The organism is Mesorhizobium sp. ESP6-5, from assembly GCF_020164695.1.
Taxonomy (GTDB): Bacteria; Pseudomonadota; Alphaproteobacteria; order Rhizobiales; family Rhizobiaceae; genus Mesorhizobium; species Mesorhizobium australicum.
Genome location: NZ_JAIUGR010000017.1, coordinates 1 through 111,864 on the forward strand (window position 1 = coordinate 1; position 111,864 = coordinate 111,864).

The window sequence follows — 111,864 nt, forward strand, 5'->3', positions numbered from 1 at the left end:
GGTTCTGCGACCAACAGGAGATGTCGTCGCATACGGCGACCGGACGTTCCTTGCCGTAGGAAATCGTCTTGAGACGGCTCGCCGAAACGCCCTTGGAAACCAGGAAGTCGCGCGTGGCGGCGGCACGGCGGGCACCGAGCGCCAGATTGTATTCGCGCGTGCCGCGTTCGTCGGCATGGCCTTCGACGACGATGGCATACTGCTTGTACTGGTTCAGCCACTGTGCCTGGCGCGACAGCGTCGTCTGTGCGTCGGCACGGATCGAGGTCGAGTCCGTATCGAAGAAGATACGGTCGCCGATGTTGACGGTGAAGTCCTGTGCCGAGCCGGGTGTTGCGGCACCCGCGCCATTGAGGCCAAGGTCAGCGGCGCTGTTCGGCGTCTTCTTCGAAGCGCAACCGGTGATGGCGAGCATCGCCACCAGCGCGATCATGGCCGGGTTTCTGGTCAGTGCTGCGATACGGCCCATGCCGCCTCTCCTTCGTATTCGAGTGATCATGTTTCGAGTGATTTCGTTGATCACCCAGTAACCACGTTTGGGTTAACCGGCATTCAAGAAACACGGTTAAAATTTGGTTTAGGCTGCCCGTCCGCAGCTGTTTTGTCGTAGGCCACAGTTGGCGCGGACCCTAGGCGGAAATGCGGCCAAAACGCGACGAAGGCATGGAAAAGGGGAATGTAAGAGGGGAATTGAAGAGTTGGAGAACTGAAGAATTGAAGAAGGATGTTTACCCTAGCTTCACTCTGAGGTTCACCAGCATTCCGTACACCTGGCCATACGATTGTAGCCACTCGTCCCGTTGCGCCTGCGAGATGTATTCGAGATCGAACGCGTATGAAATCCACGTCTCCACTTCACTGCACGATCCTATGGCCATCGAAATGAACCGGGCAAATTCGGCTTTGGAGTGGCTCTGTTTGGCAAATCCCTCGGCCAGATTGGCGCAAATCCCTTTGCTGGAACGCCGCAGCTGATCGGCCAGCGCGTATTGCTCTATCTTGGGAAAAGCGAGGGTGGCCTTGTGAACCGCCAGAGAGACCACGTAAGCGCGCTTGTAGACCTCTAGATCCTTTGCTCGCTTAACGTAGCCCTCTACTTTCTCCATCTCTTCAATTCTTCAATTCGCCAATTCCCGTTCTATTCCAGCAGCGGTGACCAAGCCGGATCCGAAGCAAAATTCGTCGTCGGGATCGGCTGCTCGTTGCGGCCGGTGAGATCGACGGAAACCAGTTTCGGGCCGCCATTGGCGTCGCGGAAGAACATCAGCACGCGGCCATTCGGCGCCCAGGTCGGACCTTCCTGCTGGAAGCCGGACGACAGGATGCGCTCGCCCGAGCCGTCGGTCTTCATGACGCCGATCTGGAATTCGCCGCCGCTCTGCTTGGTGAAGGCGATGAGGTCGCCGCGCGGCGACCAAACCGGCGTCGAATAGACGCCATCGCCGAAGGAGATGCGGGTCTGGCCCGATCCGTCGGCGCCCATGACGTAGATCTGCGCGCGACCGCCACGGTCGGAGGTGAACACCACCTTGCTGCCGTCGGGCGAGTAGGAAGGCGAGGTGTCGATGGCGGTCGAGTTGGTCAGCCGCGTCGTCGAACGGCTGCGCAGGTCCATGGCGAAGATGTTGGAATTGCCGTCGTCGCGCAGCAGGCTCATGATCACCTTCTGGCCGTCGGGCGAGAAGCGCGGTGCAAAGGTCATGCCTGGAAAATTGCCGACCAGTTCACGCTGCCCGGTCTCGATCTGCAGGAGATAGACCCTGGGCTGGCCGCTCTCATAGGACATGTAGGTGATTTCCTGCCGGTTCGGCGAGAAGCGCGGCGTCAGCACGATCGACCTGCCGTCCGAAAGGTAGCGGACGTTGGCGCCGTCCTGGTCCATGATGGCGAGGCGCTTCTTGCGCGCGTTCTTGGCGCCGGACTCGTCGATGAACACGACACGCGTGTCGAAATAGCCCTTCTCGCCGGTCAGCCGTTCATAGATGGCGTCGGCGATGATGTGGGCGACGCGGCGCTGATTGGCGTCGTTGGCGAAGAACTGCTCGCCGGCCATCTGCTGCCCCGCGAATGTGTCCCACAGCCGGTACTGGGCGCGGATGCGGCCGTCTGCTTCCTTGCTGACGCTGCCGGTGACCAGAGCCTGCGCATTGATCACCTTCCAGTCGTCGAAGCGGGGGGTTGCGTCCGGATTGGCGATCTTCTCGATGAAGGCGCTCTTGTCGATCGGCGCGAACAGGCCGGAGCGCTTCAAGTCGGCGGTGACGATCTGGGAAATCTGCGCGCCAAGTGCGTCGCCGCCCTGGAAATCGGTGATGGCGATCGGCAACGGCTCGACATTGCCCTTGTTGACGTTGAGTTCGACCAGCGCCCAGGCAGGCATCGGAACGATGGCCGTCATGCCCAGCGCCATGGCTGCAATCGTCAGGAGCGGCTTGAGGATTGATTTCATGTCTTCTCGCTTCTCATACTGATCTTCGGATATCAGGGCCTAGAGGCCGAGCATCTCCCTTGGGTCGAATGTGACCCGGATGTCGTTCCAGATGTCCTGCTTGCCGGCGGGAACTTGCAGGCCGGCCATGTCGCATTTCTGAACCGCGCGCACCGCGCTCTCGTCGAACTGCCTGTTGCCGCTCGACGTTTCAACGGAAGGACGGCCGTCGAGCTTGCCGGAGTTGTTCAGGTTGAAACGGACGACGACGACGAAATTCTCCGAACCTTCAAGCCCGGCCGGCAAGGTCCAGCAACCGCCGAGCTGGCTTTCCAGGGCGCCCTGCTCCGACTTCGACAGCTTCTGGCCCTGATCCTTGTCGCCGCCGAGCGACGCTTGCTGCGTCGAGCGCTTGGCGCCGCCGCCGGACGGCTTCTGCTTGTCGAGCAGCGCCGAAATCTCGTTGGCGTTGAACTGCTTGTCGTCCGACTTTGGCTTGGACGAGGCTTCCTTGACCGGCTTGTCGGCATCCTTGCGTTCAGGCGCCTTGGCGCTTTCGGCCTGTGCCGGCTGCGGCTTCGGCCGGGCCTCCGGCGCGGGCGCCGAATTCGGCAACTGCGTCTCCTCGGTGGGCGGGTCCTTGGCTATGGCCTCGGCGACGGCGTCGGGCTTGACCTCGGGCGTCGGATCGATGGCGGCGGTCTTGTCCTGCGGCGGCGGTGTCGGCGCGGGCTTTGCCGGAGTGGGCTTCGGCTCGGTCTGCTTGACCGGCTCAGGCTTGACCTCTTCCTTGGGCGTCGGCGCTGGCGCCACTTCCGTCGCCGGAATGGGCTTGGGCTTTTCCTGCGACTTCGGCACGTCCTCGGTCTTCGGGATTTCCTTCGGGGTCGGCGCGGGCGCCGGAGCCGAGGTCGTGTCGACGGGTTTCGGCTTGGCTTCAGGCGTTATCGGCTTGTCGGTGTCGACGCTGTTTTCGCCGACCTTCTGTGCATTCGGCACGATATCGGGACGCTGCGTCGGCAACGGCGCCGGCTTTTCATGCATCACGGCCTTCTTGTCGCCCTGCAGGGTCTGCGCAATGGCTTCCATCGGCACGATATCGACCGCGACGGACTCGACATCGGCGGACGGAAGCGCGGCCGGCGCCGACAGCGTGAACAGGCCGAAGGCCAGCACCGCCGTATGCAAGATCACCGATGTGGTGAGGCCGGTCCTCATCGTGTGTCTATTGATCCTGTTCCTGCAGTGAAACCAAGCCGATGTTCTTGTAGCCAGCGGCCGAAATGCGGGCCATCACCTTCATCGCCGTGCCGTAGTCGGTCGACTTGTCGCCTCGGATGAAGATGCGCTCTTCATAGCCGGTCTTCGAGATCGCCTGCAGCTTGGCCACCAGCTCCTCGATCGGAATCTCGGTTTCCTGCAGGAAGATCTTGCCGGTCGCATCGATCGACACGGTGATCGGCTGGGTGTCGGCATTCATCGCCTTGGCCTGCGTGTCGGGCAGGTCGATCGGCACGCCGACCGTCAGCATCGGTGCGGCGACCATGAAGATGATCAGCAGCACCAGCATCACGTCGACCATCGGCGTGACGTTGATCTCCGACATCAATGCATGGTGACGGCCGCGCCGTCGATGACCCCTGCCGCCACGTCCACCACCTGCGCCTACAGACATTCCCATGATCGTCCCTCAGGCCTTCGGCGCGACTTTTTCATCGATTTGGCGCGAGAGTATGGCGGAGAACTCGTCGGAGAACCCCTCCATCCGCACGGCGATCTTGCTCGCATCTGATGACAGCTTGTTATAGGCGATGACCGCCGGAATGGCGGCGAGCAGGCCGATGGCCGTCGCCAGCAGCGCCTCGGCGATGCCGGGCGCGACCACCGCGAGACTGGTGTTCTTTGAGCCGGCGATGGCCTGGAACGAGGTCATGATGCCGATGACGGTGCCGAACAGGCCGATGAAAGGTGCCGCCGAGCCGGTGGTGGCGAGAAAGCCGAGGCGGCCCTCCAGCTTTTCCATCTCACGGGTCAGCGCCAGGTCCATGGCCTTGTCGATGCGGGTCTGCAGGCCGAGCGGCGACTTGGCGCCTTTCTCGAAACTCTTCTTCCATTCGCGCATGGCGGCGACGAAGATGGCGCCCATGCCTGTCGTCTTGCGGTCGGCAAGGGTGCGATAGAGCTCCTCCAGCGACTGCCCGGACCAGAAAACCTGCTCGAAGCGGTTCAGCGCCAGGCGCATGCGGCCATAGGCAACCAGCTTGTCGACGATGATCGCCCAGGTCCACACCGAGGCGCAGAGCAGCCCGATCATGACCAGCTTGACCACCCAGCTGGCCTGCATGAACAAGGCCCAAATCGACAATTGCGCGCCCGGTTCGGCGAGTGCGATATTTTCCATCGTTACGTCCTTAAGATTTTCCGGGCGAAGCTGGCGGCTGGCCCATGGCATCCCTTGTGGTCGGTTCGCACGAAGCTACCGGACACCCCAAACCGTGCCGTTAGCGGCCTTTTCGGGGCAAATATTGGTGAAAGGAAGGCGCTGGATAACGCCAATCTTCACCAATCTCTTCATGAACCGTTATGGTTAAGGATGGGTTAGTCCATAAGGCGCGGCGCATTGCCGCGCCCCGGCACCGCCGCCGGCGAAGTCAGCACGCGATCCGTCCAATCAGTCCTGGGGAACGACCTTGGGCATGAACGCCGCCACCCATTCCCTGGGAAAACGCCTCGGCCGGCCGTTTTCGCCGATGATCGCCGCCTCGACCTTGGCCTCGACCAGCACCTCGTCGCCGCGCTTGAGCTGCTGCGCCATGAAGATACGCGCGCCGGAAATGGTCTCGGTGCGGGTATCGACGGTCAGGATGTCATCGATACGGGCGGGGATGCGGAAGTCGATCTCCATGCGGCGCACCACCCACACGATCTTCTCGCCGTGCTTGCCGTCGGCGAGTTCGGTGTGATGCACGCCGGTGAGCCTGAGATAGTCGGAGCGGCCGCGCTCGAGGAATTCCAGATAGCGCGCGTGATAGACGACACCCGAGAAATCGGTATCGGCATAATAGACCCGCGCCATCAGCCGGTGGCCGAACGCGGTCAGCGCACCGGAAAGCCCTGCCAGCAATGCCGCGGATTCACCATGATCGCCCATTGCGCTTCCCTTTTGGATGCCGACGCGGCAGGTATTTTTGGCGCATGAACCCGATGGCACTGTTAACGACGATGATCAAGACCTTGATGGCGGTCGTGCTGGCGCTGGCCGCTTCTACACTGTCGGGTGAGGCGGCGACCTTCACGATGAAGCGCGGTCTCAATCTCGACCAGTGGGTCACCTGGCCCGGCGAGGACCAGTGGGGTGATGCCAAGGCCATCCTGCCCTACCCGGAATGGCGCAAATTCCTCAACGAGGACGACCTCAAGGCGCTGAAGGATGCCGGCTTCGATTTCCTGCGCATGCCGGTCGATCCGTCGCCTTTTCTCTCGGACAAGACAACGGACCTTCGTGACCAACTCTATGCCAGCGTGCTGGACTCGGCGCGCATGATCAATCGCGCCGGACTGAAGGTCATCGTCGACATGCACCTGATCCCGGCCGGCGGCGGCCGCAAGATCGGCATGGGCGAAGTGATGGACGACCCCGCGACCTTCGACCGCTATGTCGAGGTGGTTCGCGGCATGGCGCGCACGCTGGCCGCCGAAGATCCCGAGAAGGTCGCTTTCGAACCCATGAACGAGCCGATCGTCGATTGCGACAGCGACGGCACCAGCCTGTGGCCCGACCGCCAGCGCAAGCTGTTCGCGGCGGCGCGCGCCTCGGCGACGAAACTGACGCTGGTCCTGACCGGAGCTTGCTATTCCGCTGCTTCGTCTCTGGAAAAGATCGACCCGAAGACGATCCCCGACGACAACGTCATCTGGACCTTCCACTCCTATGACCCGTTCCTGCTCACCCATCAGGGCGCGACCTGGGCCGGCGACTTCATTCCCTATGTGACCGGCCTGCCCTATCCTTTGACCGCGGTGCCGAAGGCGCAGCTTGATGTGACGCTGGACACCATCCGCGCCCGGATCAAAGCCGAGGCGCCGTGGACACGGCAGCATGGCCTGCTTGCCTACCTCGACGAGCAGGTCGCCAGCATGGACAGCGCCGACAAGCTGCTTGGCTTGATGGATGCGCCGTTCAAGGCTGTCGAGGCTTGGGCGAGGGCCAACGGCATCAAGCCGGAAGACATCACGCTGGGCGAGTTCGGCATGATCCGCCAGGAGTATGGCAATGCCTACGTGATGCCGGCCGAATATCGGGCCGCCTATGTCAGGGACATGATCGCTCGGGCCGAAGCGCATGGCTTCTCATGGTCGGTGTGGAGCTATGGCGGGGCTTTCGGCATCGTCGACGCATTCAATGGCGACAAGGCCGAGCCTGACGTGCTGGACGCAATCCGAAGCCTGCCATGACCCGAAGCCTGCCATGACGCGCCGGTCAGCCGAGGTCTATCTGCAGGATTTCCGGGCGCATTCCGAAACGGATCGGCAAATTGCTGAAGCCAAGCCCGCCCGAGACGATGAGGTTGCGGTCGTTCTCGACGACATGGCCATAGGCGTAGCGATTGCCGAACTGGGATGGCACGATCGGCGAATAGCCGAACAGCCGCACCTGCCCGCCATGGGTGTGTCCCGATAGCGTCAGCGACACACGCCACGGCACTTTTGGAAAAATGTCCGGTTCGTGCGCCAGCAGGATGACGGGCGCGGCGTCGCTGATTTTGGCCAGCGTGCCGTCGAGATCGTCCAATCCCCTGGGAGGCTCGTGCTTCTTTTTCGGCAACAGCGCCAACTGATCGGCGAGGCCCGCGATCCAGACGCCATGTCCGTCCTTTTCCAGACGCACGGCGTCGTTCTCCAGCACCGGGATGCCGGCTTTCTCCAGAGCCTTGCGCGCGATCGTCGGGCCGACTTCGGCACGCTGCGCAAAGCCGTCGGCCCACCAGTCGTGATTGCCGAGGATCGACACCACGCCGAGCGGCGCCTTGAGGCCCGACAGGGCGCCAGCCCATTCCGGCGGCGTCACCCTTTGCGACACCAGGCGCATGCCGGCTATGTAGTCGCCGAGCAGCACGATCAGGTCCGGCTGCAAGGCATTCGCCTCTTCGGCAAGCGACGCGATCCGCTCCGGCGTCATCCACGGCCGGCAAGCATGGATGTCGGCGAGCGCGACGACGCGCAGCTTCAATCCGGCCGGCCAATGCGGTGGCGTCAGCGCATAGCGCTTCACATGCGTCAGCAGCATCGGCTCGATACCGACGGCGTAGGCGCTGAAGGAGGCGACCGACAGGAACGACCCGCCGATAAAGCGCAGGAACCCGCGTCTGGTTATCATCAAGTGGCTCCGGCACCTCATTTCGGCATGCGCTGCTACATGTCGCCCAAAAGCGATCTCGGTCGGGAGGAGGACATGCATGGATGCAGCGAACCCGATACAATCCAGCAATACGCCGGTAAGCCGGCGAAGATGAGGAGAATTTGCGCAGGCCCGTTCACTGATGCTTGATCGCTGGTCCGCGAAACCCGCGCCTGATCGCTTGCGTGGCTATTCTTCCTGGAACAGATTGATCTGCTGCTGCGCCAAATCCTTCGGCGCATCGAGGCCGAGATGGCGCCAGGCATTGGCGGTCAGCATGCGTCCGCGTGGTGTGCGCTGGATGAACCCCTGCTGGATCAGATAGGGCTCGATGATGTCCTCGATGGCATCGCGCGGCTCGGACAGGCCGGCGGCGATGGTCTCGATGCCGACCGGACCGCCGCCGAAATTACGGGCGATCATGCTGAGATAGCGGCGGTCGAGGGCGTCGAGGCCAAGCGCGTCGACTTCGAGCCGGGTCAAGGCCTCGTCGGCGATCAGGCGGTCGACATGGCCGTCGCCGGCCACCGAGGCGAAATCGCGCACGCGCCGCAGCAGCCGTCCGGCAATGCGTGGCGTGCCGCGCGCGCGCCGCGCGATTTCCAGCGCACCGTCGTCGCCGAGTGGCATCTGCAGGATGCGCGCGCCGCGCCGCACGATCTGCTCCAACTCCTCGACGGTGTAGAAGTTGAGCCGCACCGGGATGCCGAAGCGGTCGCGCAGCGGATTGGTGAGCAGGCCGAGCCGCGTGGTGGCGGCGACCAGCGTGAAGTGCGCTAGGTCGATCTTCACCGAACGCGCTGCCGGACCCTCGCCGATGATCAGGTCGAGCTGGAAATCCTCCATCGCCGGATAAAGGATTTCCTCCACCGCCGGGTTGAGCCTGTGGATCTCGTCGATGAACAGCACGTCGCCTTCTTCGAGATTGGTAAGCAATGCCGCGAGATCGCCGGCCTTGGCGATGACCGGCCCGGAGGTCGAGCGGAAATTGACACCGAGTTCGCGCGCCATGATCTGCGCCAGCGTCGTCTTGCCCAGCCCCGGCGGTCCGACGAACAGCACATGGTCGAGCGCTTCCTTGCGGCCCTTGGCGGCCTCTATGAAGACCTTGAGATTGGCCCGCACCGCCGCTTGGCCGACGAAATCGTCAAGCGTTTGCGGCCGCAGGGTCTGCTCGGCATCCTCGCCGCGCTTTTCCGGTGCAATGAGGCGGGGGGAAAGGCTCATGGGACCTTCCTTGCACAGGGCAGCGCCCCGGACAAGCGATGGCTCACCGTGCCAGTTCCTTCAACCCAAAACGGATCAGTTTGGACGCATCGGCGCCCTCGCCCGCCGTCTTCAGCGCTGCTGACACCGCATTGGCGGCGGTGTCGCGGGAATAGCCGAGATTGACCAGCGCCGAGACGGCGTCGGTGATCGGCGCCGGCGCTACGCCTTCGCCGAGTTCCTGCTTGAGCCCAATGGTGCCGGTGGCGGTGCCCGCATAGGCCGGCGCCTTGGCCTTCAATTCGGTGACGATGCGCTCGGCCACCTTCTTGCCGACGCCGGGCGCGCGGGAAACCATGGCGATGTCGCGCAGTGCAATGGCATTGGCAAGGTCAGCCGGCGCCAGCGTCGACAGGATGGCCAGCGCCACCTTGGCGCCGACACCCGGCACATTGTTCATCAGCAGCCGAAACCATTCGCGCTCGAGCTGCGACTGGAAACCATAGAGCCGGATCATGTCCTCTCGCACATAGGTCTCGATGAACAGCACCACCGCTTCGCCAGGCGAAGGCAGCGCGGCAAGCGTGCGGGTCGAGCAGTACGCGACGTAGCCGACGCCGTGGATATCGACGAGACAATGGTCTTCGTCGACCTCGTCGAGCGTACCCTTGAGCTTGCCGATCATGCCAGATCTTTCATGGGAGATAAGCCCCTCATGGGTGCGTTTCCGGAGAGATGATATCGAGATCGGGGAAATAACTGCGATAGCGCGCGGCGTCGCGGGTCAAAAGACGATGTCCGGCAACAGCCGCATGAGCACCAATAAAGAAATCAGGCAAGATGCGTTCCCGAACGCCGCCGGCCCGGCGATAGCGGGAATGCGTGACGCCCGCAAGGAATGCCGCGTCCCAAGGTACAAGTTCGCGATCCATTTCGAGCATGTCGACGGCTCTTCGAAGCGCCGTCTCCGTCGGGATCAGCGGCGCGAGCTCAGACCAGACGATTGTATTGACGACCAATGCGCCGTCGCTACGGCATGAAACGATTGCAGACGCTGACCATTCCGTCAGCGGCCCGGTTGGCCCCCAAACGTCGATGAGGACATTGGTGTCAATCAACGTCGAGATCTTCACGCGGGCCTCTCAACCACTCCATGTAAGCGTCGGCGGTCATGCCTCCCAGATCCAGTGTGCCCGCCATGCCGTGGAGAATATTCCTGAACCTGCGCGCGACTTCTTCATCGGACAGGTTTTCATTGACGGCAACGAGCCGAGCCCCTTCCTCGGTGGCCACGAACTCAACCTCGGAGCCCGGTCCGATGCCCAGATGGTCCCTTATCGGCTTGGGGATTGTGACTTGGCCCTTGGTGGTCACGCGCATGGTAATACCTCTAGGGTATTACTACGCGCGCAGCGTGAACAAGTCAAGAACATTGCTATTCGGCAAGCGCCATTCGGTAAGCGGCACTTTGCCGGTGATGCACGTGACAAATCGCGATGGCCAGCGCGTCGGCGGCATGTTCGGTGTCGAAGATCGCTTTCGGCAACAGCACCTTCACCATCATGTGGATCTGCTTCTTGTCGCCGTGACCGACGCCGATCACCGCTTTCTTCACCGCGTTCGGCGCATATTCGGCGACGACGAGGCCGGCGCGCGCCGGCACCAGCATGGCGATGCCGCGCGCCTGGCCGAGCTTCAGCGTCGCAACGGCATCCTTGTTGACGAAGGTCTGTTCGACCGCGGCTTCATGCGGCATCGCCTGGTGCAGGATGTCGGCGAGCCCGTCATGCAGCTGGCAGAGCCGCGTCGCCAGCGCCGCCTTGTCCTCCGAGCGGACGGTGCCCGCAGCAACAAAGCGCAAGGAATTGCCGAGGCTCTCGACGATGCCCCAGCCGGTGCGCCTGAGCCCCGGATCGATCCCGATGATGCGAATCGCGTCCCCCATGCCGTGAGTGTACCTCCGGCGGACAGCGATGCCAGCGAAAAGTGAACAAACCGGAAACGTTCAGCCAACCGGGAGGCCTCGACGTTTCTCAGTTGCGGGCGAAAGCCGTGTTGAGCAGGCTGATCTGGTCCGACACCGGATTGGGCCGGCGGGCCACGGGCTGCATGTCGACCACGGCGCCTGCGCCATAGATCTCTTCGTCCATGCGGCGCACCAATGCCTGCAGGCGCAACGACCGGTTGACGAGATCGAGGAAATCGGTCGGCAGTTCGGCCCAGCCGGCCGCCTCGTCATGGGCGGAAGCGGTGTCGAGACGCACCTTGGATTTTTCCGAAGCGACCTGATCGCGCGTCATCTCGCCGGAATTCGCCGCACGCTGCAAAAGCAGCCACGAGGCAACCTGCATCAGCCTGGTGGTCAGCCGCATCGATTCGGCCGCGTAGAGCGTGGCCGCCAGCCGCGACAGTTTCTTGGCCTCTGCCCGGCCCTTGCCGTCGAGATATTCCGCCGCCTGTTCGACTAGGCCCATGCCTTCCTGGTAAAGCGGTTTGAAGGAGTGCGAAAACACCCGTCGTTCCGCCAGCTTGACGGTTTTCGCAATGCCCTTCGAAGGCTCGTTCATTGATACGCCCCTGCACTTGCGACCGGCCGATTCGGCTCTCTGCCGATACACCCGTGACCCTATAGAACTGAAGCTTGAAAATGCGCTTCGTCCGGGGTGAAGGCAAGCACATGTTTAACAGAAGGTTAACGGCGTTCGGCCGTGCGGAATGCCGCCTGGGTGCGGACAAAAAAAGAGCCGCGGATAAGGCGGCTCTCAGGAGTTTAACAGGGAGGCGTCAAACAAAGTGGCTCCAACCACTCGGTAAGAATCCAGATCACTGGATGGACATAGTAAACGCCTGTAAAGCTTAATGAACCCTTAACGGCTCTGATGTTTTTTTACCCAACACCGTGCTCCTGTGCCGTAACAACACAGCCGCACCGGCTGGGTTTCAGCCTTCACTCAGGCTTTTTTTCCACACCACCGGCAAGGCGATGAAGGCAAACAGCAGCATGCCTGCGTAGAAGCCGATCGAAGATATCCCCAGCAACGGCTCGATCCCCGGATTTCCGGCAAGCAGTATATAAAGGCCGATCATCAGCCCGATGCCGCTGATTGCCGTCAGCCAGAAATGGACAAGGGCCAGCGTCTTTTGCCCGGCAGCCGGAAACAGGTGGTAAAAGAACGCGAAAACCGCCGACATCAGCCAACCGGCCACCATCGTGTGGGCGTGGGTCGGCATCTGGCCGTGGTCTTCGCTGATCGCCATGTGAATGCCGAGCGCCATGCCGCACAACGCGTAGATGATCGCCAGCGTGAAGAAATTCCGTGCTACCCCTTGCATATTAGTCCCCCGAATTGCCTTTTCCCAAGCTGGGAATGGGTGATCGTCAGGCGAGCGCTGTCGCCGCCGGACTTCCGGCGTCGGCACTAGCATCGGCAGTGTTTCCGGACGATGTCGCTCCCCGACGCTGCCGACGATAGCAGAAAACCGGGCGGTGGGTTCATCATATTAGTTTCTCCTTTCGTTAGCCGGCAGCCTGAAACACAGCCGGTTTTTCCACGACATCGTCCTGAAACAGCCGCGGCGCTAAACGCTGCGGCATCGAAGCGGCGGGCGGGCAATGGCGCGGCCTCGCCAGCAACCATTGGACATCGGGGAGAAAGCCATGGATTGGTATTCCATCATCAAATTGCTGCACATCCTTTCGGCGATGCTTTGGGTCGGCGGCGGCTTCACGCTGATGGTGCTGGCGACGCTGGCGGATCGCGCCGGCAACATCCAGGGAACGCTGCAGGCGATGCGCGCCACTGGCGAACTGGGCAACCGCTTCTTCGCTCCGATGTCGATGCTGACATTGGTCTTCGGATTGATCATGTGCTCGTTCTGGGTCGGCTTCTCCGATCTCTGGGTCCTGATCGGGCTTGCCGGATACGCCACGACCTTCTGCATCGGCATGTTCGTCTTCAAGCCGACCGCCGACCGCATGGGCGCGATGATCGCCAGGGATGGCGTAACGCCTGCGGCACTTGGCTATGGACAGCGCATCCTGCGGGCGGCGCGCTTCGACTATGCGGTCATGCTCATCATCATCACCGACATGGTTCTGAAGCCTACCCTGCACGACGTCGGGATTCTCGCCGGCATGGTGGTGGTCCTTGCCGCCGGTGCCACAATGGCGCTCAGCCGGCCAAGACGCATGGTGCCCAGCGCCGCCTGACGCGGCTGGAGCGCTACATGATGCCGGCGATCCCGTCCCACAGAAGCTTCACTGCCACGACCGCCACGGTCGCATAGGTGAAGGGATAAAAAATTTCTGGCCGCATCCGCCGCACCAGCCAGGCACCGGCGATGGTCGACAGTGGCGCCAGCGGCATCAGCACGGCGGACGCCGTCAGATTGGCGGTGTCGAACTGGCCGAGCGCGAAATACGGGATGAGTTTCAGCGCGTTGGTAGCGGCGAAGAAGATCGCTGCCGTGCCCGACAACACCCTGGGGTCGAGCCGGATCGGCAAGGCATAGACCTGGAAGGGCGGGCCGCCGACATGGGCGACGAAGCTGGTGAAGCCTGCGACCGTGCCCCATATGGCCGCGGCCACGCGGTTAGGTGCGGCCGCATGGTCGGAACCATGACGAAATTGCAGGTAAAGCCAGCGCAGCACGAAGATGATGGCAACGGCGCCGACGATGAGCCGCACCGCTTCCTCGGTGACCAGTGCCGCCGTCAGCCAGCCAAGCCCTATGCCGAGAACAGCGCCCGGCATCATGTCGACCAGCATCTTGCGGTCGTACACGCCCCACCATGTCCACACCGAGACGATGTCCATCAAGCACAGGATCGGCAGCAGGATGGCGGCCGCTTGAACCGGCGGCATGGTCAGCGCCATCAGCGGCACGCCGACGAAACCGACCGCGCCGCCGAAGCCGCCCTTGGACAGGCCGACCAGGATGACCGCCGGAATGGCGGCCGCGTAGAACCACGGATCGAGAAGCAGGCCTGACATGAGGAGGAACTGATCTGGAGGGAAAGCGCGTCGACGCCTGAATAGCCCACAATCTTGAGTCGAGCGACAGCAAAAGCAACCCGCGCGCCTCGCCATGCCCTATTCTATCGCCACGCCGAAACCAGCAGGAACATCGGTCGCTCGAGTTCTTCCGCCAGGTCCGGTCTGGCCGCGATCTGCGCGTCCGTCGGACTGAATTCCTCGACATGCTCGATCGTGAAACCCGCGCGGATCAGGGCGTTGAGCGTGGTGCCGATGGTGCGGTGATGTTTCACCACCCCCTTGGCCAGCCAGTTGGTCTTGCGCGGCCCTTCCACCAGATACTGGTCGACAGGCCAGGTCCTTTTCCCCTCCCCATCGATCGACCAGCCCGGATTGGTCGGCGCCATGTAGATCGGATGCTCGGTCGAGAAGACGAAATGCCCGCCGGGCGACAGGGCTTCGTGCACGGCCCCGAACAGGCGCTCAATGTCTTCGACGTAATGCAAGGCGAGCGAACTGTAGGCGAGGTCGAAGCCGCCTTGCGGCAGGCTGAGCTGGTCGAGGTCGGCTCTCTCGTAGGTGATGCCGGTGTCCGGGCCGGCCGCTCTCGCACGGGCCAGCATCTTCTCCGACAGGTCCAGCCCAAGGACTTCCCTCGCTCCATTTTCATGTGCCCAGCGGCAGAACCAGCCAAAGCCGCAGCCGAGGTCGACGACCCTCAGGCCACCGACATCGGGCAGCATCGCGCGCAACGCCGGCCACTCGGCGGCACCATCCAGGCCTTCGACGGAGCGGCCAAGCTGGCTGTAGCCCGCGAAGAAATCGGGTTGATCATAAATGTTCTGCGCCATCTTTTTTTGGCTCCTCGGACGGTCATCCGGCGGAAGACTGACAGATGGTGGACTGGCCGCGCCTTTCCACCACTGCCATGCCGTGTCAAGCCTACGAGGCCGCCGGCAACCCCAGTGGCGGCGGTCGCCGCCGGATCGGCTGTGCCTTGATAATGGCGGTGCTGGTCTCGGCCTTGTCGGCGATGCGATCGAGAATGCCGTCGAGGTCGCCGATCGAGCGCACGAACAGCCGGGCGACGAAGCAGTCGTCGCCGGTCACCTTGTCGCATTCGCCAAACGCCTCAATCTCCTCGATCAATTTCTGAACGATGTGCAGCTTGCCCGGCAGAGGCTTGATCCGCACGATCGCCTGCAGCGTATAGCCGAGCGCCAGCGGATCGATCTCGACGGTGAACGCCCGGATGACGCCGCGCTCCTCGAGGCGCCGCAGCCGCTCCGAAACGCTCGGCGACGATAGCCCGACCTGGGCCGCCAGATCCTTCAGCGAGGTTCGCGCATCCCTGACCAGGATTTCCAGCAGATTTCGGTCTAAATCATCCAGCATTTTCTATTTCTCGTTGATTTCGAGCGGATGCCTAATTTAATTAGGCACTATCATTATATTGCCTTTCCTAGGAGATGGATAGCCCAGACCTCACATGAGATTATGCCGCCTCAACGGGTTCAGAGGCTTATTATGAACGATACGGTACGAGGCACGGTCGAAATGTCGGCCGCAATGGCGATCCTGGGAACGATCGGCTGGTTCGTCATCATGTCCGGTCAGCCGATCATGGATGTCGTGTTCTGGCGCTGCGCGTTCGGCGCGCTGACGCTGCTCTTCATCTGCGCTTCGCTTGGATTACTGCGCAACAGGCTGTCGTTGCGCGTCATCGGCCTTGCCGCGCTTGGGGGTGCGGCGATCGTCATCAACTGGCTGCTCTTGTTCAGCGCCTTCTCGCGCGCGTCGATCTCGATCGCCACCGCCGTCTACAACACGCAGCCTTTCATGCTGGTCGGCTTCGGCGCGCTCTTGTTCGCCGAGCGGCTGACATTGACCAAGCTGACATGGCTGGCAATCGCCTTCGCCGGCATGCTGCTGATCGTCGCCGCTGCTCCCGATGCCGCTGATGTCGGCACGAACTATTTCGCCGGCATCCTGATGGCTCTGGCCGCCGCCTTTTTCTGGGCCGTCGCGGCAATCGTCACCAAGAAGCTCAAGGGCACGCCACCGCATCTGATCGCGCTGATTCAGGTCTGCGTCGGCGTCGTCATGCTCGCGCCCTTCGCCAATTTCGCGCATCTCCCCGGCGATCCATGGAGCTGGGCCATGCTGGCAACGCTCGGCATCGTCCACACCGGCCTGATGTACATCCTTATGTACGGCGCCATCCAGAAGCTGCCGACGCATCTGCAGGGGTCGCTGTCCTTCATTTATCCGGTCGTTGCCATCCTGGTCGATGTCACCGCCTTCGGCCACCGGCTGCACCTCAGTCAGGTCGCCGGCGCCGCCGCCATCCTGATCGCGGCCGCCGGCATGAACCTCGGCTGGACATTGTGGAAACCGAGACCGGCCGCCGCGAGCCCCGAGCCGATCAGGTAAGGCGACGCGCCGGCTGCCCGGCGGATCAAAAATCGCGATCCGGCTGCCCGCCTGTTCAAAGCGGGCAGTTTGCTCTATGCCGCAATCCAACCATCTTCGCCCGGCATAGGCGAAACCCGGGATCGAAGAACCATGAATGACGCAACGCCCCCCAACCGCTGCCGCATCGTGCTGATCGCGCCGTCCGGCGTGTCGGCGGATCGGATCACGGCCGCATTCGACGGCGGCGATGTCGCCTCGCTGATCCTGCCCGAGAACGGCATGGACGAGGCCTCCTTCCAGGCCTTCGCCGAGCGTATCGTGCCGGTCGCGCAGGCCGCCGGAGTGGCCGTCATTATCGCTGGCGACACCCGCATCGCGGGCCGCGTCCAGGCCGACGGCATCCATGTCGAGGTCTCCAAGGCCGAACTCGCCGAGACGATCGAACATTTCCAGGCGAAAATGACGGTCGGCGCCGGCGGCGCCAAGACGCGTGACGACGCGCTCGAACTCGGCGAAGCCCGGCCCGACTACATTTTCTTCGGCCGGTTCGGCTACGACAACAAGCCCGAGCCGCATCCGCGCAACCTGTCATTGGGGCAATGGTGGGCGCAGATGATCCAGATCCCCTGCATCGTCGAGGCCGGTTCCGATCTTGCCTCTGTCGAAACCGTGGCCGCCACCGGCGCCGAATTCGTCGCGCTGTCGAGCGCCGTGTTCGCCGACGGCATCGATCCGAAGGCGGCGATCGCCCGGGCCAATGCGCTGCTCGACGAAACAGCGCCGCGCCTCGAGGACTGACGTGTTCCTGGCAAGGCTTTCCCTTCAGGCCCTGCTCGCGGCGGTGATGATCCAGGCCGCCGCCGCCGAAACCATACCCTTGCCGCAGCCCAAGCCTGAAACCGGCGTGCACACCGACAAGCCGATCGAAAAGCAGCTGCCGCAGCCCGCCACCACATCCGAACCCGCGCCGTTGCCATCGGCCGACAGCGTCAATCCCGACCGCTTTGGCGCCAAGCCGGCGGACGCTGCCTATGGTGCCTTCCAGCGTGGTCTTTACAAGACCGCCTATAATCTGGCGCTGGTCCGTGCGCAGAATGGCGATCCGGCGGCGCAGACGCTGGTGGCCGAGATCCTGTCGCGTGGGTTGGGCGTGCCGTTGAACGCGGCCGAGGCCGCGAAATGGTACGCGCTTGCCGCCGAGCAGGGTGTGCCGGAATCGCAGTTCCAATATGCGTTGATGCTGCTCGACGGCCGCTACGTCAAGAAGGACGCGAAGGAAGCCTATGCCCTGATGCAGGCTGCCGCCGAGGCCGGCAACCAGCTGGCGCAGTTCAATTTCGCGCAGATGCTGGTCCAGCAGGATCCCGGCAACGCCGGCCTGGCCAAGGCGGTTTCCTACTATGAGCGTGCCGCCGCGACCGGTCTCGCCGACGCGCAGTACGCCATGTCGCAGATCTATGCCAACGGCGTCGGGGGCAAGCCGCGCGACGATGCACAGGCACGGCGGCTACTGGCGCAGGCCGCCCGTCAGAACTACGACACCGCGCAGATCGATCTCGCCGCCTGGATGATCGAGGGCCGCGGCGGCGCGCGCGACCTGAAATCGGCCTTCGGCTGGACGAAGCAGGCCGCCGAAGGCGGCAATGTCGCGGCCCAGAACCGGCTGGCAAAACTCTATATGCAAGGCATCGGCACCGATCCCGACCTCGTGCTCGCCGGCGCCTGGTACATCGTCGCCTGCCGCGCCGGCCTCATCGATCAGCAGATGGACGATTTCCTGCAAGGGCTGAGCGACGACCAGACCAAGCAGGCCCTGCAGAAGGCCAACCGCCTGCCCTGATGGCGGTAGGCGGAACCGGCCGGTGCCCGCCCCCGTTGCTCAGCCGCAACCCGCCCTCCCTTGCCTCTCCGGGCGATTTGTGGTCTTGGAGCCTTAAATCGCCTGTCACGGCGAACATCCCATACCAATGGCCCGGCCGTTGGCAGCATCCCGGATCCCATCACCATGGCCAAGATCAATGGCAACGAAATCCGCCCCGGCTACGTCATCGAACACGATGGCGGCCTCTGGGTGGCGGTCAGGACCAACACCGTCAAGCCCGGCAAGGGCGGCGCCTACAACCAGGTTGAGCTGAAGAACCTCATCAACGGCACCAAGCTCAACGAGCGCTTCCGTTCGGCCGAAACGGTCGAGCAGATCCGGCTAGACCTGAAGGACTTTTCCTTCCTCTACGAGCAGGACGACGCGCTGGTGTTCATGGACACCCAAAGCTATGAGCAGCTCGAACTGAACAAGGATTTCGTCGGCGACCGTGCCGCGTTCCTGCAGGACGGCATGATGGTGACGGTTCAGCTCTACGAGGAGCGGCCGATCGGCATTTCGCTGCCCGATTACGTGACGCTGACCATCACCGAGGCGGATCCCGTGGTGAGGGGCCAGACGGCGGCATCCTCCTACAAGCCGGCGGTGCTGGAAAATGGCATTCGCGTGCTGGTGCCACCCTTCATCGGTGCCGGCGAACGCATCATCGTCGACACCAACGAAATCACTTACGTGCGCCGCGCCGACTGATGCATGCATGTCGCCCGGAAGCGGCCCCGGTTTGGGTCGCCGGCACGCATCGAGACAGAATTTAAAGCGCCGCACCAGGAAGAAGCACTATGGCACGCTCAGCCCTCCTCAACGTCATGGTCCAGGCCGCAATGAAGGCCGGCCGCTCGCTGTCGCGCGACTTCGGCGAGGTCCAGAACCTGCAAGTCTCGATGAAGGGCCCCGGCGACTATGTCAGCCAGGCCGACCGCAAGGCCGAGGACATCGTTTTCGCCGAACTGTCGAAGGCACGTCCTGGCTACGGCTTCCTGATGGAAGAGCGCGGCGCCGTCGCCGGCGATGACAGCCAGCACCGCTGGATCGTCGACCCGCTCGACGGCACCACCAATTTCCTGCACGGCATCCCGCTTTTCGCCGTCTCGATCGCACTGGAGCGCCAGGGCCAGATCGTGGCGGGCGTCGTCTACAATCCCGCCATGGACGAGCTCTACACCACCGAGCGCGGCGGCGGCGCCTTCATGAATGATCGCCGCCTGCGCGTTGCCGGCCGCACCAAGCTTGTCGACACGGTGATCGGCTGCGGCGTGCCGCATCTCGGCCGCGGCCATCATGGCAATTTCCTGGTCGAACTGCGCAACGTCATGGCCGAGGTCTCCGGCGTCCGCCGCATGGGCTCCGCCTCGCTCGATCTTGCTTATGTCGCCGCCGGCCGCATGGACGGCTTCTGGGAAGTGGGCCTGTCGGCCTGGGACATGGCCGCCGGCCTGCTCTTGATCCGGGAAGCGGGCGGCTTCGCCTCCGACATGGATGGCGGACAGGACATGCTGGACACCGGCACGGTTGTCGCCGGCAACGAGATCATCCAGCGCGCATTGCTGAAGACGGTGAAAAAGCCGCTCCCGCCGCGCTGAAGCAATTCCGGAAAAAATGTTCGCGGTTTTGCATCCAGAATTGCGGTCAAGGCAAAGCGCGCAGTCGTAAAACCGCAAACAAAGCTTGAAATACTGTCCGTCGGTTGCCCAGATATGGGGTGATGCAGGACGATAGATGACCGACACCCCGCCACAGATCGAGATTCCGTTCATCGGACGCTGGCACTATTCGCGCGCCGAGATGATCGCCGACGGGATCGTCCATGCTGTCGGGATCGTACTGGCGATCGCGGCCGGTTCGGCGCTGCTGGCGCTCGCCGCCTTCCGGGTCGGGCCCGGCGAATATATCGCCGCCGCCTTCTATGTCGTGTCGCTGCTCACCGTGCTCTCGGTGTCGCTGACCTACAATCTGTGGCCGGTGACCTCGCCCGCGAAATGGATCCTGCGGCGCTTCGATCATGCCGCTATCTATCTCTTGATCGCCGCCACCTACACACCCTTTCTCGCCCAGTTGGGAAACTCTGCGCTGGCGCGCTGGATGATCGTCCTGGTCTGGGCCGCGGCCGCAACGGGCATTGCCATCAAGGTGTTTTTCCCCGGCCGTTTCGACAGGCTGGCGATCGTCTTCTATCTCGCCATCGGCTGGAGCGGCATCGTTCTCTTCAAGCCGCTCGTCGAGACGCTGCCGAGCACGTCGATCGTGCTCATCGTCGCCGGTGGCGTCGTCTATTCCTGCGGCGTGATTTTCTTCGCCTGGAAGGCGCTGCGCTTCCACAACGCACTGTGGCACGGCTTCGTCGTCACCGGCGCTGGCCTGCATTTGGCGGCCATGGTCGACTGCCTCGTCATCAACCGCCTCTGATGCGTCGGCTCCAAAGGCCGCCTGTGGCAATATTGCCAAGCACCATTCAATTTGGTCATAATTCCGTTTAGAGTTGCCAACTACGTGATCGGCGGCAGCGGCATCGGAAACGGGGCACGGATGGCTTTTCTCAGATCCTTCGGCATGGGCAGGCGCTCCGACGTGCTGATCTACGACCCGCATAAACTGTCCAGTCCGCAGGTCTTCCTGCTGACCATGGTCATCTTCCTGGCCATCGTCGCTTTCATCGCCGCCATCCTGACCCGCCAGGTCACCACCGCTTTCGTCACCAACCCCGGCCTCAACGGCCTGATCGTCGGCGTGCTCGTCGTCGGTATCCTGCTGGCCTTCACGCAGGTCGGGCGGCTGTTTCGCGAGGTCCGCTGGGTCAACTCTTTCCGAGCCGGCTCCGAAACCACCGAACCGGTGCTGCTGGCGCCGATGAAGGCGATGATCGGCCGTTCCTCGTCCATGGCCTTTTCGACCTCATCGATGCGCACAATGCTCGATTCCATCGCCACCCGCCTCGACGAAAGCCGCGACACCTCGCGCTACCTTGTGGGCCTTTTGGTGTTCCTCGGCCTGCTTGGCACTTTCTGGGGCCTGCTGAATACGATCGGCTCGATCCGCGAGACCATCGAATCGCTCGATCCCGGCACGGGTGACGCCGCCGCGGTGCTCGATTCGCTGAAACAGGGCTTGTCGGCGCCGCTGGCCGGCATGGGCACGGCCTTCTCGTCCTCGCTGTTCGGCCTCTCCGGCTCGCTCGTGCTCGGCTTCCTCGACTTGCAGGCCGGCCGCGCCCAGACACGTTTCTACACCGAGCTCGAGAACTGGCTGTCCTCGGTCACGGATCTGTCGTCCGACATCGTCGTTTCCGACCCGGCCAAGGCCGACTCTTCCGACGAGATCCGCGTCCTCTCGGAGCGGCTGCGCAGCATGCAGGAAAATGGCGGCGGCTCCAACCCGCGCGTCGCCACCGCCATGGCCAATCTCGCCGATGGCATTTCCGGCTTGGTCAAGAACATGCGCTCCGAACAGCAGATCATGCGCGACTGGGTCGAAGCCCAGTCGGACGAACAAAAGGCGATGCGCAACACGCTGGAAAAGATCGCCGACGCGCTGAAGAAGCCCGGGGTGCACTAGCATGGCGCTTGCCAGGGGCCGGCGTACCGATCGCCGCATCGACTATTGGCCGGGCTTCGTCGACGCGCTTTCGACGCTGTTGCTCGCCATCATGTTCCTGCTCACCGTCTTCGTGTTGGCGCAGTTCCTGCTCGGGCGCGAAATCTCCGGCAAGGATACGGCGCTGTCGCGCCTCAATTCGCAGATCAACGAACTGACCCAGCTTCTGGCGCTGGAGCGCTCGACGGCACAGGACAAGGACGATTCGCTGGCCAACCTGCAGGCGTCGCTGTCGGCGGCGGAGGCGGAGAAGAGCAGGCTCGAACAGTTGCTGGCGCAAGGTGCGGGTGCCGGCGACGCCGCCAACCAGCGAGCCGCGGCGCTGGGCGGCGAACTGGACAGCCAGCGCCAGATCAGCCAGCAGGCGCTGAGCCAGGTCGAGATCCTCAACCAGCAGATCGCGGCATTGCGCAAGCAGATCGGCGCGCTCGAGGATGCCCTCAACGTCTCCGAAACGCGCGACCGCGATTCCAACACCAAGATCGCCGATCTCGGCCGTCGCCTGAACGTGGCGCTCGCGCAGCGTGTGCAGGAACTGAACCGCTACCGCTCCGATTTCTTCGGACGTCTGCGCGAAATCCTGGCCGATCGCGAGAACATCCGCATCGTCGGCGACCGCTTCGTGTTCCAGTCGGAGGTTCTGTTCCCGACAGGATCCGAAGTGATCAACGATGCCGGCAAGGTCGAGATGAAGAAGCTCGCCGACGCCATCATCGAACTGCAGAAAGAGATCCCGCCGGAGATCAACTGGGTGCTGCGCGTGGACGGCCACACCGACAACAAGCCGCTGTCCGGCACAGGCCGTTATCGTGACAATTGGGAACTGTCGACGGCGCGCTCGACCTCAGTGGTCAAGTTCCTGATCGAAAATGGCGTGCCGGCCAACCGGCTCGTCGCCGCCGGCTTCGGGGAATTCCAGCCGCTCGATCCCGCCGACACCGAAGAGGCGCGCAACAAGAACCGCCGCATTGAACTGAAGCTCACCGAACGTTGATCCATGATCACGCGAACTCACGCGAAATTGTCCGCCGGCTCAACTCTAGGGCGCAGGCATCGGCCGGCAAGGCCTGAAAAGATTATCTTTTTTTAATTACACTTGGCGCCGAAGCGCTCCTAGCTTGCTGCGCAGGGCCGAGAACCGCCGGCGATGCCTCCCATCGCGACGCGACGGGACTGGACGACCCAAAATGGTCCGAAGGCGAGGCGGCGCGGCCGCTCTCCCTTCCAAGCAGGAGGAAGCGCACCATGCGCTCATCAGCATCTCTCAAGACTGCAACGCTTGCCGCAATTCTCATTGCCGTCCCGCTCGCCGGCGCCTATGCCGCGGGCCACCACAAGGGTGCTCTCGATGCGACCACCCCCACCGACATGGCAGGTCCTCGTGTCGAGGCGCTCGTAGAGCAGGTTCAGGGTGTTCATCAGGGCATCGTCGACGCCAGGCAAGCCAACCACATCACCCCGGCCGTCGCGGAGCGCCTGGAAATGCGCACCGCCCGCATCAGTCAGGTCGCCGAGAGGATAGCCGCGTCGGATCACGGCAGGATCCCGGCCGCGCAATACCATGACCTGCTGCGCCGGCTCGACAATGTGGATCAACGTCTGATGGTCGACACCGGCAGCGGTTTCCTGATGGGTGATGGTGCCGACGGCGGGAACTATCCGAACGGCTGAGGGCTATTCCGGCCTGCAAACGTCCTGGAGGAAGGGACCCATTGACGCCTTCGGGACCCCAATCCCGCTGGCGTCCTTTTTCTTTCCTTACCAGCCCATCTTGCCTACCAACCGAGCCAGACCGCGACCAGGGCGACCACCGCCGGCACGGTCTGGATGTACAGGATCTTGCGGCCGACCGTCGCCGCGCCATAGAGACCGGCAATGGCCACGCACAACAGGAAGAAGACCTTGACCTGGAAACCGGCGGCGCCGAGGTAAAGCCCCCAGATCAGGCCGGCGGCGAGAAAGCCGTTATAGAGACCCTGATTGGCGGCGAGCACTTTGGAGGCGCCGGCGAATTCCGGCGTCAGGCGGAATGTCTTGTGCCCGCGCGGCGTGTCCCAAAGCACCATCTCGAGATAGACGATGTAGACATGGATCAAGGCCACCAGCCCGACCAGGATGTTGCCGATCATTCTGCTCCCCCTTCATCCGTCGCCGGCAGCATTTCATGCCCAACCTCGCTTGCGCAAGCTGCATCTGCCGGATGGCATCCGAGGGTTGCCAATGCTTTTGCGTTGGTGTCTTTTCGCCCCGTCCTCAACCACGGAAGCCGCCATGTCCTTTCACAAACTCGACGATCTCGGCCACAAGCTCGAAGCGCTTGAGCATGCGCTGGCCATCCTCGGCGCCGATGAGGCGACCCACATGGCCGTCGGTGGTGGCGAGAAGCGCGCCGAGGCGATGGCGGCCCTTGCCGGCATGTATCACACCAGGGCGACCGCGCCGGAAATATCGGACTGGATCGCCGCGGCCGAAGGCGAGGCATTGGACGATGAGCAGCGGGCGGCTCTCGCCGAGCTGCGGCGGCAATACACCAACCTGACCTGCCTGCCGGTCGAATTCGTCGAGCGCCAGACGACGGCGCGCATGCGCTGCGAGCAATTGTGGCGCGCCCTGCGCGCCAAGAACGATTGGGCGGGTTTTCAGCCGGCGCTTGAAGGCGTGGTGGCGCTGGTGCGCGACGAGGCCGCCCTGCGCTCCGACGTGCTCGGCCTTGCCCCCTATGACGCGCTGATGGAACAATACGATCCCGGCAATCGCACGGCCGACATCACGCCCGTCTTCGTCGACCTCAAGGCCTTCCTCAAGGGCTTCGTGCCGGAGGCGCTGGCGATCCAGGAAGCGCGGCTGCGCAAGCATCCGCTGAAGCCGCTTTCGGGTACCTATGCCATCGACCGGCAGCGCGAACTCGGCCTTGCCATGATGGCGGCGGTCGGCTTCGACCTGACGCACGGCTCACTGTCGGTATCGCACCATCCGTTCTGCGGCGGCGTGCCCAGCGACGTGCGCATCACCACGCGCTACAAGACCTCGGATTTCCTGTCGGCGCTGATGGGCGTGCTGCACGAGACCGGTCATGCGCTCTACGAACAGAACTTGCCCAAGGCGTGGGCGCACTGGCCGCTCGGCAAGGCCCGCGGCATGGCCGTGCATGAGAGCCAGAGCCTGTTCGTCGAAAAGCAGATCGGCCGCAATCCTGCCTTCTGGCGCTGGGCGCTGCCGGTGGTGGAGAAGCATCTCGGCGAAGCCTGGTCGCTCGACGATATCCTGCCGCATGTGCATCGTGTCGAACGTGGCCTGATCCGCGTCGACGCCGACGAGGTGACCTATCCCTTGCACGTCATCCTTCGCTACGAACTGGAGCAGGAGCTTGTTTCGGGCAGCCTCGAAGTGGCTGATTTGCCCGAAGCCTGGGATGCCAGGATGCGCGACTATCTTGGTCTCTCGACCATCGACAACCCCGCCGACGGGCCGATGCAGGACGTCCATTGGCCGGGTGCCGCCTTCGGTTATTTCCCGTCCTATACGCTGGGCGCGATGATGGCGGCGCAGCAATGGGCCGCGCTGACGCGCGAGCATCCTTCAGCCGACGAAGATCTTGCAAAGGGGAATTTCGAGGCGATCAACGATTGGCGCCGCGAGAAAATCTGGTCGCAGGGGTCGCGCTGGTCGACGCCGGACCTGCTTGAGCGCGCCACCGGCGAGAAGCTCAACGCCACGTACTTCGTCAACCATTTGAGGCAGCGCTACGGCGGCTGAGATGCCGCCTGAGACGACAATTTTCGTTGCGCCGAGGCGAACTGAACCTGCTACTCCGCCGCGCCCCTGAAGGCGCTGGCGCCGGTCTCGAACTGCAGCTTGGCGAGCCGTGCATAGATGCCACCCTTGGCGACCAGGCTCTGATGCGTGCCTTCCTCGACGATGCGGCCGCCATCCATGACCAGGATCCTGTTGGCCTTCAGCACCGTCGCCAGCCGGTGGGCGATGACGATGGTGGTGCGCCCCCGCATCAGCCGCTCGAGCGCGGTCTGCACCAGTGTCTCGCTTTCGGCGTCGAGGGCCGAGGTCGCCTCGTCGAGCAGCAGGATCGGCGCGTCGCGCAGGATGGCACGTGCGATCGCCACACGCTGGCGCTGGCCGCCGGACAGCGTCACGCCACGCTCGCCGACCTGGCTGTCATAGCCGTTCTCGAGCCTGAGGATAAACTCGTCGGCCAGTGCGTCCCTGGCCGCGGCCTCGATCTCGGCCTCGCTGGCGCCTGGCCGGCCGAAGCCGATATTGTCGCGCGCGCTCGCCGCGAAGATGGTGACGTCCTGCGGGACGATGGCGATGCGCTGCCTGACCACGACGGGATCGGCCTCGCGCACATCGACGCCATCGATCAGGATCTTGCCGGTTTCCGGATCGTAGAAGCGCAGGATCAGCGAGAACACCGTGCTCTTGCCGGCACCCGAGGGGCCGACGATGGCGACCGTCTCGCCGGGCATGACTTGAAAACTCAGGCCGTGGACGGCGGCGCGATCGGGCCTCGCCGGATAGGAGAAGGACACATTCTCGAAGACGATCGCGCCCTTGGCAACCGCCGGCAGCGGCTTCGGATCGGCCGGCGCCTGGATCGCCGGCGTCTCGGCCAGAATCTCGGTCAGCCGTTCGGCGGCACCTGCGGCTTGCGCGAGTTCGCCCCAGACTTCCGACAGCGCGCCGAGCGCGCCAGCGGCGAACACCGAATAGAGGAGGAATTGGCCAAGCGTGCCAGGCGATATCGTGCCGTCGAGCACGTCGCGCGAGCCGAACCACAGCACCGCCACGACCGAGGAGAAAATGGTGAAGATGGCAAAGAAGGTGAGGAAGGAGCGCGCGAAGATCGAAGCGCGCGCTGCCTCGAAGGCCGCTTCCACCGCGCCCGAGAATCGTCCGGTGACCAGTCTCTCATTGGTGAAGGCCTGCAGCGTGCGCACCGCGCCGATCTGCTCGCTGGCATAGGCCGTCGCGTCGGCAAGCGTGTCCTGGGCCTGCCTTGACTTGCGCCGCACCGAGCGGCCGAAGGCGACCAGCGGCAGCACGATCACGGGGATCGCCCCGATGACCAGGCCGGAGAGTTTCGGGCTGGTGACGACCATCATGCCCACCGCGCCGAGGCCGAGGATGACATTGCGCAGCGCCACCGAAGCGGTGGCGCCTACCGCCGACTTGACCTGCGTGGTGTCGGCGGCGAGCCGTGACACGATTTCCCCCGACTGGGCGGTGTCGAAGAAGGCAGGCGACAGCGTCGTCACATGGGCAAAGACATCGCGCCTGATGTCGGCGACGACGCGCTCGCCGAGCGTGATGACGAAATAGTAACGGCCGGCCGACGCCGCGGCCAGCACGGCGGCCATCGCCACGAGGGCGCCGAAATATTCAGCGATGAAGGTGGTGCTGGCCGACGAGAAACCGTGGTCGATCATGCGCCGGACGGCCAGCGGCAGTGCCAATGTCGTTGCCGCGGCGATGGCCAGTGAAATAAGGGCGCCGATGACCAGCGTGCGATATCCGGCGATATACGGAAACAGGCGCCTGAGCGGCTTGAGCGAGCGTCGGCGCTCGTCTGCGCTGCTTGATTGCGCCATCTCGGTGTTCCTCTAGCCACTTCAGCCTATGCGCCTCAATATGCGCTTGCCGCGGCCTTGTGATTCAATTCCGGCTGATGTATAGGCACGCCGACCGTTTTAGAAGCCGTGGCTCCTCAATAGCTGCGGCTTCGAGTTTTAAAAAGAGGCGCATCGACGCAGGCTTATGCCCGTCCGCCGCGCCGGCAAGCCAGGAACAGAGCCATGAAGAGCGCAATCCATCCCGACTACCACACCATCAAGGTCGTCATGACCGACGGCACCGAATACACGACCCGTTCGACCTGGGGCAAGGAAGGCGATACGATGAACCTCGATATCGACCCGACCACCCACCCGGCCTGGACCGGCGGCCAGCAGACCCTGCTCGACCGCGGCGGCCGCCTGTCGAAGTTCAAGAAGCGTTTCGAAGGTTTCGGCCTCTAAGGCGAAGAGCTTTTTCGCGGATCAAGAGCCCGCCCTTGTGGCGGGTTTTTTGTTGCTTGGCCGAAGGCTGGGTCTTCGGCCCTATTCGGCCAGCAATTCCCTGAGTGCCATGCGCTTGTAGGCCGCGACCAGCCTGTCGCCCTCCTGCCTGTCGACCGAGATCGCCAGCCGCATGGCCGCCTCGCCCATCTGCCACACCAAGAATGCCGTCGTGTCGAGCGCCACCGGATCGGCATCGGGCCGAAGGCGTTTGAGGACCGCGATCAGAAATTCCGCGTTCGCGCGGCTGTCGGCGAGTTCGAGCTGGCGCAGCGCCTTGTCGGCCTGCGTGCCCGACCAAATGTCGCGCATCACCGGCTCGGCCAGGAACAGCTCGTAGTAAATATCGACCAGCTCCGAGAAAGCCTGCCGCAGGCCTTTGGCGTCGCTGACATCCCTGAGTGCCGCCGAGATACAAGCCTGGCTTTCCGCTGTGTAGCGTTCGGCCAGCGCCCAGACGATCGCCCTCTTGTCCGGAAAGAACTGGTAGAGCGAGCCGATCGACACCCCAGCCCGCTCCGCCACCTCGCCCATGCGCATGGCGTCGCTGCCTTGTTCGGCAATCAGCGCCGAGGCGGCGGCCAGCATGCGCTCGACCCGCTCGCGGCTGCGCTGCTGGCTTGGCGCTCGGCGCGGCGAACCGATCCGCTCATTGGTTTGCGTGCCTTCCATGACCGTCTCCAACAAACGCGCCCGGCAAAATCGCCGGGAACGACTTGACTTACAAAATACGAGGATTTATCACGTTTTGCAAATGTGAGGAATGCTCATATTTTTAGAGAGCAAACCGCCGCAACCGGCGTCTGGAGCAACTGAGATGATCAAGCTTCTTCCAACCCTCACCTTCATTGCCGCGATCGGCGCGGGCGTCGTCGGTGGCGTATTCTTCGCCTTTTCCAACTTCGTCATGGCGGCCCTTGCCCGGCTGCCCGTCCCGGCGGGCATCGCCGCGATGAATTCGATCAACGTCACGGTGATCACCCCGGCCTTCATGACAGCGCTGTTCGGCACCGGCCTCATCTGCCTCGTCCTCATTGCCGCCGCTCTCTTGGGCTGGAGCCAGTCGGGCACCTATTGGTTGCTTGCCGGCGCGGTGATCTATCTGGTCGGCAACCCTATCGTGACCATGGTCTTCAACGTGCCGCTCAACGATGCGCTCGCCGCCGTCGATCCGGCCAGCAGCAACGGCGCCGCCGTGTGGGCAAACCACCTGAGCCAATGGGTGGTGTGGAACCACGTCCGTACCATTACCGCCATCGTGGCGATGGCGTGCTTTATCTTCGCATTGCTCTGAAGAGGTCTAACGAGACGCAGAAAAACTCCGCTCAGGCGGGGTTTTTCTGCGTGTCACCCTTGTGGCCTTTGCGGTCGGCGTGACCGAGATCCCGATCCGGATCGATCACGTCGCGGACCAGTTGCTTGAGTTTGGCCGCGTCCGGAAAGCCGCCGTCGCGCTTGCGATCCCAGACCAGCACTTCATTGCAGGAGATGGTGAAGATGCCGCCGGTGCCCGGCACCAGCGTCACCTCGCCGAGATCGGTGCCGAAGGTGGAGAGCAGCTCCTGCGCCATCCAGCCGGCACGCAGCAGCCACTGGCACTGCGTGCAATAGGTGATGCGGACGGCCGGCAACTCAGCTTTGCTCATGTCGGACGACCTTCGCTCACGCCGCGCTGAGCTTGGCCATCGTCTCGTCGTCGACTTCGAAGTTGGCGTACACGCTTTGCACGTCGTCATCGTCCTCGAGCGTGGCAACCAGCTTCATCAGCGACTGCGCCCGCTCTTCGTCGACCGGGACATTGTTCTGCGGCTTCCAGATCGCCTTGACCGATTCGGCCTCGCCGAGCGAGGTTTCAAGCGCCTTGGACACCTCGCCGAGAGTCTCGAAGGAGCAATAGATCGTGTGGCCTTCCTCGTCCGATTCGACATCGTCGGCGCCGGCTTCGATCGCCGCATCCATGATCTTGTCGGCGCTGCCGGCCGAGGCCGGATAGTAGATTTCGCCGGCGCGGTCCCACATGAACGACACCGATCCGGTTTCGCCGAGCGCGCCGCCGGCCTTGGTGAAGGCGGCGCGCACATTGGACGCCGAACGGTTGCGGTTGTCGGTCAGCGCCTCGACGATCACGGCGACGCCACCAGGCCCATACCCTTCGTAGCGCACCGCTTCGTAGTTTTCGGCGTCGCCCATCGAGGCCTTGTTGATGGCGCGCTGGATGTTGTCCTTGGGCATCGACACCGCCTTGGCGTTCTGGATCGCCAGGCGCAGGCGCGGGTTCATCGATGGGTCCGGCGTTCCGCTCTTGGCGGCGACGGTGATTTCGCGCGCCAGCTTGGAAAACATTTTCGACCGCACCGCGTCCTGACGGCCCTTGCGGTGCATGATGTTCTTGAACTGTGAATGGCCAGCCATGGCACCCCTGTCGTGTTCGGCTAGAGCGTCTTGCCGCGAGATGCGTCATCTCGCCTTTGCAAAAGGCTCGAATTCAATTTCAGAGCGTCCCGATGCGTCCGGGTGAACGTACGGCGCCCTGTGTCGGAATGGCCGGCTTATAGATAAATCGGCTCAATTCGTCCAGCCGCGCCGCGTTGCCGGGGCACTCGGCATGCGGCGGCCCGGCAAGCAGGCTGTCCTACCCTTCCAGATCGGACTTCAGCCGGTCAATGATGCTGAGCGCATGGCCGGCATACTGGCTGATCCAGCGGTCGTGAATCTGCTTGATTGGCAACGCATTGAGATGGTTCCAGCGCTCGCGTCCGTCGCGGCGCGCGACGATCAGGTCCGCCTCCTCCAGCACCTTGAGATGCAGCATGACCGTGCAGCGGTCGATGTCGGGAAAGGCTTCGCACAGCATGCCGGTGGTCTTTGGCTCGTCTTTCAACCGATCCAGCATTTCGCGCCGGCGCGGATGCGCCAGCGCCTTGAAAACATTGTCGTCCTGCGATCGGCTTGACATGTTATGTTTCTATAACATATCGTCGCCTCATTCAAGCAAGGAGCTGTGGATATGTCTCTTGGATTCAGCGTTGCAGGGCGCATCGGCAAACCGGTCGCCGAAGTCTTCGACGCGGTCGTCAACCCGAAGAAGCTGAGCGGCTATTTCACCACCATCGGCGGTGCGAGCGCGCCATTGGTGGCCGGTTCGGCTGTCTTCTGGTGGGGCAAGGTGCCGGTCGAGGTCGACGAAGTGGTCAAGGACAGCCGCATCGTGCTGCGCTGGGATGCCACCGACTCCGTCGGCAGGCCCGCCTACAAAACCCGCATCGAGATGAATTTCGAGCCGCTCGACGATGGCGGCACCTTCGTCACCATCGCCGAGAGCGGCTGGCAGGAAGGCGCGGTCGGCCTGAAGAAGTCCTACCTGAATTGCGAGGGCTGGTCGCAGATGCTGGCCTGCATGAAGGCCTATGTCGAATACGACATCAATCTGCGCGACGGCTATTACCGCAGCGAGATGAAGGGCGAACCCGCCAGCGAAAACAACATTTGAAAAACGGAGCCCAGTCATGACCGCGAAGATCACCGGCGGCATCAACATCGCCATGAAGGTGCCATCGCACCAGTACGAAGCGACGATCGCCTTCTACCGCGATGTCGTCGGCCTCAAGCCGTTCACAGCCAAGGCGCCAGCCATCGGTTTCGAGTTCGGTCCCAACAGGCTTTGGATCGACGAGGCGCCGACGATGAGCCAGGCCGAGATCTGGCTGGAGCTTTTCACGCGGGATTTTCCGGACGCCGCGGATCATCTGGCCAAGGCGGGAATTGTGCGTTGCGATGCCGTCGAGCCCTTGGACGCGGGTTTCCGAGGTGGTTGGATCACCAATCCGGCCAACATCATCCATATGGTGCGCGAACCCGACGCCTGGTGAGGGCGTGTTCGAAAGGAGATCGCCATGGAAATCCGTGAGACACCGACGGCCGAAGCCGCCATGCTGATCCGGCGGCCGGTCGCTGAGGTTTTCGAAGCCGTCGTCGATCCGGCGATCACGACCAAATTCTGGTTCACCCATGGCAGCGGCCGGCTTGATGGCGGCAAACCGGTTCAGTGGGAGTGGCGCATGTATGGGGTCTCGACGACCGTCGAGGTCAGCGAGATCGTCAGGCACAAGAAGATCGTCATGACGTGGAGCGATCCGCCGACCACGGTGGTCTGGGCCTTCACCGAAATGCCTGGCGAAGCGACATTCCTCGAGGTCCACAATTTCGGCTTTGCCGGCAATGGCGACGAGCAGGTGAAACAAGCGGTCGGCTCAACCGACGGCTTTGCGCTTGTGCTCGCCGGCGCCAAGGCCTGGCTGGAACAGGGCCTGACGCTCGGCTTGATGGGTGACCGCCATCCGAAGGGTGTTCCGGGGCACTAGGCTCGCCCCAGCCGACTAGTATCAGTGGCCGTCGCCGGTTTTCGCTTTCTTGCGCCGCCGCGCCAGCATGTTGAGCCCCTCGACCAGCGCCGAAAAACCCATCGCCGCATAGATGTAGCCCTTGGGCACATGATAGCCCATGCCGTCGGCGATCAGCGTCATGCCGATCATCAGCAGGAAGCCCAGCGCCAGCATGACGATGCTGGGGTTCTTGGCGATGAAGTCCGCCAGCGGTCCGGCCGCCAGCATCATCACGGTCACGGCCGCGATGACCGCGATATACATGATGGCGATCTCGTCGGTCATGCCGACGGCGGTGATGATGGAATCGATGGAGAAGACGAGGTCGAGCAGCAGGATCTGGAAGATCGCGCCGGCAAGCGAGATCTTGAGCGTTTCGCCCAGCATCGTGTCCTGATGGTCGTCGGGATCGACCGTGTGGTGGATCTCCTTGGTCGCCTTCCACACCAGGAACAGACCACCGGCGATCAGGATCAGGTCGCGCCAGGAGAAGCCGTGGCCGAACGCCGTGAAGACCGGCGTCGTCAGTTGGACGATGACGGAAATGGTGGCGAGCAGCACTAGGCGCATGACCAGCGCCGCCGAGATGCCAAGACGCCGCGCGCGAGCTCTCTGCTCCACGGGCAGCTTGTTGGTGAGGATCGAGATGAAGATCAGGTTGTCGATGCCGAGCACGATCTCGAGCACCACCAGCGTCAGCAGCGCGACCCAGGCGGTCGGGTCGGAAACGAATTGAAAATGCGGCGCCAGGAATTCGATAAGCTGCATGGAGGTCGTCCCCTACGATCTAGAGCAGTGTCGCCGGCAATTAGGTACTGCGACCCCCTATATCAATGTCACGCCCAGAAGGACGGAGCCGTTTCTTCCAGCCTTGGCCCGCGACGAAACGGCGCGATCTTCTCGGTCAGCCCCGTGCGGTCGGAAATATCGACGCCGACGCCGCACAACGTCGCCGGTCCCGTCGCTGCCTCGAAACGCCCTTTCGGCACTTTCGACAGGAACCGGTTGAGCGGTTCTTCCTTGTCCATGCCGAGCGAGGAATCATAGTCACCGCACATGCCGGCATCCGACAGGTACCCGGTGCCGCCATTGAGGATCTGGTGGTCGGCGGTGGGCTGGTGCGTGTGGGTGCCGACGACGAGACTGGCGCGGCCATCGACAAAATGCGCGAAGCACATTTTTTCCGAGGTTGCCTCGGCATGGAAGTCGATCACCACCGCATCCGCCTGCTCGCCGAGCGGACAGGCGGCAAGCTCGCGTTCGCCGGCCTGGAAGGGATCATCGAGTTCCGGGTGCATGAACACCCGGCCCATAATGTTGGCGACCAGCACGCGCGCGCCGTTTTTGGCGATGTAGACACCGGAGCCGCGCCCGGGCGTGCCTTTGGGGAAATTGGAAGGCCGCAGGAACCGCTGCTCGCGCGGCGCGAAGGCCAGAGCGTCGCGCTGGTCCCAAACATGGTTGCCGGTGGTCACGACATCGCAGCCCGCCGCGATCGTCTCACGCAAGATCTCTTCGGTGATGCCGAAGCCGCCGGCCGCGTTCTCGCCGTTGACGATGACGAAATCGAGCTTGAAGTCGGAGATCAGGCCAGGCAGTTGTTCCCATACCGCGGTGCGGCCCGTCTTGCCGACCATGTCCCCGAGGAAAAGAAGTCGCATCTATGCCTGATCCCGAAAAGTTGCATGACTTTTCGGCAAAGATCATGCGTTTCAAAGAACTATCTACAATTTTGGCGCAAAGCGGCGCAACCCGCTCTCGGTGAGTATTTCCGGGATGACCACGTCATGGGGTTCGTCTGGAACTTGCGAAACTTCTTGGCAGTCGAAGGCGATGCCGATCAGCCGGGGCGCGAGCCCCTTGTCGACGAGCTTCGCGATCGCCCGGTCGTAATAGCCAGCGCCATATCCGATGCGGTGACCGCGCGCGTCGAAGGCGGCGAGCGGCACCAGCACGACCGAAGGATCGAGAACTTCGGCCTCAGCACGCGGCCCGACCGTGCCAAAGCCCATGTCGACCATCGGCGCGCCGCGAACCAGTTCGCGAAAGACGATGGTGGTCTTGTCGAGAATGGCAGGCAGGCAGAGCCGTGCGCCCTTCTCTCGCAAGGCGAACATCAGCGGCCTGACATCGACCTCCGAGCGCATCGGCCAGAAACCGGAGACGATCTGACCGGGCCCGATCTCCAGATGGTCGCGCGCCGTCTCCGCCATTTCGAGCGCAGCCTCCACCCGCCAGAATGCATCGAGACCGTCGCGGCGGGCGAGTGCCTCGAGACGCAGCTTTTTCTTCAAGTCTTTGGGAGAGGTCATGCGGCCAAGGTAGAAAAGGTCAGAGCTGTGCGGGGTCTCAAGTGCGACGTTTTCCACCGCATCATCCACCAAGATGCGTGGATACGTTGCGACAAGTGACGATCCACACAACCGGTGGAGAGAGCGATCCCGGGAACCTACAAAGTAGGTGGGCGCCGTGTGAGAAAACCCACGGGTCTTCCCAGGGACAGCTCCCTAAGGATCGTTAAGGCCCCGGGGAAAATGTTCTCCTGCCGGGAAGCACAGACCGTCCTGCCCAATATAGGCCGCTGGTGGCTCAAGCGCCAGTGACGCAGGCAGTCACGGCGGCTTTATTCGCCATCCGGCGCAACCCTTGCACAGCCGCGGCGGCGTCCTTACGGTCGCGACGACCAACCAAGGAGCAAAAATGCGTTTCGAAGGCACGGCGGCCTATGTCGCCGACAAGGATCTGATGGTGGCGGTCAACGCGGCGATCGCGCTGGAGCGGCCCTTGCTGGTCAAGGGCGAGCCCGGCACCGGCAAGACGGAACTCGCCCGCCAGGTGGCGGCGGCACTCGGCCTCGACCTGATCGAGTGGCACGTCAAATCGACGACGCGGGCGCAGCAAGGCCTCTACGAATACGATGCGGTGTCACGGCTGCGCGACAGCCAGCTCGGCGATGTCAGGTTCAACGACATCAAGAACTACATCAAGCGAGGCAAGCTTTGGGAGGCATTCGCGGCCGACAAGAAGGTCGTGCTTCTGATCGACGAGATCGACAAGGCCGACATCGAATTCCCCAACGACCTGCTGCAGGAACTCGATCGGATGGAGTTCTTCGTCTACGAGACCGGCGAGACCATCCGTGCCGCCGTTCGCCCGATCGTCATCATCACCTCCAACAACGAGAAGGAGTTGCCGGACGCTTTCCTGCGCCGCTGCTTCTTCCACTACATCCGCTTCCCCGACGTCGACACGCTGCACAGAATCGTCGACGTGCACTATCCCGGCATCAAGCAGAACCTGGTGCGCGCGGCCCTCACCCAGTTCTATGAAATTCGCGACGTGCCAGGCTTGAAGAAGAAGCCATCGACCTCCGAGGCGCTCGACTGGATCCGCCTGCTGGTTGCCGACGACATCGCGCCGGGGGATTTGCGCGCTGACCCCAAGAACGCATTGCCCAAACTGCATGGCGCCCTGTTGAAGAACGAGCAGGACGTGCATCTGTTCGAGCGGCTGGCATTCATGGCGAGAAGACAGCAATAGGGCAGCGCTTTCCCGGCTGTGGACCGTTGCCGCGGGCCAAAGAGAAGGTCAGCTTCGGCCAGAACCCTTCGGAGGAGATAAAAATGTCTGAGATCGTTGTCCGCCCGCTCGCGCAATCCGACCACGCCGACTGGCACCGCCTGTGGACCGATTATCTGACCTTCTACGAAACCAAGCTGCCGGAAGAGGTCTATGCCATCACCTGGAAGCGGTTATTCACCGAAGGCGAGTTCGAGCCGAAGGGTTTTATCGCCACATCGGACGGCAAGGCCGTGGGCCTCACCCATTATCTCTACCACCGCTCCGGCTGGTCGGAGAAAAACAACTGTTACCTGCAGGATCTGTTCGCCGACCCGGATGTGCGCGGAAAGGGCATCGGCGCGGCCCTCATCGAGGCGGTGAAGCAGGAGGCCGGCAAAATCGGCGTGAAGAACGTCTACTGGATGACGCACGAAACCAATGCCACCGCCCGCAAGCTCTACGACCATGTCGCGCGCAGGACGGGCTTTATCGAGTATGATTTACTGTAACCGGCCATGTTCATCCCCTTCTTCCTTGAGCTGAAGGCAGCGCGCGTTCCCGTCTCGCTCAGGGAATACCTCTCTCTGCTGGAGGGGCTGGACGCCGGGCTGGTCGATTACGACGTCGAGGGTTTTTATTATCTCGCCCGTGCCGCTTTGGTGAAGGACGAACGCCATATCGACCGCTTCGACCAGGTCTTCGCGCATGTCTTCAAGGGCGTCGAGGCACTGGGCGGGCCGGATGCGGTCGACGTCGCCAATATTCCCGAGGAATGGCTGCGCCGGCTCGCCGAAAAGCACCTGACCGAGGAAGAGAAAAAGCTGGTCGAGGCGCTGGGCGGTTTCGACAGGCTGATGGAGACGCTGAAGCAGCGGCTCGAGGAACAGAAGGGCCGCCACCAGGGCGGTTCGAAATGGATCGGCACCGGCGGCACCTCTCCCTTCGGCGCCTATGGCTACAACCCCGAAGGCGTGCGCATCGGCCAGAACGAAAGCCGCAACCGTCGCGCGGTGAAAGTCTGGGACAAGCGCGAGTTCCGGAATTTCGACGATGCCGTCGAACTCGGCACCCGCAACATCAAGATCGCGCTGAAGCGCCTGCGCCGCTGGGTGCGCGACGGCGCAGAGGAAGAATTCGATCTGCCCGGCACCATCCACGCCACCGCCGAGCACGGCTATCTCGACGTCCAGACACGGCCCGAGCGTCGCAACGCGGTGAAGCTCCTGATGTTCTTCGATGTCGGCGGCTCGATGGACGATCATATCAAAAGCGTCGAGGAGCTATTTTCGGCCGCCCGCGCCGAATTCCGACAGCTCGAATATTTCTATTTCCACAACTGCCTCTACGAAGGCGTGTGGAAGGACAATCGCCGCCGCCATGCCGAGACGATTTCGACCTTCGACCTCATTCATAAATATGGCGCCGACTATAAGGTCATCGTCGTCGGCGACGCCTCGATGAGCCCATACGAGATCGCTCACCCAGGCGGCTCGGTGGAACACTGGAACCCCGAGGCAGGAGCCGTCTGGCTCGGCCGGCTGCTGCGGCAATGGCCAAACGCGGTTTGGCTTAACCCCGAGAGCGAAAAGAACTGGGGCTTTACTCATTCGATCGCGATAATCCGTGACATCTTCGGCGGCCGCATGTTCCCGTTGACACTGGCCGGACTGGAGGGCGCCACGAGGCAATTGTCGCGCAAACATTGAGATGTCCGGAGCGCTCGGGACTGGGCAGGTCTGTAACAAACCCCTATCTTGTTGCGAATATCCGGTTGCAACCAAGAACGAGCCGCCAAGGCTGAGGAGATCAAATGGACACCCACACTTACCCCGTCACCCGCACCGACGCCGAATGGCGCGCCCGGCTGACGCCGGAGCAATACGCCGTCATGCGCAACCATGGCACCGAGCGGCCGGGAAGCTGTGCCCTGCTGTACGAGAAGCGCGCCGGTACTTTTTCCTGCGTCGGCTGCGACCAGCCGCTGTTCCAATCCACGCTGAAATTCGAGAGCGGCACCGGCTGGCCGAGCTTCAACGATCCCGTGCCGGGCTCGGTCGAGAACACCGTCGACCGCAGCTACGGCATGGTCCGCACCGAATGCCATTGTGCCCGTTGCGGCAGCCATCTCGGCCATGTCTTCGAGGACGGCCCGCCGCCGACCGGCCTGCGCTACTGCATCAATGGCGTGGCGCTGAAATTCGAGCCGGCCGCCTGAACAACGCGTCATGAATGCTTGCCAAGGGCGGCTCCGGCCGCCCTTTTTCGTGCGGGCAGCTTCGTCAGACGACGATGGTGGCGATCAGCCAGAGCGCTGATCCCAGCATGAAGAGGGAAGCCCTGGCACCACCGGCCTTCTCAGCCGTGCGCCAGACCGCCAAAGCCAGGAAGATGCTGTAGGGCACCGGTGCGAAATGCACCGCCAGGACGAGGCCGAGCGGCATCTTCAGCCCAAGCAGGATCAGCGCCGCGGCGGACGACACTATATTGATCGCGGTTCCGACAAGCATCATGTCGCGCCAGAACAGCCGGTCGATCGGTACCTCGCCAAGCCACCGCGAGCGTAAGAAATCCGCGATCACTTACCCCTGCCTCAGCACTTCGGTCGCGGCGCACTCGACCCGCGAGCATTCCGTCACCAGCCAGTCGGTCATGGCAGGCCAGTTGTCCTCGGCAAAGCAGTTGACGCGCCACATCGAATTGATGCCAAGGCCTTCGCAGCTTTGTTCCGGCCTGAGCTTCAGCCTGTCTTCGATCGCTGGTCGGAACGGCTTCAGCCGCGACCAGCTTTGCGTGGCGCCGAACTTCTCGTTGCGGCCGAAGAAGACACCGACATGGTTCTGCGCCGGCGCGACATACATGGAAAGTACCAGAGCGAAATCGGGCAGTCCGCGCTGCCAGAACCAGGGTCCGCGTCGCGCCAGCCGGGCTCTTTCTTCCGGATGCCGTTCGGCAAACAGCGACCAGAAGCCGCGATGGCGGAATTCCGAGGCGCGGCGGCCGCCGAAGTCGAATTCGCTCATGGTTCGAACCGTATCACCGGCAACCGCGTCGGGCACCGGCCGGTTAGTCTTACACCATGCCGAGGGCGGCCATGTACAGATCGAGGATGGCGTCCTCCTCCTGGCGCTCGGCCTGGTCCTTCTTGCGCAGACGGATGATGGTGCGGATTGCCTTGGTGTCGAAGCCGGTGCCCTTGGCTTCGGCGAAGACTTCCTTGATGTCGTCGGAGATCGTCTTCTTTTCTTCCTCGAGCCGCTCGATGCGCTCGATCAAGGCACGCAGCTGGCCGGCGGCAACAGTCTGGCTGGTCTCGGTGATATCGTCGGCCATGTTTTCTCCAAATCGGTTCCGCGCCGCGACTCGGGGAACGTGCCGCGACGAATTTCAGCGGTTCGATGCCCGACCGGAGCCGGCGGGTCAAGCCGTTATCGAACAGCTCGCCAAGGCCTGCCGTCATGAGCCGACAGCCTGCCCGTTCCTTGCGAGCTCTCAGTTAAAGGCGATCAGGAGATCCTTCGCATCGATCTGGTCGCCGGCCTTCACCAGCACCTCGGCGACCGTCCCGTCGCGCTCGGCGTGCAGCGCCGTCTCCATCTTCATCGCTTCGATGGAGAGCAGCACGTCGCCGGCCTTGACCGCCTGGCCGGCGGCGACCGAAAGTGCGGAGACCACACCCGGCATCGGCGCCCCGACATGCGCCTCGTTGCCGGGCTCCGCCTTGCGACGCGCCTTGGCCGCCGACGCGCCATGCGCGCGATCGGGCACCTTCACGCGCCGCGGCTGGCCGTTGAGCTCGAAGAACACCGTGACCATGCCCTTGTCGTCGACATCGCCGAACGCCTGGCAGCGCACGACCAAGGTCTTGCCCCTTTCGATATCGACGAAAATCTCGTCTTCCGATTTCATGCCGTAGAAATAGGTCGGCGTCGGCAGAACGCTGACCGGGCCGTAGGTCTCCTGCGCGGCGACGAAGTCGGAAAACACCTTCGGATACATCAGCCACGAGGCGAACTCGTATTCCGACAGCTTGCGCTCGAGCTTGTCCTCGATCTCCTTGCGGCTCTTCTCGAGGTCGGCCGGCTTGAGCAATGAGCCGGGCCGCGCCGTGATCGGCTTGTCGCCCTTGAGTGCCTTCTTCTGCAACGCCTGCGGCCAGCCGCCAGGGGATTGGCCAAGATCGCCGCGCAGCATCGAAACCACCGAGTCCGGGAAGGCGATGTCGCGGGCCGGGTTCTCGACATCGGCAACGGTCAGGTCCTGGCTCACCATCATCAGCGCCATGTCGCCCACGACCTTAGAGGACGGCGTCACCTTGACGATGTCGCCGAACATCAGGTTGACGTCGTGATAGGTCTGCGCCACCTCGTGCCAGCGTGTCTCCAGCCCCAGCGAACGCGCCTGTTCCTTCAAATTGGTGAACTGCCCCCCCGGCATTTCGTGCAGATAGACCTCGGAAGCCGGGCCTTTCAGGTCGCTCTCAAAAGCAGCGTACTGATTGCGAACGGCTTCCCAGTAGAACGAGATCTTTCGGATCCATTGCGGGTCGAGGCCTGGATCGCGCTCGGTGCCTTTCAGCGCTTCGACGATTGAACCCAGGCACGGCTGCGAGGTGTTGCCGGAGAAGGCGTCCATCGCCGCGTCGATGGCGTCGACACCGCTTTCCACGGCCGCCAGCACGGTTGCCGCCGACAGACCCGATGTGTCGTGGGTGTGAAAATGGATCGGCAGGTCGGTCGCCTCGCGCAGCGCCTTGAACAGCACGCGGGCAGCACTCGGCTTCAACAGGCCGGCCATGTCCTTGACGGCGATGATATGGGCGCCGGCGGCCTGCAATTCCCTGGCGAGCCCGACATAGTATTTCAGGTCGTACTTGGCCCTCGCCGGATCGAGGATGTCGCCGGTATAGCACATCGCCGCTTCGATCAGCTTGCCCTCGGCGCCGACCGCGTCCATGGCGACGCGCATGTTCTCGACCCAGTTCAGGCAGTCGAAGACGCGGAACAGGTCGACGCCGCCCGACGCCGCCTGCTTGACGAAATGCTGCACGACATTGTCGGGATAATTGGTATAGCCGACGCCGTTGGCGCCGCGCAGCAGCATCTGCAGCAACAGGTTGGGGGCGGCTTCCCGCACCAGCGACAGCCGCTCCCATGGATCCTCGGTGAGGAAGCGCATGGCGACGTCGAAAGTGGCCCCACCCCAGCATTCGAGCGACAGCAACTGCGGCAAGGCGCGCGCATAGGTGCCGGCGATGCCGGCAATGTCATGCGTGCGCACACGGGTGGCGAGCAGCGACTGGTGGCCGTCGCGCATCGTCGTGTCGGTGACCAGCACTTCCTTCTGCTCGCGCATCCAGGCGGCGAACTTTTCCGGCCCGAGCACGTCGAGCTTCTGCTTGCTGCCGCTCGGCACATTGCCGTTGAGATAGGGCACCACGGGCGGCGCCGCGTCGGCCTTTGGCGTCGGTCGGCCGCGCGTTTCGGGATGGCCGTTGACGCTGACGTCGGCCAGATAATTGAGCAGCTTGGTGGCACGGTCTTGGCGCTTGACCTGCTGGAACAGCTCCGGCGTCGTGTCGATGAACCTGGTCGTATAGGAATTGTCGGCGAAGCTCGGGTGATTGATGATCGCTTCGAGGAAGGTGAGGTTGGTGGCGACGCCGCGGATGCGGAACTCGCGCAGAGCGCGGTTCATGCGGGCGATCGTCTCGGCCGGCGTCGGCGCCCAGGCCGTGACCTTCTCCAGCAACGGATCATAGAAGCGGGTGATGACCGCGCCGGAATAGGCCGTGCCGCCATCGAGGCGGATGCCGAAGCCGGTGGCGCCGCGATAGGCGGTGATGCGGCCGTAGTCCGGAATGAAATTGTGTTCGGGATCTTCCGTGGTGATGCGGCACTGCAAGGCATGGCCGTTCAGCCGGATATCCCTCTGCGCCGGCACACCCGATTCCGGCGTGCCGATGGCGAAACCGTCGAGGATGTGGATCTGCGCCTTCACGATGTCGATGCCGGTCACCATTTCGGTGACGGTGTGCTCGACCTGGATGCGCGGATTGACCTCGATGAAGTAGAACTTGCCGGTATCCGCGTCCTGCAGGAATTCGACGGTGCCAGCGCCGATATAGCTGGTCTCGCGCGCGATCTTCAGCGCGTAGCCGCAAAGTTCCTGGCGCAGGTCCTCGCTAAGATAGGGCGCCGGCGCGCGCTCGACGACCTTCTGGTTGCGGCGCTGGATCGAGCAGTCGCGCTCGAACAGATGGACGGCATTGCCGTGCGAGTCGCCAAGCACCTGCACCTCGACATGGCGGGCGCGCTCGATCAGCTTTTCGAGATAGACCTCGTCCTTGCCGAAGGCGGCCTTCGCCTCGCGCTTGCCTTCCATGACCTCGCGGGCGAGGTCGGCCTCGGAGCGGATGGCGCGCATGCCGCGGCCACCGCCACCCCACGAGGCTTTCAGCATGACCGGATAACCGACCGTCTTGGCGAGTTCCTTGACCGCCTCCATGTCGTCCGGCAACGGATCGGTCGCCGGCACCACGGGCACGCCGACCTCGATGGCCAGATTGCGCGCGGCGACCTTGTTGCCCAGCCGGCGCATCGTGTCGGGCTTGGGACCGATGAACGTGATGCCTGCTTGCGCGCAGGCCTCGGCGAATTCGGGGCTTTCCGACAGCAGCCCGTAGCCGGGGTGGATGGCATCGGCGCCTGAAAGCCTGGCGACGCGGATCACCTCCTCGATCGACAGATAGCTCTCGATCGGACCCATGTCCTTGCCGAGATGCGGGCCGCGCCCGACCTGGTAGCTCTCATCGGCCTTGAAGCGGTGCAGCGAGTATTTGTCTTCCTCGGCCCAGATCGCCACGGTTTTGAGGCCCAGCTCGTTGGCCGCGCGAAAGACGCGGATGGCGATTTCTGACCGGTTGGCGACGAGGATCTTCGTGATGGCCAAGGACTGGGCTCCAGCAGCGGAAGGAACGGGAAATCGGGGCAATGATTAGCGCGAAAATGCTGCAGTGCAAACAAAATCGATGCTGATTTAAACCGATTTAGATCGATTGTCCGGCCAACACTCGCATGCATCGGTTCGAACGGACGGAACAATGGCGACAATTTCGATCCTGGATGCGATCTTCCTGGCTAAGGGGGCTCACCGTGACGTAACCCGGCTGCCGCCGCGCATCAAAAGAAAATGCCCGGCGCGAGGCGCCGGGCATCGTTGGTTTCGGATCCGAATGAATTACGACTTCGGGAACCAGGAATACTTCCCGTCGTCCTTCTTCTTCCATTCGTACATGATGTAGCCTGGCAGCTTCGGATCGCCCTTGGCGTCATAGGCGAGATCGCCCAGAACGGTCGGGAACGGGCCGCTTTCATGCATCGCCTTGGCGACGGCCTGCGGATCGTTCGTCTTGGCGGCAGCGGCCGCCTCGGCGACCACCTGCACGGCGGCATAGGCGTAGAGCGTGTAGGCTTCCGGCTCGAAACCCTGCGCGCGGAACTTCTCGACGAGTTCCTTATTGGCTGGGATCAGGCGCGGGTCGGGGCCGAACGTGTTGAGGGTGCCGGCGACAGCGTCGCCCGCGATGGCGGCGAGTTCGTCCGTCACGATGCCGTCACCCGACATCATCGGGGCCTTGAGGCCCTGGTCCGCCGATTGACGGATGATCAGACCGGCTTCGGTATGCAGGCCACCCCAGTAGATCAGGGTGACGCCGGCTTCCTTCATCTTGGCGATCAGCGCCGAGAAGTCCTTGTCGCCGACATTGACGCCTTCATACATCACTTCCTTGATGCCGGCGGCGTTCATCGCCTTCTTGGTTTCGTCCGCGAGGCCCTGGCCATAAGGGGTCTTGTCATGGATCACGGCGACTTTGGCATCCTTGAAGTTCGCGGCGATATAGGCGCCAGCGATGCTGCCCTGCTGGTCGTCGCGTCCGCAGGTACGGAACACATTCCACAAGCCGCGCTCGGTAAACTTCGGGTTGGTTGCGGCCGGCGTGATTTCGACGATGTTGTTTTCGGCGTACACTTCGGAGGCCGGGATCGACACGCCCGAGTTGAAGTGGCCGATCACGAACTTGACGCCGTCGCCGACGAACTTGTTGGCGACCGAGATGCCCTGCTTCGGATCGGAGACATCGTCGCCGACTTCGAGCTTGATCTGCTCGCCATTGATGCCGCCCTTGGCATTGATCTCGGCGACCGCCGCTTCGGCGCCCTTCTGCAGCTGTGCGCCGAAGGCCGCGTTCGGACCGGTGATCGGCCCGGCGACGGCGAACATTACATCAGCCCACGCGTTGCCGCCGAACGCGACGAGCGCGGTCAGGGCCACGGCGGACAAAAGTGACTTTTTCATTTAAACGCTCCCATTAACGGAGTGGGCGTGGATGAAGCTTTCATGCGATGCCCACCCTTATCGCAGAAAGCATAGTTTGCCGATTTTCAGGCACTTGTCACGCCGATTCATCCCTGACGCGGCGTTAATGATGAACGTCAACCTTTCGGTTTCCAGCTCAAGATTGAAGCTCTTTCGTAGAGCCAGTTATACTGTGTGACCATCTGGTTGGTTCGTGTGTATTGATAGCCGACGAAGCCCAGTATCATCAGCACGATGGTGTCAACGATATAGTAATGCAGCGAGAACATCGTGCCGTCGAACAGCGCGTGATGGATGAAGCGGATTCCAATGCCGAGCCCGAGCAGATAGGCAAACAGCTGGATGAAGCTGCGCCATGTCTGGGCACTGGCCTTGCCGGTCATCCATGCCGCCCATCCGCCGAGCAGGCAGGTGACGAAGAAGAACTGCCAGATCGACGGTTCCTCGTAGAGAATGCCTTGCATGGGAAGTCTCCTGAACTCAGTGATGTCCGCCTTCGAGATAGGCGGCGCGCACTTCCGGATTGGCGAGCAGCTCCTTGCCGGTGCCGCTCATCGTCACATTGCCGTTGACCATGACATAGCCGCGCGTGGCAAGCTTGAGCGCGCCGAACGCGTTCTGCTCGACCAGGAACACGGTCAGCCCTTGGGTGCGGTTCAACTCGCGGATGGCATCGAAGATCTGCTTGACGATCAGCGGCGCCAGGCCCAGCGACGGCTCGTCGAGCAGAAGCAGTTTCGGCCGCGCCATCAGTGCGCGTCCGATCGACAGCATCTGCTGTTCGCCGCCCGACAGCGTACCGCCACGCTGGGCGATGCGCTCCTTCAGCCTGGGGAACAGCGTGAACACCTTCTCGACGTCCTCGCCATAATATTTGAGGTTGTCGAGGCTGGCGCCCATCTGCAGGTTTTCCATCACCGTCATGCGCGGAAAGATGCGCCGGCCCTCCGGTGACTGAGCAATGCGCATGCGCGCGATTTCGTGTGTCGGCAACTGGGTGATATCGGTCCCGTTGAAGGTGATGGTGCCCGTGCGGGCGCGTGGAGCCCCGAAGATGGTCATCATCAGCGTCGACTTGCCGGCGCCGTTGGCGCCGATCAGCGCCACGATCTCACCTTGCTTGACACTGACATTGACGCCGTTCAGCGCACGGATATTGCCGTAATAGGTCTCCACGCCCTTGATATCGAGCAGCGTTGTCGTGGCCATCACTTGCCCCCTCCACGCTTGCCCTGAACGGGCTTGGCTGTGCTCGCCTTGGCTTTGCCGGACACATGACTGGTCGCCACCTTGCCTGCATCGACGCGGCGCGAGAATTCCGTATCCTTGCCTTGGCCGAGCAGCTTGGCCTGCTTGACCCACTCCTCGCGCGCGATGCGTCCGTCAAAGGCGAGATAGGCCTCGACCGCCTCGACATCTGCCTTCTTCCAGGCGCCGATCTGGTCGAAGTGGAAGATGCCGTGTTCGTTGAGCTTCTTCTCGTTGACCGTGCCGATGCCCTTGATGCGGGTCAGATTGTCGGCCTTGCCGCCACGGGGGGCAGCGAGGCGGTTCGAAACGCCTTCGGCCTTCGCGGCAGGCGCCTTGGCGGCCGTTTTCCGTGGTGCCGCTTTCTTCGCGGCGGGCTTGGCCGGCGCCGGTGTCGGGGCAACAGGCCTGCTTGCCACGCTGGCGACGCGGGCATCGACCTGCGCTGCCTTCGAGGCGCCTTTCGACACGGTTACGCGTTCGCCTTGGCTATGGCCGACGGTGTCGCTCACCGGCCCGGCCAGATACGACGACGATGTCCCCGGGCCATGCGCGGAATCGGGGCCGATGTCGAGCTGTTCGATGACGTCCTCGTCACCGACTTCGGTAAGTACGGTCTCGACCTCCTCGTCGTCGACGCCAAGATAGGCAGCGATAACGCGCGGGTCGGTGCGCACCGACTGCGGATTGCCGTCGGAGATCTTGCGGCCATATTCCAGCACCACGACATGGTCGGAGATCTGCATGACCACCGACATGTCGTGCTCGATCAGGAGGATCGAGGTGCCTGTCGTGTGCTTGATCCCCATCAGCAGTTCGTTGAGAGCCGCCGATTCCTTCGGGTTGAGGCCGGCCGCCGGTTCGTCGAGGCACAGAAGCTCGGGACCGGTGCACATGGCGCGCGCGATCTCGAGCCGCCGCTGTGCGCCGTAGGGCAAGTCGCCGGCCGGATCGTCGGCGCGATCGACGAGATCGGCCTTTTCCAGCCAGTGCTTGGCAAGCTCCACCGATTCGGCCGAGGCCTTGCGGTAGCCGCTGAAGCCGAACAGGCCCAGGATCGTATACCCGGACGCCTTCATCAGCTTGTTGTGCTGGGCGACGAGCAGGTTCTCCAGCAGCGTCATGCCCGAGAACAGGCGGATGTTCTGGAAGGTGCGCGCCACCTTGGCGCGCGCCGGGATCTCATGGTTGGGCAGCCGTTCCAGCAGGTAGCTGGAGCCATCGGCCCGGTTGAGCGTGATCATGCCTTCCGACGGCTTGTAGAAGCCGGTGATGCAATTGAACACGGTGGTCTTGCCGGCGCCGTTGGGGCCGATCAGCGCGGTGATTTCGCCGCGCCTGGCAGTGAAGGACAGGTCGCCGATGGCGACCAGGCCGCCGAACTTCATCGACAGATGATCGACCTGCAGGATGGCGTCGTTCATTTGTGCGTTCGCATTCATCAGCCGTGACCCTCCTTGGTGAAGGAGCTTGAGACAGCCCTTCGCTCCTTGAGGAAGGCTGTCGGTTCACGACTGCCGACAAAGCCCCGCGGCTTCCACAGCATGACGATGACCATGGCCATGCCGAACAGAAGCATGCGGTAGAGTTCGGGGGTGAAATCTTGCCCGAAGACCTGTTTGAGGAAGTCGAGCTCGCGCAGCGCCTCGGTGCCGCCGATCATCACCATCGCGGCGACGGCGATGCCGACCAGCGACCCCATGCCGCCAAGGACGACGATGGCCAGGATGATGGCCGATTCCAGGAAGACGAAGGATTCCGGGCTGACGAAACCTTGCCGCGCGGCGAAGAATGCCCCGGCAAAACCGCCGAACATGGCACCGGTGGCAAACGCCGTCAGCTTGGTCGTGGTGGTGTTGATGCCGAGCGAGCGGCAGGCGATCTCGTCCTCGCGCAGCGCCTCCCAGGCACGCCCGACGGGCATGCGCCTCAGCCTGATGGTGACGAAGGCGGTGAGCATGCAAAGCGCCAGGATCAGGTAATAGAGGAAGATCTTGTAGTAGGCGCTCGAGGTTGCGAGGTGCAGGACCTTGGCGATGTAGTTGGGGTCCGAGACGTTGAAGGTCATCAGGCCGAAAAAGGTGACTTTCGGAATGCCGGAGATACCGGCCGAACCGTTGGTCACATCGCGCCAGTTGATCAGCACCAGGCGGATGATCTCCCCGAAGGCAAGGGTGACGATCGCCAGGTAATCGCCGCGCAGGCGCAGCACCGGAAAGCCGAGCAGCACGCCCCAGAACGCGGCCATGGCGCCGGCCGCCGGAAGCAGGATCCAGAACGACAGGCCGTAGGTTGTGCCAAGCAGCGCATAGGCGTAGGCCCCGACGGCGTAGAAGGCGACGTAGCCCAGATCGAGCAGGCCGGCGAGGCCGACGACGATGTTCAGCCCCCAGGCCAGCATCACGTAGATCAGGATCTGGATGCCGAAATTGTCGACCCATTTCAGCGAGCCCTGCAATCCGGTGGCGACCGACCACGACATCAGCGACAGCACGACGATGACAAGGATCGGATAGAGCACCAGCGCGGCAATGCCGAGCTTGGTGAAGTTGGCGTGGATGAAGCCGCGGTAATAGTAGATCACGCAGGCCAGCGCATAGATGATTGCGAGCGCGCGCAGGAACTGCAGATAGCCGGCCGCCTCTGCTCCTATCCATCCGGGAAGCGAGCCGTTGATCACGAACAGCAGCACCACCGCGATGATCGCCACGACAAACGCCGGCAACAGGAAGAAGCGCGACGCCGCACTGGCCGGCAACAGGCCGGTGGCGACATCGGCGATCTTCTGGTTGGCCATGAAGGGTTGACCATAGGCGACATAAAGGAAACGGCCGATAGCCGTGGCGATCACCACGGCGGCCAAGAGGCCCCAGCGCTTCACCAGGACCAGTTCATTGGAGATGTTCTGGTCTGTCTTGAGGCCGATGAACAGCACGAACAGGCCAAGCGAGATGGCGCCGGCATAGAAGCCCTCGCGCAGCGCGCGCTGCATGGGGCTGGCGACGGTGTCGCTCTCTGGAGATACGGTCACGGCCATGGTCTCAGACCTTTTCGACTTCTGGCCGGCCCAATATGCCGGAAGGCAGGAAGATCAGCACGATTGCCAGGATCGAGAACGCGGCGACGTCCTTGTAGTCGATCGAGAAATAGGCCGACCACATGCTCTCGATAAAGCCGATCAGGAGGCCGCCCAGCACCGCACCTGGCAATGAACCGATGCCGCCAAGAACCGCCGCCGTGAATGCTTTGACCCCGGGGGTAAAGCCGTCCGAGAAGGCGATGACGCCGTAGTACATCAGGAACAGCGTGCCGGCGACGGCGGCAAGAGCGGCGCCCATGATGAAGGTGATCGAGATGGTGCGGTCGACGTCGATGCCCAGCAGTGCGGCCATCTTGCGGTCCTGCTCGCAGGCGCGTTGCGCCCGGCCAAGCGAGGTCTTGTTGACCAGGTACCAGAACAACGCCAACAGCAAAGCCGTGACGATGACGATGATGATCTGCTTCAGCGAAACGCTGACGCCGTTGATGTTGTAGACTTGGCTGACCATCGGCGGGATCGGCTTGTTGCGCGGGCCTTGCGTCACCTGGACGAAGTTCGACAGCGCGATCGACATGCCGATGGCGGTGATCAGCGGCGCCAGCCGGAACGAACCGCGCAGCGGCCGGTAGGCCACTTTCTCGATCGTCCAATTGTAGAGGCTGGTGAGCAGCATCGCCACGATCATCATGACCAGCAGCGCGATGACCACGGGCACCGAATAAAACAGCGCGCCGAGGATGAGGAAGACGATCAGCGCCGTGAAAGCGCCCACCATGAAGATGTCGCCATGGGCGAAATTGATCATGCCGATGATGCCGTAGACCATCGTGTAGCCGATCGCGATCAGCCCATAGATCGATCCCAGCGTCAGCCCATTGATAAGCTGCTGGACAAAGTACTGCATGTGTACATGGCTCCCCTGGAATGTCGCCCATGCAGACGCATTCCTTTTCGTATTTCCCCTAGTCGTAAAGTTTCGAGCCCGGATTGCAACGTGATTTTTTTGACCGCTCCGCGTGTTTGCAAGTCACGTCTTCCCGATCGCCCGCTTTTCGCACCCAGCCCCTGGACTATCGCGGACCCTATCATTGGCATAACGCAATGTCTTTGACGATTGAGCCGCATCATGCGCTCCGTTTCGAAGAAATCACCGTCAAAATTAGGTGATGAGAGGAATCGTTGCATTCCTGACACGGTTCGTTTTTTCGTCACACTCCTTTCCGCAGGGTCAGGATTCTCCTACTTGACCACGAAACCATGTGCGAACGGATCGCGGTCGTCGATGAAGATCGTGTTCAGTCCAGTCATGCGGGCCCAGCCGCCGATCGAAGGGATGATGGCCGGCTTGCCGGCGACGGTGACGTCCTTTTCAACCTTGCCCTTGAACAGCGAGCCGATGATCGATTCATGGACGAACGCATCCCCCGCCTTGAGCTTGCCCTTGGCATGGAGTTGCGCCATGCGCGCCGAGGTGCCGGTGCCGCATGGAGAGCGGTCGATCGCCTTGTCGCCGTAGAAGACGGCATTGCGGGCATCGGCTCCCTCGACCGTCGGCTTGCCGGTCCACAGCATGTGCGACAACCCGGTGATCCCGGGATTCTCCGGATGCACGAAGGAATACTTCTCGTTGAGCCGCTGCCGCACCACCGGGCTCCAGGCGATGAGGTCGCCGGCGGAATAGTCGGCCATATCACGATAGTTCGCCTGCGGCTCCACGATGGCGTAGAAATTCCCGCCATAGGCGACATCAACGGTGATCTCGCCGAGCCCCGGGCATTCTACCGCCAGTCCTTCGGCATAAAGGAAGGACGGCACGTTGGTGATGCGCACCTCCTCGACATACTCGCCGACCTGCTTGTACTCGGCGATGACCAGGCCGGCGGGCGTGTCGAGCCGCAGCATACCCGGCGTCTTCGGCTTAACCAGCCCATGCTCGATCGCCATCGTCACCGTACCGATGGTGCCGTGACCGCACATCGGCAGGCAGCCGGACGTCTCGATGAACAGGATGGCGATGTCGCAATCCTCACGGGTCGGCGGGTAGAGGATCGAGCCGGACATCACGTCATGGCCGCGCGGTTCGAACATCAGGCCGGTGCGGACCCAGTCGTATTCGGCCAGGAAATGCGCCCGCCGCTCCATCATCGTCGAGCCCTGCAGCAGCGGCCCGCCGCCGGCGACCAGCCGCACCGGGTTGCCGCAGGTGTGGCCGTCGATGCAGAAGAAGGATTTCTTGGCCATGTCGCTCCTCGAAAATCAAAACCGTTGTGGACTGAAGGGGGCCAGATCAACGGACGAAGTCTGCCCCAGAACGAATTCCCTGATCAACCGCCCGGTTGCCGCGGCCTGCGTCAGGCCGAGATGGCCGTGGCCGAAAGCGTAGATCACGGACTGGCTTCGCGCCGCCTTGCCGATGACGGGCACCGAATCCGGCAGGGAGGGCCGGAACCCCATCCATTCGCGCCCGCCCGAGGGATCGAGCCCCGGCAGGAATTCCCGCGCCTTCCGCAAGAGCGCTTTCGACCTGTTGAAATTGGGCGGCCGCTCGATGCCGCCGAGTTCCACGGCACCGCCGACACGCAGGCCGGTTTCGAGCGGGGTGATGACGAAGCCATGGCCGGAAAAGATCAACTGTCGCCTCACGTCGAAGGCGCTCGTCGGCAGCGTCGTGTTGTAGCCGCGTTCGGTCTCCAGCGGAATGCGATCGCCGAGTTGCCGCGTCAGCAGATGCGACCAGGCGCCCGCCGCGATGACAAGGCGCCTGGCTTGCCTGCTCGTGCCGTCGGCCAGCGTCAGCGTCACGGCATCCTGATCCGCCGCGACGCGGTCGATGCGGGCCATCTCGAAGCGGGCGCCCTTGGACTGCGCGTACGCCCACACCGCCTTGCCGAGCAGTTTTGGATCGGCGACGGTCTTCCATCCAGGCACGAAAGCGCCTTTGACGAAGCGCGGTGACAGCCCCGGCTGCAGGTCCGCCAGGTTCTCGCCCTCGACATGGCGGAAGCCGATGCCGAAGCGCTCGCGCGCCGCCCAGCCCGACAGCGAGGCTTGGAACTCGGCCTCGCCTTCGTAGAGTTCGAGCGAACCGTCCTCGCGCAGCATCGGCCGGGTGCCGGAACGATCGAGCAGATCCATCCATTCGGCCTCGGCAAGCTTCATCATGCCGGCCTGCGCCGTCAGGCTCGCCTCATATTTTCCAGGCGCGCCGGCGCGCCAGAACCGGATCAGCCAGGGTAGCAGCTTCGGCAGGTAGGCGGGCGGAATGCTGAGCGGGCCGAGTGGATCGGCGAGCCATTTTGGCAGCTGCCGGATCATGCTCTTGTGCGCCAGCGGCAGCACGTCGGAGAAGGCAAAGGCGGCCGCGTTGCCGGAACTCGTCTCCTCGCAGATGCCCGTGCGGTCGAAGAGCGTGACGTCCAGTCCCGCCTCGGCAAGGAAGGCAGCCGCGCAAATGCCGATGATGCCGCCACCGACGATGGCGATGTCTCTCCCTTCTCCCCGTTCACGGGGAGAAGGTGCCCGCAGGGCGGATGAGGAGCGCCGCCCCTTGTCTGTCGATTTGGACTTTCCTTGCACCTGGGCGCTGCCTCTCATCTGGCTGCCGCCACCCTCTTTAGAACTGCGGCAGTGTCGGCCGCGCCGCCAGCGCATCCTTGATGATCTTCTCGACAGCCTTGCGGCGTTCGCCCGACAGCGGCATGCGCGGCATGCGCACGCGGTCATTGGTGTTGATTGCGAACACTTCGGCAAGCTTGATGTTCTGCACCAGATAGGTCGAGACATCGAGATCGAGCAGCGGCCGGAACCAGCGGTAGATGGCGAGCGCCTCTTCGCGGCGCCCCTGCTTCATAAGCTGGTAGATGGCGACGGTCTCGCGCGGGAAGGCGGTGACCAGACCGGCCACCCAGCCGATGGCACCCACGGAGAGCGCCTCGAAGGCCAGGTTGTCGACGCCGGTGAACAGGTCGTAGCGGCTGCCCAGGCGGTTGATGATCTCGGTCGAGCGGCGGATGTCGTCAGAGGATTCCTTGATGGCGACGAAGCGCTTGTCCGACGCCAGCTCCTCCATTTGGTCGACGCTTACATCGACGCGGTAGGCGAGTCGGTTGGAATAGATCATGACCGGCAAGTCGCCGGCTTCCGCCACTGCGCGCAGCGCCGCCACCGTCTCTTCCGCGTTGGTGTGGTAGATCGGGCTCGGCACCACCATCAGGCCATTGGCGCCTTCCTTGGCGGCGCGCTTGGCGATACTGGCGGCCTCGCGGGTGCCGGCCTCGTTGACCGTCAGCAGCACCGGCTTCTTGCCAGCGATCTTCTGCGCGGTCTTCAGCACCTCGATCTTCTCGTCAGGCGACAGCATCGGTCCCTCGCCCAGCGAGCCGCAGACGATGATGCCATCGCAGCCGGCATCCATTTGCAGGCCGAAGCAGCGCTCCATCTCGGCGTGATCGAGCCGGTCGTCGGCGGTGAATTTGGTCGTGACGGCGGGGAAAACTCCGGTCCACATAGCTATCTCTCCATCTGATATATCAGCCGTATATCTGTTAGGAAAGCTGCTGTCAATGCGGAATCTGTTATGATATATTCCAGATATATCAGGAGAGAGCATTTGATATCCATGGAAGCAAGCATCGTGTCCGAGCCCGCGGCGACCAAGGCCTATCGCGTCCTCGAAAACATGATCGTCACGCTCGAACTGGCCCCGGCGAGTTTTGTCACCGAGGGTTCCCTGATCGAGCGGCTGGCGCTCGGCCGCACGCCGGTGCGCGAGGCGATCCAACGGCTTGCCTGGGAGGGATTGCTCGACGTCAGGCCCCGCGCCGGCATCGCGATCGCGCCACTGCACCCCGGCGACTGGCTGCGTGTGCTCGACGCAAGGCGCGGCGTCGAGGTGGTGCTCGCCCGTTCGGCTGCACGCTTCGTCACCCGCGAGGCCGCCGACCTGTTCCACGAGGCGGCGCTCGCCATGCAGAAAGCAGTGATATCAGGCAATGTGCTCGCCTTCATCCAGGCCGATAAGGCGCTCGACGAGGCGCTGGCGCTGGCCGCAGACAACCCGTTCGCCGCCCGGCTGGCCGCCCCGCTGCAGACACACAGTCGCCGCTTCTGGTTCCGCTACAAGGCCGACACCGGGCTGGCGGAATCCGCCGAGCACCATGTTGCATTGATCCGCTCGATCCTGGACGGCGATGAGGAAGGCGCCGCCAAGGACGCCAAGAAACTGATGGCACTGCTGCGCGGCCATGCCGAGGTCGCCGCCACGCGCTAGTTGCAAGAGCGCGAAGGCAAATCGCTCAGGCGCCCGGCAAGGCCGCCTTGAGTGTCGGGCTGTCCCAGCCTTCGCCAACCGACAGGATACAACTCTGGCCTTTCGTGTCGGAAGCCAGGACCGTCCAGCTGCCTTGTTCCGAAACGAAGACCTCGAGGACCACATTGGGGTTGATCAGGCCGCGCCCGGCTTCGCTTTCGTGGAAGTTCTCGCCGAGCGCCTTCACGATATCGGCGCGTGGCGCGCATTGCCCAGCTGCATTTGCCTGAGCAGCGCACGAGCACATCGCCATCGCCGCAACGAACATTGTCGCCGTAAGACGTCGTGTCATTTGACACCTCCTTGCGCCGGACGATGCAATGCCACCGGCCCGCCGTCGGCGCCCTGGTTGTCTGCCGCGCCTCCTCCACGGCAGGATTGCAGCCCTAAGTCGCGCAATCCCCCACCGGTTCCATCACATTAGCGTTTGCAAAAACAAAAGGCCTAAGTCCGGGGACTTAGGCCTCAGGTTCAGTCGATCTTCTCATCCACCCTGCAGCGAGGAAGACCAGATAAAAAAGCGTCCGGTCAATTCATCGTCGGGATAACGAACTCGGCGCCGTCCTTGATGCCGGACGGCCAGCGCGAGGTAACCGTCTTGGTCTTGGTGTAGAAGCGGAACGCGTCCGGGCCATGCTGGTTGAGGTCGCCGAAGGAAGACGCCTTCCAGCCGCCGAAAGTGTAATAGGCGATCGGCACCGGGATCGGTACGTTGACGCCGACCATGCCGACTTGGACACGGCTGGCGAAGTCGCGCGCGGCGTCGCCATCGCGGGTGAAGATGGCGACGCCATTGCCCATCTCATGATCGTTGGCGAGTTTGATGGCGTTCTCATAGGTCGGCGCGCGCACCACCGAGAGCACCGGCCCAAAGATCTCTTCCTTGTAGATGCGCATATCGGCCGTGACATTGTCGAAAAGGCAACCGCCCATATAGTAGCCGTTCTCATAGCCCTGCATCTTGAAGCCGCGGCCGTCGACGACAAGCTTGGCGCCTTCCTTGACACCGGTGTCGACGTAACCCTTGACGCGCTCCAGCGCCTGAGCGGTAACCAGCGGGCCGAAATCCGCTGCCGAATCCGTCGAGGGGCCGACCTTCAGGCTTTCGACGCGCGGGATCAGCTTTTCCATCAGCCGGTTGGCGGTGTCGTTGCCGACCGGAACGGCCACCGAGATAGCCATGCAGCGCTCGCCGGCCGAGCCGTAACCGGCGCCGATCAGTGCGTCGACGGTCTGGTCCATGTCGGCGTCGGGCATGATGATCATGTGGTTCTTGGCGCCGCCGAAGCACTGCACGCGCTTGCCGGCCGCCGTGCCGCGCGAATAGATGTAGTGCGCGATCGGCGTCGAGCCGACAAAACCGATGGCCTTGATGTCGGGATCGTCGAGGATGGCGTCGACGACATCCTTGTCGCCGTTGACGACATTGAGGATGCCGGCCGGCAGACCGGCCTCGATGAACAGTTCGGCAATGCGCATCGGCACACCCGGATCACGCTCCGAAGGCTTCAGGATGAAGGCGTTGCCGCAGGCGATCGCCGGCGCGATCTTCCAAAGCGGGATCATCGCCGGGAAATTGAACGGCGTGATGCCGGCGACGACGCCGAGCGGCTGGCGCATCGAATAGACATCGATGCCGGGGCCAGCGCCGTCGGTGAACTCGCCCTTCATCATGTGCGGAGCGCCGATGCAGACCTCGACCACTTCCAGGCCGCGCTGGATGTCGCCCTTGGCGTCGGCGATGGTCTTGCCATGTTCGCGCGCAAGGATCTCGGCCAGTTCGTCATAGTCGCGGGCGACCAGTTCGAGGAACTTCATCAGCACGCGCACGCGGCGCTGCGGATTGGTCGCGGCCCATTTGGGCTGTGCGGCCTTGGCGTTCTCGACCGCCGCGCGCAATTCCGCCTGCGAGGCCAGCGCCACCGTGCCGCGCACAGTGCCGTCCATCGGCTGCATGACGTCCTGCTTGCGGCCGCTGGTGCCGGCGACACGCTTGCCGCCGATGAAATGACCGTAGTCGATCATGATTTCTCTCCCTGGGTTGTGATGTCGCATTGTCCGCCTTTGGCCGGCCGATGGCAACGCGAGGGAGAACGCAACCGTTGTGCGTAAAATAGATATCGATTGACGCGTGAGCATCAATTCTCGCAAATACTCGCCCGAGATCTCCATCAGGGGAACGCCATGAACTGGGATGACGTCCGCATCTTTCTCGCCGTGGCGCGGGCCGGCCAGATCCTTGGCGCCGCCAGGCGGTTGGAGCTGAACCACGCCACGGTCTCGCGCCGCATCGCGGCCCTTGAAGACGCGTTACGCACGAAACTCTTCCGCCGGCTGACCACCGGCAGCGAACTGACCCCGGCCGGCGAGCGCTTCCTCGACATCGCCGAGCGCATGGAGGGCGACATGATCGCCGCCCGCTCGACCATATCGGGCGAAGGCGACGACGTGTCCGGAACCGTGCGCATCGGCGCGCCTGACGGCTTCGGCGTCGCTTTCCTGGCCAAGCGGCTGGGCGAACTCACCGCCCAGCACCGCGAACTCACCATCCAGCTCGTCCCGGTGCCGCGCTCCTTCTCCCTGTCGCGACGCGAGGCCGACATTGCCATAACCGTCGAGCGGCCGACCGAAGGCCGGCTGGTGGCGGGAAAACTGGTCGACTACTCGCTCGGGCTGTTTGCCTCCCGCGGCTATGTCGACGCGCATGGCCTGCCCAAAACCGCCGCCGAGCTTGGCCAGCACACCCTCATCGGCTATGTGCCTGACCTGATCGTCAGCCCGTCGCTCGACTACGCCGCCGAATTCAGCGCCGATTGGCGGACCAGCTTTGCCATCTCCTCCGCACTCGGCCAGGCCGAAGCGGTGCGCTCGGGCGCCGGCATCGGCATCCTGCACACCTTCGTCGCCCGCTCGATGCCGGAGTTGGTCGCCGTCGATGTGGTCGCGCCCATCCGCCGCGCCTACTGGCTGGTCTATCACGAATCGGTGAGACCGCTGCGCCGCGTCCAGATCGTTGCCTCCTTCATCACCAAGGCGGTGGAACGGGAGCGGGGGTTGTTTACCTGATTTCGCCCAGATGCCTGCGGGTTCGCGCCCTTCAGGCAGGGTGCCCACATCCCAATAACGCGGGCCTGGATCACGCACGCCGCCTTTTCCTTGCCACAAAACCGACCAGTGTGGCATCAGGCGTGCGGTCGCCGGCCATGGGACAGGTCGGGTGGGGAAATCTTTCAGAAAGCTGGCGCGGATAGACATGCGAGCCGTTCTTGCCATCCTGCCGCTGCTGTTCGTCTCCGCATGCGCCAACCCATGGACAAACGTTCCGGAAGCCGAATTGCCGAAACCGATCCGCTACGCCATGGCGCGTCCCTCGCCTTTCGTCATCGGCAATTACTGCGGTCCCGGCACCCGCACCGGCGATCTGTCGGCCCGGCCTGTCGATCGCCTCGACGCCGTTTGCCGAACCCATGATGCCTGCTACATCGCCCGCCGCAACCATTGCGACTGCGACGGCGCCCTTGTCGCCTCGGCGAGGGCGATCCGCGATGACATGACGGCGCCCCGCAAGATGCGCGGCGAGGCGGACCTGCTGATCGCCACCTTCGCCATCCCTGTCTGCAAGGTTTTCCCGCAAGGTTTCATGCCGCCCCGCGACCCGGCGCAGTTGAGCGTCATGAAGGCCGGGGCGACGGGGTGAACATCCGCACGGCCATCCTCGCCCTGTTCGGGCTGGCCGCCCTTGCCGGCTGCGGTGCGGGCCGCAATGCCTGCGAACTATCGGCCGGGCAGGAGGCTTGCGCACGGCCCTCGCTGTCGGCTGGCACGCCCGGGTCGCGGGTCGCGGCTGAGCAGTTCTTCGGCAATGACGGCGGCAGCGACTATGAAAGACGGTTCCTGGCACTGCTCGCCCACAACCAGCTCGGCGCCATGGACCGTGCCAACGGCACCGGCCCCTTCGGGCGCAACCGCCTCGATGTCCAGAACCGCGATTTCCAGGCGACCTATTCGACGCTCCAGCACCTGGCCGGACCAGTCGCCAAGGCTCATCTGCCGCCGGTCGGTGGGGGCAGCGGTGACGGTCATTTCGACGGCCGCTGGCGGGTGTCGCGGCAGACGCTCTATATCGATGCGGCGGCGCGGCCCTCGGCCCCCGGGATTTTCGATTTCTCCGGCTTGCAGGCACGCAGCACCGAGATCGTCGTGCGCCAGGCGGGCAAACAGCCGGCCGACATCGAAGGCAGTTGCGACGGCGCAGTGGCGCTCCGCGCTGGCGGAGCCTCACGCACCATCGCCGCCGGCGCGGCATTCCGCTTTCACCTCTCCGGCGAGTACGACACGGTCAGCCTGTTCCCGGGCGACGGCCTGAACCGGTGCACGGCGAGGATCCGCTCCAGCCTTGCGCCCACCGGTACACCGCTCACCATCCGGCGTGAAGAAACCGCGGATCCGGCGCTTGCCAGCTTGGACAGCCGCTACCAGCGCTGCCCAGTCCCCGGCGATGCAGGCCTCGATGCGCTCGAGCGCGCCTTCTATGCCAGCCGCTGGCTGTCGCAGACCTGCGCCATGCCGATCGGCGAGCCCAGGCTGCTGCGCAAGTCGCGCGACGGCTTCAACGCCAAGGTCGAGGCGCTGATGGGCGCGCCGCTGACCGATGCGGCAATAGACAGGGGCGATCCGGAACTGCCGCTCGATTTCTCGAAGGCGCCAAGGCTGAAGCTGATCTATCTATCCTCGCTGGAATTCAAGGCCGACTTTTCCGGGCGCGTCATCGAACGGCTGATCCGCCATCATGCAGCGCTTGGCACCAAGGTGCGCATCATGGTCACCGACGTGCTGGAGCGCGAAAAGGACGACGCCATGCTGCACCGGCTGGCCGCCGACTTCCCCAATGTGGAGCTGCAGGAATATCGCTGGCGGGCGGATCATGGCGCGCCGATCGACGAGCAGATTTCACAACTGCACAAGGTCCATCATGTAAAGATGCTGGCCACGCTGGCGCAGGACCCCGCGCGCTCGCGCGTCATCATCGGCGGCCGCAACATCCATGACGGTTTCCTGTTCCACCAGCCGATCGATCTGTCGCGCTATCCGGACCTCGAGCAATACGGCAAGACCGACGGGTTTTCGCTGAATTACTACTCGAACTGGAGCGACTTCGACATCGAGTTCGCCGACCGGGCGACGGTCGAGACGCTCGCCGCGCAGCTGTCGACGATATGGCTGCGCGACGCCGACACCAACCTGGCGCGCCCCTTCTCCATCCCGGTCCGCGGAGATGGCCCCCGGGGCAATGCCCGGCATTTCATCTCGATGCCCTATGAGGATGACCATGCGCTGGAGGCCTATTTCGTCGAACTGGTCGATGCCGCCCGGCATCATATCCAGATCGTCAACCCCTACCTCAATCTGACGCCGAGCCTCGCCAAGGCTTTTGACCGGGCGCTCGCCCGCGGCGTCAGGATCGACATTGTCGGCCGCATCGACCTCAAGGGCGATATCGGGGGCAGGTTTCTCACCGCGCTCAACAAGCTGTTCGTCGAGAAATATGGCGACCGTATCGATATCCGCGAGTTCAAGGCGCCTGACGTGGTGCTGCATTCCAAAATCATGATGATCGATGAAAGGCTGGTTGCCATCTCCTCGGTCAACCTCAACAACCGCAGCTTCTTCCACGATTCGGAGAACGGCATGATGGTGCTCGACCGCGCCTTCTACGCCAGGATGAAGCCGGTCTATGACGACTACCTCGTCCACTCGAACCCGGTCGCCACCAATGTGACGATCCCGTGGGCCTACCGGCTGCTGTTCGACGAGGCGTGGGTCAGGCAGGCGTTCTGATATCGCCCCGGTTCCGGGGCAACGACATAATCAAAGAATAAAGCGCGAGACGCGCGGCGGCTATTTCAGGTAACGCTCCTGGGCCAAGGCACGCACGTCGATGTCGGGCACCCGGTTGGAGATGATGTCGGCCAGAACCTTGGCCGAGCCGCAGGCCATGGTCCAGCCGAGCGTGCCATGGCCGGTGTTGAGATAGAGGTTGGACAGCTCCGTGCGGCCGATCAGCGGCGGTCCGTCCGGCGTCATCGGCCGCAGCCCGCACCAGAACGTCGCCTCACGCATCGCGCCGGCGCCGGGAAACAGGTCGCCGACCGAGTGTTCGAGCGTGCGCCGACGCGATTCATGCAGCCTGAGGTCGAAGCCGGAAATCTCGGCCGTGCCGCCGACGCGGACGCGATCGCCGAGCCGGGTGATCGCGACCTTGTAGGTTTCGTCCATCACCGTCGACACCGGTGCGGCGGCGGCGTCCTTGATCGGCACCGTGATCGAATAGCCCTTGACCGGATAGACCGGGATCGGTCGCTTCATCCGGCGCATGAAACCAGCCGAATAGCTGCCCAGCGCCATCACATAGGCGTCGGCGGTCAGCCAGCCCTTGCTGGTGCTCATATTGTTGACGCGGTTGCGGCTGCGGATGACGCGCCATATCGTCGTGTCGTATTCGAACTTCACGCCGCGCGCCACGCAGAGCTCGGCCAGCCTGTCGGTGAACATCTTGCAGTCGCCGGTCTCGTCGCCCGGCAGTCTCAGGCCGCCGACAAATTTTTCACGCACCCCGGCCAGCGCTGGTTCCGCCGTGATGCAGCCGTCGGGATCAAGGACCTCATAGGGCACGCCATATTTCTTCAGCACCTCGACATCGCCTGATGTGCCGTCGAGCTGCTTTTGCGTGCGAAACAGCTGCAGCGTGCCCTGCGTCCGCTCGTCATAGGCGATGCCGGTCGCCTCGCGCAGCGCCTTCAGCGTGTCGCGGCTGTATTCCGCCAGCGGCACCATGCGCGATTTGTTGATCGCGTAGCGCTCGGCGGTGCAGTTGCGCAGCATCTTGACCAGCCACGTCCACATGTGCGGATCGAAGGCCGGCCGCACCACCAGCGGACCATGCTTCATCAAGAGCCACCTGATCGCCTTGAGCGGGATGCCGGGGCCGGCCCAGGGCGAGGCATAGCCGGGCGAAATCTCGCCGGCATTGGCAAAGCTGGTTTCCAGCCCCGGCCCTTTCTGGCGGTCGATCACCGTCACCTCGTGGCCGGCCTCGGCAAGATAATAGGCCGTGGTCACCCCGATCACGCCACTGCCCAGCACCATGATTTTCATCATTCACTCCTTGCCGCGCCGAGCGTCCTCAGGACGCCCGTGGACGCAGCCGTATTTTTCGATTTGCGCATGATCCCGAGCGAAAATCGATGCCGATCTTCGAGACCACGCGCTGTTGCCCATTCACGCCGCCGAGGGACCGGGGTCGTCGTCTTCTGTCTGCCGCATTCCGGCCGTCTCGCCTAGAGGCCTCCAATCGGCTGCGGCACTGTAGACGAGCCTGAGCCCGTGCGGCCGCTGCGCGTCAGCCTGGTGTTTCTGCCTGACCGTGCGCCGGGCAGCCTCCGGCTGGTAAAGCACGGCCCGGATCAGGATCGACTCCCGCCGGCCGTCGGCGTGTTCGACCATTGCAGTCTGGCCTTGCGCCATGCCAAGCATGCAGAGCCCGCGCCTCGTTGCGACCGACAGGCTGGAGCCGACCGGCCCGCGCACCTCGTGCTGCACCAGGGTTCGCGTCTCCGCGGGACCGGTATCGACGCCGAACACCACCCTGCTGTTCAGCGTAACGATGTCGGGGCCGACCGAATCGATCGGCACGACATCGGCGCATGAAAGCTTGTGTTCGAGCATGCGCACGATCGGATCCGCGAATGCCCGCCGGCGCTCCAGCATGACTTCGAGAACGGCAAAGTCCTTCGTCGTCAGGCAGCAATTCGTGCTCGTCATCACCGCCTCCGCCATCAAGCTCGTTGCGGGCCGGAAGCCGGCGTATCGACGGCTTCGACGGTCACGGACAGTTCCCGACCACCACGACCGTTCCAGCAAACCGCCTGCCCAACGCTCGCGCCGATGAGCGCGGTTCCCATCGGCGTCAGCACCGAGATCCGGTTCTCGGCTATGTCGGCCTCGCCCGGGTAGACCAGCATGATGCGCTGGGTGTCCCCGCTTTCGCCGCGCACCATAACCGTCGAGCCCATTCGCACCACACCGGCCGGCATCGCCGCCGCGTTCGTGACGACGGCCCGTCCATTTCCGAAAGCAGCTCCTCGGCCCTCTCGGGCGCGCGATCGAGCAACGCCCTCGCCAGGCCGGTCAGCCTGTCATGGTCGGCTTCGCTGATCAGAATATGGCTGTTTGGACGCAGTTCTTTTGCATGTTGCATGGCAAACCTCATGGATCGGCGCATCGAACGGATGCGCGCCTGCCGCCGCACTGGCGGCGGCGTGATGAAAGGCCGGCAGCCGCGAAGGGCTGTTCGGCTTGCGCTTGTGGATGTATGGATGCCCCGGTACGGACGGACGCCAGAAGGCGGCCGCGCCGGGGCTACGATCCCGCGATCGGGCAGACCCTGAACAAGGTTGTGCTATAAGCGAGGTTGCTCATGCGCCGAACCTTGCCGACAGGCGTCCGCTTGTCAAGCGCGGCCAAACCGCTCAGCCGCCGACATAGCGCCGATGAAACCGCGTCCCAAAGCTGGCCAGGATTTCGTAGCCGATGGTGCCGGCATGGCCGGCGGCATCGTCGACGCTCTGTGAAGGGCCGAGCAGTTCGACGAGATCCCCTTCGCGGAGCCTGCCGGGCGGCAAGGCCGAGATGTCGAGAATGATCGAATCCATCGACACGCGTCCGAGGAAGGGCAGGCGCGCGCCCTCGAACCAGGCGGCCGACGCGGACCGGCGCAGCCAGCCATCCGCGTAGCCGAACGAGATCGTCGCCAGGCTGAGCGGCCCTTCCGCGTGGTAGGTGTGGCCATAGCCGATGCCGGTGCCCTTTTCGACGCCGCGCGTCTGCGCCACCTTGGCCTGCAGCCGCACCACGGGCAGCATCGGGTTGGGTTCGGCAGGCGTCGGATTGATGCCGTAGAGCGCGGCGCCAGGGCGGGCGAGATCATAATGGTAGGACGGTCCCAGAAAGATGCCGGAGGAATTGGCGAGCGAGGCGGGTGCCCCGGGCAGCATGGCACGCAACCGCTCGAAGGCCCGCCGCTGCTGTTCGTTGGCGGGATGGTGCGGCTCGTCGGCGCAGGCCAGGTGGCTCATTACATACCTGATGGCGATGCCATCGAACGCGGCGGTGTCGCCGGCCATGGCCTCGACTTCGGGCGGCGCCATGCCAAGCCGCGACATGCCGCTGTCGATCTGGATCGCGGCCGGAAGTCTTTGGCCAACGCGATGGGCCGCCGCGCGCCAGGCTCTCAACTGTGCGCCACTGTTGATGACCGCGCAGAGACCAGACGCGACCGCTTCCCCCTCGGAGCCTGGCGGCAGACCGTTCAGCAGATAGATCTCGGGTCCGGCCCCGATCGCCTTGCGGAGCGCGATTCCTTCGGCCAGCAGAGCGACGAAGAAGATGTCGCAGCCTTCTTTCATCAGCGCCGATGCCACTTGGCTCGCACCCAGACCGTAGCCGTCGGCCTTTACCACGCCCGCGCAGCGCACGCCGCCCAGCCGCGCCTTCAGTCGCCGGTAATTTTCACGGATCGCGCCAAGATCGATGGTGAGGATAGCCCCGGCAGCAGCCTCGCTCGGGGCGTCGGCTTCCTCGGGCAGTGATCTTTTGGGGGCGTCGTACATGGCGGCCCTTCTTGTGACGGACAGACATCAAATCAATAAGGCGGTCGAACCGGCGCGGCAACCGCGGGCGTTTGAACCGCGGCCGGAGCCCGTCCAGCTATGGCACAAGGTGACGGAACGCCCCCACCACCTCTTCATAGACCTTGCGCTTGAACGGCACGATCAGGTCGGGCAGGTCTTGCATCGGCTGCCATGACCATTTGTCGAATTCGGCTGTGTGGCCGCCCGGCGGCGGATTGATCTGGATCTCGCTGGCATCGCCATGGAAGCGGAAGGCGTACCATTTCTGCGTCTGGCCGCGATACCGCCCCTTGAAGGCGATACCGACCAGATGGTCCGGCAGGTCATAGTTGATCCAGTCCGGCGCTTCTGCCAACAGCGAGACGCTGCGCATGCCGGTCTCCTCGTAGAGCTCGCGCTCGGCGGCCTGCAACGGCTCCTCGCCCTTGTCGATGCCGCCTTGCGGCATCTGCCAGAGCTGCGTCGTGCCGGCGAACTCGCTGTCGGGTTCGGCAATGCGATGCCCGACCCAGACCAGCCCCTCGCCATTGAGGATCATCAGCCCGACACAGGGTCGGTAGGGCAGCGTTTCGCGGTCGACTTTTTTCGTCTGCGGCATCACTCAGTCTCTCCAGTCGCCTTCCGAAGGCCTTGGCTAACCCTTTTGCGGATCGACGGCCACCGCTGAAATCGGCACGATCTCGATGCCGCGCTTCTTGGCCTCGGCCACCCATGACGAGACCGTGTCGACCGTCAGGTCGAAAGCCGAGCCGATGCCGACGGCCGTGCCTTTGGCACGCGCGGTCGCTTCGAGACTGTCGAGCTTCTTCAGGATGGCGCCGCGATCCTGCACCGCATCGATCGCCGTGTCGCCGGCGACGAAAGGGACGCCATTCCTCAGCGCCATGTCCGGAGCCAAGCTGCGCGCCGACGAGCCGTCGTCGATATAGGCGAGGCCCCTTTTGCCAAGTTCGGCCATGAACGGCTCCATCGCCGCGGAGTCGGCGGAAAACCGCGCGCCCATATAGTTCATGACACCGGTATAGTTCGTCGTCCGCGACAGCGCCCAGTGCAGGTTCTTCAGGTTTTCTTCCGCGCTCGCCGCCACCGTCAGCGTGTTGCGGCCGGGGTTGACCTTGGGATAGTCGAACGGCTCGAGCGGCACCTGCATGACGACCTCGTGGCCGCTCTGCCTTGCAGCCTGCATCCAGCGGCCGATGCTGTTGCCCTGTGGCGCGAAGGCCAGCGTCACTTCCGCCGGCAGCTTGGCGATCGCCGCCTGGGTGCCGGTCTGTGAAACCGCGAGCCCGCCGATGATGATTGCCACACGTGCGCCACGCGTGCCGGACCATGGCCGCGCATAGACGTCAAACGGTCGCCTTCCGTCGGCGGAGCGCATCGGCAAGGGCCCGGTTTCACTGGTTTCGATCAGCGTCCTGTCGGGAATATGCGCGATCTTGAGGTTCTGGCCGACGGTCGATGGATCGCGAATGACGATTGCCGCCTTTGGCGGGCCATCGCCTTCTTCGGTCTGCACATGAATGATCTGCGGACCGCCCGTCTTGGCCGGCATCTCCACCTTTGGCGCCGCCGCCGGGGCCAATGCGGGAGGCGACGCGGCGGGCTCGGCCGCCGCGGTCACTTTCGGCGTCGAGACGGCGACTTCCTGCGGCTTTCGAAACGGCTTTTCCCTGAACGCGATCGCGGCCGAGACGCCGACCACGGCAAGCACGATCGCGCTCGCCGCGATCACACCGACGCTGATCTTGCCGGCGCCGCGAGGCGCCCGGACGGCCTGTCCAAGCGGGCGTTCGATGTCCTTGCCGATATCAGCCAAGCCCTATCCCCGATGCACGGTTCCGAAGGCGACCTCCTTCGGCAACACATGCACGAATTCATCAATCCTGGCGCCTGGGCGCCATATCTGGAGGCCTGGTCCTGCCCCCCGAATCAAACTGCCGGAACCTTTCGGTCCCGGCAGCATCGCATTGCTTCGTTCAACCGGCCAGACCGGTTGCCTTACTGGTTGAGCACGGCCTTTTCCGGATTGGGCGGGAAGGCCGGATCGGTCTTCTGGCCGCGCAGCAACTGCTCGGCATAGATGAGCTGCAGGTCGTCCTTCGGATCCGGTGGCACATAGGCCGCGGAGCCCGAGCCGGTCTTGCTCTCGTCGGCGCCCTTGATATGGCCCTTGAGATCGGATTCGCCGCGCGTCAGGTCCCTGCCCTGCAGTTCGGGCGGCAGGGGCTGGTCGACCTTGATGTCGGGCGTGATGCCCTTGCCCTGGATCGATTTGCCCGATGGCGTGTAATAGAGCGCCGTCGTCAGCCTGAGCGCGCCATTCTCGCCGAGCGGGATGATGGTCTGGACCGAGCCCTTGCCGAAGGACTGCGTGCCGACCACCGTGACGCGGCGCAGGTCCTGCAGCGCGCCGGCGACGATTTCCGAAGCGCTGGCCGAGCCGCCATTGACGAGCACGATCATCGGCTTGCCGTTGATGTCGTCGGTCTGCTTGGGCTTGGCGTCGAAGCGGGTGACGTCCTTTGGATCGCGTCCGCGCGTCGAGACGATCTCGCCGCGCTTGAGGAAGGCGTCCGACACGCTCACCGCCTGGTCGAGCAGGCCGCCCGGATTGAGGCGCAGGTCGAGCACATAGCCCTTCAGCTTGTCGTCCGGCACCTGCTTCTTGATGGTCTCGATGGCGTTCTCGAGGTCGTCATAGGTCTTTTCGGTAAAGGAGGTGATCTTCATGTAGCCGATATCGTTCTCGACCCGGAACTTGACCGCCTTGACCTTGATGATGTCGCGCACCACCGTCAGCTCGATCGGCTTGTCGGCGCCCTGGCGCAGGATGGTCAGCTTGATCGGCGTGTTGACCAGGCCGCGCATCTTGTCGACCGCGTCGTTGAGCGTCAGGCCGCGAACCTCCTCGCCGTCGATCTTGGCGATATAGTCGCCGGCCAGCACACCAGCCTTGGCGGCCGGCGTGTCGTCGATCGGCGTGATCACCTTGACCAGGTCGTTCTCCATGGTGACCTCGATGCCGAGGCCGCCGAACTCGCCCTTGGTCTGCACGCGCATGTCCTGCGCCTGTTCGGCGTTCATGTAGGAGGAGTGCGGGTCGAGCGAGGAAAGCATGCCGTTAATGGCGTTCTCGACCAGCGACTTGTCGTCGGGCGGGGTCACATACTGCGCCCGCACCCGCTCGAAGATGTCGCCGAAGATCGCCAGTTGCTTGTAAGTCTCGGACCCCGCAGCGTTCGCCGCCGAGCCGGGTGCGCCATAGACAAGGCTCATGGCGGACGCGCCCATCAGCGCACCGGCAAACAGAAGCGACAGTTTCCGCATCATTTCACGTCCTTCCAGAAAAACGGTCCGCCCACCATGGGGCCGGATCGACGGGTTTTCCATCCTTGCGGAACTCGACATAGAGCTCCGGCGTGGCATTTCCATTCTTCGAAACCGAGGTGCTTGCCACCCGGGCTTCTCCCATCGCGCCGACCGGCTCTCCTGCAAGCACCGACTGGCCAGTCGCGACGCTGATTCTGCTCATCCCAGCCAAGACGACATGATAACCGTCGCCGGCATTGAGGATCAAGAGTTGACCGTAGGAGCGAAACGGCCCCGCATAAAGCACATTCCCATCCGCCGGCGCGGTAACGATGGCTCCCGATTGTGTCGCAACCATGTCCCCAAGCATCAAGGCGCCGTTACCGTCGTCGGCGCCAAACCTGCGTTTGATGCGGCCGGTGACCGGCAGGGCGACCTGTCCTTGCAGTGCCGAGAAAGGCGCCGCGGCGGTCAACCTGTTGCCTTCGGGAACCGGCAGCGATGCTGTCTGGTCGCCACCGGGGTCGGTGCCGCCGGCCTGGCCAGCGGCGGCTGCCTTTGCGGCATCCGCGGCCTTGCGGTTCTTGTCTGCCTGCGCTTCGAGCGAGGCGATCAGATCCTTCAGGCTGCTCGCTCTGGCCGCCAATTGCTCGGAACGCTGCTGTTCGGCCGCCATCTGCGCCTTGGTGTCGGTCTCGAGCTTCTGCTTGGCTTCGAGCAGCATGCCGAGCCGCTTCTTTTCCGCCGTCTGATCGCCGACCGCCGCCGTCAGCCGCGCCCGTTCGGCTTCGATCGAAGCCGTCACCCGGGTCTGCTCCTTGAGATCGGCCAGCAGGCTGTCGGTCTGCTGGCGCAGTTCCGGCACCACGGCGCCGAGCAGGATGGCGCTGCGCACCGACGACAGCGCATCTTCCGGCTTGACCAGGATCGCCGGGGGCGGGTTGAGCCCCATGCGCTGCAGGGCGCCCAGCACTTCGGCCAGCACGTCGCGCCGCGCCGCCAGCGAAGTACGGATCTTCTGTTGCTGGCCCTTCAGCCCTTCCAGCTTGGCGCCGATGTCCTCGATGTCCTGGCCGAGCTTCTGCTCGGTCATCGCCGACTGGATGAGTGCCGCGGTGATCGAGGCGTGGTCCTTCTTGACCGTTGCGATATCGGCGGCGAGCTTGGCCAGCCGTTCGGACGACAGCGTTATTTCCTTCGAAACCTGCTCGTATTCGGCACGGCTCTGGTCCGGATCGGGCGCCATGTCGAGCGTGTTTTCGGCCCGCACCGCATGCAACGACAGAAGCGCCGCCACCGCCGCGACACCGCAGCGCATGCGCCAGGAGCCTCCCGTCGATGGGCCCGTCGTCGATTTCCAGCCTTCAGACATTCGCGATCGATTCTATCCGCGCCTTCGTTAACGAATCATCAACCATGTTAGCGCCTGTCGCCCAAAGGGTTCGCAATAACGCAATGCAACGGAAAAACAGGCCCACGTCGAATCTTGCGCGGCATTTGGGGCCAAATTCGGTGCGATCCGGCGGCTTTCAGGACCTGTGGTAGGGATGACCCGACAGGATCGTCGCCACCCTGTAGAGTTGTTCACCCAGCATCACCCGCACCAGCTGATGCGGCCAGGTGAGCGCCCCGAACGACATCACCAGCTCGGCCTGGCCGCGCAGCGACGGATCGTGGCCGTCGGCGCCACCAATGGCGAGGACCAGCGCCTTGCGTCCGCCGTCGCGCAACTGTCCGAGACTGCCGGCGAAATCCTGTGAAGACAGGCTCTTGCCTCGCTCGTCGAGCAGGATGAGGGCCGTACCTGGCTGCAGTTGTGCCTGCAGCCGCGAACCTTCGTCGCGCTGGCGCTCGGCGGCGCTCTGCGCGCGGCCCTCGACGATCTCGGTGATCCCGGCGAATTCGAGCCCCACGCCGGGTCCGCTCTTGGCGAACCGCTCGAAATAGCGGTCGGCTAACTCCCGCTCGGGGCCGGCTTTCATTCGGCCCACGGCATGAACTGAAATCCTCATCCTCGCCTCTATAGCCGCTAATGCATGTCACCCGACAGGGGGAACCGGTTTACGGCAACGACATGCATCGAACACAATCGGCTTAGTGGAGGGTCTCTTCCTCGAGATCCGGCGCCTGCCACATCTTTTCGAGATTGTAGAATTCGCGGACTTCGGGGCGGAAGACATGGACGATGATATCGCCAGAATCGATCAGGACCCAGTCGGCGCCTGACAGTCCCTCGACGCGCGCGGTGCCGAGACCGGCATCCTTGAGCGCCTTGAGGAGATGGTCGGCGACAGCCGCGACATGACGGTGCGATCGGCCCGACGCAACGACCATGTAGTCGCCGAGGCTCGATTTCCCCTGAATGTCGATTGAGACAATGTTTTCGGCCTTGGAGTCTTCCAGACTGGCAAGGACTGTCTTGATGGCACGGGACACGGCGTCGTCTACGCTGATCCTGGCCGGCGAAGGCACGATGTCGGCCTTCTTCCGCAGTGCTGTTCTCAGTGTATTTCCTTTCGCAGCAAGAACAACCAAATCACCCCTTGAAGCAGGTGACACCACTTAGATAGGCAGAGTTCCGTTGCAGTTTCAAGACGGAGCCCTGATGGACGCGAACTCGCCGAGTGGAATGTTGTTCCACGGGTGACGCAAAAACATCGGAACCCAGGCCTTCTACAGCGGTTACCGGCTGACCGACCAACCGGAATCCCGCCATGCCGATCGACCCGCAAAACACCCTTCTCACCGTCCAGACCGGCCTCGCGCAGCTGAGTACGCTGATCGTCTCCTATTCCTTTTCCGCCATCGGCGCCGTCATCCTCTTGGTGGTCGGCTACATCGTTGCCAACCTTGCCGAGCGCTCGATCTCGGCTGGCCTCGGCCATATCCATGGTTTCGACGCGACGCTGCGGCATTTCTTTTCAAAGATCGCGCGCTACGCCATTCTGATCCTCGTGGCCATCATGGTGCTCGGCCAGTTCGGCGTGCAGACTGCATCGATCATCGCCGCGATCGGCGCCATCGGCCTCGCCATCGGTCTCGCCCTGCAAGGCACGCTGCAGAACATCGCCGCAGGCATCATGCTGCTCGCGCTGCGGCCATTCCGCATTGGCGAATCCGTTGAGGTCGGTTCCATTGCCGGTTCGGTCGAGGAAATCGGCCTTTTCGCCACCAAGCTCAGGACCGCCGACGGCATCTACATATTGGCGCCGAATTCGACGCTGTGGAATCAGCCGGTGCGCAATTTCACCCGCAACGGCGTGCGCCGCACCGACATCACGCTCAGCATCGGCTCCTGGAACGACATAGACGGCGCCCAGAAGACATTGCTTGCCATTGCCGGTGCCGAGAAGCGCATCCGCCGCGAACCGGCGCCGATCGCCTTCGTGGCCGGGCTCGGCGATACGACCGTTTCGCTCACCTTGCGCTACTGGACCGCGGCGGCGGACCATTTCGCCACCCAGATCGACATGACGAAACGCGCCAAGCAGGTCTTCGACAGCGAAGGCATCTCGATCCCGCAGCCGCCTCCGGAAGCATCGCCACCCGAGGCCCGCAAGCAGTAATCAGTCGCCCCTGTGGCGGACCACTTCGTCCGGCGCGAAGGCGAGTTCGACCGGCAAGGGTGCTTGCGCCGACATCGGCGCGAAACTGCCCGTGGCGGCCGCCGGGACGCGGCCCGCCGCGATCACCCGCCACAGCACGAAAAGGCAGAATACCGAGGCGATGACGATGCCGACATAGATGAAGGTTGCCGTGCCGAAGACGGCGGAAAGCGCCGTGACGATGCCCGGCACGATGAAGCCGGCGAGCGACCAGGCAAACAGCATCGAGCTCGACAGCGCCAGCAGTTCATCCTTCCTGGCGCGGTCGGCGGCATGCGCGCTGGAGAGCGCGTAGATCGATTCCGCCGCCCCGTCCCAGATCAGATAGATCACCACCAGCACCATCAGCGCACCGCCGTCGAAGGCGATGGCGAGCACGCTGGCAACGACCGCCAGCGCCGCGGCGCCGGCAAGCACGTAGCGCCGATCAGTACGGTCGGAGAGCCAGCCGAGCGGTATCTGCAGGATCAGCGTGCCGACCGGCATTGCCGACAGCAGCAGCGCGACATCGGCTTGGCTGTAGCCCTTGGCCGTGGCGTGGATGGGCGCGAAGCCGGAAATGATCATCGACAGGCCGCCGACCGCCAGCATGCCGGCGACGCCGACCGGCGAAATCCGCCAGGCTTGGCGCAGCGCCACCGAAGCCGCCTGCGGCGCCGGCGGCTGGGCAAGGCGTGTCATGCCGACGGGCAGGATCGACAGAGCGGTAAAGGCGATACCGATCAGTGACGCGGCCGCCGTGTGGATGTCGATCACGGCAAGCGTCGCATAACCAACGCCAAGACCGGCAATGTAGGCGACGTAGAACACGGCCATCACCCGGCCGCGTACGGCGTTCGGCAGCGCGTCGTTGAGCCAGCTCTGCGCGACGATGAACAGGCCGCATATGGCAAAGCCGTAAAGCGCGCGCGCCACGATCCACAGCAGCGGGTGCGGTCCAGCGCCGATGGCGGCATTGGACAGCGCGATCAGCGCCGACAGCACCATGAAGGCGCGGGCGTGGCCGACCCGGCGCACCAGCGGACCGGTCAGGATACAGCCGGCGAGGCCGCCGGCCGACAAGCCGGTGACGATCAGCCCTGCCCAGACCGGATCGAATCCTTCGACGCCGAGCCGGACGGGGATATAGGCGAACATCAGCCCGTTGCCGATGGCAATCAGCGCCATCGACACGATGACACTGGCAATCGCGATCAGCGGCGCAGGCGTGCTGCCCTGGTCGGGATCGATTGCGGGGTGGGTTTTCTTTTGAATCGCCATGGCTGATCAGCATCGCCCATGGGTCAGGCGAACGCCGCTGTAAAAACGACATGGCCGGATGGACGAGACGCTCAACCCTTCGCCATTTTCCGGATCGCGCTCGACGACAGCGAGGAACGCGGACCGTGGATGAAGGTCCAGGCCGGCGCCTTCATCCGCGCAAGCCTTGGCGCGTCGCCTTCGTCGATGCGGGCGTAATCGAAGGTCTTGGCGACAACCGACGACAGAAAGGACAGTGTCGCGCCGGGTCGGTCGATGACCGCGATCGGAAAGGTCATGACGATCTCGCGCCAGCGCTGCCAGCGATGGAAGTCCCGCAGGGAATCGGCGCCCATGATCCAGACGAAGTCGACGCCGGGATTGCGTGCCTTGACCAGCGCCAGCGTGTCGGCGGTGTAGCGCACATTGTGTGCCGCCTCGAAGGCGGTGACCTTGATCTTCGGGTTCTTGGCGATCTTCTCGGAAAGCGCGATGCGCTCGCCCAGCGGCGCCAGTTCGCGCGTGCTCTTCAGCGGATTGCCTGGGGTCACCATCCACCAAAGCTGGTCCAGCGCCAGACGCCGCAAAGCGATTTCGGCGACCAATGCGTGGCCGGCATGCGGCGGGTTGAACGAACCGCCGAACAGTCCGACGGCCAGCCCCTTCTCGGCATGCGGCATCTTCAGATAGCTGGAGGGTGTCGCCGGTTCGGAAGAGGCCAGCATCGCTTCAGGCTCTGGCGATCAAAAGCTTCAAGGCCTCACCTGTCCCGACCCGCGCACGCGATATTTGAACGAGGTCAACTGCTCGACGCCGACCGGCCCGCGCGCGTGCATCTTGCCGGTGGCGATGCCGATCTCGGCGCCCATGCCGAACTCGCCGCCATCGGCGAACTGCGTCGAGGCGTTGTGCAGCAGGATCGCCGAATCAATCTCGTTGAAGAACCGTTCGACCGCCTTCGCGTCCTCGGCGACGATCGCCTCGGTATGATGCGAGGAGAAGGTTTCGATGTGATCGATCGCACCAGCGATCCCGTCGACCAGCTTCACCGCGATGATCGCGTCGAGATATTCGGTCACCCAGTCGGCGTCGGTCGCCGGCTTGGCGTCGAAGAACATTTTCATCACTTCTTGATCGGCATGGATCTCGCAGCCGGCGGCGCGCAGCGCGTCGAGGATCGGCACCAGATGGGTGGCGGCGACCGCACGGTCGACCAGCAGCGTTTCGGCGGCACCGCAGACGCCGGTGCGCCGCATCTTGGCGTTGACGGCGATCCGCACCGCCATGTCGAGCTCGGCGGAGCGGTCGATATAAAGATGGCAGATGCCTTCGAGATGGGCGAAGACCGGCACCCGCGCCTCGCTCTGCACCCGCCCGACCAGGCTTTTGCCGCCGCGCGGAATGATGACGTCGAGATTGCCGCCAAGCCCCTTGAGCATCTCGCCGACCGCGGCGCGGTCGGTGGTCGGCACCAGCTGGATGGCATCCGCGGGCAGACCGGCCGCCTTCAGTCCCTCGACCAGGCAGGCATGGATCGCCAAGGAGGAATTGAGCGAATCCGAGCCGCCGCGCAAAATAACCGGATTGCCGGCCTTGAGGCAGAGAGCGCCGGCATCCGCCGTCACGTTCGGCCGGCTTTCATAGATGACGCCGACAACACCGAGCGGCGTACGCACGCGCTCTATGTGCAGACCGTTCGGCCGCTCCCACGCGGCGATGACATCACCGACTGGATCGGGCAGGGCAGCGATTTCGCGAATACCGTCCGCCATGGCGCGGATGCGTGCCGGATCGAGCTTCAGCCGATCCATGAAAGAGCCGGAAAGCCCGGATTCGTGGCCATTCGAGACATCGATGGCGTTGGCGTCGAGAATGTCCCGCTCGCGGGAAATGATCGCGTCGGCCATGGCGCCAAGCGCGGCGTTCTTGGCGGCGGCGGCGGCGATGGCCAGCGGCCGGGCGGCAGCGCGGGCGCGGCGCCCGATATCGGCCATCAGCGCCACGGTGTCGTCCCCGGATTTTTCATGCAGCTTCAGCATGGCTCATCCTCCGCTTGTGTCGCTTCCGGCGTGACTTACGACGAGATCGTCGCGGTGGATCATCGCCGAACGCGCCTCGTAACCGAGCACGGTCTCGATCTCGGCCGTCTTCAGGCCTGCGATCCTTACGGCATCGGCGGCATCGTAGGCAACCAGCCCGCGCGCGATCTCGCGGCCCTCGGGCGACAGGATCGCCACCGTGTCGCCGCGGGAGAAATTGCCGCTGACCAGCTTGACGCCGGCCGGCAGCAGCGACTTGCCCGAAATGAGCGCGCCGATGGCGCCCGCATCGACGGTCAGCCGCCCGGCCGGTTCGAGCTGGCCGGCGATCCAGGTCTTGTAGCCTTTCACCGGATTGGCGCTGGGCTTGAAGAATGTCGCGCGCTCGCCACGCTCGATCGCCATCAGCGGCGACAGCCTTGTGCCGGAGGTGATGATCATCGCCGTGCCCGCCGCATTGGCGATCTTGCCCGCGTCGAGCTTGGTACGCATGCCGCCGCGCGACAACTCGGACGCGGCGGCTCCCGCCATCGCTTCGATGTCTGGTGTGATGCGGTCGACCACCGGAATGAACTTGGCACCGGGGTCCGAAGCTGGCGGCGCGGTGTAGAGCCCGTCAATGTCGGAGAGCAGCACCAGCAGGTCCGCGCCCATCATGGTGGCGACGCGGGCCGCCAGCCGGTCATTGTCGCCATAGCGGATTTCGGAGGTCGCCACCGTGTCGTTCTCGTTGATGACCGGCACCGCCTTCATCTTGAGCAGCGTCGATATGGTGGCCCGCGCGTTGAGATAACGCCGGCGCTCCTCGGTATCGCCGAGCGTCAAAAGGATCTGGCCCGATTTCAAGGCACCCTTGCCGAGCGCGTCAGACCATGCGCCGGCGAGTGCGATCTGGCCGACGGCGGCGGCGGCCTGGCTCTCCTCGAGCTTCAGGGCGCGCTTGCCAAGGCCAAGGATGGTGCGGCCGAGCGCGATGGCGCCCGACGACACGACGAGGATTTCGGCTCCTCCCTGGGCAAGCACCGCGATGTCCTCGGCGAGCGAGGCCAGCCAGTCGCGCTTCAGGCCGCTCGCGCGGTCGACGAGCAATGCCGAGCCGATCTTGACGGTGATGCGCCGGTATTTCCTGAGCGGCTGCATGGCCTTACTTTTCCCAGCGCGACTCGACCGGCGCGGCGATCCGCGCACGCGCCTCCGCGATGACAGCCATCAACGCCCGCTGCACCGCCTCGACGCCCTCGCCGGTGACCGCCGACAGCAGCATCGGCGCGCGGCCGGCGGCACGCTTCAGCGAGGCAACCTTCTTCTTGCGCGCGTCTGCGTCGAGCGTGTCGACCTGGCTCAGCGCCAGGATCTCGGCCTTGTCGGTCAAGCCGTGGCCATAGGCCTCGAGCTCGGCCCGCACGGTCTTGTAGGCCTTGCCCGGGTTCTCTTCCTGCGCGGAGACCAGGTGCAGCAGCACGCGCGTGCGCTCGACATGGCCGAGGAAGCGGTCGCCGATGCCGACGCCTTCATGCGCGCCTTCGATCAGACCTGGAATGTCGGCGATGACGAATTCGCGCGCATCGATGCGGGCGACGCCGAGGCCCGGATGCAGCGTCGTGAACGGATAGTCGGCGATCTTCGGCTTTGCCGCGGTGACGGCGGCAAGGAATGTCGACTTGCCGGCATTGGGCAGCCCGACCAGACCGGCATCGGCAATCAGCTTCAGCCGGAGCCAGATGTTGAGTTCTTCGCCGGGGAGGCCGGGATTGGCGCGGCGCGGCGCCTGGTTGGTCGAGGTCTTGAAGTGCTGGTTGCCGAAGCCGCCATTGCCGCCCTTGGCCAGGAGAAAGCGCTGGCCGACGACGGTGAGGTCGCAGATCAGCGTCTCATTGTCCTCTTCGAAGACCTGCGTTCCGGCCGGCACTTTCAGCGTCACATCGGCGCCCTTGGCGCCGGTCATGTTGCGGCCCATGCCGTGGACTCCGGTCTTGGCCTTGAAATGCTGCTGGTAGCGATAGTCGATCAGTGTGTTCAGCCCGTCGACCGCTTCCAGCCAGACATCGCCGCCGCGGCCGCCATCGCCGCCATCCGGGCCACCGAACTCGATGAACTTCTCGCGCCGGAACGACACCGAACCGGCGCCCCCGTCACCGGAGCGGACATAGACCTTGGCTTGATCGAGAAATTTCATGGGACTGCAGTTTCTTTTATTGGCCTTGCGGCATTGCTCTAAACCTTGGGCCTTGCTCTAAACCAAGGCGCGGCGAAGGGCGAGGCCGTTTTGTGACGATGGCCGCGCGGGGTTGGCCGGAGAGACGTCGGAATGAAGCTTGTAACCTACAACATCCAGTACGGCATCGGTCTCGATGGACGCTACGATCTCGGGCGCATCGCCGACGCGGTGCGCGGCGCCGACGTAATCGCGCTGCAGGAGGTCACCCGCAACAATCCCCGGAACGGCAGCCTCGACATGGTGGCCGAGATCGGCGAGGCGCTGCCCGATTATTTCGCCGTCTATGGCAGCAATTTCGAGGCCAATATCGGCTCGCGCATCGAGGACGGCCGCGCCATCACCACGACCTTCCAGCTCGGCAACATGGTCTTGTCGAAAACACCCATTCATCTGTCGCGCAACCTGCTTCTGCCGCGCAGCCGCAGCTTCGAGATGATGAACTTCCAGCGCGGCGCGCTGGAAGCCCTGATCGAGACGCCGCTTGGTTTCATCCGCTTCTATTCCATCCATCTCGATCACCGCAGCCCGGTCGAACGCGCCAGCCAGATCCAGTTCCTGCGCCAGCGCCTGTTGAACTATGCGCTCGAAGGCGGTGCGCTGTCCGGCGTCGCCGAGATCGGCCTGCCGGAACTGCCGCATCCGGAAGCCTTTGTCGGCATGGGCGATTTCAACATGCTGGCCGGCTCGCCCGAATATGTCGAACTCGCCGGCCGGCCGGACCATGAATTCGGCATGCCGCTGACCGCCGACTTCGCCGTCGATGCCGCCCTGCGCCTCGATGTCGCCGGCGACGATCTCGTCTCCTGGGTCGATCCCAACGACCCCACCAACGCCAGCCGCCACAAGCGCATCGACTATATCTTCACCAGCGCCTCGCTTGCCCGGTCGCTGAAGCGCCTGTGGGTCGATAGACAGTCAGTCGGTTCCGACCACCGGCCGGTCTGGGTCGAACTGGGCTAGGCCCAAGTCTGGTCCCCAGCTGATTTGTCCTGTTCCGCCCCACGCGCCAAGGTGTGCCGATATTCAGGTCAGGCCGGCCCCACCTGAACATCGACGCACCTAGAAGTGGATCCAATTGCGCAGGCTCGTCCAGGTTTTCCTGTCGAGCCGATAACGTTCGACCGGCACCTGGCCGGCGACGATCGAATTCAGCATGCCCTGGCCGGCATATTGGAAGCCGCATTTGTGGATGACGCGGCGTGAAGCCGGATTGATGACCCTGGTCGAGGCCTGCAGCACCTGGATCGACGTCTTCTGGAAGGCGAGGTCGACCAGCGCGTGCGCGGCTTCCGTGGCGTAGCCCTTCTTCCAGTAGGGCTCGCCGATCCAGTAGCCGAGCTCAAGGCCGCGATCGGTGGTGTTCAGCCCGGCGCAGCCGACGAAAGTGTCGGTGCCGGCCAGCGTCAAGGCATAGGCGATGCCGGCGCGCCGCGCCTTGGTCATGGCGAGGAAAGCACGTCCCTCGGCCTCCCCATAGGGGTGCGGCATGCGCGCCAGCATCTCGGCAACGTGACGGTTGTCGGCAAGTTCGACCAGTTGCGCGATATCCCGCTCATCGGGAGCGCGCATCACCAGCCGCTCGGTGACCAGCACCGGGCAATCTATCGCGTAACTTTCGTCTTCTGAATCTTCCGCTTCGGCAACCATTTGAAGTCCTCCAGGCACAAGAAAAAGGGGAGATGGAAACCCATCTCCCCTGATCCTTTTCCTGGTTTTGCCAGACACCGGTCCCGAGATGGGCGCCGGTGTTCTAGTGCGGAACCGGCTACTCCGCGGCTTTGGTAATCGGGTTGACCGATACGTAGGTTCGGCCGTTGGCTTTTTTGTTGAACGTCACGGCGCCGGTTTCGAGCGCGAAAAGGGTGTGGTCCGTGCCCATGCCGACATTGACGCCGGGATGCCAGGTGGTGCCGCGTTGACGAATGATGATGTTGCCCGGGATGACGGCTTCGCCGCCGAACTTCTTCACGCCCAGACGCTTGGAATGCGAGTCGCGACCGTTGCGCGACGAGCCGCCAGCTTTCTTGTGTGCCATCTAACTAACTCCGATGCGCCCATGGGCGCTTGAATGGTCTTATGAACGCGTTCGCGTTCCGTTTCAAGTCCGATCCGGCGACGTTTCGCGCCGGTTCGCCTTACTTCTTGGCCAGTTCCTTGGCCTGCTCGCGCCAGTCCTTGATCTGGTCGGCGCTGAACGGCATGTTCTCGTCGATCTTGGCAACGTCCTTCTCGGTCAGCTTGGCGAGCTGCGCGAAGGTGATGATGCCCTGCTCGGCGAGATCCTTGGCGGCGACCGGGCCGATGCCCTTGATCACGGTCAGGTCGTCCGGCTCGCCCTTCGGCGCCTTGAACAGCGGCGCGGCGACGGCCTCGGCCCTCGCGTCTTCCTTGGGGGCGGCGTCCTTCTTGGCCTTGGCTTCCTTCGGCGCGGCCTCGGGAGCGACCTCAGCCTTGGCTTCCGCCTTGACGGCCGCCTTCTTGGCGGGCTTGGCGCCACCCAGCAGGATCTCGGAGATCCGCACGGTGGTCAAAAGCTGGCGATGGCCGATCTTGCGGCGCGAATTCTGGCGGCGACGCTTCTTGAAAGCGATGACCGTGCGGTTCTTGCCCTGCTCGACGACTTCGGCGGTCACCAGGGCGCCATCGACGAACGGCGCGCCGAACGTGACATTCTCGCCCTCGCCATGAGCGAGCACGTGGCCGATCTCGACGATGTCGCCGACATTGGCTTCGACTTTTTCGATCTTCAGGAGATCGTTGGCGGCAACGCGATACTGCTTACCGCCCGTTTTAATGACTGCGAACATTTTTTGCCTTTCGCTGTTCGGTCGGCCTTGATGAACCGCCTCTGGCGGTTCGGCCGTCTTTTTGTCAGTCTGCGGGTTCAAAAAACAAGCGGCGTGGAAGAACCCTCCACGCCGATTGCGCGCTGTCCCTAACCGAAGGTTGCGTGGGAGTCAAGGCAAACGGGCGGGGTTCCCTGCCATGCGGGCCAGACTCCTGCCGAGGACGGAGCGTGGCACTCCGAACGAGGCCCGTACAGGAAGCTGAATTTCCGGTGGATTTGGCCTTGTAACCTGCCCGTTCAGCCGTTATCTAGTGCGCCGCGCCGGCAACGGCCGACCATGACCGCGGAGAGGTGGCAGAGTGGTCGAATGCACCGCACTCGAAATGCGGCATGGGTGCAAGCCCATCGGGGGTTCGAATCCCTCCCTCTCCGCCATTTCCCCAAATTGAAAATGCCGGCGGCATCGGCTCACGCCAATTCGCTGGCTCGGCTCCAATTGGACAGGCGCCGGCATGCGTGCGGCGGGACGCGACCGGCTGTCGCGGGTCGGAAAATAAGAAGCGATGCCGAGGAACCAAAGCATGTCCCTCAAGTTCGATATCCGTTTCCAGGGGAGATCGAGTTCAGCATGCAAGGTCGAGGGCCAATCAAGGCAGCACTTCGAGCACAGGCCGATGAGGTACGCATCCGCATTGGCATCCTCCAGCAGGAGTTGACCACCAACCGCAAAAGCATGGGAGGCACATTGCGGTTGGGGTACGAGATAAAGTCGAGGAAAGTCCTTCTGGCGCGTCTGGAAAGGGTATTGGCGCAGTACTCGCCGGGCTGCCTGCTTGACGACGTCCCGACGCTGCGGCGCTCCGAGACAGGCCCGCGATCGCAAGGCTCCCATTGCAGCCTCTGACGCTGCAGCCGTTCGAGACAACGCCCAACCCAGACGGATGGTCAGGGCCTGACGGCGCTTTCTGCAGACACCTGTGCCGCACGGCAGCCTTCGCCGACGCGCTCGCGGGAACCTGCGTTACCGTGGAAAGTTCCTGCTGATGGCGAATCACCCCATTACCGGCGCGCTCACCTCGATCGGCACGTGGACCTCTCGTCCGGCAGCATTCCTGGTCCTGCTGGCCTATGCGATCTTCTGGATCGTTTTCGACCGGCAAAGCTTGAACTGGCATGGCGCGGCCACGCTCCTCACCTGGGCCATGACGCTCTTCATTCAGCGGGCTGAACATCGCGATACCCAGGCCATTCATGCCAAGTTGGACGAAATGCTGAGATCAAACAGTTCGGCTTCGACCATCACCCGCATCGACGATGAAGAGCCCGAGGACATCGAGAAACATCGCGATCGCAAGCAGCAGGGCGACTGACATGCGCGCTGCCGGTCTCGTGGCGTTCCTGAGGGGCGCGAAGCCAACGCGGTTGGGTCGAAAATTCAGCCCGCTGCTCAAGGGATTAAGCTATGTGGCCGTTGCGGTTGTCGCCGGTCTGGCCACGTTGGCTGCCATAAACCTGACCCCTGAACCGCGGGTTTTGCGGACGATTGTCCCGCATCGCTTCGACGCATCGGATCCGCAGTTCGCGAGGTCGATGAGCAGCTACTCGCTGGGACAGATGTCAAACGCGAACGCGGTGCAGACCCTTGTGAACGGCGACGAGATTTTTCCTTCGATGCTCCGGGCAATCGGCGCGGCCCGGTCCACCATCGATTTTGAAACCTATATCTATTGGTCTGGGGCTGTTGGATATGAATTCGCACGAGCCTTGGCGGCCAAGGCGCGGCAAGGTGTGGAGGTCCGCGTGCTTGTCGACTGGGTCGGCAGCCTGCCTTTCGACGAAAACCTGATCCACATCATGACAGGAGCCGGCGTGAGGTTCCAGCGCTACCGGCCGATCCATTGGTATACGTTGGACCGCGTGAACAACCGGACCCATCGCAAACTGCTCATCGTCGACGGACGGGTGGCCTTTACGGGCGGCGTCGGCATCGCCGACAAATGGCGGGGAGACGCCCGCAATCCGGATGAATGGCGCGATACGCACTATCGGATCGAAGGGACCGCCGTGCCTGCTTTCCAGGCAGCCTTTGCCGAAAATTGGTTGGAGACGACCGGTGAGACATTGCAGGGTCGGAAGTTCTACCCTCCGCCCGAACCGGCGGGGTCGCTCGGCGCCCAGCTGATACTTTCTTCGCAGCCAAATGGCTCGGAGAACATGGAATTGATGATGCTGGCCGCGATAGCCGCCGCGAGGGATCACCTGCGAATCGGAATGGCCTATTTCGTCCCCGACGACATCGCCCTCCAGCAGATCCTGGACGCCAGGAAGCGAGGCGTGTCTGTCGATGTGATCGTTCCGAACGCGCTCACCGACGTGCCTTTGGTTCGGAAGGGCTCGCGCTATTTCTGGGGCGACTTGCTTAGAGTTGGAGTGCGTATCTACGAGTTTCAACCCACCATGTATCATCCCAAGCTGCTGATCGTTGACGACATCTGGACGAGCTTTGGTTCCACCAATCTGGACGAACGCTCCTTACGGCTGAACGATGAAGCCAGTCTGAACGTCTACGGCAGGGATTTCGCGAACACGCAGATCGACCTGTTCAACCAGGACCTTGGGAGATCCCGGCAAGTTACCCTGGCCGAATGGGAAGCGCGTCCCCTGCGGGAAAAAATTTCGGACTGGCTGGCCAGCAGGCTGCGCTCCCAACTTTGATGACCTGGCTTTTACTGCTCATTCGACCAGCCTGATCAGCCCTACCGCTCGCCATCAAGCTTTCAATCAGGCTGTTGCGCGGCGATCGCGGCCAGGAAAACCGCGCCGAACTCCTTGAGCTTGGCCCCTCCCACGCCATTCACTTCGGCAAACGCGTCGAGGTCGCGCGGGCGGCGGTCGGCCATGTCGATGAGCGTGCGGTCGGAAAACACCACATAGGCCGGCACCTGGCGTTCCTTGGCGAGCCGTAGCCGCAGCGACTTGAGCGTCGCCAGCAGCGAAGCATCGACGCCCTCGGCTCCGGCGGCGCCTTCCCCGGAACGCTTCCTGCCGCGCACCAGAGGGTCCCGCGTCTCGACGCGATACTGGAATGCAATCTCGCCACGGCCGAGCGCGCGGCCGCTTTCGGAGATGGCGAGACCGCCATGGCCCTCGGGATCCGGCATCAGGAACCCGCCGGCCACCAGTTGCCGGACCAGCGACAGCCACACTGTCTTCCTGTGCGCGGCGCCGGTGCCGAAACTGCCGAGTGTTTGATGAGCTCTCGCCAGCACCTTCTCGGTCTCGTGGCCAAGCAGGATGTCGATGACATGGGCCGCGCCGAAGCGCTCGCCGCTCTCTGCAACCGCCGCGAGGATCTTCCGCGCTTCGGCACTGCCATCGGCGCGCGGCGCCTGGTCGAGGCAGTTGTCGCAATTGCCGCAGGCCTGGGCCTCTTCGCCGAAATAACCGAGCAGCACCTGGCGGCGGCATTGCGCCGTCTCGCAATAGCCGATCAGCGTGTCGAGCCGGCGGTGTGACCGCCTTTTGTGCTCTGACGAGGCATCCTCGTCATCGATGAACAGCCGGCGCATGCGGATGTCGCCAAGGCCGTAAAGCATATGCGCCTCGGCCTCGCGTCCGTCGCGGCCGGCACGGCCGATTTCCTGATAATAGGCTTCCAGGCTGCCCGGCATATCGGTGTGGAAGACAAAGGCGACATCAGGCTTGTCGATGCCCATGCCGAACGCGATGGTTGCCACCATGACGACGCCGGACAAGGTCATGAAGGCGTTTTGATTGGCTTCACGCGCCTCCTTGCTCATGCCGGCGTGGTAGGCGAGCGCGGTGACACCGTTGCGCTTCAGAAAGGCCGCCATCTCTTCCGTTTTCTTGCGCGACAAGCAATAGATGATGCCGCTCTTGCCCGCATGGCGCTCGATGAAGCCGAGCAGCTGGCGCTTGCTATCCTGCTTGGGCGCGATGGCCAGCTTGATGTTGGGCCGGTCGAAACCGAGCACCAGCGTTTCGACCTGCTCGGCGAACAGGCGGGCGGCGATGTCGGTACGCGTGCTCTCATCGGCAGTCGCCGTCACCGCGATGATCGGCACATTGGCAAAGATACCGCGCAACCGGGACAGATCCTCATATTCGGGCCGGAACGCCGGACCCCATTGCGAGATGCAATGCGCCTCGTCGATGGCGATCAGGCTGACGTGGAGCCTGGAAAGGGCATCCAGCATGCGCTCGGTCATCAGCCGCTCCGGCGCCAGATAGAGCAGCCGCGTCTGGCCAGATGCCACACGGCGCCACGCCGCGACATTGGCCTCGCGGTCGAGCGAGGAATTGATCGTATCGGCCGCCACGCCGGCAAGCCGCAGCGCCGCGACCTGGTCCTGCATCAGAGCTACCAGCGGCGAGACGACGAGGGTGAGCCCGCCCAGAACCAGCGCTGGAACCTGATAGCAGAGCGATTTGCCCGCGCCCGTCGGCATGACGGCCAGCACATGGCGCCCGCCAAGCAGTGTATCCATCACGTCGGCCTGGCCGGGGCGAAAATCGTCGAAGCCGAACACCTCCTTCAGGACGCGCCGCTTGGGATCCCCGGCCCTGATACCCGCCGCCTGCGCCGGCATCAGACAGCCGCCTGGCGGCAAGCGATGTTTCGCGTACGGGAGAGATCGGGCAAGATGGTCAAGGGCGACTCCTTGTGAGGCCTTGGAGTAGCCCACCGCTCATCCCATCACAACCGCCCTGTCAATGCCCTCGGCAACACCGCCGGCGACGCCTTCCCCAGCGGCACACGCCCCCCTGATGGATTCCGCCGTGTTGCGATGTAAGCTTGCCCTCGCCGATACGCCACGGAGGGCGCGATGCTGCAGGTGAGACAGGATTTGCTGGGCGAGCGGTTCCGGCTGCAGCGCGCCGCCTTCAAGGCACAACCCTTTCCCGACCTTGGCGTCCGCAAGGACCGGCTGAGGCGCCTGCTGGCGCTGACCGAGCGGCACGAGACCGAAATCTGCGCTGCGATCGATGCCGACTTCGGCGGCCGCTCGGCGCATGAGACCCGCCTGGCCGAACTGTTCGTCGTGCGCGCCGGCATTCGCCATGCGCTCGCCCATGTCGGCGGCTGGATGCGGGAGCGCCGCGTTGCCACCACCTTGCCGTTTCTGCCAGGCAGGAACCGCCTCGTGCCGCAGCCGCTCGGGGTCGTCGGTATCGTGTCTCCCTGGAATTATCCTTTTCAGCTCGCCGTCGCGCCGGTTACGGCCGCGCTTGCCGCCGGCAACCGCGTGCTGGTCAAGCCTTCCGAACTGACGCCGGCTTTTTCCGGGCTGCTGACCAGGCTGGCTGGCGAACATTTCGCCCCGGATGAACTCAGCGTCATCGCCGGCGATGCCGATACGGGGAAAGCCTTCGTCTCGATGCCGTTCGATCATCTGCTGTTCACCGGTTCGACGGCGGTCGGACGCCAGGTTGCGATCGCCGCCGCCGCCAACCTGACCCCGGTCACGCTCGAACTCGGCGGGAAGTCGCCGGCGATCCTCGACCCCTCCTGCGATCTTGACACCGCGGTTGCCAGCGTCGCCTATGGCAAGCTGTTGAATGCCGGGCAGACCTGCATCGCGCCGGACTATTTGCTGGTGCCGAAGGGACAAGCAGGTACGGTCGCCGCGAAGCTCGCAATCGCCATGGCGCGGCTCTACCCCTCGTTGCGCGACAACCCCGACTATACCGCCATCATCAGCGATCGGCATTACCAGCGTCTGCGCGCCATGATCGCGGAAGCGCGCGACACGGGTGCCGATGTCACCGAGATCAACCCGGTCGGCGAGGACCTCGGCAATGCGGGCCGGAAGCTTCCGCCGACCCTGGTCAGCAACGCAGGCTCGGACCTGAAGCTGATGCGCGAGGAGATTTTCGGCCCGGTGCTGCCGATCGTCGAATACGCCACGCTCGACGACGCGATCGCTTATGTGAACAGCGCCGAACGGCCGCTGGCGCTCTACTGGTTCGGCAACGACGGCGGCAACCGCCAGCGCATCCTGCGCGAGACGGTCGCCGGCGGCGTCACCATCAACGACTGCATGCTGCATCTGGTGCAGGAGAACCAGCCCTTCGGCGGTGTCGGCGCCAGCGGCATGGGCGCCTATCACGGCGAATGGGGTTTCCGCACCTTCAGCAAGGAGAAACCGGTCTTCCTGCAGTCGCGCTTGAGCGCGGGGAGCCTTCTGCGGCCACCCTATGGCAAGACGTTCGAACGGCTTTTCGGCCTGCTCAGGCGCATCACCTGACGCGCATTAAGTCTATCTTCACCATGATGCGGCAGCTTTCGCACCCTGCGGTGATGTTTTGAGTACCGCGGCGCCATTGGCGCCCAGGCAACAACCCGCGCTTCCCTGGAGGCGCGGGTTTTTCGTTGGCCGAGCAATCGTCGGTCAGGCGAGGAAATCGGCGCGGTGCGGCGTAAAACTGTCGACCAGCCGCCCCGCCTCGAGCGCCTTGACGCCGTGCACCAGGCCGGACGGCACGATGAAGCTGCCGCCGGTCTCGACGATTTCGGTCCGGCCGTCGATGGTCACCTCAAAACGGCCTTCGGCTACATAGCTCGCCTGCACATGCGGATGCGAATGCAGGGCGCCGACACCACCCCTATCGAAACCGAATTCGACCATCATCAGTTCGTCGGTGGTGAGGAGAACCCGCCGGCGATTGCCGTCCGGGGTCGGCGTCCAGGCACCCTGGCCGGCATGCGCGAAAATCTTCGGCTCGGTCATCGTCTTCTCCTCATCGCGCCAGCCATCCCCCATCCACCGGCACCACCGCGCCATGCATGTAGTTCGAGGCCGGCGCCAGCAGGAAGACGGCAGCATCGCCAATGTCTCCGGGCTCGCCCCAGCGGCCGGCGGGAATGCGCCCGAGGATGGCCGCGCTGCGGTCGGGATCGGCGCGCAGCGCCTGCGTGTTGTTGGTGTCGATATAGCCCGGCGCTATGCCATTGACGTTGATGCCCTTCGCCCCCCACTCGCAGGCGAGCAGCCTGGTGATGCCGAGCACGCCATGCTTGGACGCCGTGTAGGACGCGACGCGGATGCCGCCCTGGAAACTCAGCACCGAGGCGATGTTGACGATCTTGCCCTGGCGTCCACCGGCAAGGAGGCGCCGCGCAAAGGACTGACACAGCAGGAAGACGGACTTCAAATTGACGTCGATCACGTCGTCCCAATCGGCTTCGCCGAGATCGACGGCATCGGCGCGCCGGATGATGCCGGCATTGTTGACCAGCCCGTCGATCGGACCGTTTTGATCCCAGACGCGGTCCAGCATCGGTCCGACTGCTGCCGTGTCGGCAAGATCGATGCTCACCGCCTCGAATTGGCCGCCCACCGCGCCGACCTTGCTCGCGGTGTCGTCCATCGATGAGCGGCCGACGCCGATCACGGCGCCACCGGCGCGCGCGACCGAGATGGCAATGCCTTGGCCGATGCCGGTGTTGGCGCCGGTCACCAGGATGCGCTTGCCGGCCAGGCTGAAGGTGGAGAGGTCGCTCACCGCAGCATGTCCATCGCCACCGGATCGACATCGGTGTAGTCGACATTGTCGCCGGCCATCGCCCAGATGAAGGCATAGTTGGACGTGCCGGCGCCTGAGTGGATCGACCAGCCCGGCGACAGCACCGCCTCCTCGTTGCGCATGACGATGTGACGTGTCTCGTCCGGCTCGCCCATGAAGTGGAAGACGCGGGCCGCCTCGGGCAGGTCGAAATAGAGGTAGGCCTCCATGCGCCGGTCATGCACATGGCATGGCATGGTGTTCCAGATCGAGCCCGGCGCCAGCTGCGTCATGCCGACGACGAGCTGGCAGGTTTTTGTTCCCCCGGCATGAATGAACTGGAAGATCGAGCGCTCGTTGCAGGCCTCCTTGCTGCCGAGATCGAGGCGCTTGGCGTCATCGAGGCGGATCAGCCGGCTGGGATGAGCCTGATGCGCCGGGGCGCTGAGCAGATAGAACTTGGCGGGGTCGTTCCTATCAGCAGAAGCGAAGGAAACCGTGTCGGTGCCCATGCCGAGATAGAGCATGTCGCGCGTCCGCAGGTCGAAGGACTGGCCGCCGGCTTCGATCGTGCCGGCACCGCCGATGTTGACGGCGATCAATTCGCGCCGGTCGAGAAACCCCTTGGTGCCGGTCGGCTTGATCGCTTCCAGTGGCAATGCCGTTGCCGCAGGCACGGCGCCGCCGACGATCATGCGGTCGTAGTGCGTGTAGGTCAGGCTGATGCGCCCGGGCTGGAAGAGATCCTCGATATGGAAATTATGGCGCAGCTCATCCGTTCCCATGGCGGCGGCGGCCGCCGGGTCTATGGCGAAGCGCGATGTGTAGTCGGTGTGGTTCTGGCTCATTTCTGTCCTGGCTTTCGGTGGATCATTCGCCCGCGGCCGCCTTGACCGAGCTGGCGTAGTAGGCCTGCCGCGCCTGCAGCCGCTCGCGGTAACGCTGCTGGCTGGCGCCGAGATGGGTGCGCATCGCCTCGCGCGCGGCTTCGGCATCGCCCGCCGTGATCGCGTTCAGGATCACCAGATGCTCGCGCTGCAGCCCGCGCTGGTAGCTGTCGGACTGCGCCAGTTCGGTCGACCAGGGCGAGGTCACGTCGCACGGAATGGCGCGCCGGCCGAGCACGTCGAGCATCTCGACATAGAAGGGGTTATTGGTGGCGCTGGCGATGGCGCGATGGAAGGCGAGGTCGGCCGGACCGGTCGGCTGGCTGTCGAGCAGCAGCCGCTCGAACTCGAAGAAGGCTTCCTGGATCGCCGCCTCCTGCGCGGCGTTGCGACGGATGGCAGCGAGCCCAGCCGATTCGATCTCGATCGCCAGCCGCACCTCGAGCACGTTGAGCGCGACCGAATCCTTGGCTCCCATGTCGGCGGCGAGCGCCCCGAACATGGTCGAAATATGCTCTGTGACGAACACCCCGGCGCCCTGCCGCGGCTCGACCAGACCGTCGGCGGCAAGCTTGGCCAGCGCCTCGCGGATGACGGTTCGGCTGACGCCGAAGGTTTCGGTCAGCTGGCCCTCGGTCGGCAGCTTGTGGCCGGGCGGGATCTCGCCCGCCTGCAACTGCTTGCGGATCGCCCCCACGACGGTTTCCGACAGCTTGGGTTTTCTCTCGACCCTGAGGTCGTTTGCGGTATCGGACACCTCGGTGACCTCCTAGTGCAATTCCACGAAAAGTGCGTAGCGTCTTTCCGCCTGGAATTGCGTAAACACAAAGAGTTAGAGCGGTTCAACGATTCTAACGATCGCCGAACCGCTCTAATGGAACAGGCCCGGCAGCCACAATGAGATTTCCGGCACGTAGGTGACAAGCATCAGCACGGCGAAGGCAGCGCCGTAGAATGGCCAGATCGAGCGCATCGCGGTCCAGATCGGAATACGGCCGATGGCGCAGCTGACGAACAGGACCGCGCCGACCGGTGGCGTGCAAAGCCCGATGCCGAGATTGAGGATGAGGATCACGCCGAAATGCACGGGATCGACCCCATAGGCCATGACGACAGGCAGGAAGATCGGCGTCGTGATGATGATCAGCGGCGACATGTCCATGAAGGTGCCGAGAATGAGCAGGACGACGTTGATCAGCAGCAGGATCACCAGCTTGTTGTCGGACACCGACTGCAGAAAGGCGACCAGTGCCGCCGGTACCCTGAGATAGGCGAGCAACCAGCCGAAGGCCGCCGCGCAGCCGATGATCATCAGCACCATGGCCGTGGTGCGCACCGACGCCGTCGTCGCCGCGACGAAGTCGCCCCAGCTCATCGAGCGGTAGATGATCAGCGTCACCAGGAAGGCGTAGACGATGGCGATGCAGGAACTCTCGGTCGCGGTGAAGACACCGGACCTGACGCCACCGAAGATGATGGCGATCAGGATGAGCCCGGGAATGGCGGCGACAAGCAGTTGCAGGGCCCGGCCGAAGCCGGCGAAAGGCTCCGTCGGATATCCCCGGCGGCTGGCGACCCAATAGGCCGTTGTCATCAGCGACAGCGCCAGCAGCAGACCCGGCAGCACGCCAGCCGTGAACAGGTCGGCGATCGAGATACGGCCGCCGGCGGAGATCGAATAGATGATCATGTTGTGGGACGGTGGAATGAGAAGCGCGATGATGGCCCCGACCGAGGTGATGTTGACGGCATAGTCGACGCCGTAGCCGCGCGCCTTCATCTGCGGAATCATCAGCCCGCCGACCGCCGACGCATCCGCCACCGCCGAGCCGGAGATGCCACCGAACATGGTCGACGCCGCGATGTTGACCTGCCCCAGGCCGCCGCGCAAATGACCGACCAGGGAGCCTGCCAGCGCGACCAGCCGCGCGGCGATACCACCGCGCACCATCAGGTCTCCGGCGAAGATGAAGAACGGGATGGCCATCAGCGAAAAGACGCTGACCCCGGAATTCAGCCGCTGGAACACCACGACCGGCGGCAAGCCAAGCGTGAGGATCGTGGCAAAGCTGGCAACGCCGAGGCAGAAGGCGATCGGCGTGCCGATGACCAGCAGGAACACGAAGGTGCCGAAGAGGACGATCAGGGCCATGGTTCAGGGCTCCTCGCCGGTTGCATGAATGTCGGCGTCGACGGGCAGGCCGGCAAAGCGCCCGGCCAGCCGTTCCAGCGAAAACAGACAGACCAGCGCCCCACCCAGGATGACCGGCAGGAAGCTGACGCCGCCCGGCAGGGCAAGTGACGGCATGACCGTGTTCCAGGTCAGCCTGGCCAATTGCACGCCATAGACGATCATGCCGGCGCCGAAGGCCAGCACGACAAGGTCGGAAATGCTGCGCAGTACCGCCTTGGCCGAAACAGGCAGGACATAGAGCAGCACGTCGAAGCCGAGATGGGTGCGTTCGCGCACGCCGACGGCGGCGCCGAGAAAAATGAACCAGCCCATCAGCAGAACCGAGAAGGATTCCGTCCAGCTCGGCGAACGGTTCAGCACATAACGCGAGAAGACCTGCCAGAAGATGATGATCGTCATCAGCGTCAGGCCGGCGCCGCTGATCCAAAGCGCCAGCCTGGCAAGCCCTGACAGGACCCGCTCCGCACCCAGCCAGAATCCTCGCATGGCCGACACGTCCGAAGGCAGCGCGGGGGCCTCCGCGCTGCTCGATCCATTGCCCCTGCCGTTCATTTCTCGGCCTGTATGCGGGCGGCCAGATCCTTCAATTCGGGCTTCGACAAGTACTTGTCGTAGACGGGCTTCATCGCGTCGATCAGCGGCTGTTTGTCGATCTCGCTGACCTTGACGCCCGCGGCCTCGACGATGCCGCGCGACTTCTTCTCCTGCGCGTCCCACAGTTCGCGCATCTTGACGACGCTGTCCTTGGCTGCCTGGCGCACGATCGCCTGGTCTTCCGGCGAGAGCTTGTCCCAGCTTGCCTTCGACATGACCAGCACTTCCGGCACGATCTGGTGTTCGTCCATCGTGTAATGCTTGGCCACTTCGTAGTGCTTGGCGGATTCGAAGCTCGGCCAGTTGTTTTCGGCGCCGTCGATGACGCCGGTCTGCAGCGCCGAATAGACTTCGCCATAGGCCATCGGCGTGGCGTTGGCGCCAAGCGCGTTGACCATGTCGACGAACACATCGGACTGGATGACGCGGAACTTCATCCCTTTCATGTCCGCCATCGAGGTAATGTCCTTCTTGGTGTTGTAGAAGGACCGAGCACCGGAATCGTAGAAGGCGAGGCCGACGAGATCATGCGCCTCGAACGCCTTCAGGATCTGGTCGCCGACAGCGCCGTCCATGACGTGGCGCATGTGCTCGACGGAGCGGAACATGTAGGGCAGCGACGGCACGGCGGTCTCCGGCACGATGCCGTTGAACGGTCCCATCGAGACACGGTCGAGGTCGATGACGCCGGCCTGGGTCTGCTCGATCGTGTCCTTTTCCTCGCCGAGCTGCGCCGAGTGATAGACCTCGATCGAATAACGGCCGGCGGTGCGCTGCTTGATCAGGTCGCCCATGTACTTGACCGCCTCGACGGTCGGGTAGCCGTCCGGATGGGTATCCGAGGATCGCAGCACGGTTTCGGCGTTGGCAGCGCCGATCAGCAGCGAACCGATGGCGAATGTCGCCGCCGCCGTCAATTTCGAAAAATGCAACATGACTTCCTCCCTTTGAAAATCGAAACGCCCGGCTCAGAGCCGGTACGCATTCTTGGCAAGCGTGTAGGCAAGCTCCTTCGCGAGTTCATGCGCCTCGTCCTCACGCAGCCTGTGCTCGGCGACGAGACGCGCCAGGAACGCACAGTCGACCCGCCGCGCCACGTCGTGGCGGGCCGGTATCGACGGAAAGGCGCGCGTGTCGTCGTTGAAGCCGACCGTGTTGTAGAAGCCGGCGGTCTCGGTGGTCATCTCGCGGAACCGGCGCATGCCTTCCGGGCTGTCGTGGAACCACCAGGCCGGCCCGAGCTTCAGCGCCGGATAGACGCCGGCCAGCGGCGCCAGTTCGCGCGCGTAGCTGGTTTCATCCAGCGTGAACAGGATGACGGTCAGGTCGCGCTCCAGCCCGACGCAGTCCAGTAATGGCTTCAATGCCGTGACATAGTCGGTCCGGGTCGGGATATCGAAACCCTTGTCCCTGCCGAATTTCTGGAAAGCGGAAGCCGAATGATTGCGCATGGAGCCGGGATGGATCTGCATGACCAGCCCGTCGTCCCGGCTCATCTTGGCCATCTCGGTCAGCATCTGCGCGCGAAACAATTTTCGCTCGCGCTCATCCTGCGAGCCGGCGCGGACCCGGTTGAACAGCTCCTGCGCCGCCGCGTCGGAAAGATTGGCGGTCTCCGCCGTTGGATGACCGTGATCCGACGAAGTCGCGCCGAAGCTCTTGAAGAAGGCGCGCCGCTGGCGATGTGCGTCGAGATAACCGGCCCAGGTCCCGGTGTCGCAGCCGGTGATCTCGCCGAGCCGATCGAGATTGGCCGAAAAGCCTTCAAAATCGGGATCGACGACGGCGTCTGGCCGATAGGCGGTGACGACACGGCCCTCCCAGCCACTGTCGCGGATCATCTGGTGCCATTTGAGATCGTCGAGCGCGCCTTCGGTCGTCGCGATGACCTCGATGTTGAAGCGCTCGAACAGCGCGCGAGGGCGGAAATTCTCCCACTGCAGCAGCGTTGCGATCGTGTCGTAATGGCGGTCGGCGGTCGCGGCGCTCAACGGCTCTTCGATGCCGAACAGATGCGCAAGGACATGGTCGAACCACAATCGGGTCGGCGTGCCACGAAAGAGGTAATAGTGTTCGGCGAACAACCGCCAGATCGCCCTGCCGTCGGTCTCGACGGACTCACCATCGAGGGTCGGCACGCCGAGAGCCTCCAGCCGCACGCCCTGACTGAACAGCATGCGAAAAATATAGTGGTCCGGCACGATGAGCAGTTGCGCGGGATCGGGGAACGGCTCGTTCAGCGCATACCAGCGCGGGTCGGTATGGCCGTGCGGGCTGATGATGGGCAGGTCCTTGATGCCGGCATAGAGAGCGCGGGCGATCGACAGCGGACGCGCCTCGGCTGAAAACAGCAAATCCGCATTGGTCAGTGCCACGGCCATCCTCCGGCTCCATGGGTAGGATCGGTCGGAAATAATGTCAACATACAAAAATCGGATTGTTGTATGATGACTCCTAGGCAAAGCTGAGCATTGTCGGCGGACGCCGTCAGTGTTACCCCGCAAATCGTTCCACGAGATGAGTGCCGAACCGATGACAGACCGCCGCCTTTCCAACCGCATGGCGCAGGCATTGCCGGCCAAGGTCGCCGCGCCTCGATATGATCGTGGCGCAATCACGCCGGGCATCGTGCATCTGGGCGTCGGCGCCTTTCACCGCGCCCACCAGGCCGCTTATATCGATGAATGCCTGGCGGGCGGAGAAACGGACTGGGGCATATCAGGCGTGTCGCTGCGCAGCGCGGAAACGCGCGACGCGCTGGCGCCGCAGGACGGGCTCTACACCTTGGCTGTGCGCGGCAGCGGCGGCGAGAAGCTGCATGTCATCGGCTCGATCGGCTCGCTGCTGGTGGCGCCGGAAGACCCGGAAGCGGTGCTGGCGGTGCTGGCCGATCCGCGTACCCGCATCGTGACGCTGACGATCACCGAGAAAGCCTATTTGCGGGCGGCCGGCGGCGGATTGGACGCAGCGCATGCCGACATCGTCCACGACCTGGCCAATCCGCGAACACCGAAGACGGCGCATGGTTTTCTGACCGAAGCGCTCGCCCGGAGGCGGGGCGCTGGCACCCCGCCCTTTACCGTGCTTTGTTGCGATAACCTGCCGGCCAACGGCGCCACCTTGCACCGGCTGCTGATCGAATTCGCCACGCTGCGCGATGCAAGTGCCAGTTCGGCGGGCAATGCCGGAATGGCCGACCACATCGCCAGTCACGTCGCATTTCCCTCAAGCATGGTCGACCGCATTGTGCCAGCCACGACCGACGCCGACAGGGCGCGGATAGCGGGCGAACTTGGTATCGACGACGCCTGGCCCGTGATGACGGAACCCTTCCGCCAGTGGGTGATCGAGGACGATTTCCCGACGGGCCGTCCGGCCTGGGAAAAATTCGGCGTCACCATGGTTGGGGATGTCGCTCCCTTCGAGGACATGAAGCTGAGGCTGCTCAACGGCGCGCATTCGGGCATCGCCTATCTCGGCCTGCTCTGCGGCCACGCGACGGTCGACAGTGCCTTCGCCGATCCGGCGATCCGGCTGTTCGTCGACGCGCTATGGCAAGAGGCCATAACAACATTGCCGGACGATGCCGGCCTCGACCCATCAGCCTATACCGCCGAGCTTGCCGAGCGTTTTTCGAACACGGCACTTGCCCACCGCACGGCGCAGATCGCCAATGACGGCAGCCAGAAACTGCCGCAGCGCATTATCGCCTCGGCTGTCGAGTGCCTCGAAGCCGGCACCGAGCTGGTCCATCTCACGCTGGTGGTGGCTGCCTGGATCGCCGCCTGCGCGGCGCGCGGAAAGACGTTGCCGGAAGGCCATTTCACCGATCCGCTCGATGCGCCGATGACCGCGCTTTTGGACCAGCAGCTGCCGGCGAACGAAACCGCGACAGCGGTGTTTGACATGGCCGGCTTCGCCCGGGATCACGCCGAGCGCCAGACGCTGATCGAACTCGTGGCCGTCCATCTCGTCCACCTGCGACGAGACGGCCCGACTTTGGCCTTCGCCGCGCTCGGCATAGGAGGTCAATGAACGAGATGCAGGCCCAGCAACGGTTTCCGACGGGAAGCGCTTATGGGAATGTCAAGCAGCACCCCATTTCTTACGAGCACCTTTTAGCCGCTCATCAAGATTACGCGTGTCAATAAGACTTATGAAATCAACAATATGGCAGAGAATGCGCCGTAGCCGGACTTCCCTGAAATCCTTACCCCCACTTTCCAGATCCACCAGAAAATTGAGAACGACCTGCGACCACGACTTGGTCGAATTCGCGTCTTCACCATTTATTAAATCGACAAAGCGACCGTATCCAATAATTGATCTGCCCGAACCCCTACTTTCAATCATCGATTCCCCGATTGCGCGTAATTCTTCGCGAAAGACAAGCGTATCGCGCCAGCTATCCGAATCGCTGGCAGTGTTAATGTGACCGTCTGCAAAAGCGGACCTAATAGCAGACAGAGATTCGTCCACCCTGGCGGTATGCCGATTCCATGAGGCTTGGTAGTATGTAAGCTCTTGGCGGTATAGCTCTAGCCAACCCAAGAACGCGCAGAGGCGATACAGAGTGCTGACAATTTTGTAACGCTGATAGTATGGATCTTGGTTGCTGTTTCTCTCCTGCTTAAAAGGCCGTGAATCGAAAACTCGTTGCGACAGAAATACTGTGGGATAGGTATCGCAGATTTCCACCAAGCGGTGTCCAAACTCTCGTGCAGAGAGCCTCAGGGGATCACGGTATTTTTGATAGATCAGCTCGAGAGCTCGATTTTGCTTCCAAGATTCAAAGGATCTGGAAAAGAAGTACTCTTTTATGACAATGCCGAGTATCGACCCAATAGTCGACACCAGAGCGCCGAGAAAAGCAAACCCTAGCCAAGTTTTAAGGTCTAGACCAAACATAAGAATGCCCCCGGAATTTCTTCCGAAGGTAACAAAACTCGATACGATTTGAAATCGTCGGCGCGCATCCTGCGCAACAAACCACTGAAATGAGTAACCGCCCTCGAACCTCAGGCCGGTAGAAGCGCGCCTTCCAGCGTGGTGAGCTGGCTAAGGAATTGTTCGGCCTTGCCGCGCGACTGGTCGTCCTTGGCGTCGGCGGCATCTTCCCTGGCTTCCTGGATGCGGCGGGCGAGATCGGCGCGGTCGACATCCTTCACCGCGACAGCCGATTCCGCCAGCAGCGTGCAGCCGGCCGGGACGATGTCGGCGAAGCCGCCGAACACGACATAGCGTTCTTCGCTGCCCGAGGCGCTCTTCACCGTGACGACACCCGGCTTGATCGTGGTCATGACCGGTGCGTGATGAGCCATGACGGTCATCTCGCCTTCGGCGCCTGGAATAACGACGGATTCGACCTCGGCGGAAACCAGCAGGCGTTCCGGGGAAACCAGTTCGAATTTGAAAGCTTCAGCCATGTCAATTTAGTGAGTAGGGAATAGTGAGTAGGAAGTAGGGCGAGAGAACAACTATCCGACTCGCCCAGCTGCTATTCACTACTGACTACTGACTACTCCCTATTCGCTTTATTTACGCCGCTTCTGCCGCGAGGCGCTGTGCCTTCTCGACCGCTTCCTCGATGCCGCCGACCATGTAGAAGGCGGCTTCCGGCAGGTGGTCGTAATCGCCGTTGCAAAGGCCCTTGAAGCCCTTGATGGTGTCGGCGAGGTCGACCAGCTTGCCCGGCGCGCCGGTGAACACTTCGGCGACGAAGAAGGGCTGCGACAGGAAGCGCTCGATCTTGCGGGCGCGGGCCACGGTCTGCTTGTCCTCTTCCGAGAGCTCATCCATGCCCAGGATGGCGATGATGTCCTGCAGCGACTTGTAGCGCTGGAGGATCGACTGCACCTGGCGGGCAACGCCATAATGCTCGTCGCCGACGACCAGCGGGTCGAGCATGCGCGAGGTCGAGTCCAGCGGATCGACGGCCGGATAGATGCCCTTCTCGGCGATCGAACGGTTGAGGGTCGTCGTCGCGTCAAGGTGAGCGAACGAGGTCGCCGGCGCCGGATCGGTCAAGTCGTCGGCCGGCACGTAGATCGCCTGCACCGAGGTGATCGAGCCCTTGGTGGTGGTGGTGATGCGTTCCTGCAGCGCGCCCATGTCGGTGGCGAGCGTCGGCTGGTAGCCCACGGCCGACGGGATGCGGCCGAGCAGAGCCGACACTTCGGAACCCGCCTGCGTGAAGCGGAAGATGTTGTCGACGAAGAACAGCACGTCCTGGCCCTGGTCGCGGAAATATTCGGCGACCGTCAGGCCGGTCAGGCCGACACGGGCGCGCGCGCCCGGCGGCTCGTTCATCTGGCCGTACACCAGCGCTGCCTTGGAGCCTTCACCGCCGCCCTTCTTGTTGACGCCGGATTCGATGAACTCGTGATAGAGATCGTTGCCTTCGCGGGTGCGCTCGCCGACGCCGGCGAACACCGAATAGCCGCCATGTGCCTTGGCGATGTTGTTGATCAGTTCCTGGATCAGCACGGTCTTGCCGACGCCGGCGCCGCCGAACAGGCCGATCTTGCCGCCCTTGGCGTAAGGCGCCAAGAGGTCGAGCACCTTGATGCCGGTGATCAGGATCTGGGCTTCCGTCGACTGCTCGACATAGGTCGGAGCCGGCTGATGGATCGAGCGCATTTCGATTGCATCGACCGGGCCTTCTTCGTCGACCGGCTCGCCGATGACGTTGATGATGCGGCCGAGCATGCCCGGGCCGACCGGCACGGTGATCGGAGCGCCGGTGTCGCGCACTTCCTGGCCACGCACCAGGCCTTCGGTGGAGTCCATCGCGATGCAGCGCACGGTGTTTTCACCCAGATGCTGGGCCACTTCGAGCACCAGGCGGTTGCCGACATTGGTCGTCTCGAGCGCGTTCAGGATCGCCGGCAGGTGATCGCCGAACTGCACGTCGACAACGGCGCCGATGACCTGGCGAACCTTGCCGACAACGCCGGTGGCTTTCCTGGCCACGGCCTGCGTCTTGGCGGCCACGGCCTTGGCCGGCGCTGCTGCTGCCTTGGCCGGAGCAGCCTTTGCCGTCGCTGCCGGAGCCCTGGCCGCTTTCACGGGGGCTGCTGGCTTGGGGGCTGCCGCCTTCGGCGTTGCCTTCTGGGGGGTCGCTGCTTTCGCCATCGTCTTTACCCTTTTCGTCCTTTGTTTCTCACGCGGTCCGGTTCGCGGGACAGTCACCCGCGGACCGCGCCTAGAGCGCCTCGGCGCCCGAAATGATTTCGATCAGTTCCTTGGTGATCTGCGCCTGCCGCTGGCGGTTGTAGGTGATCGATAGCTTGTTGATCATCTCGCCGGCGTTGCGCGTCGCATTGTCCATGGCGCTCATCTTGGCGCCCATTTCGCCGGCGGCGTTTTCGAGCAGCGCCCGGAAAACCTGCACGGAGATGTTGCGCGGGATGAGGTCGGAGAGGATTTCGCCCGGCTCCGGCTCATATTCATAGACGGCGCTGCCGCCATCCACCGCCGCGGCCGGAGCCGAAGCGGTGCTGGCCGGGATGATCTGCTGCGCGGTCGGGATCTGGCTGATCACCGACCTGAACTGCGAATAGAACAGCGTGCAGATGTCGAAGGCGCCCTCGTTGAAGAGATGGATGACCTTCTTGGCGATCGCATCGGCATTGACGAAGCCGAGCGTCTTGACCTCGCGCAGATCGACACGGTCGATGATCATCGATGCATAGTCGCGGCGCAGGATGTCGAAGCCCTTTTTGCCGACGCAGATGATCTTGACCTGCTTGCCGTCGGCCAGAAGCCGGCGGATGTGATCGCGGGCAAGACGGGCGATCTGCGAATTGAAGCCGCCGCACAGGCCGCGCTCGGCGGTGCAGACCACGAGCAGATGCACGGCGTCCTTGCCGGTGCCCGTCATCAGCGCTGGGGCATCGCCGCCACCGCCGATCGCCTGGGTGATGTTGGCCAGCACGGAACCCATGCGCTCCGAATAGGGGCGCGCCGCTTCCGCTGCCTCTTGCGCACGGCGCAGCTTCGCCGCGGCGACCATCTGCATCGCCTTGGTGATCTTCTGCGTCGCCTTGACCGAGGCGATACGGTTACGAAGGTCTTTTAATGAAGGCATGCTTCAAACCTGATCCCGTCTTGTCTCATCCGGACTGGCGCTTCGCTTAGGCGAAGGTCTTGGCGAAGGCGTCGATCTCGGCCTTGAGCTTGGCGCGCAGATCGTCCGAAAGCGCCTTTTCCTTGCGGATGGCATCGAGAACGTCCTTGCCCGCCGCACGCATGTGGCTGAGCAGGCCGTGCTCGAACTTGCCGACCTGGTTGACCGGCAGCTTGTCGAGATAGCCGTTGACGCCGGCAAAGATCACCGCGACCTGCTCTTCCGTCTTCAGCGGCGAGAACTGCGGCTGCTTCAAGAGTTCGGTCAGGCGCGATCCGCGGTTGAGCAGGCGCTGCGTGGCGGCGTCTAGATCCGAGCCGAACTGCGCGAAGGCCGCCATTTCGCGGTACTGCGCTAGCTCGCCCTTGATCGAGCCGGCGACCTGCTTCATCGCCTTGATCTGCGCGGCCGAGCCGACGCGGCTGACCGACAGGCCGACGTTGACGGCCGGACGGATGCCCTGGAAGAACAGGTTGGTTTCGAGGAATATCTGGCCGTCGGTGATCGAGATCACGTTGGTCGGGATATAGGCCGACACGTCGTTGGCCTGCGTCTCGATGATCGGCAGGGCGGTCAGCGATCCGCCACCCAGATCGTCGTTGAGCTTGGCGGCGCGCTCGAGCAGGCGCGAGTGCAGGTAGAAGACGTCGCCGGGATAGGCTTCGCGGCCCGGCGGGCGGCGCAGCAACAGCGACATCTGGCGATAGGCGACAGCCTGCTTCGACAGATCGTCATAGCTGATCAGCGCATGCATGCCGTTGTCGCGGAAATATTCGCCCATGGTGCAGCCGGCGAACGGCGCCAGGAACTGCATCGGCGCCGGGTCGGAAGCGGTGGCGGCGATGATGATCGAGTATTCGAGCGCGCCGCGCTCTTCCAGAACCTTGACGAACTGCGCGACGGTCGAACGCTTCTGGCCGACGGCGACGTAGACGCAGTAGAGCTTTTCCTTTTCCGGGCCGTTGTCGTGCACCGACTTCTGGTTGAGCATTGTGTCGAGGATGATGGCGGTCTTGCCGGTCTGGCGGTCACCGATGACCAGCTCGCGCTGGCCGCGGCCGACCGGGATCAGCGCGTCGATGGCCTTGAGGCCGGTCGACATCGGCTCGTTGACCGATTTGCGCGGAATGATGCCCGGCGCCTTGACGTCGACACGCTTGCGTTCGGTCGCCTTGATCGGGCCCTTGCCGTCGATCGGGTTGCCGAGCGCGTCGACGACGCGGCCGAGCAGGCCGGGGCCGACGGGAACGTCGACGATGGCGCCGGTGCGCTTGACGATGTCGCCTTCCTTGATGTCGCGGTCGGCGCCGAAGATGACGACGCCGACATTGTCGGCTTCGAGGTTGAGCGCCATGCCGCGGATGCCGCCGGGGAATTCGACCATTTCGCCGGCCTGGACATTGTCGAGGCCATAGACGCGGGCGATACCGTCACCGACGGACAGCACCTGTCCGACTTCGGAGACCTCGGCCTCCTTGCCGAAATTCTTGATTTGGTCTTTCAGAATTGCGGAAATTTCCGCGGCGCGGATGTCCATCAGCCGACCTCTTTCAGTGCAAGCTTGAGCGAATTGAGTTTGGTTTTGAGCGACGTATCGATCTGGCGCGAGCCCATCTTGACCACTAGCCCGCCGAGCAGCGACGGATCGACGGTGACGGAAATGGTCACGTCCTTGCCGGCAACGCCCTTCAGCGCCGCCTTGAGTTCGGTCTGCTGGGCCGCGGTCAGCTCATGAGCCGACGTCACCTCGGCGGCAGCCTCGCCACGGTGTTCAGCGGCGATCTGGCGGAACGCCTTGATCATGCCGGGCACCGCGAACAGGCGGCGGTTCTTGGCGACGACGCGCAGGAAATTGCCGGTCAGGCCGGTGATGCCGGCCTTGTCGGCGATCGCCCCGATGGCCTTGGCCTGGTCCTCGCTGGAGAATACCGGGCTGTTGATCAGCCGGGCCAGGTCGGCACTGCCCGCGAGCATGGCCTCGAAACTGGTGAGGTCGGCCTCGACCTTGGCCACGGAATTTGCCTGCGATGCCAGTTCGAACAGCGAACCGGCATAGCGTTCTGCGACACCTGAGATTGGCGATGACGATTGAGCCACGGACCGTCTTTTCTCTTGTCTGACAGGCCGCAGATTGTTGGCGCGAGCAAAAACTCTGGCTAAATCTTTGACCTTACTGCATTTTTTCAAGCACGGAGGCGCGGCTTCCGCTATCCCCGGCCGAAAGTCGATTGCCGTCTAGCACAGGCATTTTAAGACCGCAATGCGTCGTTCCGCATGGTTTTCAGGCACTATTGTCGCATCCGGCGAAAGATCAGCGTCCTGAGCGCCTGAATACCCCAGGATTCAGGGCACAAAGCCGAAGGCAAAGGCGAGCGGCAAGGCCGCCAGCGCCAATTCCACCACGATGGAAACCCAATTGAAAGGTGTATTGGCGCCGTCCGACATCATTGACAGCAGCCGGCCGAAGGCGGTGAACAGCCAGGAAAATCCGAGCGCCATGTAGACCAGCGGCTGCGCGAGCAGGATGCAGCATAGGCCGACTCCGAGATAGAAGCCCGACATGCGGCCGCGCCCCTCGGCGATCGCCGCCGCCTTCTCGGGTTTTGCCTGCAGGCGCAGGATACGGAACGCCAGCCCCGGCGCCAGGAAAAACAGAAGGCCGAGCAGCACGGTGAAGACCGCGCTCGACCAGGCCAGCCATTCGCCCTGGCTCGTCGGCCATGGAAGCGCAAAATCCATCGTGTCCCCTTCGAATGCCTGTTTTGAAAATCGCCGACATTCTAGCGAAGGAAAGGACCGGCGCCAGATGGCTTCAGCCACTTTGGGAGACGCGCATCAACCGAGTGCGAATTCCACCGCCGCCCCGGCATGGATGCGCGTCGTGTCGAAAACCGGAATGTCGAAATCGTCCTGGCCGATGAGCATGGTGATCTCGGTGCAGCCCATGATCAGGCTGTCGGCGGCTTCGTCGCGGCGCAAGCGGTTTGCCTCGGCGACATAGGCCGCCTTCGAGGCTTCGGTGACGATGCCCTGACAGAGTTCCTCGTAGATGACGCGATGCACCATGTCGCGCCCGGCCGAATCCGGCACCACCGGCGACAGGCCATATTTGTCGGCAAGCCGGCCCTTGTAGAAGTCCTGCTCCATGGTGAACCGCGTTGCCAGCAGCGCCGGCCGCCGCAGGCCGGCCTGCCTGACCGTGGCCGCGGTGGCGTCGGCGATATGGATCAGCGGGATCGACACAGCCGCCTGCACCTGGTCGGCCAGTCTGTGCATGGTGTTGGTGCACAGAAGCAGGCCCTCCGCACCGCCGGCCTCAAGTTTGTGTGCGGCATCGATCAGCAGCGCACCGGCACCGTCCCAGTCGCCATCATGCTGCCGTTCGGCGATCTCGGCGAAATCGAACGACCAGAGCAGCAGCTTCGCCGAATGCAGACCGCCCAGCCGCTCGCGCACGATCTCGTTGAGCAGGCGGTAGTAGATGGCGGTCGATTCCCAGCTCATACCGCCGAGCAAGCCTAAGGTTTTCATGAGATCTTCCGTTTCTCTCGTCGAGGCAGCTGTAGCTGAATTTGTGTTCCTACAAAAAGCTCTGCGGGTCGATGTCCACCTGCACCCGAACCGAGCCGCGCTGTTTCGGCCCGTTGGCCAGCATGGTGCGGATGAACCCCTGCATGTCGGCGCGCCGTTCGCCCTGGATCAGCAGGCGGAAGCGGTGGCGACCGCCGAGCAACGATAATGGCGCTTCCGCCGGCCCGAGCACGAACAGATCCGGCGCCTCCGGTGCGGAGCGGCGCAGGCCGCGTGCATGGCCTTCCGCTTCCGCCCGCGTCACCGCGCTGACGATGACGCCTGCCAGCCGGCCGAAGGGCGGCAAGGCAGCGCGTTCGCGCTCTGAAATCTCGCGTTGGTAGAAAGACTCGGCATCGCCGGAGACGATCGCCCGCATCACCGGATGGTCGGGCTGGAAGGTCTGCAGCAGGCCAAGGCTCTTCTTGCCGGTGCGGCCGGCACGGCCGGTCACCTGGCTGAGCAGCTGGAAGGTGCGCTCGGCGGCGCGCGGATCGCCATTGGCAAGGCCCAGATCGGCATCGACGACGCCGACCAGCGTCATGTTCGGGAAATTATGACCCTTGGCGACCAGTTGCGTGCCGATGACGATATCGGCCTCGCCGTTGGCGATAGCCTCCAGTTCCAGCCGCAACCGTCGTACACCCCCCATTATATCCGACGACAGCACGATGGTACGCGCGTCCGGGAAATGCGTGACGACCTCTTCGGCGATGCGCTCGACCCCCGGCCCGCAAGCGACCAGATGGTCGAGCGTGCCGCATTCGGGGCAGGCTTCCGGACGGCGCTCATTGTGACCGCAGTGATGACACACCAACTGGCCGCGAAAGCGGTGCTCGACCAGCCAGGCCGAGCACACCGGGCAACCGAAGCGATGGCCGCAGACCCGGCACAGCGTCAGCGGCGCATAGCCGCGCCGGTTGAGGAACAGCAGCGACTGTTCCTGCTTCTCCAGCGTCTTGCGCATATGGTCGATCAGCACCGGCGACAGGAAGCCGCCACGGGCCGGCGGCGCGCGGCGCATGTCGATCGACTTGAGATCGGGAAGTGCCGCCTCAGCGAAGCGGGCGGAAAGAACAGCCCTGGCATAGCGGCCCTGGCTTGCGTTGACCCGGCTCTCGACCGACGGCGTCGCCGACGCCAGCACCACCGGAAAGCCGCCAATATGCCCGCGCACGACAGCCATGTCGCGCGCATTGTAGAAGACACGGTCTTCCTGCTTGTAGGCCGGGTCGTGCTCCTCGTCGACCACGATCAGGCCAAGTTCCTTGAACGGCAGGAACAGCGCCGAGCGTGCGCCGGCGACGACACGCACGCCCCCTTCCGCCACTTGCCGCCAGACTTTTTCGCGCATCCTGGGCGGCAGATCGGAATGCCATTCCCCCGGCTTGGCACCGAAGCGCTGCTGGAAGCGTTCGAGGAAAGCATGGGTCAGCGCGATTTCCGGCAGCAGGATCAGCACCTGTTTTCCCTGATCGAGCGCGGCCGCCACCGCCTCGAAATAGACCTCCGTCTTGCCCGAACCGGTGACGCCGTCCAGCAGCGCGACATTGAACGCACCGGCCGCGACATTGGCGCGCAGCATCGACGCGGCGTCGTTCTGGTCCGGCATCAGGTCCGGCACGGCATAGCTTGGGTCGGGTGCGGCCACCACCGGACGCGGCGGGATCATCACCGTTTCGAACACGCCTTGCGCTTTCAGTCCCTCGATCACCGTCGACGACACGCCGGCGGCATGCGCCAGCCCCGAGCGCGTCCAGGCCAGCCCTCCTTCGGCCGTCTCCAGCACCCGCGTCCTCGCATCCGTCATCCGATCGGGCATGACGAGCGTCCGCTGCAGTCCTTCGATCCAGGGTTCGGGATCGAAAGCTTCCGGCGCACGCAGCAGCATGCGCGCCACCATGCCCGGAGCCGACAGCGTGTATTGCGCCACCCAGTCGACGAAGCGGCGCATAGCGCGATCGATCGGCGGACAGTCGAAAACCTGTTCGATCGGGCGCAATTTCCTGGCATCGACCTGCTCGACCACGCCGTCCCAGACGATGCCCGCGACCTGACGCGGCCCGAGCGGCACGCGCACGATCGAACCCGGCACCACCCGCATGCCGGCCGGCACGGCATAGGTGTAGGGGCGTTCGGCCGGCATCGGCACCAGCACCGGTGCGGCTGCGACAAAGGGCGAATCTTCGATCATGAGGCGTGACCTTGCCCCGACTTTGCTCTAGATCAAAGGGCAACGCTGAACGTGCCTTCGCAGGCGCCACGAAATCGTCAGGAGACCGCCATGAAATTTTTTGCCGACACAGCCGATATCAAGGAAATCCGTGAACTGATCGATCTGGGGTTGCTCGACGGCGTCACCACCAACCCGTCGCTGATCCTGAAATCGGGCGGCAAAATCGCCGAGGTCACCAAGCAGATCTGCGACATCGTCGAAGGCCCGGTTTCCGCGGAAGTCGTGGCGACCGAATACAAGCAGATGATGGCCGAGGCCGAGGTGTTGGCCAAGATCGCGCCGAATGTCGCCATCAAGGTGCCGTTGACGCTGGACGGATTGAAGGCCTGCAAGACGATCCGCACCGAGATGAACCGCATGGTCAACGTCACGCTGTGCTTCTCGGCCAACCAGGCGCTGCTCGCCGCCAAGGCAGGCGCCTCCTTCATCTCGCCCTTCGTCGGCCGCATCGACGATACCGGTTCTGACGGCATGGAAGTGATCCAGGAGATCCGTCAGATCTACGACAATTACGATTTCCAGACCGAGATCCTGACCGCTTCCGTGCGCACAGTGAACCACGTGAAGCAGGCGGCGCTCATCGGCGCCGATGTCGTCACCGCGCCACCCGCGACCCTGAAGGCGCTGGTCAATCACCCGCTGACCGACAAGGGCCTTGCCGCCTTCCTCGCCGACTGGGCAAAGACCGGCCAGAAAATCGGCTGAGCGAGCTTATGCCCGATACGAAAAAAGGCCGGGCAACCGGCCTTTTTTATGCGTTGCGGATCAAGGGGCCGATCGATCCGTGCCGTCATCCCCAGGGATGGTTACCGGTGGGCGCTTGCCCGCCATGATCTCGCGCTTGCCGACATGGTTCGGTGCGCCGACCAGACCCTCCTTCTCCATCCGCTCGACCAGTGAAGCGGCGCGGTTGTAGCCGATGCCAAGGCGGCGCTGGATGTAGGACGTCGAACATTTCTTGTCGCGCAACACCACCTTGACCGCCTCGTCATAGCTGGAATCGCCGTCCTCGGCGGCAACGGCTCCCTTGTCGAAGACCGCTCCCTGGTCGTCTTCCTCTTCCTCTTCATCCTCGTCGGCCGTTACGGTCTCCAGATATTCGGGGCGGCCCTGCGCCTTCAGATGCGCCACGACATGCTCGACCTCGGCGTCGGACACAAAGGGGCCGTGCACGCGGGCGATGCGCCCGCCGCCCATCATGTGCAGCATGTCGCCCTGGCCGAGCAGCTGCTCGGCACCCTGCTCGCCCAAAATGGTGCGGCTGTCGATCTTGGAGGTGACCTGGAAGGAGATGCGGGTCGGGAAGTTGGCCTTGATCGTGCCGGTGATGACGTCGACAGAGGGCCGCTGCGTTGCCATGATCAGGTGGATGCCGGCGGCGCGCGCCATCTGCGCCAGGCGCTGGATGGCGCCTTCGATCTCCTTGCCGGCGACCATCATCAGGTCGGCCATCTCGTCGACGATGACGACGATGTAGGGCATCGGCGCGAGGTCGATCTCCTGCTGTTCGAACAGCGGCTCGCCGGTGCCCTTCTCGAAGCCGGCCTGCACGGTCATGACGACCGTCTCGCCCTTGTCGCGGGCAGTGGCGGCGCGCTCATTGTAGCCGTCGATGTTGCGCACGCCGAGCCGCGCCATCTTGCGATAGCGGTCTTCCATTTCGCGCACCGCCCATTTGAGCGCGGTAACCGCCTTCTTGGGATCGGTGACGACGGGCGTCAGAAGGTGCGGGATACCGTCGTAAACTGACAGCTCGAGCATCTTCGGGTCGACCATGATCAGCCGGCATTCTTCCGGCTTCAGCCGGTAGAGCAGCGACAGGATCATGGTGTTGATGGCGACCGACTTGCCGGATCCGGTGGTGCCGGCGACGAGCAGATGCGGCATTTTCGCCAGCTCGGCGATGACAGGTTCGCCGCCGATCGTCTTGCCAAGGCAAAGCGCCAGCTTGCAGCTGGTCTTGCGGAAGCCCTGCGATTCGATCAGTTCACGGAAATAGACGGTCTCGCGTGTCTCGTTCGGCAGCTCGATGCCGATGACGTTGCGGCCGGGCACCACGGCGACGCGCGCCGAGACCGCCGACATGGAGCGGGCGATATCGTCGGCGAGACCAATCACGCGGGAGGATTTGACGCCCGGGGCCGGCTCGAACTCATAGAGGGTAACGACCGGGCCGGGGCGAACATGGATGATTTCGCCGCGCACGCCGAAATCCTCCAGCACGCTTTCCAGGAGATCGGCATTCTGCTCAAGCCGCTCCTGCGACATGTAGAAGCCCTGCCCTTCCGGCGGCTGCTGCAGCAGCTCCTCCGAGGGAAGCGCGTAGCCTTCGCCCGTCACCGGCTGCACAACCTTTCCGGCCATGGGCAGCGACGGCGAACGCACGGCGAGACCGGTTTCCTCCACGCGTGGCACAAGTGGCGCCGGGGCGGCGCTGGCTGCGGCAGGCGCCGTCGCGGCCGTTGTCCGAGCCAGCCGGGCGGTCCTGCCCGCCGGGACGGCCGGCTCGACCACCACCTTGTTGGAGTTGGCCGGAAAGACGTCCGGCAGGGCAGGTGGAACCTGGCCAGGAAGGCATTCGATGACACGGAACAAGGCGGTGACATCGGCCACCGCCGGTCCGGAGACATCGGCCCGGGCGGCGGCAACCGGCGGAGCCGGGACCGGTGCACGCGGGACCGGGCTGACTTGGCGGGCCGGCGTCACGTCGACCAGAAGCGGCGCCAAGCCCTCGAAGAAGGCGTGATCCGAAAGATAGGGCCGCCGGGCTTTTTCAGCGGGGGCTGCTTTGACCGGCGCGCCATTCCCGACAACGGGCGCCGGGCGCGTGGCCGCCCGTGCCGTTGCTGGCACCTTTAGAGCCGCCGGCGCAACGCCTTGCGCCGTCTCCCCGCTACGCGCCGGCTGAGCGGGCCCGGCCGGTGCCGGTCCGCGATGCATGACGGCGCCAGGGCCGACCTGCTGTGTCGGGAGCGCCTGCCGTGCGTCCTGCTCGGCAACGTCGTCCTGCGGTTGGCGGTGCTTTGGCTCATAGTCCGGCGTGCGTGTAAAACGCACATTGGGTGCAAGGAAAAAATACTCTTGCCAGGCCGGGCTTTCGGTGTCGCCACCCTGCGGGAAAGAAGCGCCGGACTGGCGGACATCGACCTTGCCGCGCGGGCCGCCGGAACGCTCTCCTTGGGGGTCATCGGGCGCAGCTGTGTGCAACGAATTGATCCGAGAAAAACGCCTGGCTTCCATGCTCAAGACTCACTGTGAAACGACTGCCGAGCAATAGGGAGCGAGTGGTTAACAGTTGCTTCCCGTCAGCGTCGCTGGAGCGATCGAGACGCATCTTTCGCGGCGAAGCGCTGGGCTGGAAAGCGGGGCGAACCTTGGTCACGGGAAAAACCCGCGGACAGCATTCACATGGCGCCAAAAGCCCAGCTGCCGGCGCGTTTCCGTCGCCCGGACACAGGATCGGGACATCGAGAGAATGAAAGAGGGCGTTCGGCCCTCTTTGAGACGGCGAATGCGCTAGCTGGCCGCCTTGCCGTGCCGGGCCAGATCCTGGGCGATCGACAGCTGCAGGGCTTCAGCCAGTTCGCGCGCGGCGCGGTTCTCGGCGTCGATCTGCGCCCGGTAGGAGGCAAACTCCTGACGCGGCCTGTCGAAGGACGAGGTGATCGCCCGCTTGCCGACGGCGATCACCGCACCGGTTTTCACATCGGTCAGCGTGTAGCCCGCGGTCAACGTCACCGAACCGGCGGTCGGCTCGTCCTGATCGGTTCCATTCTGTACCAGCGCCGAGGATTCAACGCCTTCGCTCACGCCGAGGTCGAGCGAATAAAGCGGCGAGGCGGGCTCGCCGGCGCCGCGCCCGAACCCGAAGATCAGATTGTTACGCACCTGCTGGGCATAGCGCGTCCGGACCGGCTTGACGGCGATCGATGCCATCTCGGCATTGGCGGTCGAGCCCGTCGACAACGGCGCGCTCGAATAGAGCGGCCGCACCTGACAGGCCGAAATGAGCGCCAGCGAACCGACGAGGCCGGCAAGCGCGATGCGGCGCAGCAGACGGCACAGCTCTGTCTTTTCCCGATCAGGCAACGACATTGACGATCCTCTGCGGCACGATGATCACCTTGCGCGGAGCCTTACCTTCAAGTGCTTTCTGCACGAAGTCGAGAGCCAAGACCGCTTTTTCGACCGCACCTTGGTCCGCGTCGCGGGCAATTGTCAAATCCCCCCGCTTCTTGCCGTTGACCTGCACCGGATAGGTGACTTCGTTGTCGACGACCAGTGCCGGATCGAAGACCGGCCACGGCCGTTCGGCCACCAGATCGACGCCGCCCAGCGTCTCCCAGCACTCTTCAGCCAGGTGCGGCATCACGGGCGCGATCAGATGCACCATGATCTCGACCGCCTCGCGGCAGGCGCTTTTCAGCGCCGGAACGGCCTTGCCTTCCGCCACTTCGTTGAGCGGGGCTGTCAACGCGTTGGCAAGTTCATAGATGCGAGCAATGGCGCGGTTGAAGGCGAGCTTCTCGATGTCTTCGCCAACCGCCTTCAGGATCTTGTGCGCGGCCTTGGAAACCGCCCCGGCCTCGCCGTCATCGGCCGCCTTGGGCGTGACCCCTGCCAACGTCTCGGCCGCCGTCGACACCAGCCGCCAGATGCGCTGCATGAAGCGATGCGCGCCGGCGGCACCGTCGTCGGTCCACTCGACGTCGCGCTCGGGCGGCGAATCCGACAGCATGAACCAGCGCGCCGTGTCGGCGCCGTAGCCATCGGTGATGTCTTCCGGGCTCACCGTGTTCTTCTTCGACTTCGACATCTTCTCGAGCGGGCCGATGGTGACCGCCTCGCCGGTGGCGACGTCGATGGCGCGGCGCTTGCCGTCGACGTCCTCCAGACGAACCTCGGTCGGCGCCAGCCAGCGCCCATTCGACGCCGAGCCGACACGGTAGGTTTCGTGAACCACCATGCCTTGCGTGAACAGGCCTTTGAACGGCTCGGCCAGGGCAACATGGCCGGTCTCGCGCATGGCGCGGGTGAAGAAACGCGAATAGAGCAAATGCAGGATCGCATGCTCGATGCCGCCAATATATTGGTCGACCGCCAGCCACTCGTTCGCTGCCTTGGGATCGGTCGGTTCATGCGCCCAGGGCGCGGTGAAGCGGGCGAAATACCAGGACGAATCCACGAACGTGTCCATCGTGTCGGTTTCGCGCCGCGCGTCCTTGCCGCATTGCGGGCACTTCACATGCCGCCAGGTCGGGTGACGGTCGAGCGGATTGCCTGGCCGGTCGAAATCGACATCGTCGGGCAGCTTGACCGGCAGATCGGCCTTCGGCACCGGCACCACGCCGCAATCCTCGCAATGGATCATCGGGATCGGGCAGCCCCAGTAGCGCTGGCGCGAAATGCCCCAGTCGCGCAGGCGGAAATTCACCTTGCGCTCGGCCATTGGCCGGTTGCCGATGGTCTTTTGCTCCAGCAGCCTGGCGACTTCATCGAAAGCGCTGTCCGGCGTCATGCCGTCGAGGAACCGCGAATTGATCATCGCGCCATCGTCGACATAGGCCTCGTCGACGATCTGGAACGTCTTGGCATCGGCGCCATCAGGCATCACCACCGGCACCACCGGCAGGCTGTATTTGTTGGCGAAGTCGAGGTCGCGCTGGTCATGCGCCGGACAGCCGAAGATGGCGCCGGTGCCGTACTCCATCAGCACGAAATTGGCGACGTAGACAGGCAGCGTCCAGCTATCGTCGAAGGGATGGACGACGCGGATGCCGGTGTCGAAGCCCTTCTTCTCGGCCGTCTCGAGCGCCGCCACCGAAGTGCCCATATGGCGCACTTCGTCGATGAACTTCGCCAGGGCCGGATTGGTCGCCGCGGCCTTCTTGGCCAGCGGATGATCGGCGGCGATTGCCATGAACGAGGCGCCGAAAATGGTATCCGGCCTTGTCGTGTAGACTTCCAGCTCATGCTCGCCGGAGATTTCCGAGGCCAGCGGCCAGCGGATCAGCAGGCCCTCCGAACGGCCGATCCAGTTCTGCTGCATCAGCTTCACTTTTTCGGGCCACTCGTCGAGACCGTCCAATGAATCCAGCAAATCCTGGGCAAAGTCGGTGATCTTGAAGAACCATTGCGTCAGCTCGCGCTGTTCAACCAGCGCACCGGAGCGCCAGCCGCGCCCGTCGATGACCTGCTCGTTGGCGAGCACCGTCATGTCCTCCGGATCCCAGTTGACCTTGGAGGATTTGCGCGTCACCAGCCCCTTCTCGACGAAGTCGAGGAACAGCATCTGCTGGCGGTGGTAGTAATCGACGTCGCAGGTGGCGAATTCGCGCGCCCAGTCCAGCGACAGGCCCATTACCTTGAGCTGCTCGCGCATGGCGGCGATGTTCTGGTAGGTCCATTCCTTGGGATGCACCTTGTTCTGCATCGCGGCGTTCTCAGCCGGCATGCCGAAGGCATCCCAGCCCATCGGATGCAGCACGTTGAAACCCTTGGCGCGCTTGTAGCGGGCCACCACGTCGCCCATCGTGTAATTGCGGGTATGGCCGATATGGATGCGCCCCGACGGATAGGGGAACATTTCCAGCACGTAGTATTTCGGACGCGGATCGTCATTGTGCGCTTCGAAAAGCTTCTTCTCGGCCCAGGCCTTCTGCCATTTGGGTTCTGACGCGCGCGGGTTGTATCGTTCGGTTGCCATGGGACGTTTTTCACTTAAAAGCATACGGACTGCGGGCAAGAGCCCGGCAGTTCATGAAATGTGGTCCGGGTGTTCACCATGGTTTGGCAAACCCGTCAACCATATGGGCATCGCGGCTGACAAAAACGCGGGTCAAAACAGCGGGATTTGCATATGGGCGACACCGTTCAGCAGTTTTTCGCGGTCAAGGCGAAGATCGCCGCCGCCGAGCGGGAGGCCGGCCGTGAAGCCGGCGCGGTGACGCTGGTGGCGGTCTCCAAGACCTTCGACGCCGCCGGCATAGGCCCGGTCATCGAGGCCGGCCAGCGCGTCTTCGGCGAAAACCGCGTGCAGGAAGCGCAAGGCAAATGGCCTGACCTGAAGGAAGCTTTCCCCGACATCGAACTGCACCTGATCGGTCCGCTGCAGTCGAACAAGGCGAGGGAAGCGGTGGCTCTGTTCGAGGTCATCGAGACGGTCGACCGCGACAAGATCGCCGCGGAGCTCGCCAAGGAAATTGTCCGGCAAGGCCGTGCGCCAAAACTCTATGTCCAGGTGAACACCGGTTCCGAACCGCAGAAAGCCGGGATCGAACCGAGCGAGGCGGTCGCCTTCGTCAGACGCTGCCGGGAAGTGCACGGCCTCGGCATCGAAGGCCTGATGTGCATCCCGCCGGCGGACGAGAACCCCGGCCCCCACTTCGCCTTGTTGGAGAAGCTCGGCAAGGAGGCCGGCGTCGCCAAACTGTCGATGGGCATGTCCGCCGACTACGAGACCGCGATCGCCTTTGGCGCCAGCAGCGTCAGGGTCGGTTCGGCGATTTTTGGAAGCCGGTAGTCCGAATTTCCAGCTTGCCGCGTCATGAGTCATATCGCTGGGCCTGATCCACAAGCACCATTATACCAGTACTTGAAACGAAACGTGCCGTTCCTATTTGCCTTGATGTCACCGCACATCCTCCTGGAGTCTCACGATGCGTTACAATCAGCTTGGAAACACGGGGCTATTCGTCTCCGAACTTTGCCTCGGCACCATGACCTTCGGCGCCGCCGGCCAGAACGCCCAATGGGGCCTGATCGCCAGCCTCGACCAGAAGGGCGTCAACGAGATCGTCGGCCGCTCGATCGCCGCCGGCGTCAACTTCTTCGACACGGCCGACGTCTATTCCGTCGGCGAGTCCGAACGCCTGCTTGGTCAGTCGCTTAGGGATCTCGGTGTTGCCCGGTCAAACGTGGTCATCGCCACCAAGGTCCACGGCGCCATGGGTGAGGGACCAA

General features: G+C 63.6%; 115 protein-coding genes, 1 tRNA gene, 1 other RNA gene and 1 pseudogene (1 of these 118 only partly in view). 35 read left to right on the forward strand and 83 right to left on the reverse strand.

Annotation, left to right across the window (positions count from 1 at the left end):
* From pal to ybgC, 7 genes are all read right to left on the reverse strand, one after another.
* A partial coding sequence (gene pal / locus LB524_RS24740; RefSeq protein ID WP_224530928.1) for a peptidoglycan-associated lipoprotein Pal occupies positions 1-469 on the reverse strand: 469 nt, incomplete at its 3' end.
* Between the two features lie 259 nt (positions 470-728).
* On the reverse strand, positions 729-1,106 hold the full coding sequence (locus LB524_RS24745; RefSeq protein WP_140712595.1) for a four helix bundle protein: 378 nt from the start codon (positions 1,104-1,106) through the stop codon (positions 729-731).
* Positions 1,107-1,138: 32 nt separating this feature from the next.
* A complete protein-coding gene (tolB, locus tag LB524_RS24750) occupies positions 1,139-2,410 on the reverse strand; it encodes a Tol-Pal system beta propeller repeat protein TolB (RefSeq protein ID WP_224531044.1) in 1,272 nt (423 codons plus the stop codon).
* Positions 2,411-2,488: 78 nt separating this feature from the next.
* Positions 2,489-3,646, reverse strand: a complete 1,158-nt coding sequence (locus LB524_RS24755; RefSeq protein ID WP_224530929.1) for a TonB family protein — start codon at positions 3,644-3,646, stop codon at positions 2,489-2,491.
* Positions 3,647-3,653: 7 nt separating this feature from the next.
* Positions 3,654-4,109: a protein TolR gene (tolR, locus tag LB524_RS24760; RefSeq protein WP_023784270.1), complete on the reverse strand. Its 456-nt coding sequence runs from the start codon at positions 4,107-4,109 to the stop codon at positions 3,654-3,656.
* A 9-nt stretch (positions 4,110-4,118) separates the two neighbouring features.
* Positions 4,119-4,829 (reverse strand): protein TolQ, encoded by a 711-nt coding sequence (gene tolQ / locus LB524_RS24765; protein ID WP_015315267.1) that lies wholly within the window; start codon positions 4,827-4,829, stop codon positions 4,119-4,121.
* Positions 4,830-5,099: 270 nt separating this feature from the next.
* Entirely contained in the window at positions 5,100-5,579 is a 480-nt protein-coding gene (gene ybgC / locus LB524_RS24770; RefSeq protein WP_140822578.1) for a tol-pal system-associated acyl-CoA thioesterase, read from the reverse strand.
* A 53-nt stretch (positions 5,580-5,632) separates the two neighbouring features.
* Between ybgC and LB524_RS24775 the strand changes: the two genes are divergently transcribed.
* The gene (locus LB524_RS24775) at positions 5,633-6,883 is read left to right on the forward strand and encodes a glycoside hydrolase family 5 protein (RefSeq protein WP_224530930.1); all 1,251 of its coding nucleotides are present in this window, start codon (positions 5,633-5,635) and stop codon (positions 6,881-6,883) included.
* A gap of 25 nt (positions 6,884-6,908) precedes the next feature.
* On the opposite strand, the gene LB524_RS24780 is transcribed toward LB524_RS24775, so the two are convergent.
* The 8 genes from LB524_RS24780 to LB524_RS24815 all read right to left on the reverse strand — a co-directional run bounded on the left by LB524_RS24780 (position 6,909) and on the right by LB524_RS24815 (position 12,365).
* Positions 6,909-7,805, reverse strand: a complete 897-nt coding sequence (locus LB524_RS24780) for a metallophosphoesterase (RefSeq protein ID WP_140616637.1) — start codon at positions 7,803-7,805, stop codon at positions 6,909-6,911.
* 210 nt (positions 7,806-8,015) lie between these two features.
* Positions 8,016-9,053 (reverse strand): Holliday junction branch migration DNA helicase RuvB, encoded by a 1,038-nt coding sequence (gene ruvB / locus LB524_RS24785; protein WP_015315263.1) that lies wholly within the window; start codon positions 9,051-9,053, stop codon positions 8,016-8,018.
* Positions 9,054-9,096: 43 nt separating this feature from the next.
* Positions 9,097-9,717, reverse strand: coding sequence for a Holliday junction branch migration protein RuvA (gene ruvA, locus LB524_RS24790; RefSeq protein ID WP_015315262.1), 621 nt, complete (start codon positions 9,715-9,717; stop codon positions 9,097-9,099).
* Between the two features lie 28 nt (positions 9,718-9,745).
* Positions 9,746-10,165 carry a type II toxin-antitoxin system VapC family toxin gene (locus LB524_RS24795; protein WP_140822584.1) on the reverse strand — a complete coding sequence of 140 codons (420 nt, stop codon included), beginning with the start codon at positions 10,163-10,165 and terminating at the stop codon, positions 9,746-9,748.
* Positions 10,143-10,412 carry an AbrB/MazE/SpoVT family DNA-binding domain-containing protein gene (locus LB524_RS24800; protein ID WP_015315260.1) on the reverse strand — a complete coding sequence of 90 codons (270 nt, stop codon included), beginning with the start codon at positions 10,410-10,412 and terminating at the stop codon, positions 10,143-10,145. The genes LB524_RS24795 and LB524_RS24800 overlap by 23 nt, the downstream gene beginning before the upstream one ends.
* Before the next feature lie 55 nt (positions 10,413-10,467).
* Entirely contained in the window at positions 10,468-10,977 is a 510-nt protein-coding gene (gene ruvC, locus LB524_RS24805; protein WP_140662639.1) for a crossover junction endodeoxyribonuclease RuvC, read from the reverse strand.
* A gap of 88 nt (positions 10,978-11,065) precedes the next feature.
* Complete coding sequence (locus LB524_RS24810; protein ID WP_015315258.1) at positions 11,066-11,599, reverse strand: DUF1465 family protein; 534 nt, start codon at positions 11,597-11,599, stop codon at positions 11,066-11,068.
* A 373-nt stretch (positions 11,600-11,972) separates the two neighbouring features.
* On the reverse strand, positions 11,973-12,365 hold the full coding sequence (locus tag LB524_RS24815) for a hypothetical protein (RefSeq protein ID WP_015315257.1): 393 nt from the start codon (positions 12,363-12,365) through the stop codon (positions 11,973-11,975).
* 325 nt (positions 12,366-12,690) lie between these two features.
* Between LB524_RS24815 and LB524_RS24820 the strand changes: the two genes are divergently transcribed.
* Positions 12,691-13,242 (forward strand): DUF2269 family protein, encoded by a 552-nt coding sequence (locus LB524_RS24820; RefSeq protein WP_140616634.1) that lies wholly within the window; start codon positions 12,691-12,693, stop codon positions 13,240-13,242.
* Between the two features lie 13 nt (positions 13,243-13,255).
* Here LB524_RS24820 and LB524_RS24825 read toward each other — a convergent pair whose 3' ends face one another.
* The 3 genes from LB524_RS24825 to LB524_RS24835 form a co-directional block, all read right to left on the reverse strand.
* Positions 13,256-14,026 carry a sulfite exporter TauE/SafE family protein gene (locus tag LB524_RS24825; protein ID WP_224530931.1) on the reverse strand — a complete coding sequence of 257 codons (771 nt, stop codon included), beginning with the start codon at positions 14,024-14,026 and terminating at the stop codon, positions 13,256-13,258.
* A 104-nt stretch (positions 14,027-14,130) separates the two neighbouring features.
* A complete protein-coding gene (locus LB524_RS24830; protein ID WP_224530932.1) occupies positions 14,131-14,859 on the reverse strand; it encodes a class I SAM-dependent methyltransferase in 729 nt (242 codons plus the stop codon).
* Between the two features lie 91 nt (positions 14,860-14,950).
* On the reverse strand, positions 14,951-15,403 hold the full coding sequence (locus LB524_RS24835) for an Lrp/AsnC family transcriptional regulator (RefSeq protein WP_015315253.1): 453 nt from the start codon (positions 15,401-15,403) through the stop codon (positions 14,951-14,953).
* A gap of 132 nt (positions 15,404-15,535) precedes the next feature.
* Here LB524_RS24835 and LB524_RS24840 point away from each other — a divergent pair, with 132 nt between their 5' ends.
* From LB524_RS24840 to LB524_RS24880, 9 genes are all read left to right on the forward strand, one after another.
* Positions 15,536-16,441 carry a DMT family transporter gene (locus tag LB524_RS24840; RefSeq protein ID WP_140874757.1) on the forward strand — a complete coding sequence of 302 codons (906 nt, stop codon included), beginning with the start codon at positions 15,536-15,538 and terminating at the stop codon, positions 16,439-16,441.
* Positions 16,442-16,573: 132 nt separating this feature from the next.
* Positions 16,574-17,221, forward strand: coding sequence for a thiamine phosphate synthase (locus tag LB524_RS24845; protein ID WP_140791742.1), 648 nt, complete (start codon positions 16,574-16,576; stop codon positions 17,219-17,221).
* 46 nt (positions 17,222-17,267) lie between these two features.
* Positions 17,268-18,263, forward strand: coding sequence for a tetratricopeptide repeat protein (locus LB524_RS24850; RefSeq protein WP_263486799.1), 996 nt, complete (start codon positions 17,268-17,270; stop codon positions 18,261-18,263).
* 165 nt (positions 18,264-18,428) lie between these two features.
* Positions 18,429-18,995, forward strand: a complete 567-nt coding sequence (gene efp, locus LB524_RS24855) for an elongation factor P (protein ID WP_015315249.1) — start codon at positions 18,429-18,431, stop codon at positions 18,993-18,995.
* An 89-nt stretch (positions 18,996-19,084) separates the two neighbouring features.
* Positions 19,085-19,885 carry an inositol monophosphatase family protein gene (locus LB524_RS24860; RefSeq protein WP_015315248.1) on the forward strand — a complete coding sequence of 267 codons (801 nt, stop codon included), beginning with the start codon at positions 19,085-19,087 and terminating at the stop codon, positions 19,883-19,885.
* A 136-nt stretch (positions 19,886-20,021) separates the two neighbouring features.
* Positions 20,022-20,708, forward strand: a complete 687-nt coding sequence (trhA, locus tag LB524_RS24865) for a PAQR family membrane homeostasis protein TrhA (protein ID WP_224530934.1) — start codon at positions 20,022-20,024, stop codon at positions 20,706-20,708.
* Positions 20,709-20,828: 120 nt separating this feature from the next.
* Positions 20,829-21,854, forward strand: coding sequence for a MotA/TolQ/ExbB proton channel family protein (locus tag LB524_RS24870; protein ID WP_041163650.1), 1,026 nt, complete (start codon positions 20,829-20,831; stop codon positions 21,852-21,854).
* A gap of 1 nt (position 21,855) precedes the next feature.
* On the forward strand, positions 21,856-22,887 hold the full coding sequence (locus tag LB524_RS24875) for a peptidoglycan -binding protein (protein WP_109664719.1): 1,032 nt from the start codon (positions 21,856-21,858) through the stop codon (positions 22,885-22,887).
* A gap of 251 nt (positions 22,888-23,138) precedes the next feature.
* Positions 23,139-23,564 carry a hypothetical protein gene (locus LB524_RS24880; protein WP_224530935.1) on the forward strand — a complete coding sequence of 142 codons (426 nt, stop codon included), beginning with the start codon at positions 23,139-23,141 and terminating at the stop codon, positions 23,562-23,564.
* Between the two features lie 104 nt (positions 23,565-23,668).
* Here the strand turns inward: LB524_RS24880 and LB524_RS24885 are convergent, their stop codons facing one another.
* Positions 23,669-24,022 (reverse strand): DUF1304 domain-containing protein, encoded by a 354-nt coding sequence (locus LB524_RS24885; RefSeq protein WP_140793044.1) that lies wholly within the window; start codon positions 24,020-24,022, stop codon positions 23,669-23,671.
* Positions 24,023-24,164: 142 nt separating this feature from the next.
* On the opposite strand from LB524_RS24885, the gene LB524_RS24890 reads away from it, so the two are divergent.
* A complete protein-coding gene (locus LB524_RS24890; protein ID WP_224530936.1) occupies positions 24,165-25,649 on the forward strand; it encodes a carboxypeptidase M32 in 1,485 nt (494 codons plus the stop codon).
* Positions 25,650-25,699: 50 nt separating this feature from the next.
* Here LB524_RS24890 and LB524_RS24895 read toward each other — a convergent pair whose 3' ends face one another.
* Positions 25,700-27,499 (reverse strand): ABC transporter transmembrane domain-containing protein, encoded by a 1,800-nt coding sequence (locus LB524_RS24895; RefSeq protein ID WP_140822596.1) that lies wholly within the window; start codon positions 27,497-27,499, stop codon positions 25,700-25,702.
* Between the two features lie 204 nt (positions 27,500-27,703).
* Here LB524_RS24895 and rpmE point away from each other — a divergent pair, with 204 nt between their 5' ends.
* Positions 27,704-27,925 (forward strand): 50S ribosomal protein L31, encoded by a 222-nt coding sequence (gene rpmE / locus LB524_RS24900; RefSeq protein WP_010912060.1) that lies wholly within the window; start codon positions 27,704-27,706, stop codon positions 27,923-27,925.
* Positions 27,926-28,006: 81 nt separating this feature from the next.
* Here the strand turns inward: rpmE and LB524_RS24905 are convergent, their stop codons facing one another.
* Positions 28,007-28,636 carry a TetR/AcrR family transcriptional regulator gene (locus LB524_RS24905; protein ID WP_140616624.1) on the reverse strand — a complete coding sequence of 210 codons (630 nt, stop codon included), beginning with the start codon at positions 28,634-28,636 and terminating at the stop codon, positions 28,007-28,009.
* Positions 28,637-28,781: 145 nt separating this feature from the next.
* Here LB524_RS24905 and LB524_RS24910 point away from each other — a divergent pair, with 145 nt between their 5' ends.
* The gene (locus LB524_RS24910; RefSeq protein WP_224530937.1) at positions 28,782-29,258 is read left to right on the forward strand and encodes a DUF1772 domain-containing protein; all 477 of its coding nucleotides are present in this window, start codon (positions 28,782-28,784) and stop codon (positions 29,256-29,258) included.
* 31 nt (positions 29,259-29,289) lie between these two features.
* On the opposite strand, the gene LB524_RS24915 is transcribed toward LB524_RS24910, so the two are convergent.
* From LB524_RS24915 to LB524_RS24925, 3 genes are all read right to left on the reverse strand, one after another.
* Positions 29,290-29,610 carry a SelT/SelW/SelH family protein gene (locus LB524_RS24915; RefSeq protein WP_140662620.1) on the reverse strand — a complete coding sequence of 107 codons (321 nt, stop codon included), beginning with the start codon at positions 29,608-29,610 and terminating at the stop codon, positions 29,290-29,292.
* A gap of 16 nt (positions 29,611-29,626) precedes the next feature.
* Entirely contained in the window at positions 29,627-30,376 is a 750-nt protein-coding gene (locus LB524_RS24920) for a YebC/PmpR family DNA-binding transcriptional regulator (protein WP_015315237.1), read from the reverse strand.
* 220 nt (positions 30,377-30,596) lie between these two features.
* Entirely contained in the window at positions 30,597-30,920 is a 324-nt protein-coding gene (locus LB524_RS24925) for an ArsR/SmtB family transcription factor (protein ID WP_140616621.1), read from the reverse strand.
* 51 nt (positions 30,921-30,971) lie between these two features.
* On the opposite strand from LB524_RS24925, the gene LB524_RS24930 reads away from it, so the two are divergent.
* The 3 genes from LB524_RS24930 to LB524_RS24940 are packed head-to-tail and all read left to right on the forward strand — an operon-like array spanning position 30,972 to position 32,325.
* On the forward strand, positions 30,972-31,454 hold the full coding sequence (locus tag LB524_RS24930; RefSeq protein WP_224530939.1) for an SRPBCC domain-containing protein: 483 nt from the start codon (positions 30,972-30,974) through the stop codon (positions 31,452-31,454).
* Between the two features lie 16 nt (positions 31,455-31,470).
* Positions 31,471-31,833 carry a hypothetical protein gene (locus LB524_RS24935; protein WP_140662616.1) on the forward strand — a complete coding sequence of 121 codons (363 nt, stop codon included), beginning with the start codon at positions 31,471-31,473 and terminating at the stop codon, positions 31,831-31,833.
* A gap of 24 nt (positions 31,834-31,857) precedes the next feature.
* Entirely contained in the window at positions 31,858-32,325 is a 468-nt protein-coding gene (locus tag LB524_RS24940; RefSeq protein ID WP_224530941.1) for an SRPBCC family protein, read from the forward strand.
* 21 nt (positions 32,326-32,346) lie between these two features.
* Here the strand turns inward: LB524_RS24940 and LB524_RS24945 are convergent, their stop codons facing one another.
* The 4 genes from LB524_RS24945 to ssrS form a co-directional block, all read right to left on the reverse strand.
* Positions 32,347-33,114: a TerC family protein gene (locus LB524_RS24945; RefSeq protein WP_140712561.1), complete on the reverse strand. Its 768-nt coding sequence runs from the start codon at positions 33,112-33,114 to the stop codon at positions 32,347-32,349.
* Between the two features lie 68 nt (positions 33,115-33,182).
* Positions 33,183-34,007, reverse strand: a complete 825-nt coding sequence (locus tag LB524_RS24950; protein WP_015315231.1) for a YmdB family metallophosphoesterase — start codon at positions 34,005-34,007, stop codon at positions 33,183-33,185.
* Positions 34,008-34,070: 63 nt separating this feature from the next.
* Entirely contained in the window at positions 34,071-34,658 is a 588-nt protein-coding gene (locus tag LB524_RS24955; RefSeq protein WP_224531049.1) for a 5-formyltetrahydrofolate cyclo-ligase, read from the reverse strand.
* A 96-nt stretch (positions 34,659-34,754) separates the two neighbouring features.
* Positions 34,755-34,910: non-coding RNA, 6S RNA (gene ssrS, locus LB524_RS24960), on the reverse strand.
* 136 nt (positions 34,911-35,046) lie between these two features.
* Here ssrS and LB524_RS24965 point away from each other — a divergent pair.
* From LB524_RS24965 to msrB, 4 genes are all read left to right on the forward strand, one after another.
* Positions 35,047-35,886 (forward strand): AAA family ATPase, encoded by an 840-nt coding sequence (locus tag LB524_RS24965; protein WP_224530943.1) that lies wholly within the window; start codon positions 35,047-35,049, stop codon positions 35,884-35,886.
* 83 nt (positions 35,887-35,969) lie between these two features.
* Positions 35,970-36,416, forward strand: a complete 447-nt coding sequence (locus LB524_RS24970) for a GNAT family N-acetyltransferase (protein WP_140712555.1) — start codon at positions 35,970-35,972, stop codon at positions 36,414-36,416.
* Positions 36,417-36,422: 6 nt separating this feature from the next.
* Positions 36,423-37,613, forward strand: coding sequence for a vWA domain-containing protein (locus LB524_RS24975; RefSeq protein WP_224530944.1), 1,191 nt, complete (start codon positions 36,423-36,425; stop codon positions 37,611-37,613).
* Positions 37,614-37,717: 104 nt separating this feature from the next.
* Positions 37,718-38,122 carry a peptide-methionine (R)-S-oxide reductase MsrB gene (gene msrB / locus LB524_RS24980; RefSeq protein ID WP_140793055.1) on the forward strand — a complete coding sequence of 135 codons (405 nt, stop codon included), beginning with the start codon at positions 37,718-37,720 and terminating at the stop codon, positions 38,120-38,122.
* Positions 38,123-38,186: 64 nt separating this feature from the next.
* Here msrB and LB524_RS24985 read toward each other — a convergent pair whose 3' ends face one another.
* From LB524_RS24985 to LB524_RS25045, 13 genes and pseudogenes are all read right to left on the reverse strand, one after another.
* Complete coding sequence (locus LB524_RS24985) at positions 38,187-38,486, reverse strand: hypothetical protein (RefSeq protein ID WP_224530945.1); 300 nt, start codon at positions 38,484-38,486, stop codon at positions 38,187-38,189.
* Complete coding sequence (locus LB524_RS24990; RefSeq protein ID WP_224530946.1) at positions 38,487-38,927, reverse strand: hypothetical protein; 441 nt, start codon at positions 38,925-38,927, stop codon at positions 38,487-38,489.
* A gap of 49 nt (positions 38,928-38,976) precedes the next feature.
* Positions 38,977-39,237 carry a DUF2312 domain-containing protein gene (locus LB524_RS24995; protein WP_015315223.1) on the reverse strand — a complete coding sequence of 87 codons (261 nt, stop codon included), beginning with the start codon at positions 39,235-39,237 and terminating at the stop codon, positions 38,977-38,979.
* Positions 39,238-39,396: 159 nt separating this feature from the next.
* Positions 39,397-42,855: a pyruvate carboxylase gene (pyc, locus tag LB524_RS25000; protein WP_224530947.1), complete on the reverse strand. Its 3,459-nt coding sequence runs from the start codon at positions 42,853-42,855 to the stop codon at positions 39,397-39,399.
* Between the two features lie 288 nt (positions 42,856-43,143).
* Positions 43,144-44,262: a branched-chain amino acid ABC transporter substrate-binding protein gene (locus LB524_RS25005; protein WP_015315221.1), complete on the reverse strand. Its 1,119-nt coding sequence runs from the start codon at positions 44,260-44,262 to the stop codon at positions 43,144-43,146.
* 137 nt (positions 44,263-44,399) lie between these two features.
* On the reverse strand, positions 44,400-44,747 hold the full coding sequence (locus tag LB524_RS25010; RefSeq protein WP_013892487.1) for a DUF6867 family protein: 348 nt from the start codon (positions 44,745-44,747) through the stop codon (positions 44,400-44,402).
* A 16-nt stretch (positions 44,748-44,763) separates the two neighbouring features.
* Entirely contained in the window at positions 44,764-45,492 is a 729-nt protein-coding gene (locus LB524_RS25015) for an ABC transporter ATP-binding protein (RefSeq protein ID WP_015315220.1), read from the reverse strand.
* Positions 45,492-46,973 (reverse strand): ATP-binding cassette domain-containing protein, encoded by a 1,482-nt coding sequence (locus tag LB524_RS25020; RefSeq protein ID WP_140822612.1) that lies wholly within the window; start codon positions 46,971-46,973, stop codon positions 45,492-45,494. Before LB524_RS25020 ends, LB524_RS25015 begins: the two co-directional genes overlap by 1 nt.
* Positions 46,973-48,478: pseudogene (livM, locus tag LB524_RS25025) on the reverse strand (high-affinity branched-chain amino acid ABC transporter permease LivM); the annotation flags it as partial. The gene LB524_RS25020 and the pseudogene livM, both read right to left, overlap by 1 nt.
* Before the next feature lie 94 nt (positions 48,479-48,572).
* Entirely contained in the window at positions 48,573-49,475 is a 903-nt protein-coding gene (locus tag LB524_RS25030; protein ID WP_015315217.1) for a branched-chain amino acid ABC transporter permease, read from the reverse strand.
* Positions 49,476-49,810: 335 nt separating this feature from the next.
* Positions 49,811-50,812 (reverse strand): 4-hydroxyproline epimerase, encoded by a 1,002-nt coding sequence (locus LB524_RS25035; protein ID WP_140662600.1) that lies wholly within the window; start codon positions 50,810-50,812, stop codon positions 49,811-49,813.
* Positions 50,813-50,827: 15 nt separating this feature from the next.
* Positions 50,828-52,165 carry an NAD(P)/FAD-dependent oxidoreductase gene (locus LB524_RS25040; protein ID WP_224530949.1) on the reverse strand — a complete coding sequence of 446 codons (1,338 nt, stop codon included), beginning with the start codon at positions 52,163-52,165 and terminating at the stop codon, positions 50,828-50,830.
* Positions 52,166-52,184: 19 nt separating this feature from the next.
* On the reverse strand, positions 52,185-53,078 hold the full coding sequence (locus tag LB524_RS25045; protein WP_015315214.1) for a dihydrodipicolinate synthase family protein: 894 nt from the start codon (positions 53,076-53,078) through the stop codon (positions 52,185-52,187).
* A 69-nt stretch (positions 53,079-53,147) separates the two neighbouring features.
* Between LB524_RS25045 and LB524_RS25050 the strand changes: the two genes are divergently transcribed.
* Complete coding sequence (locus LB524_RS25050; RefSeq protein ID WP_224530950.1) at positions 53,148-53,840, forward strand: GntR family transcriptional regulator; 693 nt, start codon at positions 53,148-53,150, stop codon at positions 53,838-53,840.
* 25 nt (positions 53,841-53,865) lie between these two features.
* Here the strand turns inward: LB524_RS25050 and LB524_RS25055 are convergent, their stop codons facing one another.
* Both LB524_RS25055 and LB524_RS25060 read right to left on the reverse strand, forming a co-directional pair.
* A complete protein-coding gene (locus tag LB524_RS25055) occupies positions 53,866-54,171 on the reverse strand; it encodes a hypothetical protein (RefSeq protein WP_015315212.1) in 306 nt (101 codons plus the stop codon).
* A gap of 236 nt (positions 54,172-54,407) precedes the next feature.
* The gene (locus LB524_RS25060) at positions 54,408-55,904 is read right to left on the reverse strand and encodes a CoA-acylating methylmalonate-semialdehyde dehydrogenase (protein ID WP_015315211.1); all 1,497 of its coding nucleotides are present in this window, start codon (positions 55,902-55,904) and stop codon (positions 54,408-54,410) included.
* 159 nt (positions 55,905-56,063) lie between these two features.
* Between LB524_RS25060 and LB524_RS25065 the strand changes: the two genes are divergently transcribed.
* From LB524_RS25065 to LB524_RS25075, 3 genes are all read left to right on the forward strand, one after another.
* Positions 56,064-56,945, forward strand: a complete 882-nt coding sequence (locus LB524_RS25065; protein ID WP_224530952.1) for a LysR family transcriptional regulator — start codon at positions 56,064-56,066, stop codon at positions 56,943-56,945.
* A 187-nt stretch (positions 56,946-57,132) separates the two neighbouring features.
* Entirely contained in the window at positions 57,133-57,576 is a 444-nt protein-coding gene (locus tag LB524_RS25070; protein WP_224530955.1) for a hypothetical protein, read from the forward strand.
* Positions 57,573-59,717 (forward strand): phospholipase D-like domain-containing protein, encoded by a 2,145-nt coding sequence (locus LB524_RS25075; protein ID WP_224530958.1) that lies wholly within the window; start codon positions 57,573-57,575, stop codon positions 59,715-59,717. The genes LB524_RS25070 and LB524_RS25075 overlap by 4 nt, the downstream gene beginning before the upstream one ends.
* 60 nt (positions 59,718-59,777) lie before the next feature.
* Here LB524_RS25075 and LB524_RS25080 read toward each other — a convergent pair whose 3' ends face one another.
* From LB524_RS25080 to rsfS, 11 genes are all read right to left on the reverse strand, one after another.
* Entirely contained in the window at positions 59,778-61,034 is a 1,257-nt protein-coding gene (locus LB524_RS25080) for a D-amino acid dehydrogenase (protein WP_224530961.1), read from the reverse strand.
* Between the two features lie 123 nt (positions 61,035-61,157).
* Positions 61,158-61,700 (reverse strand): nucleoside-diphosphate kinase, encoded by a 543-nt coding sequence (locus tag LB524_RS25085; RefSeq protein WP_140874733.1) that lies wholly within the window; start codon positions 61,698-61,700, stop codon positions 61,158-61,160.
* A gap of 14 nt (positions 61,701-61,714) precedes the next feature.
* Positions 61,715-61,951, reverse strand: coding sequence for a GreA/GreB family elongation factor (locus LB524_RS29145; RefSeq protein ID WP_411909939.1), 237 nt, complete (start codon positions 61,949-61,951; stop codon positions 61,715-61,717).
* Positions 61,870-62,160: a hypothetical protein gene (locus tag LB524_RS29150; protein ID WP_411909940.1), complete on the reverse strand. Its 291-nt coding sequence runs from the start codon at positions 62,158-62,160 to the stop codon at positions 61,870-61,872. Before LB524_RS29150 ends, LB524_RS29145 begins: the two co-directional genes overlap by 82 nt.
* Positions 62,161-62,407: 247 nt before the next feature.
* A complete protein-coding gene (alr, locus tag LB524_RS25095; RefSeq protein ID WP_224530964.1) occupies positions 62,408-63,547 on the reverse strand; it encodes an alanine racemase in 1,140 nt (379 codons plus the stop codon).
* Positions 63,548-63,644: 97 nt separating this feature from the next.
* Positions 63,645-64,166 carry an RNA pyrophosphohydrolase gene (locus LB524_RS25100; RefSeq protein WP_015315203.1) on the reverse strand — a complete coding sequence of 174 codons (522 nt, stop codon included), beginning with the start codon at positions 64,164-64,166 and terminating at the stop codon, positions 63,645-63,647.
* A gap of 36 nt (positions 64,167-64,202) precedes the next feature.
* Positions 64,203-65,384, reverse strand: a complete 1,182-nt coding sequence (locus tag LB524_RS25105) for a divergent polysaccharide deacetylase family protein (protein WP_224530965.1) — start codon at positions 65,382-65,384, stop codon at positions 64,203-64,205.
* Positions 65,385-65,566: 182 nt separating this feature from the next.
* Entirely contained in the window at positions 65,567-66,898 is a 1,332-nt protein-coding gene (locus LB524_RS25110; RefSeq protein ID WP_015315201.1) for a S41 family peptidase, read from the reverse strand.
* Position 66,899: 1 nt separating this feature from the next.
* Positions 66,900-68,249: a murein hydrolase activator EnvC family protein gene (locus LB524_RS25115; RefSeq protein WP_140822643.1), complete on the reverse strand. Its 1,350-nt coding sequence runs from the start codon at positions 68,247-68,249 to the stop codon at positions 66,900-66,902.
* 157 nt (positions 68,250-68,406) lie between these two features.
* Complete coding sequence (gene rlmH, locus LB524_RS25120) at positions 68,407-68,889, reverse strand: 23S rRNA (pseudouridine(1915)-N(3))-methyltransferase RlmH (RefSeq protein ID WP_140822645.1); 483 nt, start codon at positions 68,887-68,889, stop codon at positions 68,407-68,409.
* Positions 68,890-68,971: 82 nt separating this feature from the next.
* Positions 68,972-69,349 carry a ribosome silencing factor gene (rsfS, locus tag LB524_RS25125; protein WP_015315198.1) on the reverse strand — a complete coding sequence of 126 codons (378 nt, stop codon included), beginning with the start codon at positions 69,347-69,349 and terminating at the stop codon, positions 68,972-68,974.
* A 242-nt stretch (positions 69,350-69,591) separates the two neighbouring features.
* Here rsfS and LB524_RS25130 point away from each other — a divergent pair, with 242 nt between their 5' ends.
* Entirely contained in the window at positions 69,592-70,443 is an 852-nt protein-coding gene (locus LB524_RS25130) for a mechanosensitive ion channel family protein (RefSeq protein WP_224530967.1), read from the forward strand.
* Here the strand turns inward: LB524_RS25130 and LB524_RS25135 are convergent, their stop codons facing one another.
* The 5 genes from LB524_RS25135 to obgE form a co-directional block, all read right to left on the reverse strand.
* Entirely contained in the window at positions 70,444-71,742 is a 1,299-nt protein-coding gene (locus tag LB524_RS25135; protein ID WP_224530969.1) for an MFS transporter, read from the reverse strand. It lies immediately after the preceding gene.
* A gap of 71 nt (positions 71,743-71,813) precedes the next feature.
* On the reverse strand, positions 71,814-72,401 hold the full coding sequence (locus LB524_RS25140) for a nicotinate-nucleotide adenylyltransferase (RefSeq protein ID WP_411909941.1): 588 nt from the start codon (positions 72,399-72,401) through the stop codon (positions 71,814-71,816).
* A gap of 72 nt (positions 72,402-72,473) precedes the next feature.
* A complete protein-coding gene (locus tag LB524_RS25145) occupies positions 72,474-73,760 on the reverse strand; it encodes a glutamate-5-semialdehyde dehydrogenase (protein WP_224530974.1) in 1,287 nt (428 codons plus the stop codon).
* A gap of 3 nt (positions 73,761-73,763) precedes the next feature.
* Positions 73,764-74,900 carry a glutamate 5-kinase gene (gene proB / locus LB524_RS25150; protein ID WP_224530975.1) on the reverse strand — a complete coding sequence of 379 codons (1,137 nt, stop codon included), beginning with the start codon at positions 74,898-74,900 and terminating at the stop codon, positions 73,764-73,766.
* Between the two features lie 4 nt (positions 74,901-74,904).
* Entirely contained in the window at positions 74,905-75,936 is a 1,032-nt protein-coding gene (gene obgE, locus LB524_RS25155) for a GTPase ObgE (RefSeq protein ID WP_140822653.1), read from the reverse strand.
* 132 nt (positions 75,937-76,068) lie between these two features.
* Here obgE and LB524_RS25160 point away from each other — a divergent pair, with 132 nt between their 5' ends.
* A complete protein-coding gene (locus tag LB524_RS25160) occupies positions 76,069-76,938 on the forward strand; it encodes an endonuclease/exonuclease/phosphatase family protein (protein ID WP_224530976.1) in 870 nt (289 codons plus the stop codon).
* Positions 76,939-77,037: 99 nt separating this feature from the next.
* On the opposite strand, the gene LB524_RS25165 is transcribed toward LB524_RS25160, so the two are convergent.
* The 3 genes from LB524_RS25165 to LB524_RS25175 form a co-directional block, all read right to left on the reverse strand.
* A complete protein-coding gene (locus LB524_RS25165) occupies positions 77,038-77,625 on the reverse strand; it encodes a GNAT family N-acetyltransferase (protein WP_140712513.1) in 588 nt (195 codons plus the stop codon).
* A gap of 118 nt (positions 77,626-77,743) precedes the next feature.
* The gene (gene rpmA / locus LB524_RS25170) at positions 77,744-78,013 is read right to left on the reverse strand and encodes a 50S ribosomal protein L27 (RefSeq protein WP_015315190.1); all 270 of its coding nucleotides are present in this window, start codon (positions 78,011-78,013) and stop codon (positions 77,744-77,746) included.
* A gap of 100 nt (positions 78,014-78,113) precedes the next feature.
* Positions 78,114-78,785: a 50S ribosomal protein L21 gene (locus LB524_RS25175; RefSeq protein WP_015315189.1), complete on the reverse strand. Its 672-nt coding sequence runs from the start codon at positions 78,783-78,785 to the stop codon at positions 78,114-78,116.
* A 326-nt stretch (positions 78,786-79,111) separates the two neighbouring features.
* On the opposite strand from LB524_RS25175, the gene LB524_RS25180 reads away from it, so the two are divergent.
* The 3 genes from LB524_RS25180 (at position 79,112) to LB524_RS25190 (ending at position 81,481) form a co-directional block, all read left to right on the forward strand.
* Positions 79,112-79,201 (forward strand) — tRNA-Ser (locus LB524_RS25180).
* 608 nt (positions 79,202-79,809) lie between these two features.
* Positions 79,810-80,136, forward strand: a complete 327-nt coding sequence (locus LB524_RS25185) for a low affinity iron permease family protein (protein WP_015315187.1) — start codon at positions 79,810-79,812, stop codon at positions 80,134-80,136.
* Between the two features lies 1 nt (position 80,137).
* Positions 80,138-81,481, forward strand: a complete 1,344-nt coding sequence (locus LB524_RS25190; RefSeq protein ID WP_224530977.1) for a phospholipase D-like domain-containing protein — start codon at positions 80,138-80,140, stop codon at positions 81,479-81,481.
* 62 nt (positions 81,482-81,543) lie between these two features.
* Here the strand turns inward: LB524_RS25190 and recQ are convergent, their stop codons facing one another.
* Positions 81,544-83,376 (reverse strand): DNA helicase RecQ, encoded by a 1,833-nt coding sequence (gene recQ / locus LB524_RS25195; protein WP_224530978.1) that lies wholly within the window; start codon positions 83,374-83,376, stop codon positions 81,544-81,546.
* Positions 83,377-83,613: 237 nt separating this feature from the next.
* Here recQ and LB524_RS25200 point away from each other — a divergent pair, with 237 nt between their 5' ends.
* Positions 83,614-85,035 (forward strand): coniferyl aldehyde dehydrogenase, encoded by a 1,422-nt coding sequence (locus LB524_RS25200; protein WP_224530979.1) that lies wholly within the window; start codon positions 83,614-83,616, stop codon positions 85,033-85,035.
* Between the two features lie 144 nt (positions 85,036-85,179).
* On the opposite strand, the gene LB524_RS25205 is transcribed toward LB524_RS25200, so the two are convergent.
* The 8 genes from LB524_RS25205 to uxaC all read right to left on the reverse strand — a co-directional run bounded on the left by LB524_RS25205 (position 85,180) and on the right by uxaC (position 92,349).
* Positions 85,180-85,518, reverse strand: coding sequence for a cupin domain-containing protein (locus LB524_RS25205; protein WP_140616587.1), 339 nt, complete (start codon positions 85,516-85,518; stop codon positions 85,180-85,182).
* A gap of 10 nt (positions 85,519-85,528) precedes the next feature.
* Positions 85,529-86,293, reverse strand: a complete 765-nt coding sequence (gene kduD / locus LB524_RS25210; protein ID WP_224530980.1) for a 2-dehydro-3-deoxy-D-gluconate 5-dehydrogenase KduD — start codon at positions 86,291-86,293, stop codon at positions 85,529-85,531.
* Entirely contained in the window at positions 86,290-87,141 is an 852-nt protein-coding gene (kduI, locus tag LB524_RS25215) for a 5-dehydro-4-deoxy-D-glucuronate isomerase (RefSeq protein WP_015315181.1), read from the reverse strand. Before kduI ends, kduD begins: the two co-directional genes overlap by 4 nt.
* Positions 87,142-87,163: 22 nt before the next feature.
* On the reverse strand, positions 87,164-87,937 hold the full coding sequence (locus LB524_RS25220) for a FadR/GntR family transcriptional regulator (RefSeq protein ID WP_015315180.1): 774 nt from the start codon (positions 87,935-87,937) through the stop codon (positions 87,164-87,166).
* A gap of 114 nt (positions 87,938-88,051) precedes the next feature.
* The gene (locus tag LB524_RS25225; RefSeq protein ID WP_140822662.1) at positions 88,052-89,332 is read right to left on the reverse strand and encodes a TRAP transporter large permease; all 1,281 of its coding nucleotides are present in this window, start codon (positions 89,330-89,332) and stop codon (positions 88,052-88,054) included.
* Between the two features lie 3 nt (positions 89,333-89,335).
* On the reverse strand, positions 89,336-89,860 hold the full coding sequence (locus tag LB524_RS25230) for a TRAP transporter small permease (protein WP_041163297.1): 525 nt from the start codon (positions 89,858-89,860) through the stop codon (positions 89,336-89,338).
* 62 nt (positions 89,861-89,922) lie between these two features.
* Positions 89,923-90,903, reverse strand: coding sequence for a TRAP transporter substrate-binding protein (locus LB524_RS25235; protein ID WP_224530981.1), 981 nt, complete (start codon positions 90,901-90,903; stop codon positions 89,923-89,925).
* 33 nt (positions 90,904-90,936) lie between these two features.
* Positions 90,937-92,349, reverse strand: coding sequence for a glucuronate isomerase (gene uxaC / locus LB524_RS25240; RefSeq protein ID WP_224530984.1), 1,413 nt, complete (start codon positions 92,347-92,349; stop codon positions 90,937-90,939).
* A 151-nt stretch (positions 92,350-92,500) separates the two neighbouring features.
* Here uxaC and LB524_RS25245 point away from each other — a divergent pair, with 151 nt between their 5' ends.
* Positions 92,501-94,003, forward strand: a complete 1,503-nt coding sequence (locus LB524_RS25245) for a mannitol dehydrogenase family protein (protein ID WP_224530986.1) — start codon at positions 92,501-92,503, stop codon at positions 94,001-94,003.
* Positions 94,004-94,054: 51 nt separating this feature from the next.
* Here the strand turns inward: LB524_RS25245 and LB524_RS25250 are convergent, their stop codons facing one another.
* The 9 genes from LB524_RS25250 to LB524_RS25290 all read right to left on the reverse strand — a co-directional run bounded on the left by LB524_RS25250 (position 94,055) and on the right by LB524_RS25290 (position 103,860).
* Positions 94,055-94,876 carry a hypothetical protein gene (locus LB524_RS25250; protein WP_224530989.1) on the reverse strand — a complete coding sequence of 274 codons (822 nt, stop codon included), beginning with the start codon at positions 94,874-94,876 and terminating at the stop codon, positions 94,055-94,057.
* Between the two features lie 110 nt (positions 94,877-94,986).
* On the reverse strand, positions 94,987-95,394 hold the full coding sequence (locus LB524_RS25255; RefSeq protein ID WP_224530991.1) for a F0F1 ATP synthase subunit epsilon: 408 nt from the start codon (positions 95,392-95,394) through the stop codon (positions 94,987-94,989).
* 112 nt (positions 95,395-95,506) lie between these two features.
* Positions 95,507-97,102: a F0F1 ATP synthase subunit beta gene (gene atpD / locus LB524_RS25260; protein WP_224530995.1), complete on the reverse strand. Its 1,596-nt coding sequence runs from the start codon at positions 97,100-97,102 to the stop codon at positions 95,507-95,509.
* A gap of 70 nt (positions 97,103-97,172) precedes the next feature.
* The gene (locus LB524_RS25265) at positions 97,173-98,057 is read right to left on the reverse strand and encodes a F0F1 ATP synthase subunit gamma (RefSeq protein ID WP_140662549.1); all 885 of its coding nucleotides are present in this window, start codon (positions 98,055-98,057) and stop codon (positions 97,173-97,175) included.
* A gap of 46 nt (positions 98,058-98,103) precedes the next feature.
* Positions 98,104-99,633: a F0F1 ATP synthase subunit alpha gene (atpA, locus tag LB524_RS25270; RefSeq protein ID WP_015315171.1), complete on the reverse strand. Its 1,530-nt coding sequence runs from the start codon at positions 99,631-99,633 to the stop codon at positions 98,104-98,106.
* Positions 99,633-100,193: a F0F1 ATP synthase subunit delta gene (locus LB524_RS25275; RefSeq protein ID WP_224530998.1), complete on the reverse strand. Its 561-nt coding sequence runs from the start codon at positions 100,191-100,193 to the stop codon at positions 99,633-99,635. The genes atpA and LB524_RS25275 overlap by 1 nt, the downstream gene beginning before the upstream one ends.
* A 246-nt stretch (positions 100,194-100,439) precedes the next feature.
* Positions 100,440-100,835 carry a DUF4345 family protein gene (locus LB524_RS25280; RefSeq protein ID WP_127275645.1) on the reverse strand — a complete coding sequence of 132 codons (396 nt, stop codon included), beginning with the start codon at positions 100,833-100,835 and terminating at the stop codon, positions 100,440-100,442.
* A gap of 96 nt (positions 100,836-100,931) precedes the next feature.
* Positions 100,932-101,627, reverse strand: a complete 696-nt coding sequence (locus LB524_RS25285; protein ID WP_015315168.1) for an aspartate/glutamate racemase family protein — start codon at positions 101,625-101,627, stop codon at positions 100,932-100,934.
* Between the two features lie 49 nt (positions 101,628-101,676).
* On the reverse strand, positions 101,677-103,860 hold the full coding sequence (locus LB524_RS25290) for a primosomal protein N' (RefSeq protein WP_140822674.1): 2,184 nt from the start codon (positions 103,858-103,860) through the stop codon (positions 101,677-101,679).
* 90 nt (positions 103,861-103,950) lie between these two features.
* On the opposite strand from LB524_RS25290, the gene fsa reads away from it, so the two are divergent.
* Complete coding sequence (gene fsa / locus LB524_RS25295; protein WP_140662544.1) at positions 103,951-104,607, forward strand: fructose-6-phosphate aldolase; 657 nt, start codon at positions 103,951-103,953, stop codon at positions 104,605-104,607.
* Positions 104,608-104,667: 60 nt separating this feature from the next.
* On the opposite strand, the gene LB524_RS25300 is transcribed toward fsa, so the two are convergent.
* The 3 genes from LB524_RS25300 to leuS all read right to left on the reverse strand — a co-directional run bounded on the left by LB524_RS25300 (position 104,668) and on the right by leuS (position 110,608).
* Complete coding sequence (locus tag LB524_RS25300) at positions 104,668-107,142, reverse strand: DNA translocase FtsK (protein WP_224531001.1); 2,475 nt, start codon at positions 107,140-107,142, stop codon at positions 104,668-104,670.
* A gap of 276 nt (positions 107,143-107,418) precedes the next feature.
* Positions 107,419-107,997, reverse strand: coding sequence for an LPS assembly lipoprotein LptE (locus LB524_RS25305; RefSeq protein ID WP_224531002.1), 579 nt, complete (start codon positions 107,995-107,997; stop codon positions 107,419-107,421).
* Positions 107,984-110,608 carry a leucine--tRNA ligase gene (gene leuS, locus LB524_RS25310; RefSeq protein ID WP_224531005.1) on the reverse strand — a complete coding sequence of 875 codons (2,625 nt, stop codon included), beginning with the start codon at positions 110,606-110,608 and terminating at the stop codon, positions 107,984-107,986. Before leuS ends, LB524_RS25305 begins: the two co-directional genes overlap by 14 nt.
* A 153-nt stretch (positions 110,609-110,761) precedes the next feature.
* Here leuS and LB524_RS25315 point away from each other — a divergent pair, with 153 nt between their 5' ends.
* Together LB524_RS25315 and LB524_RS25320 are read left to right on the forward strand one after the other, a co-directional pair.
* Positions 110,762-111,424, forward strand: coding sequence for a YggS family pyridoxal phosphate-dependent enzyme (locus LB524_RS25315; RefSeq protein WP_224531007.1), 663 nt, complete (start codon positions 110,762-110,764; stop codon positions 111,422-111,424).
* Between the two features lie 136 nt (positions 111,425-111,560).
* Positions 111,561-111,864, forward strand: partial view of an aldo/keto reductase gene (locus tag LB524_RS25320; protein WP_015315159.1) — the start only. Its footprint extends 746 nt past the window's final position; only the first 304 of its 1,050 coding nucleotides appear in the window; it begins with the start codon at positions 111,561-111,563; its stop codon lies beyond the right edge, outside the window.

Bases quoted from the DNA above. Each gene is read 5' to 3' on its own strand.
- LB524_RS24745 (WP_140712595.1), bottom strand. From the start codon at position 1,106: ATGGAGAAAGTAGAGGGCTACGTTAAGCGAGCAAAGGATCTAGAGGTC.
- tolB (WP_224531044.1), bottom strand. From the start codon at position 2,410: ATGGCGCTGGGCATGACGGCCATCGTTCCGATGCCTGCCTGGGCGCTG.
- LB524_RS24755 (WP_224530929.1), bottom strand. From the start codon at position 3,646: ATGAGGACCGGCCTCACCACATCGGTGATCTTGCATACGGCGGTGCTG.
- tolR (WP_023784270.1), bottom strand. From the start codon at position 4,109: ATGGGAATGTCTGTAGGCGCAGGTGGTGGACGTGGCGGCAGGGGTCAT.
- tolQ (WP_015315267.1), bottom strand. From the start codon at position 4,829: ATGGAAAATATCGCACTCGCCGAACCGGGCGCGCAATTGTCGATTTGG.
- ybgC (WP_140822578.1), bottom strand. From the start codon at position 5,579: ATGGGCGATCATGGTGAATCCGCGGCATTGCTGGCAGGGCTTTCCGGT.
- LB524_RS24775 (WP_224530930.1), top strand. From the start codon at position 5,633: ATGGCACTGTTAACGACGATGATCAAGACCTTGATGGCGGTCGTGCTG.
- LB524_RS24780 (WP_140616637.1), bottom strand. From the start codon at position 7,805: ATGATAACCAGACGCGGGTTCCTGCGCTTTATCGGCGGGTCGTTCCTG.
- ruvB (WP_015315263.1), bottom strand. From the start codon at position 9,053: ATGAGCCTTTCCCCCCGCCTCATTGCACCGGAAAAGCGCGGCGAGGAT.
- ruvA (WP_015315262.1), bottom strand. From the start codon at position 9,717: ATGATCGGCAAGCTCAAGGGTACGCTCGACGAGGTCGACGAAGACCAT.
- LB524_RS24800 (WP_015315260.1), bottom strand. From the start codon at position 10,412: ATGCGCGTGACCACCAAGGGCCAAGTCACAATCCCCAAGCCGATAAGG.
- ruvC (WP_140662639.1), bottom strand. From the start codon at position 10,977: ATGGGGGACGCGATTCGCATCATCGGGATCGATCCGGGGCTCAGGCGC.
- LB524_RS24810 (WP_015315258.1), bottom strand. From the start codon at position 11,599: ATGAACGAGCCTTCGAAGGGCATTGCGAAAACCGTCAAGCTGGCGGAA.
- LB524_RS24815 (WP_015315257.1), bottom strand. From the start codon at position 12,365: ATGCAAGGGGTAGCACGGAATTTCTTCACGCTGGCGATCATCTACGCG.
- LB524_RS24820 (WP_140616634.1), top strand. From the start codon at position 12,691: ATGGATTGGTATTCCATCATCAAATTGCTGCACATCCTTTCGGCGATG.
- LB524_RS24825 (WP_224530931.1), bottom strand. From the start codon at position 14,026: ATGTCAGGCCTGCTTCTCGATCCGTGGTTCTACGCGGCCGCCATTCCG.
- LB524_RS24830 (WP_224530932.1), bottom strand. From the start codon at position 14,859: ATGGCGCAGAACATTTATGATCAACCCGATTTCTTCGCGGGCTACAGC.
- LB524_RS24835 (WP_015315253.1), bottom strand. From the start codon at position 15,403: ATGCTGGATGATTTAGACCGAAATCTGCTGGAAATCCTGGTCAGGGAT.
- LB524_RS24840 (WP_140874757.1), top strand. From the start codon at position 15,536: ATGAACGATACGGTACGAGGCACGGTCGAAATGTCGGCCGCAATGGCG.
- LB524_RS24845 (WP_140791742.1), top strand. From the start codon at position 16,574: ATGAATGACGCAACGCCCCCCAACCGCTGCCGCATCGTGCTGATCGCG.
- LB524_RS24850 (WP_263486799.1), top strand. From the start codon at position 17,268: ATGATCCAGGCCGCCGCCGCCGAAACCATACCCTTGCCGCAGCCCAAG.
- efp (WP_015315249.1), top strand. From the start codon at position 18,429: ATGGCCAAGATCAATGGCAACGAAATCCGCCCCGGCTACGTCATCGAA.
- LB524_RS24860 (WP_015315248.1), top strand. From the start codon at position 19,085: ATGGCACGCTCAGCCCTCCTCAACGTCATGGTCCAGGCCGCAATGAAG.
- trhA (WP_224530934.1), top strand. From the start codon at position 20,022: ATGACCGACACCCCGCCACAGATCGAGATTCCGTTCATCGGACGCTGG.
- LB524_RS24870 (WP_041163650.1), top strand. From the start codon at position 20,829: ATGGCTTTTCTCAGATCCTTCGGCATGGGCAGGCGCTCCGACGTGCTG.
- LB524_RS24875 (WP_109664719.1), top strand. From the start codon at position 21,856: ATGGCGCTTGCCAGGGGCCGGCGTACCGATCGCCGCATCGACTATTGG.
- LB524_RS24880 (WP_224530935.1), top strand. From the start codon at position 23,139: ATGCGCTCATCAGCATCTCTCAAGACTGCAACGCTTGCCGCAATTCTC.
- LB524_RS24885 (WP_140793044.1), bottom strand. From the start codon at position 24,022: ATGATCGGCAACATCCTGGTCGGGCTGGTGGCCTTGATCCATGTCTAC.
- LB524_RS24890 (WP_224530936.1), top strand. From the start codon at position 24,165: ATGTCCTTTCACAAACTCGACGATCTCGGCCACAAGCTCGAAGCGCTT.
- LB524_RS24895 (WP_140822596.1), bottom strand. From the start codon at position 27,499: ATGGCGCAATCAAGCAGCGCAGACGAGCGCCGACGCTCGCTCAAGCCG.
- rpmE (WP_010912060.1), top strand. From the start codon at position 27,704: ATGAAGAGCGCAATCCATCCCGACTACCACACCATCAAGGTCGTCATG.
- LB524_RS24905 (WP_140616624.1), bottom strand. From the start codon at position 28,636: ATGGAAGGCACGCAAACCAATGAGCGGATCGGTTCGCCGCGCCGAGCG.
- LB524_RS24910 (WP_224530937.1), top strand. From the start codon at position 28,782: ATGATCAAGCTTCTTCCAACCCTCACCTTCATTGCCGCGATCGGCGCG.
- LB524_RS24915 (WP_140662620.1), bottom strand. From the start codon at position 29,610: ATGAGCAAAGCTGAGTTGCCGGCCGTCCGCATCACCTATTGCACGCAG.
- LB524_RS24920 (WP_015315237.1), bottom strand. From the start codon at position 30,376: ATGGCTGGCCATTCACAGTTCAAGAACATCATGCACCGCAAGGGCCGT.
- LB524_RS24925 (WP_140616621.1), bottom strand. From the start codon at position 30,920: ATGTCAAGCCGATCGCAGGACGACAATGTTTTCAAGGCGCTGGCGCAT.
- LB524_RS24930 (WP_224530939.1), top strand. From the start codon at position 30,972: ATGTCTCTTGGATTCAGCGTTGCAGGGCGCATCGGCAAACCGGTCGCC.
- LB524_RS24935 (WP_140662616.1), top strand. From the start codon at position 31,471: ATGACCGCGAAGATCACCGGCGGCATCAACATCGCCATGAAGGTGCCA.
- LB524_RS24940 (WP_224530941.1), top strand. From the start codon at position 31,858: ATGGAAATCCGTGAGACACCGACGGCCGAAGCCGCCATGCTGATCCGG.
- LB524_RS24945 (WP_140712561.1), bottom strand. From the start codon at position 33,114: ATGCAGCTTATCGAATTCCTGGCGCCGCATTTTCAATTCGTTTCCGAC.
- LB524_RS24950 (WP_015315231.1), bottom strand. From the start codon at position 34,007: ATGCGACTTCTTTTCCTCGGGGACATGGTCGGCAAGACGGGCCGCACC.
- LB524_RS24955 (WP_224531049.1), bottom strand. From the start codon at position 34,658: ATGACCTCTCCCAAAGACTTGAAGAAAAAGCTGCGTCTCGAGGCACTC.
- LB524_RS24965 (WP_224530943.1), top strand. From the start codon at position 35,047: ATGCGTTTCGAAGGCACGGCGGCCTATGTCGCCGACAAGGATCTGATG.
- LB524_RS24970 (WP_140712555.1), top strand. From the start codon at position 35,970: ATGTCTGAGATCGTTGTCCGCCCGCTCGCGCAATCCGACCACGCCGAC.
- LB524_RS24975 (WP_224530944.1), top strand. From the start codon at position 36,423: ATGTTCATCCCCTTCTTCCTTGAGCTGAAGGCAGCGCGCGTTCCCGTC.
- msrB (WP_140793055.1), top strand. From the start codon at position 37,718: ATGGACACCCACACTTACCCCGTCACCCGCACCGACGCCGAATGGCGC.
- LB524_RS24990 (WP_224530946.1), bottom strand. From the start codon at position 38,927: ATGAGCGAATTCGACTTCGGCGGCCGCCGCGCCTCGGAATTCCGCCAT.
- LB524_RS24995 (WP_015315223.1), bottom strand. From the start codon at position 39,237: ATGGCCGACGATATCACCGAGACCAGCCAGACTGTTGCCGCCGGCCAG.
- LB524_RS25005 (WP_015315221.1), bottom strand. From the start codon at position 44,262: ATGAAAAAGTCACTTTTGTCCGCCGTGGCCCTGACCGCGCTCGTCGCG.
- LB524_RS25010 (WP_013892487.1), bottom strand. From the start codon at position 44,747: ATGCAAGGCATTCTCTACGAGGAACCGTCGATCTGGCAGTTCTTCTTC.
- LB524_RS25015 (WP_015315220.1), bottom strand. From the start codon at position 45,492: ATGGCCACGACAACGCTGCTCGATATCAAGGGCGTGGAGACCTATTAC.
- LB524_RS25020 (WP_140822612.1), bottom strand. From the start codon at position 46,973: ATGAATGCGAACGCACAAATGAACGACGCCATCCTGCAGGTCGATCAT.
- LB524_RS25030 (WP_015315217.1), bottom strand. From the start codon at position 49,475: ATGCAGTACTTTGTCCAGCAGCTTATCAATGGGCTGACGCTGGGATCG.
- LB524_RS25035 (WP_140662600.1), bottom strand. From the start codon at position 50,812: ATGGCCAAGAAATCCTTCTTCTGCATCGACGGCCACACCTGCGGCAAC.
- LB524_RS25040 (WP_224530949.1), bottom strand. From the start codon at position 52,165: ATGAGAGGCAGCGCCCAGGTGCAAGGAAAGTCCAAATCGACAGACAAG.
- LB524_RS25045 (WP_015315214.1), bottom strand. From the start codon at position 53,078: ATGTGGACCGGAGTTTTCCCCGCCGTCACGACCAAATTCACCGCCGAC.
- LB524_RS25050 (WP_224530950.1), top strand. From the start codon at position 53,148: ATGATATATTCCAGATATATCAGGAGAGAGCATTTGATATCCATGGAA.
- LB524_RS25055 (WP_015315212.1), bottom strand. From the start codon at position 54,171: ATGACACGACGTCTTACGGCGACAATGTTCGTTGCGGCGATGGCGATG.
- LB524_RS25060 (WP_015315211.1), bottom strand. From the start codon at position 55,904: ATGATCGACTACGGTCATTTCATCGGCGGCAAGCGTGTCGCCGGCACC.
- LB524_RS25065 (WP_224530952.1), top strand. From the start codon at position 56,064: ATGAACTGGGATGACGTCCGCATCTTTCTCGCCGTGGCGCGGGCCGGC.
- LB524_RS25070 (WP_224530955.1), top strand. From the start codon at position 57,133: ATGCGAGCCGTTCTTGCCATCCTGCCGCTGCTGTTCGTCTCCGCATGC.
- LB524_RS25080 (WP_224530961.1), bottom strand. From the start codon at position 61,034: ATGAAAATCATGGTGCTGGGCAGTGGCGTGATCGGGGTGACCACGGCC.
- LB524_RS25085 (WP_140874733.1), bottom strand. From the start codon at position 61,700: ATGACGAGCACGAATTGCTGCCTGACGACGAAGGACTTTGCCGTTCTC.
- LB524_RS29145 (WP_411909939.1), bottom strand. From the start codon at position 61,951: ATGGGCTCGACGGTTATGGTGCGCGGCGAAAGCGGGGACACCCAGCGC.
- LB524_RS29150 (WP_411909940.1), bottom strand. From the start codon at position 62,160: ATGCGCCGATCCATGAGGTTTGCCATGCAACATGCAAAAGAACTGCGT.
- alr (WP_224530964.1), bottom strand. From the start codon at position 63,547: ATGTACGACGCCCCCAAAAGATCACTGCCCGAGGAAGCCGACGCCCCG.
- LB524_RS25100 (WP_015315203.1), bottom strand. From the start codon at position 64,166: ATGCCGCAGACGAAAAAAGTCGACCGCGAAACGCTGCCCTACCGACCC.
- LB524_RS25110 (WP_015315201.1), bottom strand. From the start codon at position 66,898: ATGATGCGGAAACTGTCGCTTCTGTTTGCCGGTGCGCTGATGGGCGCG.
- LB524_RS25115 (WP_140822643.1), bottom strand. From the start codon at position 68,249: ATGTCTGAAGGCTGGAAATCGACGACGGGCCCATCGACGGGAGGCTCC.
- rlmH (WP_140822645.1), bottom strand. From the start codon at position 68,889: ATGAGGATTTCAGTTCATGCCGTGGGCCGAATGAAAGCCGGCCCCGAG.
- LB524_RS25130 (WP_224530967.1), top strand. From the start codon at position 69,592: ATGCCGATCGACCCGCAAAACACCCTTCTCACCGTCCAGACCGGCCTC.
- LB524_RS25135 (WP_224530969.1), bottom strand. From the start codon at position 71,742: ATGGCGATTCAAAAGAAAACCCACCCCGCAATCGATCCCGACCAGGGC.
- LB524_RS25140 (WP_411909941.1), bottom strand. From the start codon at position 72,401: ATGCCGCATGCCGAGAAGGGGCTGGCCGTCGGACTGTTCGGCGGTTCG.
- LB524_RS25145 (WP_224530974.1), bottom strand. From the start codon at position 73,760: ATGCTGAAGCTGCATGAAAAATCCGGGGACGACACCGTGGCGCTGATG.
- proB (WP_224530975.1), bottom strand. From the start codon at position 74,900: ATGCAGCCGCTCAGGAAATACCGGCGCATCACCGTCAAGATCGGCTCG.
- obgE (WP_140822653.1), bottom strand. From the start codon at position 75,936: ATGAAATTTCTCGATCAAGCCAAGGTCTATGTCCGCTCCGGTGACGGG.
- LB524_RS25160 (WP_224530976.1), top strand. From the start codon at position 76,069: ATGAAGCTTGTAACCTACAACATCCAGTACGGCATCGGTCTCGATGGA.
- LB524_RS25165 (WP_140712513.1), bottom strand. From the start codon at position 77,625: ATGGTTGCCGAAGCGGAAGATTCAGAAGACGAAAGTTACGCGATAGAT.
- rpmA (WP_015315190.1), bottom strand. From the start codon at position 78,013: ATGGCACACAAGAAAGCTGGCGGCTCGTCGCGCAACGGTCGCGACTCG.
- LB524_RS25175 (WP_015315189.1), bottom strand. From the start codon at position 78,785: ATGTTCGCAGTCATTAAAACGGGCGGTAAGCAGTATCGCGTTGCCGCC.
- LB524_RS25185 (WP_015315187.1), top strand. From the start codon at position 79,810: ATGGCGAATCACCCCATTACCGGCGCGCTCACCTCGATCGGCACGTGG.
- LB524_RS25190 (WP_224530977.1), top strand. From the start codon at position 80,138: ATGCGCGCTGCCGGTCTCGTGGCGTTCCTGAGGGGCGCGAAGCCAACG.
- recQ (WP_224530978.1), bottom strand. From the start codon at position 83,376: ATGCCGGCGCAGGCGGCGGGTATCAGGGCCGGGGATCCCAAGCGGCGC.
- LB524_RS25200 (WP_224530979.1), top strand. From the start codon at position 83,614: ATGCTGCAGGTGAGACAGGATTTGCTGGGCGAGCGGTTCCGGCTGCAG.
- LB524_RS25205 (WP_140616587.1), bottom strand. From the start codon at position 85,518: ATGACCGAGCCGAAGATTTTCGCGCATGCCGGCCAGGGTGCCTGGACG.
- kduI (WP_015315181.1), bottom strand. From the start codon at position 87,141: ATGAGCCAGAACCACACCGACTACACATCGCGCTTCGCCATAGACCCG.
- LB524_RS25225 (WP_140822662.1), bottom strand. From the start codon at position 89,332: ATGGCCCTGATCGTCCTCTTCGGCACCTTCGTGTTCCTGCTGGTCATC.
- LB524_RS25230 (WP_041163297.1), bottom strand. From the start codon at position 89,860: ATGCGAGGATTCTGGCTGGGTGCGGAGCGGGTCCTGTCAGGGCTTGCC.
- LB524_RS25235 (WP_224530981.1), bottom strand. From the start codon at position 90,903: ATGTTGCATTTTTCGAAATTGACGGCGGCGGCGACATTCGCCATCGGT.
- uxaC (WP_224530984.1), bottom strand. From the start codon at position 92,349: ATGGCCGTGGCACTGACCAATGCGGATTTGCTGTTTTCAGCCGAGGCG.
- LB524_RS25245 (WP_224530986.1), top strand. From the start codon at position 92,501: ATGACAGACCGCCGCCTTTCCAACCGCATGGCGCAGGCATTGCCGGCC.
- LB524_RS25250 (WP_224530989.1), bottom strand. From the start codon at position 94,876: ATGTTTGGTCTAGACCTTAAAACTTGGCTAGGGTTTGCTTTTCTCGGC.
- LB524_RS25255 (WP_224530991.1), bottom strand. From the start codon at position 95,394: ATGGCTGAAGCTTTCAAATTCGAACTGGTTTCCCCGGAACGCCTGCTG.
- atpD (WP_224530995.1), bottom strand. From the start codon at position 97,102: ATGGCGAAAGCAGCGACCCCCCAGAAGGCAACGCCGAAGGCGGCAGCC.
- LB524_RS25265 (WP_140662549.1), bottom strand. From the start codon at position 98,057: ATGCCTTCATTAAAAGACCTTCGTAACCGTATCGCCTCGGTCAAGGCG.
- atpA (WP_015315171.1), bottom strand. From the start codon at position 99,633: ATGGACATCCGCGCCGCGGAAATTTCCGCAATTCTGAAAGACCAAATC.
- LB524_RS25280 (WP_127275645.1), bottom strand. From the start codon at position 100,835: ATGGATTTTGCGCTTCCATGGCCGACGAGCCAGGGCGAATGGCTGGCC.
- LB524_RS25285 (WP_015315168.1), bottom strand. From the start codon at position 101,627: ATGAAAACCTTAGGCTTGCTCGGCGGTATGAGCTGGGAATCGACCGCC.
- LB524_RS25290 (WP_140822674.1), bottom strand. From the start codon at position 103,860: ATGATCGAAGATTCGCCCTTTGTCGCAGCCGCACCGGTGCTGGTGCCG.
- fsa (WP_140662544.1), top strand. From the start codon at position 103,951: ATGAAATTTTTTGCCGACACAGCCGATATCAAGGAAATCCGTGAACTG.
- LB524_RS25300 (WP_224531001.1), bottom strand. From the start codon at position 107,142: ATGGAAGCCAGGCGTTTTTCTCGGATCAATTCGTTGCACACAGCTGCG.
- LB524_RS25305 (WP_224531002.1), bottom strand. From the start codon at position 107,997: ATGTCGTTGCCTGATCGGGAAAAGACAGAGCTGTGCCGTCTGCTGCGC.
- leuS (WP_224531005.1), bottom strand. From the start codon at position 110,608: ATGGCAACCGAACGATACAACCCGCGCGCGTCAGAACCCAAATGGCAG.
- LB524_RS25315 (WP_224531007.1), top strand. From the start codon at position 110,762: ATGGGCGACACCGTTCAGCAGTTTTTCGCGGTCAAGGCGAAGATCGCC.